This is a genomic window from Chitinophaga sp. 01L420, assembly GCF_056399985.1.
This window is the reverse complement of the sequence record NZ_JBFTSK010000050.1, coordinates 1-94850: the sequence shown is the minus strand read 5'-3', so window position 1 is coordinate 94850 and position 94850 is coordinate 1. Positions and strand designations below refer to the sequence as shown.

General features: G+C 43.9%; 90 protein-coding genes and 1 tRNA gene. 48 read left to right on the top strand and 43 right to left on the bottom strand.

Annotation, left to right across the window (positions count from 1 at the left end; all coding sequences use genetic code 11):
* Nucleotides 1-339 precede the first annotated feature (339 nt).
* The 5 genes from AC1DP6_RS31310 to AC1DP6_RS31290 all read right to left on the bottom strand — a co-directional run bounded on the left by AC1DP6_RS31310 (nucleotide 340) and on the right by AC1DP6_RS31290 (nucleotide 5482).
* Entirely contained in the window at nucleotides 340-672 is a 333-nt protein-coding gene (locus AC1DP6_RS31310; protein ID WP_477058404.1) for a YegP family protein, read from the bottom strand.
* 75 nt (nucleotides 673-747) lie between these two features.
* Nucleotides 748-1515, bottom strand: coding sequence for a PIN domain-containing protein (locus tag AC1DP6_RS31305; protein WP_477058403.1), 768 nt, complete (start codon nucleotides 1513-1515; stop codon nucleotides 748-750).
* A gap of 221 nt (nucleotides 1516-1736) precedes the next feature.
* Nucleotides 1737-1809 (bottom strand) — tRNA-Lys (locus AC1DP6_RS31300).
* Between the two features lie 78 nt (nucleotides 1810-1887).
* Nucleotides 1888-4314: a penicillin acylase family protein gene (locus AC1DP6_RS31295; RefSeq protein WP_477058402.1), complete on the bottom strand. Its 2427-nt coding sequence runs from the start codon at nucleotides 4312-4314 to the stop codon at nucleotides 1888-1890.
* A 52-nt stretch (nucleotides 4315-4366) separates the two neighbouring features.
* A complete protein-coding gene (locus AC1DP6_RS31290; protein ID WP_477058401.1) occupies nucleotides 4367-5482 on the bottom strand; it encodes an aminotransferase class I/II-fold pyridoxal phosphate-dependent enzyme in 1116 nt (371 codons plus the stop codon).
* 79 nt (nucleotides 5483-5561) lie between these two features.
* Between AC1DP6_RS31290 and AC1DP6_RS31285 the strand changes: the two genes are divergently transcribed.
* Nucleotides 5562-6158 carry a MiaE family protein gene (locus tag AC1DP6_RS31285; RefSeq protein ID WP_134643393.1) on the top strand — a complete coding sequence of 199 codons (597 nt, stop codon included), beginning with the start codon at nucleotides 5562-5564 and terminating at the stop codon, nucleotides 6156-6158.
* Between the two features lie 105 nt (nucleotides 6159-6263).
* Here AC1DP6_RS31285 and AC1DP6_RS31280 read toward each other — a convergent pair whose 3' ends face one another.
* A complete protein-coding gene (locus AC1DP6_RS31280; RefSeq protein WP_477058400.1) occupies nucleotides 6264-8534 on the bottom strand; it encodes a patatin-like phospholipase family protein in 2271 nt (756 codons plus the stop codon).
* 439 nt (nucleotides 8535-8973) lie between these two features.
* On the opposite strand from AC1DP6_RS31280, the gene AC1DP6_RS31275 reads away from it, so the two are divergent.
* Nucleotides 8974-10434: an MFS transporter gene (locus AC1DP6_RS31275; protein WP_477058399.1), complete on the top strand. Its 1461-nt coding sequence runs from the start codon at nucleotides 8974-8976 to the stop codon at nucleotides 10432-10434.
* A 74-nt stretch (nucleotides 10435-10508) separates the two neighbouring features.
* Here AC1DP6_RS31275 and AC1DP6_RS31270 read toward each other — a convergent pair whose 3' ends face one another.
* The 11 genes from AC1DP6_RS31270 to AC1DP6_RS31220 all read right to left on the bottom strand — a co-directional run bounded on the left by AC1DP6_RS31270 (nucleotide 10509) and on the right by AC1DP6_RS31220 (nucleotide 19277).
* Nucleotides 10509-11480 carry a GSCFA domain-containing protein gene (locus AC1DP6_RS31270; RefSeq protein ID WP_477058398.1) on the bottom strand — a complete coding sequence of 324 codons (972 nt, stop codon included), beginning with the start codon at nucleotides 11478-11480 and terminating at the stop codon, nucleotides 10509-10511.
* Nucleotides 11481-11489: 9 nt separating this feature from the next.
* Nucleotides 11490-12341: a hydroxymethylglutaryl-CoA lyase gene (locus AC1DP6_RS31265; protein ID WP_477058397.1), complete on the bottom strand. Its 852-nt coding sequence runs from the start codon at nucleotides 12339-12341 to the stop codon at nucleotides 11490-11492.
* A gap of 77 nt (nucleotides 12342-12418) precedes the next feature.
* The gene (gene rlmB, locus AC1DP6_RS31260; protein ID WP_441575387.1) at nucleotides 12419-13240 is read right to left on the bottom strand and encodes a 23S rRNA (guanosine(2251)-2'-O)-methyltransferase RlmB; all 822 of its coding nucleotides are present in this window, start codon (nucleotides 13238-13240) and stop codon (nucleotides 12419-12421) included.
* Nucleotides 13241-13260: 20 nt separating this feature from the next.
* Entirely contained in the window at nucleotides 13261-13824 is a 564-nt protein-coding gene (locus AC1DP6_RS31255) for an NUDIX domain-containing protein (RefSeq protein WP_477058396.1), read from the bottom strand.
* Between the two features lie 123 nt (nucleotides 13825-13947).
* Entirely contained in the window at nucleotides 13948-14388 is a 441-nt protein-coding gene (locus AC1DP6_RS31250) for a GNAT family N-acetyltransferase (protein ID WP_477058395.1), read from the bottom strand.
* A gap of 129 nt (nucleotides 14389-14517) precedes the next feature.
* The gene (locus tag AC1DP6_RS31245) at nucleotides 14518-15438 is read right to left on the bottom strand and encodes an EamA family transporter (protein ID WP_441575390.1); all 921 of its coding nucleotides are present in this window, start codon (nucleotides 15436-15438) and stop codon (nucleotides 14518-14520) included.
* Entirely contained in the window at nucleotides 15431-16846 is a 1416-nt protein-coding gene (locus AC1DP6_RS31240; protein WP_477058394.1) for a pyridoxal phosphate-dependent decarboxylase family protein, read from the bottom strand. Before AC1DP6_RS31240 ends, AC1DP6_RS31245 begins: the two co-directional genes overlap by 8 nt.
* A 142-nt stretch (nucleotides 16847-16988) precedes the next feature.
* Nucleotides 16989-17474: a methylated-DNA--[protein]-cysteine S-methyltransferase gene (locus tag AC1DP6_RS31235; RefSeq protein WP_441575392.1), complete on the bottom strand. Its 486-nt coding sequence runs from the start codon at nucleotides 17472-17474 to the stop codon at nucleotides 16989-16991.
* Nucleotides 17475-17483: 9 nt separating this feature from the next.
* Nucleotides 17484-18392: a DNA-3-methyladenine glycosylase family protein gene (locus AC1DP6_RS31230; RefSeq protein ID WP_477058393.1), complete on the bottom strand. Its 909-nt coding sequence runs from the start codon at nucleotides 18390-18392 to the stop codon at nucleotides 17484-17486.
* Between the two features lie 68 nt (nucleotides 18393-18460).
* A complete protein-coding gene (locus tag AC1DP6_RS31225; RefSeq protein ID WP_477058392.1) occupies nucleotides 18461-18901 on the bottom strand; it encodes a carboxymuconolactone decarboxylase family protein in 441 nt (146 codons plus the stop codon).
* Nucleotides 18902-18929: 28 nt separating this feature from the next.
* Nucleotides 18930-19277 (bottom strand): SnoaL-like domain-containing protein, encoded by a 348-nt coding sequence (locus AC1DP6_RS31220; RefSeq protein ID WP_477026916.1) that lies wholly within the window; start codon nucleotides 19275-19277, stop codon nucleotides 18930-18932.
* 96 nt (nucleotides 19278-19373) lie between these two features.
* Between AC1DP6_RS31220 and AC1DP6_RS31215 the strand changes: the two genes are divergently transcribed.
* Together AC1DP6_RS31215 and AC1DP6_RS31210 are read left to right on the top strand one after the other, a co-directional pair.
* Complete coding sequence (locus tag AC1DP6_RS31215; protein WP_477058391.1) at nucleotides 19374-20804, top strand: aminotransferase-like domain-containing protein; 1431 nt, start codon at nucleotides 19374-19376, stop codon at nucleotides 20802-20804.
* Between the two features lie 73 nt (nucleotides 20805-20877).
* A complete protein-coding gene (locus AC1DP6_RS31210) occupies nucleotides 20878-22308 on the top strand; it encodes an aminotransferase-like domain-containing protein (protein WP_477058390.1) in 1431 nt (476 codons plus the stop codon).
* A 175-nt stretch (nucleotides 22309-22483) separates the two neighbouring features.
* Here the strand turns inward: AC1DP6_RS31210 and AC1DP6_RS31205 are convergent, their stop codons facing one another.
* The 4 genes from AC1DP6_RS31205 to AC1DP6_RS31190 all read right to left on the bottom strand — a co-directional run bounded on the left by AC1DP6_RS31205 (nucleotide 22484) and on the right by AC1DP6_RS31190 (nucleotide 24748).
* Entirely contained in the window at nucleotides 22484-23233 is a 750-nt protein-coding gene (locus tag AC1DP6_RS31205) for an SDR family oxidoreductase (RefSeq protein WP_477058389.1), read from the bottom strand.
* 20 nt (nucleotides 23234-23253) lie between these two features.
* Nucleotides 23254-24009: a glucose 1-dehydrogenase gene (locus AC1DP6_RS31200; RefSeq protein WP_477058388.1), complete on the bottom strand. Its 756-nt coding sequence runs from the start codon at nucleotides 24007-24009 to the stop codon at nucleotides 23254-23256.
* 136 nt (nucleotides 24010-24145) lie between these two features.
* Nucleotides 24146-24415, bottom strand: coding sequence for an ArsR/SmtB family transcription factor (locus tag AC1DP6_RS31195; protein ID WP_134643411.1), 270 nt, complete (start codon nucleotides 24413-24415; stop codon nucleotides 24146-24148).
* A 39-nt stretch (nucleotides 24416-24454) separates the two neighbouring features.
* A complete protein-coding gene (locus tag AC1DP6_RS31190; protein WP_477058387.1) occupies nucleotides 24455-24748 on the bottom strand; it encodes a helix-turn-helix domain-containing protein in 294 nt (97 codons plus the stop codon).
* Nucleotides 24749-24897: 149 nt separating this feature from the next.
* On the opposite strand from AC1DP6_RS31190, the gene AC1DP6_RS31185 reads away from it, so the two are divergent.
* Nucleotides 24898-25977: an alkene reductase gene (locus AC1DP6_RS31185; RefSeq protein WP_477058386.1), complete on the top strand. Its 1080-nt coding sequence runs from the start codon at nucleotides 24898-24900 to the stop codon at nucleotides 25975-25977.
* Between the two features lie 93 nt (nucleotides 25978-26070).
* Nucleotides 26071-26544, top strand: a complete 474-nt coding sequence (locus AC1DP6_RS31180; RefSeq protein WP_477058385.1) for a hypothetical protein — start codon at nucleotides 26071-26073, stop codon at nucleotides 26542-26544.
* A 165-nt stretch (nucleotides 26545-26709) separates the two neighbouring features.
* On the opposite strand, the gene AC1DP6_RS31175 is transcribed toward AC1DP6_RS31180, so the two are convergent.
* The 3 genes from AC1DP6_RS31175 to bla form a co-directional block, all read right to left on the bottom strand.
* Nucleotides 26710-27039 (bottom strand): hypothetical protein, encoded by a 330-nt coding sequence (locus AC1DP6_RS31175; RefSeq protein ID WP_477058384.1) that lies wholly within the window; start codon nucleotides 27037-27039, stop codon nucleotides 26710-26712.
* Nucleotides 27040-27048: 9 nt separating this feature from the next.
* The gene (locus AC1DP6_RS31170) at nucleotides 27049-27786 is read right to left on the bottom strand and encodes a hypothetical protein (RefSeq protein ID WP_477058383.1); all 738 of its coding nucleotides are present in this window, start codon (nucleotides 27784-27786) and stop codon (nucleotides 27049-27051) included.
* A gap of 149 nt (nucleotides 27787-27935) precedes the next feature.
* Complete coding sequence (gene bla / locus AC1DP6_RS31165; RefSeq protein WP_477058382.1) at nucleotides 27936-28838, bottom strand: class A beta-lactamase; 903 nt, start codon at nucleotides 28836-28838, stop codon at nucleotides 27936-27938.
* Nucleotides 28839-28955: 117 nt separating this feature from the next.
* Here bla and proB point away from each other — a divergent pair, with 117 nt between their 5' ends.
* Nucleotides 28956-29990: a glutamate 5-kinase gene (gene proB / locus AC1DP6_RS31160; protein ID WP_477058381.1), complete on the top strand. Its 1035-nt coding sequence runs from the start codon at nucleotides 28956-28958 to the stop codon at nucleotides 29988-29990.
* Between the two features lie 51 nt (nucleotides 29991-30041).
* Nucleotides 30042-31292: a glutamate-5-semialdehyde dehydrogenase gene (locus tag AC1DP6_RS31155; protein WP_477058380.1), complete on the top strand. Its 1251-nt coding sequence runs from the start codon at nucleotides 30042-30044 to the stop codon at nucleotides 31290-31292.
* A gap of 95 nt (nucleotides 31293-31387) precedes the next feature.
* Here AC1DP6_RS31155 and AC1DP6_RS31150 read toward each other — a convergent pair whose 3' ends face one another.
* Complete coding sequence (locus AC1DP6_RS31150; protein ID WP_477058379.1) at nucleotides 31388-32461, bottom strand: class I fructose-bisphosphate aldolase; 1074 nt, start codon at nucleotides 32459-32461, stop codon at nucleotides 31388-31390.
* Nucleotides 32462-32534: 73 nt separating this feature from the next.
* On the bottom strand, nucleotides 32535-32702 hold the full coding sequence (locus AC1DP6_RS31145) for a hypothetical protein (RefSeq protein ID WP_441575411.1): 168 nt from the start codon (nucleotides 32700-32702) through the stop codon (nucleotides 32535-32537).
* Between the two features lie 302 nt (nucleotides 32703-33004).
* On the opposite strand from AC1DP6_RS31145, the gene AC1DP6_RS31140 reads away from it, so the two are divergent.
* From AC1DP6_RS31140 to AC1DP6_RS31120, 5 genes are all read left to right on the top strand, one after another.
* Entirely contained in the window at nucleotides 33005-33598 is a 594-nt protein-coding gene (locus AC1DP6_RS31140) for a histidine phosphatase family protein (RefSeq protein WP_477058378.1), read from the top strand.
* A 119-nt stretch (nucleotides 33599-33717) separates the two neighbouring features.
* Nucleotides 33718-34434 (top strand): response regulator transcription factor, encoded by a 717-nt coding sequence (locus tag AC1DP6_RS31135; protein ID WP_477058377.1) that lies wholly within the window; start codon nucleotides 33718-33720, stop codon nucleotides 34432-34434.
* A complete protein-coding gene (locus AC1DP6_RS31130; protein WP_477058376.1) occupies nucleotides 34418-35776 on the top strand; it encodes a HAMP domain-containing sensor histidine kinase in 1359 nt (452 codons plus the stop codon). The genes AC1DP6_RS31135 and AC1DP6_RS31130 overlap by 17 nt, the downstream gene beginning before the upstream one ends.
* A gap of 110 nt (nucleotides 35777-35886) precedes the next feature.
* Nucleotides 35887-36372, top strand: coding sequence for a hypothetical protein (locus tag AC1DP6_RS31125; protein ID WP_477058375.1), 486 nt, complete (start codon nucleotides 35887-35889; stop codon nucleotides 36370-36372).
* Nucleotides 36373-36382: 10 nt separating this feature from the next.
* Nucleotides 36383-37297, top strand: coding sequence for a bestrophin family protein (locus AC1DP6_RS31120; protein ID WP_477058374.1), 915 nt, complete (start codon nucleotides 36383-36385; stop codon nucleotides 37295-37297).
* A gap of 86 nt (nucleotides 37298-37383) precedes the next feature.
* Here AC1DP6_RS31120 and AC1DP6_RS31115 read toward each other — a convergent pair whose 3' ends face one another.
* Nucleotides 37384-38124, bottom strand: coding sequence for a tetratricopeptide repeat protein (locus AC1DP6_RS31115; protein WP_477058373.1), 741 nt, complete (start codon nucleotides 38122-38124; stop codon nucleotides 37384-37386).
* Nucleotides 38125-38216: 92 nt separating this feature from the next.
* Between AC1DP6_RS31115 and AC1DP6_RS31110 the strand changes: the two genes are divergently transcribed.
* Nucleotides 38217-38894 (top strand): TIGR02117 family protein, encoded by a 678-nt coding sequence (locus AC1DP6_RS31110; protein WP_477058372.1) that lies wholly within the window; start codon nucleotides 38217-38219, stop codon nucleotides 38892-38894.
* Nucleotides 38895-38901: 7 nt separating this feature from the next.
* On the opposite strand, the gene AC1DP6_RS31105 is transcribed toward AC1DP6_RS31110, so the two are convergent.
* Nucleotides 38902-39519, bottom strand: coding sequence for a hypothetical protein (locus AC1DP6_RS31105; protein WP_477058371.1), 618 nt, complete (start codon nucleotides 39517-39519; stop codon nucleotides 38902-38904).
* A gap of 223 nt (nucleotides 39520-39742) precedes the next feature.
* Complete coding sequence (locus AC1DP6_RS31100) at nucleotides 39743-40297, bottom strand: hypothetical protein (protein ID WP_477058370.1); 555 nt, start codon at nucleotides 40295-40297, stop codon at nucleotides 39743-39745.
* Between the two features lie 458 nt (nucleotides 40298-40755).
* On the opposite strand from AC1DP6_RS31100, the gene AC1DP6_RS31095 reads away from it, so the two are divergent.
* The gene (locus AC1DP6_RS31095) at nucleotides 40756-42522 is read left to right on the top strand and encodes a hybrid sensor histidine kinase/response regulator (RefSeq protein ID WP_477058369.1); all 1767 of its coding nucleotides are present in this window, start codon (nucleotides 40756-40758) and stop codon (nucleotides 42520-42522) included.
* Here the strand turns inward: AC1DP6_RS31095 and AC1DP6_RS31090 are convergent.
* Complete coding sequence (locus AC1DP6_RS31090; protein ID WP_477058368.1) at nucleotides 42507-43451, bottom strand: terpene synthase family protein; 945 nt, start codon at nucleotides 43449-43451, stop codon at nucleotides 42507-42509. The two genes, AC1DP6_RS31095 and AC1DP6_RS31090, sit on opposite strands and share 16 nt — an antisense overlap.
* A gap of 374 nt (nucleotides 43452-43825) precedes the next feature.
* On the opposite strand from AC1DP6_RS31090, the gene AC1DP6_RS31085 reads away from it, so the two are divergent.
* The 12 genes from AC1DP6_RS31085 to AC1DP6_RS31030 all read left to right on the top strand — a co-directional run bounded on the left by AC1DP6_RS31085 (nucleotide 43826) and on the right by AC1DP6_RS31030 (nucleotide 56796).
* Nucleotides 43826-44359, top strand: coding sequence for an aldehyde dehydrogenase family protein (locus tag AC1DP6_RS31085; RefSeq protein ID WP_477058367.1), 534 nt, complete (start codon nucleotides 43826-43828; stop codon nucleotides 44357-44359).
* Nucleotides 44289-45179 (top strand): aldehyde dehydrogenase family protein, encoded by an 891-nt coding sequence (locus AC1DP6_RS31080; protein WP_477058366.1) that lies wholly within the window; start codon nucleotides 44289-44291, stop codon nucleotides 45177-45179. Before AC1DP6_RS31085 ends, AC1DP6_RS31080 begins: the two co-directional genes overlap by 71 nt.
* Before the next feature lie 66 nt (nucleotides 45180-45245).
* Nucleotides 45246-46418 (top strand): chondroitinase-B domain-containing protein, encoded by a 1173-nt coding sequence (locus AC1DP6_RS31075; protein WP_477058365.1) that lies wholly within the window; start codon nucleotides 45246-45248, stop codon nucleotides 46416-46418.
* Between the two features lie 116 nt (nucleotides 46419-46534).
* Nucleotides 46535-48046 (top strand): glycoside hydrolase family 43 protein, encoded by a 1512-nt coding sequence (locus AC1DP6_RS31070; RefSeq protein ID WP_477058364.1) that lies wholly within the window; start codon nucleotides 46535-46537, stop codon nucleotides 48044-48046.
* A gap of 222 nt (nucleotides 48047-48268) precedes the next feature.
* Nucleotides 48269-48874 carry an RNA polymerase sigma factor gene (locus tag AC1DP6_RS31065; protein WP_477058363.1) on the top strand — a complete coding sequence of 202 codons (606 nt, stop codon included), beginning with the start codon at nucleotides 48269-48271 and terminating at the stop codon, nucleotides 48872-48874.
* Nucleotides 48867-49598: a hypothetical protein gene (locus AC1DP6_RS31060; RefSeq protein ID WP_477058362.1), complete on the top strand. Its 732-nt coding sequence runs from the start codon at nucleotides 48867-48869 to the stop codon at nucleotides 49596-49598. Before AC1DP6_RS31065 ends, AC1DP6_RS31060 begins: the two co-directional genes overlap by 8 nt.
* A gap of 2 nt (nucleotides 49599-49600) precedes the next feature.
* Nucleotides 49601-51037 carry a S8 family serine peptidase gene (locus AC1DP6_RS31055; protein ID WP_477058361.1) on the top strand — a complete coding sequence of 479 codons (1437 nt, stop codon included), beginning with the start codon at nucleotides 49601-49603 and terminating at the stop codon, nucleotides 51035-51037.
* Between the two features lie 3 nt (nucleotides 51038-51040).
* Nucleotides 51041-53827, top strand: a complete 2787-nt coding sequence (locus AC1DP6_RS31050) for a CHAT domain-containing protein (protein WP_477058360.1) — start codon at nucleotides 51041-51043, stop codon at nucleotides 53825-53827.
* A 101-nt stretch (nucleotides 53828-53928) separates the two neighbouring features.
* Entirely contained in the window at nucleotides 53929-54591 is a 663-nt protein-coding gene (locus AC1DP6_RS31045; RefSeq protein ID WP_477058359.1) for a hypothetical protein, read from the top strand.
* Nucleotides 54592-54629: 38 nt separating this feature from the next.
* A complete protein-coding gene (locus AC1DP6_RS31040; protein WP_477058358.1) occupies nucleotides 54630-55199 on the top strand; it encodes a collagen-like triple helix repeat-containing protein in 570 nt (189 codons plus the stop codon).
* 273 nt (nucleotides 55200-55472) lie between these two features.
* Nucleotides 55473-56360 carry an AraC family transcriptional regulator gene (locus tag AC1DP6_RS31035; protein ID WP_477058357.1) on the top strand — a complete coding sequence of 296 codons (888 nt, stop codon included), beginning with the start codon at nucleotides 55473-55475 and terminating at the stop codon, nucleotides 56358-56360.
* A gap of 7 nt (nucleotides 56361-56367) precedes the next feature.
* A complete protein-coding gene (locus tag AC1DP6_RS31030; RefSeq protein WP_477058356.1) occupies nucleotides 56368-56796 on the top strand; it encodes a mechanosensitive ion channel family protein in 429 nt (142 codons plus the stop codon).
* 19 nt (nucleotides 56797-56815) lie between these two features.
* On the opposite strand, the gene AC1DP6_RS31025 is transcribed toward AC1DP6_RS31030, so the two are convergent.
* The 6 genes from AC1DP6_RS31025 to AC1DP6_RS31000 all read right to left on the bottom strand — a co-directional run bounded on the left by AC1DP6_RS31025 (nucleotide 56816) and on the right by AC1DP6_RS31000 (nucleotide 62887).
* Complete coding sequence (locus tag AC1DP6_RS31025) at nucleotides 56816-58246, bottom strand: response regulator (protein WP_477058355.1); 1431 nt, start codon at nucleotides 58244-58246, stop codon at nucleotides 56816-56818.
* A gap of 82 nt (nucleotides 58247-58328) precedes the next feature.
* Entirely contained in the window at nucleotides 58329-59312 is a 984-nt protein-coding gene (locus tag AC1DP6_RS31020) for a terpene synthase family protein (protein ID WP_477058354.1), read from the bottom strand.
* 510 nt (nucleotides 59313-59822) lie between these two features.
* A complete protein-coding gene (locus AC1DP6_RS31015) occupies nucleotides 59823-61076 on the bottom strand; it encodes an FAD-dependent oxidoreductase (RefSeq protein ID WP_477058353.1) in 1254 nt (417 codons plus the stop codon).
* A 26-nt stretch (nucleotides 61077-61102) separates the two neighbouring features.
* Nucleotides 61103-61858 (bottom strand): DUF6597 domain-containing transcriptional factor, encoded by a 756-nt coding sequence (locus AC1DP6_RS31010; RefSeq protein WP_477058352.1) that lies wholly within the window; start codon nucleotides 61856-61858, stop codon nucleotides 61103-61105.
* A 63-nt stretch (nucleotides 61859-61921) separates the two neighbouring features.
* Complete coding sequence (locus AC1DP6_RS31005) at nucleotides 61922-62368, bottom strand: GNAT family N-acetyltransferase (protein ID WP_477058351.1); 447 nt, start codon at nucleotides 62366-62368, stop codon at nucleotides 61922-61924.
* 120 nt (nucleotides 62369-62488) lie between these two features.
* Nucleotides 62489-62887 carry a carbohydrate-binding module family 14 protein gene (locus AC1DP6_RS31000; RefSeq protein ID WP_477058350.1) on the bottom strand — a complete coding sequence of 133 codons (399 nt, stop codon included), beginning with the start codon at nucleotides 62885-62887 and terminating at the stop codon, nucleotides 62489-62491.
* Nucleotides 62888-63058: 171 nt separating this feature from the next.
* Here AC1DP6_RS31000 and AC1DP6_RS30995 point away from each other — a divergent pair, with 171 nt between their 5' ends.
* The 7 genes from AC1DP6_RS30995 (at nucleotide 63059) to AC1DP6_RS30965 (ending at nucleotide 74050) form a co-directional block, all read left to right on the top strand.
* Nucleotides 63059-64954: a beta-N-acetylhexosaminidase gene (locus AC1DP6_RS30995; protein ID WP_477058349.1), complete on the top strand. Its 1896-nt coding sequence runs from the start codon at nucleotides 63059-63061 to the stop codon at nucleotides 64952-64954.
* A gap of 42 nt (nucleotides 64955-64996) precedes the next feature.
* Entirely contained in the window at nucleotides 64997-66175 is a 1179-nt protein-coding gene (locus AC1DP6_RS30990; RefSeq protein WP_477058348.1) for an alpha-amylase family protein, read from the top strand.
* A 104-nt stretch (nucleotides 66176-66279) separates the two neighbouring features.
* Nucleotides 66280-66858 carry an RNA polymerase sigma factor gene (locus tag AC1DP6_RS30985; RefSeq protein WP_477058347.1) on the top strand — a complete coding sequence of 193 codons (579 nt, stop codon included), beginning with the start codon at nucleotides 66280-66282 and terminating at the stop codon, nucleotides 66856-66858.
* 84 nt (nucleotides 66859-66942) lie between these two features.
* Entirely contained in the window at nucleotides 66943-67920 is a 978-nt protein-coding gene (locus AC1DP6_RS30980; protein WP_477058346.1) for a FecR family protein, read from the top strand.
* Nucleotides 67921-68060: 140 nt separating this feature from the next.
* Entirely contained in the window at nucleotides 68061-71477 is a 3417-nt protein-coding gene (locus tag AC1DP6_RS30975) for a TonB-dependent receptor domain-containing protein (RefSeq protein ID WP_477058345.1), read from the top strand.
* A 31-nt stretch (nucleotides 71478-71508) separates the two neighbouring features.
* Nucleotides 71509-73173 carry a hypothetical protein gene (locus tag AC1DP6_RS30970; RefSeq protein ID WP_477058344.1) on the top strand — a complete coding sequence of 555 codons (1665 nt, stop codon included), beginning with the start codon at nucleotides 71509-71511 and terminating at the stop codon, nucleotides 73171-73173.
* 28 nt (nucleotides 73174-73201) lie between these two features.
* On the top strand, nucleotides 73202-74050 hold the full coding sequence (locus tag AC1DP6_RS30965) for a hypothetical protein (RefSeq protein WP_477058343.1): 849 nt from the start codon (nucleotides 73202-73204) through the stop codon (nucleotides 74048-74050).
* A gap of 160 nt (nucleotides 74051-74210) precedes the next feature.
* Here AC1DP6_RS30965 and AC1DP6_RS30960 read toward each other — a convergent pair whose 3' ends face one another.
* Nucleotides 74211-74813, bottom strand: a complete 603-nt coding sequence (locus AC1DP6_RS30960) for an FMN-dependent NADH-azoreductase (protein WP_477058342.1) — start codon at nucleotides 74811-74813, stop codon at nucleotides 74211-74213.
* A 189-nt stretch (nucleotides 74814-75002) separates the two neighbouring features.
* Between AC1DP6_RS30960 and AC1DP6_RS30955 the strand changes: the two genes are divergently transcribed.
* Nucleotides 75003-75392 (top strand): winged helix-turn-helix transcriptional regulator, encoded by a 390-nt coding sequence (locus tag AC1DP6_RS30955; protein ID WP_477058341.1) that lies wholly within the window; start codon nucleotides 75003-75005, stop codon nucleotides 75390-75392.
* Here the strand turns inward: AC1DP6_RS30955 and gap are convergent.
* The gene (gene gap, locus AC1DP6_RS30950) at nucleotides 75389-76390 is read right to left on the bottom strand and encodes a type I glyceraldehyde-3-phosphate dehydrogenase (protein WP_477058340.1); all 1002 of its coding nucleotides are present in this window, start codon (nucleotides 76388-76390) and stop codon (nucleotides 75389-75391) included. The genes AC1DP6_RS30955 and gap overlap by 4 nt on opposite strands.
* Nucleotides 76391-76641: 251 nt before the next feature.
* On the opposite strand from gap, the gene AC1DP6_RS30945 reads away from it, so the two are divergent.
* A complete protein-coding gene (locus tag AC1DP6_RS30945; RefSeq protein WP_477058339.1) occupies nucleotides 76642-78438 on the top strand; it encodes a hypothetical protein in 1797 nt (598 codons plus the stop codon).
* A gap of 158 nt (nucleotides 78439-78596) precedes the next feature.
* Here the strand turns inward: AC1DP6_RS30945 and AC1DP6_RS30940 are convergent, their stop codons facing one another.
* The 3 genes from AC1DP6_RS30940 to AC1DP6_RS30930 form a co-directional block, all read right to left on the bottom strand.
* Nucleotides 78597-80330 (bottom strand): hypothetical protein, encoded by a 1734-nt coding sequence (locus tag AC1DP6_RS30940; RefSeq protein WP_477058338.1) that lies wholly within the window; start codon nucleotides 80328-80330, stop codon nucleotides 78597-78599.
* Between the two features lie 319 nt (nucleotides 80331-80649).
* The gene (locus tag AC1DP6_RS30935) at nucleotides 80650-81672 is read right to left on the bottom strand and encodes an LLM class flavin-dependent oxidoreductase (protein WP_477058337.1); all 1023 of its coding nucleotides are present in this window, start codon (nucleotides 81670-81672) and stop codon (nucleotides 80650-80652) included.
* 180 nt (nucleotides 81673-81852) lie between these two features.
* Complete coding sequence (locus tag AC1DP6_RS30930) at nucleotides 81853-82404, bottom strand: dihydrofolate reductase family protein (RefSeq protein ID WP_477058336.1); 552 nt, start codon at nucleotides 82402-82404, stop codon at nucleotides 81853-81855.
* Between the two features lie 343 nt (nucleotides 82405-82747).
* Here AC1DP6_RS30930 and AC1DP6_RS30925 point away from each other — a divergent pair, with 343 nt between their 5' ends.
* Nucleotides 82748-83623 (top strand): alpha/beta fold hydrolase, encoded by an 876-nt coding sequence (locus AC1DP6_RS30925; protein WP_477058335.1) that lies wholly within the window; start codon nucleotides 82748-82750, stop codon nucleotides 83621-83623.
* Between the two features lie 190 nt (nucleotides 83624-83813).
* Nucleotides 83814-84266 carry a hypothetical protein gene (locus AC1DP6_RS30920; protein WP_477058334.1) on the top strand — a complete coding sequence of 151 codons (453 nt, stop codon included), beginning with the start codon at nucleotides 83814-83816 and terminating at the stop codon, nucleotides 84264-84266.
* A gap of 32 nt (nucleotides 84267-84298) precedes the next feature.
* On the opposite strand, the gene AC1DP6_RS30915 is transcribed toward AC1DP6_RS30920, so the two are convergent.
* Complete coding sequence (locus AC1DP6_RS30915) at nucleotides 84299-85273, bottom strand: GlxA family transcriptional regulator (protein WP_477058333.1); 975 nt, start codon at nucleotides 85271-85273, stop codon at nucleotides 84299-84301.
* A 126-nt stretch (nucleotides 85274-85399) separates the two neighbouring features.
* Between AC1DP6_RS30915 and AC1DP6_RS30910 the strand changes: the two genes are divergently transcribed.
* Both AC1DP6_RS30910 and AC1DP6_RS30905 read left to right on the top strand, forming a co-directional pair.
* Nucleotides 85400-85831 carry a VOC family protein gene (locus AC1DP6_RS30910; protein WP_477058332.1) on the top strand — a complete coding sequence of 144 codons (432 nt, stop codon included), beginning with the start codon at nucleotides 85400-85402 and terminating at the stop codon, nucleotides 85829-85831.
* Nucleotides 85832-85867: 36 nt separating this feature from the next.
* Nucleotides 85868-86401: an SRPBCC family protein gene (locus tag AC1DP6_RS30905; RefSeq protein WP_477058331.1), complete on the top strand. Its 534-nt coding sequence runs from the start codon at nucleotides 85868-85870 to the stop codon at nucleotides 86399-86401.
* 262 nt (nucleotides 86402-86663) lie between these two features.
* Here AC1DP6_RS30905 and AC1DP6_RS30900 read toward each other — a convergent pair whose 3' ends face one another.
* Entirely contained in the window at nucleotides 86664-87662 is a 999-nt protein-coding gene (locus AC1DP6_RS30900) for a hypothetical protein (protein ID WP_477058330.1), read from the bottom strand.
* 360 nt (nucleotides 87663-88022) lie between these two features.
* Between AC1DP6_RS30900 and AC1DP6_RS30895 the strand changes: the two genes are divergently transcribed.
* The 8 genes from AC1DP6_RS30895 to AC1DP6_RS30860 form a co-directional block, all read left to right on the top strand.
* Entirely contained in the window at nucleotides 88023-88166 is a 144-nt protein-coding gene (locus tag AC1DP6_RS30895; RefSeq protein WP_477058329.1) for a hypothetical protein, read from the top strand.
* A 110-nt stretch (nucleotides 88167-88276) separates the two neighbouring features.
* Nucleotides 88277-89953 (top strand): tetratricopeptide repeat-containing sensor histidine kinase, encoded by a 1677-nt coding sequence (locus AC1DP6_RS30890; RefSeq protein WP_477058328.1) that lies wholly within the window; start codon nucleotides 88277-88279, stop codon nucleotides 89951-89953.
* Nucleotides 89950-90615 (top strand): response regulator, encoded by a 666-nt coding sequence (locus tag AC1DP6_RS30885; RefSeq protein WP_477058327.1) that lies wholly within the window; start codon nucleotides 89950-89952, stop codon nucleotides 90613-90615. The genes AC1DP6_RS30890 and AC1DP6_RS30885 overlap by 4 nt, the downstream gene beginning before the upstream one ends.
* A gap of 613 nt (nucleotides 90616-91228) precedes the next feature.
* Nucleotides 91229-91630, top strand: coding sequence for an HNH endonuclease (locus tag AC1DP6_RS30880; RefSeq protein ID WP_477058326.1), 402 nt, complete (start codon nucleotides 91229-91231; stop codon nucleotides 91628-91630).
* Between the two features lie 10 nt (nucleotides 91631-91640).
* Complete coding sequence (locus AC1DP6_RS30875; RefSeq protein ID WP_477058325.1) at nucleotides 91641-92207, top strand: hypothetical protein; 567 nt, start codon at nucleotides 91641-91643, stop codon at nucleotides 92205-92207.
* Between the two features lie 11 nt (nucleotides 92208-92218).
* Complete coding sequence (locus AC1DP6_RS30870) at nucleotides 92219-93211, top strand: DUF4407 domain-containing protein (RefSeq protein ID WP_477058324.1); 993 nt, start codon at nucleotides 92219-92221, stop codon at nucleotides 93209-93211.
* A gap of 37 nt (nucleotides 93212-93248) precedes the next feature.
* Nucleotides 93249-94334 (top strand): type I restriction endonuclease, encoded by a 1086-nt coding sequence (locus AC1DP6_RS30865; RefSeq protein WP_477058323.1) that lies wholly within the window; start codon nucleotides 93249-93251, stop codon nucleotides 94332-94334.
* Nucleotides 94335-94477: 143 nt separating this feature from the next.
* Nucleotides 94478-94850, top strand: a 373-nt coding sequence (locus tag AC1DP6_RS30860) for a hypothetical protein (RefSeq protein WP_477058322.1), incomplete at its 3' end; no start/stop codon positions are given.

The window sequence follows — 94850 nt, the reverse complement described above, 5'->3', positions numbered from 1 at the left end:
TTCAATTCCTTGCCAGTCTTAAATTGTTTTAAAAAGTCGTCTGATATGAAGTCTTCTGCTTTCATAATACTGTGTGTATAGTTTTAAAATTAGGAAAATCGAGGTGAATCCCCGATTTTCAGATTTACACAGTTTATGAGATAGTGTCTAGTAAAAAGCGCTAGTGCGGGCGCATTGAAGTCATTTCGTTCCTTTGACACTTTATTCCTCCAAACAAGAAATAAAAATACCTTTCTTTTGACCAATATACCTTTTTACACCTTTATATAAGATCAATAGCCTGTCTTGGGAACAGGCTATTGATCTTATATAAAAGCTAATTATGCTTAATTAGCAAAATCAGGTAGTACTATCTTCAACATCCGCACCTGGTGCATTTTTTTTCACCTCAGCAATACCGTTATCCCTTCCAGACTGACTTTCATACATCTCACTTGTTCCAATTACCATCCCATTGGAGGCCTTCAAATTAAAATAGGCTTTCCCGTTAGACGAAGTAGCTTTTTCAAACCTTTCTTCTATCAAAGCATTTGATTTTACTGAACTAATGCCATTTAACAACCCAGCCTTAGAAGAGTACCCTTCACTAACCAGGACTATCTGTCCATTATCCGCAACCAGTTTGAATCGATACTCACCGTTTCTACTAATCGTAATTACAAATTTTCCCATTTCTCAAAATTGATATCGAAAATAAAATATACAATGTTATCAGGCCATCTTTATTGTATCCCAATAATAAATTAACTAATTAGGATCTTCACTTTTTATTGATTGCTTCCAAAATTCACTGTAATGTGAATTTCCTATGGATTCAATTAATTTCTCCTCGGCTGCCTCTAATTCGTCAGTAGGCCTAATACCTACTGCTTTCAATGCATCAGTTATCTTTTCAGTTACTCCTTTAAGTTCACGCCCCGTCCGTTTGTGAAAATCTTTCTTCAGAAAACTAAAGTTGTCATTAAAAGTATTGTCTCTACCAACAATAATAATATCTTCATTAAGGTTTTTAAGTATGATCTCCCAATTTATCTCATCGCCAATTGAATATTTATCAAGCGTGGTAGGAGGATTACCAATCAATTTTCTAGTATGAGCGTTCTTAATTATTTCATCATCCGTGTATAATACCTTATCCTTTGCTATGGATTTATTCACCAGTTCTTTAAAAAAAACTGCTATCTTATCTTTTGTTGGGTCTTTCAATATTTCCGTAATTAATCTATTAACTTCATCCTTCTTCGCTTTATAAGACTTTTGAATTTCAATCAGTTCTTTAAATTCCTCCATATCATTTAATAATGAACTTGAAAAATTCTCGAGCTTTGATTCTTGTTCAAAACTCTTTAGCACAGTTCGAATTACTTTCTCTCTACTTCTTTCAAATTCTTGGATAATTTGATCTGTCAAAATAATGACCTCGTCTTGAGCAATCAATTCAGTTAACAGGATTATCCCTTCTTTATTCGACCGATAAAAATCAAGATAAATGTTAGTGTCTATTAATATCTTCATTGAGGGTTAAAATGAATGTAATGTAATATTCAAATATAATAAAATTGCTGAGGAAAGATGGGGAAATAACAAGTTTGTTGAGTAAATCAAATGCAGGAAAAAATCATCCAATAATAAAAAAATTCATCAAACTAAGTAAGCAAAAACAGCTTAATCACACTTTAATATACTAGCAATCAAACAAAAAGCCCGCGCTAAGCGCAGGCTTTAAAACTCTCCAGTGATCCCCTTGGGACTCGAACCCAAGACCCATACATTAAAAGTGTATTGCTCTACCAACTGAGCTAGGGAATCGTATACCCCGTTTTCTGTAACGGAGTGCAAAGATAGGAATTATTTAATTCCAGCCAAATTTTGTTGAAACTATTTTTATCACTTCCCTGTAAACACAAGCTTGTAGCGGATTACAGCGTCATCTTTTTCTTCYTTATTGAAAACATGCAGCTGGTAATACTTACCCACTGCCCAGTCATTTACGCTGTTATCATAAAACGGACTACCTGGATTTCCGCTCTGTCCACCAGGGTAAATACCGATCGCTTCTGTTTTATCAGAAAGCTGTACGATCATACGCCAGGAAGGGCCATGTGTTTGCTTTGTAGCATTGACAATATGTTGCCCGCCGCCGGTATTCAGGTGCAATGCACTGAATGCAGGAATACCACGGGAAAGGTGGTTAATATCTGTGCCACGTGCTTTGCCCAGTTCCAGTCTGCCTGCTTTATTAAGCTCTGACATTTCTTTTACAGTAGTGGTAAATACACCTTGCAGTAACTGCGACAACGTTTCTTTTTGTGGTGTATTGATATTATCAATAAAATGGAAGGCAGTATCGCGTAGTAAAAGTTGCAGGGTGGTGATGGATTGCGGATAAGTAAGAATGGTCGTGTCTTTCGGATGAAGCTCATCTTGCCAGATCGTATCTTCCAGGTTACTCCACAGCTGATTGAAAATGGTGGCAGCTTTACTATCTGGCGTAGCCATAAAGTCCCAGGAAGAAAGCAGTTGCCAGTAGGGCTGCTGCTCAGCGGTCAGCGATGCCGTGTCAATATGTTGCCTGATCATAGGTATTGCCGCGGCGGCAAACAGGTTTTTATCATCATTCTGCAGCTGCTGCATATCGACAGCAGTAATGGCGTTCATGGCCGCCAGTCTTTCGTTGATGCGGGCACCGCGGTAAAGATCGTATTCACCGTATAGTGCATAAGGATAAGTGCTGTCTGTAGGCCGTTGATTGGCGGAGCTGACAAAGCCCCGTGCCGGATTCTTGATATGCGGCAGTTCTTCATGCGGAATATATCCCTGCCAGGCATAGGTGCTGTCTGTGCCGGGCATGATCCATTTACCCTGATTTTTCCAACGGAGTGGATATTGCCCGTTATGCCAGATAGCGATATCGCCGGCTTTATCGGCAAATACGAAGTTCTGGGCCGGACAGGTATACGTAGAGAGGGCTGCCAGGTAATCCTCGTAATTACGGGCCTTATTTAGCCTGTTAAAGGCAGCCAGTTCATTAGAAGGGTCCAGTGCTTTCCAGCGCATGGCCAGAAACGTTTGCCCCACGGTTTTATCGGGGAAAGTGTTGTCAAAGAGTACCGGGCCAAAAACGGTGTAGGCAACGGTATCATGTATCGTAGCACCGCCTCTTACTTTGATGTCTTCCACACGTAGGTCGGCCTTGCGATAGCTGCCATTGTACAAATATTCTGAGATGCCGTTGCGGAACTGCATACGGTAGAAATCTTTTACATCTTCTTCTCCATTGGTAACACCCCAGGCAATGTGGTCGTTAAAACCAATGATGACGCCGGGAGCGCCGGGGAGCGAGGCCCCGTATACATTCATCGCAGGCGTATGTATCTGTACTTCATACCAGAGAGAGGGCAATGATAATCCCAGGTGCGGATCACTGCAGAGGATGGGAGCGCCTGAGCGGGTTTTGCTGCCGGCTACTGCCCAGTTATTACTGCCGTTGGCCGGATCAGGTTTATCCATTTTAAATTTCATGAAAGCAGCATCTGCAGCCACTATACTGTCTGGCGGCGCGGTGGCCTTTGCAGAGGCAGCGGCAAAGGCAGTGCCTTTGGGTATGATTGGGTCGGTAGCGTCATGAAAGTCTGGGTAGAGCAGGTTGAAGTCGGCCATAGAAAACAGGCGACGTGCATTGGTATATTCCAGGTCATCACAGAATCCTGCCAGGTCATGCGCCATGTATTTCAGCAACAGTGCTGATTTGATAACATCCCAACGCTCTGGTTTATAGTCGAGAATCTTATATTCTACCGGGTAGGTGGCTGGTGTAAGCGTGGCGATGTAGGCGTTGATTCCCGCAGCATACGCGGTTACGGCTGTTTTAGTATCCGGGTCGGCCATCATTTGTTTAACGGTGCCTTCTGAGGCATACACCATTCCCAGGCGGCGTTGTCTGCGGTCATACTGCACCAGTTTAGGTCCCAGTATTTCAGACAAACGGCCAGCGGCGGCATAGGTCTGTAATTCCATTTGCCATAGCCGGTCACGGGCGGTTACATATCCCTGCACGTAATATGCGTCTGCCTCATTTTCCGCGAAAATATGCGGCACCATGCGGTCATCATACCATACTTCTGTTTTGCCGCTTAATCCCGGCAATACCAGTTTCTCCTTGGGGAATTCACCTATTGGCTCTGCATTCTGCCAGAAGCCCGTCTGCGGACTTAACAGGTTGCCCAGTGGTGGTATTTGTCCCAGCTTATGGCTGAAAGCGTAAGAAAGTGATAAGGTAATTGCGGCGGTAACAATTGCTGGAATGATTCTCATATTACGTATCGGATGTAATATGTAAAATACATCAAATTTGATTCAAAACCGCCTATGCCTGCAATACTTTTATCAGCCGGTCTACTTCTGTTGTTGTATTAAAACTATGCAGTACAATACGCAGCCGCTCAGATCCTTTTGGCACCGTAGGATGCAGTATAGGCCGCACATCCAATCCTGCCGACTGCAATGCGCCGGCTATTTTCCGGGTATAGTCATTACCTCTCGTAAGCACGGCCTGTATAGGTGTGTTTCCCGCCAGTAACTCACCATGATGCAGGCCGGTCTGGAATTGCCGGATCAGTGCCGATAGTTTTTCTCTTTCTGCCTGCATATAGGGGAATGCGGCATAGCCGGCCTCTATGGCTGCCAGTGCCGCCGGCGGTAGTGCTGTTGTATATATAAAGGATCGGGAGAAGTTGATCAGGTAGTCGCGTAACGTCTCCGATCCAAGTACCACGGCACCATGACAACCGACTGCTTTTCCGAAAGTATGTATGCGTGCAAAGCATGCCCCGGTCAACTGCAGCTGCTGTACCAGCCCTTCTCCCCTGTTTCCGATGATGCCGGTAGCATGAGCCTCATCTACTATCAGATGTGCGCCATATTGCCCGCAAAGCACCGCAATGGCTGCCAGCGGAGCCAGGTCTCCATCCATTGAGTACACTGATTCTACCGCAACAAATATATTCCCGGTGGCATTTTTCAGTTTTTTCTCCAGGTCAGTGATATCGCTGTGCAGAAAAGAAAAAGACTGCGCCGCGGATAACCGCACTCCATCGCGGATAGAAGCATGTATCAACTGATCGTAGATGATGGTATCCCCTTTCCGGCCCAGACAGGAAAATACACCGAGATTGGCATCATAGCCGGAATTATATATCAGCCCTGCATCTGCCTGGTGAAAGTTGGCCAGATCTTTTTCTACAGACAGTACCCACTCATAATTACCCGCCAGCAACCTGGATCCGGTGCTGCCATAGGCAGGATGCCTTTCTTCCATGAGGGTATGAATATAGGCACGTACTTCCGCATTCCTGGCGAGTCCCAGGTAGTCGTTGGAACAAAAATCCACTTTACCTCCCGGCAAACGTAATTCCCGGAAAGCCTGCTGCTCCCTGCGTTCATCCAACAAACGCGTTAAAAAAGAGGTACTGTCCTGCATCATAGATCTGTCTTTAGCGATGCACAATTTAAACTTTGCCGTTATCTTCGCAAAAAAGCTACCAGCTAACTGTTATTTTCAAATGAGCAAAGTATCAATACTCGGACTAAAATTGCCTACTGACCCCCGATGGGTTAACCTGGCAGCTATTTCATTGCAGGACATTCTCACGGACCACGCCTATTGCGAGCAAAAGGCGGCATCTTCTGCCATTTCGCTGATTCAGCGCAACCCGGAAAGAACAAGAATGGTGGAAGAACTGGCACCCATTGTTACAGAAGAATGGGGCCACTTCCGGCAGGTACTTGCTGAAATGAAAAAACGAGGCTTGTCACTCGGCCGGCAACGAAAAGATGAATACGTAAACGCCCTGATGGATAACCGCGTAAAAGGTGGCCATGCAGATGATAGCTTCCTCGATGCACTCCTCATATTCGCATTAATTGAAGCCCGCAGCTGCGAACGCTTCCGCCTGCTGAGTGAAGGTTTGGAAGATGAATACATGCGCGAATTCTACCGCAAATTCATGATCTCGGAGGCAGGTCACTATCGACTATTTATTGATCTCGCCAACGAATATTTTCCGGAAGATAAAGTAAGAAACCGCTGGCAGGAATGGTTAAAGATGGAAGCAGAAATCCTCCAGAATATTGACGTACGCGGCGACAGAATGCACTGATACAGCAGTTAGCCATTAGCTTTTAGCTTTTAGGAAATGCAGCAAAGATCACCATACGTCAATCTCCGCTGCATTTCCTAAAAGCTAAAAGCTAATAGCTAAAAGCTAAAAATTGAATCCCATATTTACATAGAACTTCAGCTGCCCCGACTGATCACTATACATCACAGTAGCTTCAATGGGACCTAAACGGCTGCTGTAACCCGCTCCCAGTCCGTAGCCGCTGAGGTATTTGTAACGGTTTCCTCCGGTTAATTCACCATCGTAAATCGCAGCACCTATTCGCGGTATCGCAAATAAATTCCTGATAAATTCATATTGCCACGCTACCTGCATCGCTCCTATTTTTGGGGTGATCACCTCTCCTTCATACAAACCCACAAAAGGCACCTGGTTGCGCGCTACATTACTCATACCGCCCACTACATAACCATTCACCACCGACTCATTATAATGCAGATTATAACCAACATTACCATCCAGTTCCAAAGCCGATTTGCGCCCCATAGGGATATAATACTTCATGTTCAGAATAAACCGCTGATAGTTATTGAAGCGAACACCTAAACTATCCAGGTTCTGTTCTACTCCACCAAAACTTACTTTAATACCGGAATGCTGGTTGTAAATTAATCCGGCCTCAAAATCCAGCAACAACCCTTTGGTAGGATATATTTTCTGATTCAGGGAATTAATGCCGTAAGATAAATAAGTATTCAGCTGATTGGTACTGCCGCGTACATCCTGGAAATTGGAAAACTGCGGTTTGAATTTGATGTACTCCCAGCGCGTACCCGCACCAATAGACATATTCCGGCTAATCGTGTACTGCATATCCATATTCACATTGGCATATTTGCTCCGATAGGGCTGCAGCCTGTTGAAATCATCGTCATAAAAAGTAAGTCCGTTATTTTCATAATAGGTACTTAACCCAAATCCAAAATTACGGCTGCGTCCCAGGTACTTGAAGTATTCTGCTTCCAGGCGCGGGTTTTCGCTGATGGCCACCGTTACAAACGAACGGGAATTGGGAACAATGAAATTCCGTTGCGTCAGATTCACAATCGCATTGGCACCCGTGAAAGTATTATAGTTCAGCGCCACCTTCACATAGGTGAGCGGATTTTCTTCTACCGTAATATCCATCCTGCTTTTGCCATATCCTTCCGGCACCAGGTTGTAGGTGATCAGTTTATAAAAACGGGTACCATACACGTTCAGGATAGCATTTCTCAACTGTGTAGGTGTATAGCATCCATAAGGTTTCAGGTGTAATCGCTGTAAAAAAAATTTCTGATCAGAATGCACCAGCCCACTTACGTGTATGCTGCTAAGTTCTATGTCTGTAGGAAATGGCAGTCGGTTAACCACAAATGGTCCCTCCGGATACAATGCGTTCAGTGAATCAGCCAGGTGTTTAAAAACAGGATACAACTCTCTGCCCTTGCGCCGTCCCGCTTCAATAATTGAATCTACACTTCCGAAACTCGCAGCGGAATAGTTTTCCAGCTCCTTATTCATCGGTATATAAATATCACAGTATTTGATCGCTTTTTTAAAGTCGTCCGCATCCTTATAAAAACCAAGCTGGTAAAGAATATCGAAGGGTGTCACCAGTTGATCTGCCTTGCGCAGGCCACCACTCACATTGGCGCCAATCACAATGTCGGCGCCCATATCTTTGGCCGTGATCACGGGAAAGTTACGCACTACGCCACCGTCTACCAGTTTACGGTCACCGATTTTTACAGCGGTAAAAACAGATGGGATGGCCATACTGGCGCGGAGACTGGTCACAATCTCCCCGCTGTCGAGCGTTACAATTTCGCCGGTGGCCACATCAGTGGCAATACATTTGAAAGGGATATTAAAGTCCTGGAAGTTTTTCACATCCTTTACCGGCCAGCAAAGATTGGCCAGCTCCAGCCACAGTGCTTCGCCGGAGATAACGCCGGAAGCCAGTTTGGGCTTACCATATTCGAAAGGAATTTCAATGATGTATTTGTTGTACTCTCTTTTTTCTTCGTAGGAGATGTCGGTGAGCACCGGCTGGTTGGAAAACAAACTATTCCAGTTGAGCTTGCGGGCAGCGGTTTCAATTTGTTTACCGGAATACCCCATGGCATACAGACCGCCTACAATGCTACCCATACTGGTGCCGGTAACCAGGTCTACTTTGAGCCCTGCACTATCAATAGCTTCCAGGATACCAATATGCGCCAATCCGCGTGCGCCGCCGCCGCTGAGCGTCACGCCTATTTTTGGTCTGTTACTGATGGTTTGCTGAGCCTCCACTGTATAGTGGCAAATGATAGTAGCTAACAACAATAAACCTATAACCCTGCTGATGTATACGGATAGTCCCTGCTTCATTTTAAATAATTGGCCCTTATTAAAGATAAGGCTTTATCGACATAAAGGATTAGGGCCGCCGGAGATTTTTAGACAGACATTTGTTCTCATTGTAAATATTTGCTATCTTATTCCCCTTAAAAAGCGGAAGGCGGAAAGCAGAACGCAAAAAGCGGGTTGCATCCGTCGGGCTAAACCCTACCGGCTACAAGCGAACAGCTAAAAAACACGTTATTAACAATGTGCTAAGGCGCAGTGCCGAAAGCCAAAATCTTACAATTAAAACAAAACGCAGTCTAAAAGCTAACAGCTACAAGCTAACAGCTACAAGCTAACAGCTATAAAACACGTTATTATCAATGTGCTAAGGCGCAGTGCCGAAAGCCAAAATCTTACAATTAAAAACAAAACGCAGTCTAAAAGCTAACAGCTTAAAGCTAACAGCTATAACGCTACATTTATGAAAAACTCGCTCCCCTCGCAAAACATCTGGCAGGTAATCATGGCCTCGTCAGCAGGCACGCTCATTGAATGGTACGATTTCTACATCTTTGGCAGTTTATCCGCCATCATTGCGGAAAAGTTCTTTCCTCCCAGCAACCCGCAACTGGCCTACATTGCTACATTGGCCACCTTTGCAGTGGGATTTATTGTACGCCCTTTTGGCGCCATTGTATTTGGCCGCCTGGGAGATATGGTAGGACGTAAATACACGTTCCTCCTCACACTCCTCATTATGGGCGGATCCACTTTCGCTATTGGCCTTATTCCCAGCTATCATACTATTGGTATACTGGCTCCCATATTAGTGCTGATACTCCGGTTGGCGCAAGGCCTTGCCCTGGGCGGTGAATACGGCGGCGCAGCTACTTATGTGGCGGAACACTCGCCAGACAACCGCCGTGGCTATTATACCAGCTTTATACAAACAACCGCTACGCTCGGACTCTTTGTATCGCTGGGTGTGATCCTGCTTACCCGCATGCTCATGACACCGGAAGATTTCAACAACTACGGCTGGCGTATTCCTTTCCTGCTCTCCGTGCTGTTGGTGATCATGTCGTATTATATACGGATACGCCTGCACGAATCGCCCCTCTTTGCACAGATGAAGAAAGAAGGGAAAACATCCACCAATCCCATTAAAGAAAGCTTTGCCAATAAAGAAAACCTGAAACTCGTGCTGATTGCATTGTTTGGCGCCGCCATGGGACAGGGTGTGGTATGGTACACCGGTCAGTTCTATGCGCTTTCCTTTCTGCAGAAAACCATGAACATAGAATTTGTGCAATCCAATATTATCATTGCCATTGCACTGCTCCTGGGTACGCCCTTCTTTATTTACTTCGGCTCCCTGTCTGATCGCATCGGACGTAAAAAGATCATGCTCACCGGCATGCTGCTGGCGGCACTGGCCTACTACCCGATCTACCAGGTGATGGATAACATCGGCAATATTAAACTGAAACAGGAACAAACAGATCTGTTCAAAATTGAAAGCAACTTCGCTAAAAACGAGGCAGGGGAAATGGTCAGCAAAACCACCCGTGTACACAGCTACACCGATGGCAGCACCCTGAAAGAAACCGGCGATAAAAAAGAACTGACCGTAAGCCGGCTTAACATCACCTACCTGGTGTTACTCATCTTTATACAGGTACTTTTTGTAACCATGGTATACGCACCTATCGCGGCTTTCCTGGTGGAACTGTTTCCTACACGCATCCGGTATACTTCGATGTCACTCCCCTACCATATTGGTAATGGCGTATTCGGGGGCTTATTGCCCACCATTTCCACCATCCTGGTCACCCAAACCGGTAACCACCTGGCAGGACTGATCTATCCGATCAGTATCGCAGTAATCTGCTTTATTGTAGGTATTATTTATCTGAAAGATAAAAGAGGTATTCCGCTGTAAGCTAAAAGCAGCACATAAAAAGAGAGAGGCGGTACCCATAATGGATACCGCCTCTCTCTTTTATAAGTTATCTGCTATTTAAAATGTGCCAGCAAGTCATCGAGCTGCAGCTCCGGATGCTCCGCCATCAACTGTTTCACCCTCGCGGCGTATGTATGCAAAAACTGCTGATGCTGACTGCTTTCCCGGTTAAAAGGCCGGTGATGCGCGGCGCGGTTAATGTCTGCGATCTGGTGCAGCAACCCCTGACTACCTTCACTGATACAGGCTTTAATCACCTGTTCCCATACATAATTGATGGCCAGTTCATTCGGATGTACCAGGTCTTCTTTATAAAAACGATAATCGCGCAAATCATCTATCACCAGCTCATAGGCCGGGAAATAAAAGAGGCGGTTAAATTTATTAATAAGATGGTGCACTGCCTGCAGTAATACCGCTTTGCTGAGATTATTTTCCACTACCCCATCCCGGATATATCGCACCGGGCTAACGGTGAAGAGTATATTAATTTTCTTATTACGGAAAAATAAACGGTGCATCACGTTGTCCAGCGCCGTCACTACTTCATCTACCGTCAGCAGGCGTTTGTAGAAATTTCCGGCCGGTACTTTATGGCAGTTACCTACCAGACGGCTGTTTTCTTTTAATACATATGCATGTGCAGATCCCAGCGTTAGTATAAGCCAGTCGGCCCGATCGACAGATTGTACGGCTGCCGCCTGCATACGGTTGATATTCTCAAGGGCAGCTTCGGGCGTAAGACCGGAAAAACGGCTATGATGATCCCAGCTGTTCCAGGAATCGTTATGTTGAAATAAGTCTTCCCGGGTATATACTTTCCCATCCAGGTAACTGGTCAATGCCCCGGTAATACTCAGCGGGTTATATAAAATACCATGTGGATTAATGAGGGTGTTAAACCGGTGTTCCTGCAACTTTTCGCCTATTTCTTCTGCAAAACAGGAACCCATCAGCAACAACTCCTGCTTATATTGAATAGCAGTGGAGAGTGGAGCTACCGGAAAACTCAAATGAAATTGCATGTATTACAGTTAATCTTTAAAAACGGCATCTGCCAGTCGCTGTGCACCGCGTAATGCTGTCATATCCAGTGTGAGCGGCTCTTTCCGCTGATGACAGAAAGCAATCAGGTTTTCAGTGGCCAGGTTACCTACCAGTTCATCTTTCGCCATCGGACAACCGCCAATACCTTTAATGGAACTATCAAAGCGTTTGCAACCCTGTTCGTAGGCTGCCCGTACTTTTTCYTCCCAGTTGTAGGGCGCTGCGTGAAAATGTGCGCCAAATTCCACATCCGGATAAGCGGGAATCAGGTGTTTAAACAAACCGGTAATGGTGGCGGGTTCTGCTACGCCTACTGTATCAGCGAGGGAGATAATACCTATTTCCATCTTCACCATTTCTTCCACCCACTGCAGTACAATTTCGTGGCTATACGGGTCTCCGTAAGGATTACCGAAGCCCATAGAAATGTATACTACCAGTTCTTTCCTGTTTTTAATACAGAGTTCCTGCATGGAGTGTACCTGTTCCAGTGACTCTGCAATGGTTTTATTCGTATTTCTTAACTGAAATGTTTCTGAAATCGAGAAAGGAAAACCCAGGTAATTGATTTCATCAAATACCACGGCTTCTTCCGCGCCGCGCATATTTGCTACAATTGCCAGCAACTTGCTTTTAGTGCCGGATAACTGCAGCCGGGCTAATACGTCTTTCGTATCAGCCATTTGGGGAATGGCTTTGGGAGATACAAAACTTCCAAAATCAATCGTATCAAAACCAACTTTTAACAAAGCATCCAGGTATTTCACCTTCTCATCAGTGCTGATCATCCGGTGCCATCCCTGCATCGCATCACGCGGGCATTCAATTAATTTTAGCATAACAAACCATTTGCGGAAGTACGCGGGTTATTTCTTACCCAGGGTTATACTGAGTAAGAAATAAATCTGCATAGTCCTTATATATTTACTGTTCTTTGTTTCAGTGCTTCGTAAAGAATAATTCCTGCGGCCACCGATACGTTAAATGATTCGAAGTTACCGGCCATGGGTATACGAAACAGTACATCGGAAGCTTTAATCAGTGCGGGGTATACGCCTTTATCTTCCGATCCCATAATAACGGCTACCGGCTCTTTCAGATCACAGTCGTACAATTTGATGTCGGTTTCCATTTCACTCGCCAGTACTTTAATACCGTTGAGGTGCAGGGTATCAATGGCTTTATTCAGGCTGTTAACGCGGCAAACGGAAATCTTTTCCAGGGCGCCTGCGGAGGATTTTACGGCTTCTTCATTCAGAGCGGCAATACCTTTATCGGGAATAATGATGGCCTGCGCGCCGCAACACACCGCGCTGCGGGCAATGGCGCCTATATTACGTACATCTGTAATACCATCCAGGATCAGGAACAGAGGTGTTTCTCCCTGGTCTATCACATGAGATATTACATCCTGTAAATCCAGATAGGTAACATTCCCTGCAATGCCTACCACTCCCTGGTGGTTGGCCTGGGTAAGCCCGTTGAGCTTTTCTACCGGTACATAGTTGACCGGAATATTATTCGCCAGGGCCATTTCCCGTATTTGCGGGATGATTTCGCCCGTGGCAGTGCGCAGCATAAAAATGCGCTCAATGGACTTGCCGGAACTCAAAGCCTCCAGCATCGGCTGCCGGCCAATAATCATGGTAGATTGCTTTGGCCGCTGCGTTGCATATTTTTTAGGGCCGCTTTGCCCTTCTCTTCTTTCACCTTTGAAAGCGTTAAATTTCCTTTCCATGTGCTGCAAAGGTAACGGGTTTATTTGTTTAATAAGCCTTCATAGCCCATGAGCTTCACTTTTTGTATAGCCGCTACCGATAAGGAATCAGTGATTTCAAAGTCTTTTACCATACGATAGGCTTCTTCAAAAGGCACTTTTTTAACAAATAACTGCTCCGTATCTTCCGGTTCCGCCTCCCGCTGCTCCAGCCCTCTGGCCAGAAACACCACTCCTTCTTCGTCAGAAACGGAGTTGGACAGGTCCATCCTCGTAATGACTTCCCAATGCGTAGCCACCAGCCCGGTTTCTTCCAGCAACTCCCTTTTGGCACTGTTCAGTGGATCTTCCCCCAATGGGCCGCCGCCTTCCGGGATTTCCCAGGTAAACCGCTGCAATGGGAAACGATACTGCCCTACCAGGTAAATATTCATCTCCTCATCCAGCGCCACCACCCCTATGGCCAGGTTTTTAAAATGTACCACGCCATAAATGCCGGCACCACCCACAGGATTCAGTCCTTCATGATGCCATACGCTGATCCAGTTATTATCGTATCTCGTTTCCCTGGAATGAATGGTCCAGGGGTTCTTCGTTGTGTCCATATAGAATAAAATTACGAATTAAGAATTACGAATTACGGATTTGTGGGTAGACAACAGCAGATGATTAACATTTGGCTATCTACCCACAAATCCGTAATTCGTAATTCTTAATTCGTAATTCCTTTAGAGTGACTTATAATAATAGTAAGAATTTGTATCCTTTATGAACCCTTCTTTTTCATAAAGTGCCTGTGCAGTTGTGTTGGCAATATAGGTCTGCAACATCAGCCAGGCGGCGTCCGTTTTTTTGCCATGTGCAGCAGCAGCATTTATCAGGGCTTTGCCGGCACCTTTACCACGATGTTCTTCCAGCACATATAAATCATTCAATAACCAACCTCTTTTCATACCCAAAGAAGTAAATATCGGGTACAGTTGCGTGAAGCCAACAATTTCTTCTCCTTCCAGCACCACAAATATTTCGCTGTCTTTTTTTTCAATTCTTTCGGTAATAAAAGCGAGTGCTCCTTTGAAATCCGGGGCCTGATCGTAATAACCGCGGTAAGCCTCAAACAATACCGCCACTTCATTCGTATGTAACTCCGTTGCCTGAATAACTTCCATAAGATAATATTTTATTGAATGCCTGCTCAATTTAACGCATTTCCCCAACAAAAGAAAAGATGCTCTGTCCGGTGAAAACCGGGGTGAACATCTGACTATTAACTTCTACCTTAAAAAATATAGCTATTACTATTTTGTAGTCATGGCAAGACTTTTCTTATTCTTATTGATGGCATTATTTACCAGGTATACCCCGCCGATAGTAATCAGAGAACAAATCCCTGTCAGCCACGTAAGTTGCTCATGTAAAATCAACCAGCCCAGCAACACCGCTACCACCGGATTGATGTAAGCATAAATGGATACCTGCGCCGGTGGCAGATTGTTCAATGCAAATACATAGGCAGAATAGGAAAATACGGATCCTACCAATACCAGGTACAGCAGGCTTTCCCACAGCTCTGTCGTGAAAGTACTTACTTCTATATGTTGTCCCAGGAAGAAAGTAGCTACTATCAACATAATGATGCCGCTAAAAAACATCTGGAAGCCGGCACCATACAGGTAATTTACGCCCAGCGCCCATTTGGCAGTAAGTACAGAGCCCAGTGCCCAGAATATACAGGACCCAAAGGCGATGAGGATACCAAACTGGAAATCCGGATTCATCAGGCTGGACAAATAATTATAGAAGATGCCCGCCACGCCGCCAAAGCCAAGGATCATTCCAATGATCAGCTGTAAGCTGAGCCGCGTACGCTGCACCAGGAAATAGCTGGCAATGGTGATCCAGATAGGAATGGTGGCTGCAATGATCGCCCCTAATCCGCTGGGAATATATTTCATGGCCCAGGTAAGTAAACCATTACCACCACAAAGCATCAGCGTGCCTATGATAAACAACTTCGACAACACCATCTTCTCCGGTAACTTATATCCCTTCAGTAAAAAGAAGCCTGTAATCAAAAATCCGGCTACTCCCTGTCTTATGCCTGCCAGCATTACGCCGTGCATATGCCTCACCCCTACACTGGAAGCCAGATAAGTGGTTCCCCAGAAAATACTTACAATGGCAAGCGCGATGTAAGCATTTTTGTTTTGTTTACGCATAAGTATATTTATTCACTATTTTTTCTGCGAGCACTTTCATGGCGTCATACACCATGGTCACATCTTTCCCGCTGGTTCTCCAGTTCACCAGCGCAGCCCGGATGGCTTGCCGCCCATCGTATACCGTGGCCGTCATACACACTACTCCGGAAGCATTCAGGATCTCCAGGTACTCTTCCACTGCCGCTGCTTCTTCGGCTGCGGCTACATTCAGGGTAAAACAAACTACACAGAGTCTTACCGGCGCCAGTAGCACAAAATTCGGATCGTTGTCGAGCAAACTGCCCAACTGTTTGGCCAGCGTAATATTATTTTCTACCATCCAGCGGTAGCCTTCTTTGCCGTAAGCCATCAATGAAAACCACGCCGGTAAGGCACGCTGCCGCCGCGAGTTTTCAGGGATGTGATTAATGAAGTTGAATTGTGCCGCCGGGTCACCGAGGTAGGCAGCACCGGCATTCTGAAATACCATCGTTTGCAATTGCGGATGCCGGCAAAAAATCATCGCAGCATCGTAGGGAACATTCAACCACTTATGTGCATCAATGGTGATACTGTCTGCCTGCTCCCATCCATTCAACAAATGTTTCCATTGATCACTACAGGCGGCAAAGCCACCAAAAGCAGCATCCACATGCAGCCAGAAGCCATACTCATCACGCAGCTTCACCAACTCGGCGATGTCGTCAAAATCCACTGTATTCACTGTGCCCGCATTGGCTACATAAATAAAAGGGCCTTTATTTTCCTGCAAATACTTTTTTAATGCCGGTATGTCCACACATTCGCGATGCTCGGGCACGGCTATACGTACCAGGTTATTCCGGCCCAATCCCAGCATAGACATAGCCTTGCCGATACTGGAATGCGGGGTACCGGACAATACTTTCAATCCGGACAATGCCGCCATACCATCGGCTGCAATATCCACCCCCAACTGCTGCCCCAGCCACTGCCGCCCCACAGCAAGTCCTGTAAAGTTGGACATGGTAGCGCCGGTAACAAAGCAGCCCAGGAACTCGTCCGGCAATCCAAACAATTCTTTTAATAAAGCAATGGTTTCCGTTTCTATGTAAAAAGCAACTGAACTTTTATCTGATGAATTCAAATCCATAGCGGAAGTCAGCCAATCCCCCATCAGGGAAGCCGGCGTCACGCCTCCTGTTACAAAGCCCCAGTAACGTGGCCCCGCAGCTGCGGTAATACCATGACCATACCGTTGCCGGAACATTTCCAATGCAGCGCCCCCGCCGATTCCCGCATCAGGAATCGACACCTCACAATTAATCTCTACCTGCTTATCGGCTGCCAGCTTATCTATAGAAGATAAAAACCTGCTGCTAAAGTCTTTGGTTAACTGTAATAGCTGATCTGTATGTTTCAGATCATCCTGCAATTTCAAATCCATGGTTACGCGATCTTGATATGTTATCGATTGTAATTCAGGATCAAAATTGAGACAATTATTGGTGTTAAAACAGATGCAGTTTTGCGAATTTTGAGGATATCAGATTGGAGACGTTTTTCTGACGCGGAAAAAAAAAGTACGACTAGAGCAATCCGGTAAACAAGTCTACTCTTTCATGTTCTATCAGCCAGCGTTTACGCCAGATACCACCAGCATAGCCGGTCAGCGTGCCATTGGCGCCTATCACCCGGTGGCAGGGCACAATGATAGCCAGCCTGTTTTTTCCGTTGGTAGTACCTACCGCACGAATACTTTTAGGATTATGAATCCGGCGGGCCAGCTGCTGATAAGAAATCGTTTGTCCGAATGGAATAGCTAATAACTGTTGCCACACAGACTGCTGAAATTCGGTGCCTTCCTGTGAAAGCGGGAGATCAAATACTTTACGGTCGCCGGCAAAGTATTCATACAACTGCTGTGCACAATCGAGCAATAAAGCAGGTGCCTGCGGAAAATCAACCGCCGGTTCCTCCGTGAAAGATACCGCATTAATAAATTGAGCAGTTCCGCTGATTAATAGCGGACCAACGGGGGTGTCTATACGTAGATGATATACTCCTTCTTCCATGCTAATAATCTATTGGGGTAATAAGGACCTCCACAAATAAAATGTGGCATATGCAGCATGCTCCTTCCATGGCCGGGTGTATTCCTGTAATGCAGTCATGGAAGGTTTGCTTTCCAAATCTAATCTATTTTTTATAGCATTCTGCAAACCAACATCTTCCAACAGCACAGATYGTGGAAAACGACGGTATTTCATCAGCGCGTAATTGGCCGACCAGTTCCCAATGCCTTTAATGGCTACCAGTCTTTCCAATGCGGCCTCATAACTCATGGCATCCAGCACCGCTTCGGTCAGATAACCATTCGCCATCTGCTTAGCCGTTTCTACCAGGTACAATGCCTTGCTACGGGAAAACTGCATCGGCGCCAATTCCTCAGGCGCCAAAGCCGCTACCACCGCCGGATGCGGATATAAATAAAAATCAGTATCGTTTACCACGGCATGATAACCAAAGTTGGTAATAAAACGTTGACGGAGTGTATAAGCAAAAGCGAGGTTGATCTGTTGACCTATGATAGGCCAGCTGATAGCTTCAAACAGATCGGGCATCCCTATCAGCCGCAGGCCATGGTATTCCTGCGCCAATCCCTTTAACAACGGGTCTGTTTCCGTATAATCGTAAAACGATTGCAGACTGGCATCCAGGTGCAACCAGTGCGTAATAAATTTTTTAATGGGTTCTTCTGCTACCGCAATCCCCAATGGCGCCAGTACCGTCACTTCCAGGTGATCGGGCTTCCGGTCGGGTGCAATTTCCACCACCACTGGTTCGCCTTCTGATAACAGCATCCGCTGCACTTTTCCATTACGGATATAGTGTAAACATTCCCTGTCTGATCTTCCCAGGAAGCGCAGACACTCATCAAAAGAAAAGTGCTGCGCCTCACGAATGGGAATTAATATTTTCTGCAAAGCCATACACAAAATTAAGCAATGCAAATCGGAGACAACTGCGATTTCTTGCTGTTTTTTGTCTTGCCCGCAAATTATCCTATCGGTTGAGACCTCGATGTAACGGCGATCCGGTTCCACGCATTGATCATCACAATGGCGAGTGTAATCTGTGCTACTTCTTCCGGTGTAAATACTGCCAGCGCAGCATTGTATACATCATCCGATACATGGGTGGTACTTACCAGTGTTACCGATTCTGTGAGTGCCAGCGCTGCACGTTCTTTGTCGGTATAGTAAGGCGCTTCATGCCAGGCATTCAAGCCATAAATGCGTTGCTCGGTTTCTCCCATTTTGCGGGCATCTTTGGTGTGCATGTTCAAACAAAAAGCACAGCCGTTGATCTGGGAGGCACGGATTTTTATGAGTTCCGATAACGTCTTATCGAGACCGATAGAATTAATAAAATCCTGTAACCCCGTTAAGGCTTTCAACGCTCCCGGTACGAGCTTGTAAATGTCCATTCTTGCTTCCATAATAGTAAGTGTTTATTAAGTTAATGTTTTAATAGAAAAATTGTTCGCGGATGATCTTACCATCTTTTACGTGATACACACATAGTTCGTTTCTCGTTCGCCGGCCGATGTTAACAATGGTAACATCCATCAGCAACTGCAGCGCAAAATAGTCGTCTGCTACTATGGGCTCCGATATTTCCAGCAGATGCCGCTCCAGGATATTGTCCAGGAACAGTTGTTCTTTAGCCATGATAGCCGGCAGCCCTGTGGTAATACGGCCGTCCGGTTCTATGTTTACCGCATCCTCGTGAAAAAGAGTAGCCTGTGCCTCCGGAAATTTCCACTCCCGGCAAAGTTGAGCCAATGTATAAGCGATCCGTTTAACAACTGTCATGATAGTGATTTGTGGATACAAAATAACAGCAAAAAACACCACCAAAACAGATACAGAATTATGAATATTAAAGCATAACAGATTACCTTTAGGGAGATGAAAAAGAATAACGGGTTTATATACCTGAAACTGGCGGAAAAAATTCAGCAAATGATCAGCGGCGGCGTATATACCGTAGGTGACAAGCTTCCTTCTGTGCGGTCGTTACACCAGGAACATGGTATCAGCATCAGTACCGCACTACAGGTATACACCCACCTGGAAAAAAAGGGCTGGGTGGAAGCAAGAGAAAAATCAGGATACTTTGTTCATTATGCACATAATATCCGGCCCAAACTACCACCGGTATCAGATCCCCTGCCTACAGCGGGCAAAGTACAGATCAACGAAAAGCTGGCCATGTTCCGGAAAACAAGTCAGTCGCACAAAACCATTTCATTGATAGGCGCCTCCCCGGATACCTCCCTGCTGCCTTCTGTGAAGCTAAAGAAAGCACTTCAGCTCTGTGCCCGCGAGCTCGATACTTCGTATATCCCTTACGGTGATATCACCGGCCACGAGCCTTTCCGGCGCCACATAGCCAGGCACTGTCTCAACTGGGGACGTGCGGTATCACCTCATGAAATCATCGTCACCAATGGCGCTATTGAAGCAGCAGTACTATGTTTACGTGCAGTGGCCAAAGCCGGCGATACTATTGCCATAGAATCGCCTACTTTTTTCGGCCTGCTGCTGGGCATTGAAAGTCTGGGTATGAAAGCACTGGAGATACCTACCGACCCGGTGACCGGCATTAGCCTGGATAGACTCGAAGATGCCTTTAAACAAAAGAAAGTACAGGCCTGCCTGTTCGTCACCAACTACAATAATCCACTGGGCAGCTGTATGCCCGATAACAACAAGGAACAACTGGCAAAACTATTGCAGCAATACCAGGTCCCATTAATAGAAGACGATGTATATGGAGATCTGCACTTTGCGCCGGAGCGGCCCCGAACAGTTAAATCATATGATGAAGAAGGACTGGTACTGTATTGTTCTTCGTGGTCCAAATCCATTGCTGCCGGTTTGCGCATTGGCTGGGTAATTGGAGGACGCTACCATGAAAAAATTGCGCAACTTAAATTCATGACCTCCGCCAGCACAGGCTTGTTACCACAACTGGTGCTGACAAAATTCCTGGATCAGCAACGACTGGACCTCCATCTTAAATCCCTGCGGCAGGCCCTCAACATGCAAACCATGCAGATCACGAAGGCCATACAGGAATATTTTCCGGGAGAGACACAACTGACCCGCCCCAACGGAGGCATCAGTTTATGGGTCGTGCTGCCCCCTAAAGTCAATACCTGGCAGCTCCATGAGGCAGCGGTGGAACAAGGCATCACCTTTACACCCGGCTCCCTTTTTTCCAGCCAGGACCGGTACCATAACTGTATCCGGCTTACTAATTCCAACCCCTGGAATGATGACCAGGAATGGGCAGTCCACACACTCGGCCGCCTTATTGGCAAACAGCTAAAATGACTTCTCCCGAAAAAAAATAAAATAAAAACAGATGCCAAATTTGTACTTTTGACCAGATCAGATTTGCATTGCCATGATAAAAACCGCCGATCACCTGTACCTGCAGGTAGCTGATAACATAGAACAGCTGATAGAAAAAGATGTGATGAAAATAGGGGAAAAACTGCCTTCCGTGCGCATGCTCAGCAAGCAACAAGGGATTAGTTTAACCACCGCTTTCCAGGCGTATTATCACCTGGAATCAAAGGGTCTCATTGAATCCAGACCTAAGTCCGGCTATTATATCCGCTTCACCTCCCGACGCATGCCCGATATGCCCAATACCTGCGCACCGGTAAAAAAAGCCAGCGAAGCAACGGTGAGTGATATGGTGATGGAAGTATTCAGTCATCACAGAAACCCCAACATCCTGAATTTTTCTGTGGCTACTCCACCACCAGAACTACTGCCTGCCGCTAAAATGGCGAAAGCCGTGGTACATGCACTCCGCAACCTGCCCAATAACGGGATCGGCTATGAAGAGTTGCAGGGCAATGCGCTGTTACGCGGACAAATTGCGCGGATGTCATTAGGCTGGGGAGGCGCTTTTACAGCTGATGATGTGGTGACAACCAGCGGTTGTATGGATGCACTCACGTTGTGCCTCACGGCCGTTACACAACCCGGCGATACCATTGCGATTGAAAGTCCCGCTTATTATGGCTCCATGCAGCTGGCTGAAAGCCTGGGGCTGAGAGTGCTGGAAGTGCCTACCCACCCGATTTATGGAGTAGACCTCGAGTACCTCGATAAAGCCATTCCCCGTCATAAAATCAAAGCCTGTCTTTTTGTAACCAACTACAACAACCCGCTGGGTTCCTGTATGCCGGACAAAAATAAAAAGGTGCTGGTAGACATGATGGTGAAATACGATATTGCCCTGATAGAAGATGATATATACGGAGACCTTTATTTCTCCAAACAACGTCCTGCCAACTGCAAAACATTTGATAAATACGGGCATGTATTACTCTGCAATTCTTTTTCAAAATCACTGGCGCCGGGCTATCGCGTAGGATGGACGATGCCGGGAAAATACAAGGAAAAAGTATTGCTGATGAAACAAAATCATTCCATTGCATGTGCTTCGCTGCCACAGGCGGCGGTAGGACATTTCCTGGAAATTGGCCGCTACGAATTTCACCTGCGCAATTTGCGGAAAATGCTGCATACCCAATGTTTACGGTACTCTCAGGCAATCAACGAATATTTTCCGGAAGGTACCCGCATCTCCAGACCGCAGGGAGGTTGTGTGTTGTGGATAGAACTGGATGAATCCATCAATACGTTTGAATTGTTCCAGCAGGCCCTGAAACATAAGATCAGCTTCTGCCCCGGCAGAATTTTTTCGCTGCAGAACAAATACAATAACTGTTTACGTATCAGTTTTGGTAATGCCTGGAGCAAACAGGTGGATGATGGATTAAAAACATTGGGGAAACTGATCAAAAAAATTACGAATTAAGAATTACGAATTACGGATTTGTGAAGAGATATAAGCGATGGTTGATCTTCGCGTTTACTATCTCTTCACAAATCCGTAATTCGTAATTCTTAATTCGTAATTCTTTTTTTTAATGTCCTTGCTGCTGGTGCAGCATTTACACAATGCTGCACACGGCAACGCCCAGGATCATTTATCAACCGATCAACGGATGTACCATAAGTCCACCGTCTACATTATATTCTCCGCCTGTAATAAATGAGGCTTCATCAGAAGCCAGGAAGGTGACCATGTTGGCGATATCTTCCGCTTTGCCTAACCGGCCTAAGGGAGTGATATTGCCCAGATGTGTTTTAAAAACATCCGGCATGCCTACCTTTTCCAGTAATGGAGTGGCAATGATACCGGGATTCACGGTGTTAACCCGTACTTTCCGGCTGGCCAGCTCCCTCGATAAAGTTCTGCCCAATGAATTCAATGCTGCTTTGCTGGCAGATACTACGGCTGCATTTGGCGTGCCTGAATAAGCATTCAGGGCCGACAGCAGCGTAATAGAACCTCCGTCATTAATGAGCGGTAATAAGTGCTGTATGGTGAAAAAGGCGCCTTTGAAATTAATGTTCATTAATTCATCGTATAAGTCTGTTGTAACCGTTTCAAACGGTGCCAGTTTCGCCACACCCGCATTTATAAACAAGGCATCAATTTTTCCAAAACGCCCCTGTATATATTCCGCTAACCGCTTCGCATCATTCAAATCCGACTGATCTGCCTTAAAACCTTCTGCAGGGTGCCCGAGTGCATGTACAGCATCCCGTACTGCATCTGGATTACGACCTGTTATCAATACCTTTGCGCCCTTTGCTAAAAATGATGTTGCTGTAGCGAAACCTATACCGCTGTTACCTCCTGTGATAACAACTATTTTATCTTTCAATGATGACATGAATAATCTGTTTTGAGAAATTAGGCGATTAATGGATGTACACTAAGACCGCCATCTACATTGTATTCGGCGCCAGTGATAAAGGATGCATCGTCTGATGCCAGAAAGGATACCAGTTTGGCTATTTCCTCCGGACGACCAATTCTACCCACCGGTAGTTTTTGTGCCAGATGTTCTGCATTAATTACTTCTTTTGGCACCCCTGCCTTTTCCAGGATAGGTGTATCCACAGGTCCGGGATTCACTATGTTCACCCTGATCTTTCTGCCAGATAATTCCCTTGATAAAGTACGACCCAGTGAGTTCAAACCCGCTTTGCTGGCGCTGTACACTGCTGCTCCCGGCATCCCGGAATGTGCGTTCACAGATGATAGCAAAATAATAGTACCACCATCGTTAATTAACGGGAGTAAGTGCTGTACCGTAAAAAATGCGCCCTTCAGATTAATGTCCATTATCCTGTCGAAGTCTGCTTCTGTTACATCTGCTACATTCGCAAATGCACCAATACCAGCGTTTACAAACAGGATATCTATCTTACCATAACGGTCACGCACATACTCCGCCAATTTTTTTGAGTCTTCTATCTTTCCCTGGTCCGCAATAAAACTATCTACGTCCTTTCCAAGTGTAGCCACTGCCTGCTGTATGGCATCCGGCTTACGCCCTGTGATTAATACCTTTGCGCCTTTCGCCAAAAAATCTGCTGCTGTTGCATATCCTATACCGCTGTTACCGCCCGTGATGACAGCGGCTTTGTGTTGTAATAGTTCCATCCTATTGATTTATTTAAGTTTATCAATGTAATAACTCTAAAAAAAAGAGAAAATCTTCTCTATCAATTCATTAATTTAAACATTTCAATATATTAACCTATAAAAAAAGCTGTTGGTAAACCCGCCCGGTAGTCCCTCAGCTTAATTGTAAAAAGAACATCGACAATTGCTTCATCATCTCTTTATTGAGCGTTAATTCCACAATTCTGCCATTTTTTGAAGAATTCAGCACACCACTTTCAACCAGGATCTTCACATGGTGCGATACAGTGGGTTGCGATAAACACGTAAACTCACATACATCACCACAAATCAGCTTGCCCTTCTTAACAACCTCCATTAAAATAGATAATCGGTGCTTGTCGGCGATGGCATTTGCTGCTTTTTCTATAACTGCTAAATCCATAGAACAAAAGTAATACTATTTTCCAAATATCGAAATATTTCAATGAATATTTTTTTGAAGCTCGCTTTTTCGCCCCTCTTTCCGGTAGGCCAACGGCGTTACCCCGTAATATCTCTTAAACAAACGGCTTAGGTGGCTTTCGTCTGTAAACCCCAGCTCATCGGCGATTTCTCCAATGGTAAGGTCGCTGTAAGACACCCGTAACTGCACCAGGTTCAGCTTATAATTAATAATGAACTGCTGCAGGCTCTCCCCCGTCTGCTTTTTAAAGAACTCCCCGATATAGTTCTGGGAAAGATTGAATTTTGACGAAAGGACCTCCTGCCTCAGCATCTCCCGTCCATAATATTCCCCTGTAATAATTCAAAAGGCGTGTGCAAATTCCGTGCTTCCATAACCTGCAAAATTACAGTAATCCCCCCGGATTATACCTGTTGCATCCCATTCACCACCAATAACTTTGTACCATAAAAAATATACAGATGAAATTATTGGAATCAATTAGCGCAGCATCACTACCTCTTGCCAACAGAGTAGTGATGGCGCCTATGAGCAGAAGAAGAGCCACCGATGGTGTACCACATGATATTGTAGCAACTTATTACAGTCAACGCGCCAGTGCAGGACTGGTGATTGCAGAAAGCACCGTGATCAGTGCCAATGGTATGGGATACACCGATCTGCCAGCCATCTACAATGATGCACAAATAGACGGCTGGAAAAAAGTAACGGATGCCGTACATGCAAAAAACGGAAAAATATTTCTGCAGCTGGTACACTGCGGGAGATTGGGCCACCCGCTCAACCTCCCCGGTGGCGGCCCATTGGTGGCTCCCTCTGCAGTAACAGCAACAGGCACCGTAGACACCGCGCAGGGACCGCAGCTCATGCCAACGCCGGAAGCAATGAGTACTGCTGCTGTGGAAGAAATGATTGCATTACATGTACAGGCCACAAAAAATGCGTTGACAGCAGGCTTCGATGGCGTTGAAATACACGCGGCACATGGTTATCTTATTGAACAGTTTATGCATCCACTTACCAACCACCGTACTGATAAATATGGCGGCAGTATAGAAAACCGTAGCCGCTTTGTATTAGACATCGTAAAAGGCTGTATAGAAGTAGCTGGCCCCGACCGGGTAGGCATCCGTTTTTCTCCTTTTGCAGCATTGAATGGCCTGACATTATATAAAGAAGAAATTGCCACACATCTGTATCTGACTTCGAAACTAAACAGCATGGATATACGTTATATTCATCTCTCAGATCAGTCAACAAATGGTAGTGTACCTATCCCCGGAAATTACATCAGTTTAGTACGACAACAGTTTAATAATTGGTTAATTTTAGGTGGTGGTTTCACCGCCAACCGCGCAGAAGAAACACTGCAACGCAATGAAGCAGATCTTATTGCATTCGGAAGACCATTTATCTCCAATCCTGATCTGGTGGAGCGTTTCAGAAATCAATATCCATTGGCAGCCGCAGACAAAAGTACTTTCTATGAAGGTGGCGCCACAGGACTCATTGACTATCCCTTCATGATGACTTTACAATAGTTGTACTCCGCATATTTTTATATTATCTTTATAGCTTACATGTGTTGGAGATCCAACAGCCGTATAATCAAATATGCCAAACAAACTATTGCTATGAAAGCCATGAAAAATCAACTTTTATTATCTATCGCGCTTTTTACTTTCGCGGCCTGTCATGAAAGTAAAATACCGGAAGAAAAAATGGAGACCGCCGCTGCCCCACCGCAACCAACCGTATCTGCGGCAGGCGCTGAAAAAATTTCGCATCCATGCGCTATTCTTTATTCACCTGATAGTGCCCAACTGGCAAAATTAAAAAAAGAAAACGGGGAAGAAGCTTTTTTTACCATCGCCGATGATAACTCAAACTACATGGCCGATGCACGTATTTTCCTGGAAGGAAAAGGTGTAAAAATAATGGAACCTACCGGCGGCAAAATGCACTTTCAGTCTAAAACCGGCAATGCTACCACCATTGACTTAAGCGATCCTAAATATAACTGGGAAGCATGGATATATGATGGTAACAAACTCAGTAAAATAGATTTGACAGATATCGAAAATGAGTATAAAAAGTATATGAAGTAAGCTGTTAGCCATTAGCTGTTAGCAAATGCAGCGAAGATCAACAAATATTATTCTTCGCTGCATTTGCTAACAGCTAACAGCTAATGGCTAAAAGCTTCACAGGCACACAAGGATGCTGCTACCAAAATAGCCAGGAGGGCTATCTTTTTGTATTTATGCTTCATGCTATTCTCGTTTTAACCGCAGCTTGCGAAGAAATTGCTTAATGCCGGCAATGAGTGCAACTACACCTATCACTGCTATCACCGCCGGAAACAGCCAGGTGCCAGCCATATCGTAACAAAGTTTTTCAATACTCGTCATTCGCATACTGCCGCCAGATGCCTCCCAGGCTACCATTTCCCGGTACCGCATAATAGCAAAGGTGAAGAGTACGCCACTGATAATGATCGTCCATATCAGCGTGGGCCACGGGCTTTTAGACATGCTGTTGACGTATTCATAATCGCTGTCATGATGCGTTACTTTTTTCGGGGGTTGTTGTTCTTGTTCCATCAGGTATGTTTATTTATCAGGTCGAACAATTTTGGAGATCCTGCCTGGTGAATCATCTTCCTTATGCGGCACTATGGAAAAGAAATTATACTGCTTCAGGCTTTGAAGAGAAATGGTGACAGGTATTTCACTGAACGAAGTCGTTTCTTTTTTCAGGTCATTCCAGAAGCCGGATTCAAATTCATTGATAAAGTGCTCGGGAGTACTCACCCTGCTGGCATTGCCCTGCGCAAGAACGATGTTATCGCCATCTATTTTAATGACTTTAAACAGTGCATACACATTATTGGTAGTAGTAGCGCTGTTTTCATTGCGCACCAGCGTGCCACCCGTGCTGGCATAAAAAATATCTCCGGGATGCGGGTCGGCTACATAAGTTGCCAACTCTTTGTCGCTGGTCGACTTTCTATGTTTGGCAACCTGGGCAACCACTGCCAGCACAAGAATGAAGGCAGGAATCACGATCATCCCTCTCCACATGCGAAGGGGTGTTTTGGTCGTTGCCTTCAACTCTTTATATTTCGCTGTAATTTCGGGCGTCCACTTGGCTGCCGGGATTCTTTCTCCGTTGTCACAAAATGCTACACCATATTTCAGAGAAGGCATCATAGGTCCTACAAACCATACGTATCGCTGCAATACCGCGATGGTAACACCATCACCACCACTATTGGGCAAAGGGCATGCTAATCCCGGATAATGTTTTCGGGTATGTTCTACGGATCTGATCTGGTAAACAATAAACATAAGTGTGCGGGTTTGTTTGTTACGGTTTTTCTGTATAGTTCCACCCGGTAAGGCTACATTACATTCAGGCCGGGCTTAAAGGGTACCACCAATCAATTGCAATATTCAGGAATTGTTAACGAACCAGCAACTATTCCCCCATCATTTTTTTAATGGGCATATGCATCCCATACTGCCTTAGCTACTTTTGCAATGGTAGCATCCCGTTCCTGCTCAGTAGCGCCGGTGTCTGACACAAATACGGTGATGGCTATATGATTTCCATTCGGCAGGGTAATAATGCCCACATCATTGTGTGCGGCTGTCTGCCCATTGATGGTCCAGGCTGTACCGGTTTTATGTGCTACCACGGTGCCGGCGGGTAATAATCCTTTCAGTCTTTTAGCACCGGGGCCGGAAGTCGTCATCAGGTGCAGTAAATAGTTCCTGCTGCTGTCCGACAATACCGGTGCGGTGTAAAACTTCTCCAATAACTGCGTCATGGCCATTGGTGTGGACCAGTTTTTATATTGTACCAAAGGTTGCTCCTTCTGTACCTGCGCTTCTTCTGTTGTAGCGATATTGATCTGTTTTACACCCAATCCGTGAATATATCCGTTGACCTTCGCGGGACCACCCAGTAATTTAAAAAAGATATCACAGGCACTGCCATCGCTTTCACAGATGTTATATTCCAGCAGTTCTTTGATAGTTAACGTGACGTTGCCTTCCGGATATTTTTCGCGAATGGGACTATGCCCCGAGGTAGTCAGGTCTGATTGGAGAACTTTCACGGGTTGATCGAGGCGCATTTTGTGCGCATCTACCTGCTGCAAAATAGCGATGGCCACCGGGAATTTGTATACACTCTGCATCGGAAACCGTTCATCGCGGTTAAACGATACGGTATCTTTTGTTTCCAGTACCCGGGCGTATACCCCAACCTTTCCTGATATATTTCCGGCAATAGTGGCAATTTGTTGCCGGAGAGATTGCTGAGCAGAAGCAGCAGGAAGAAAACCTCCCAAACAAGCCACCATAGCCCATGTAAATATTGAATCCTTTTTCATCATATGGTCATTAATAAATATATACTCCCTAATATAAAGCATAATTCAGCAGCCGACTTCAATTTTACATTTAGAATTTCATCTTCTTAATATTATTTTAGGCTCCAAATACAGACGAAATTGAGCAAACCGATACTTGTTATAAAATTTGGGACGGCATCCATCACCCATCAGAACGGTGACCTGGATGAAACGGTGATTGCCGGCATTGCACGACAGGTGGCAGCTTTACATGCAGATCATCATATTGTGTTGGTATCATCCGGAGCAGTAGCTGCCGGGAAACAGTTTTTGCGCCATTACAATGGCACCATCAGCGAGCGTAAAGCCGCTGCAGCTGTGGGTAATCCGCTGCTACTGAATAAATACAGCCGCTACTTTGCACCCTATAATATTGCCGTGGCACAGAGTCTGTGCGAACGGCAGCACTTTTCCGACCGGGACCAGTTCCTGCAGCTAAAGCGCACCTACGAAGAGTTGTGGGCCAGCGATATCATTCCTATTGCCAACGAAAACGATGTGGTGAGCAGCCTGGAGCTCAAGTTCTCCGACAACGATGAACTGGCCACCCTCATTGCGGTAGGCTTTGGCGCCTCCCTGTTGTTGTTCAGCACCTCTGTAGCAGGTGTATTGGACAGATCCGGCCAGGTAGTACCACAGATAGATGTAATTGACAAAGCAGCCCTGGGATTGGCAGATAAAGAAAAATCCAGCCTTGGCCTGGGTGGCATGGTCTCCAAGCTCACCTTTGCCCGCCTGGCCACCAGGATGGGCATCAGGGTAGTGATATTTGGTATCCGTACGGAAGATGGTATACTCAATGCCATCGCAGGCAAAACGGGTACCTTGTGCCTCCCGCAGCCATGCAGCATGCCTGCCCGCAAGAAATGGCTGGCCAGCGGCAGCCTGGTAACCGGCAGGATACAGATAGATGCCGGCGCACAGCAAGCCCTGGAAAAGCGACATAGCCTGCTGGCAGTAGGCGTGCAATCCGTACTCGAAAAATTTGAATGCGGGGAAGTCATAGAAATCGTGAATGAAGATAATATCGCCATCGCCGTAGGCAGAGCGAAAATATCTTCTGATGTACTCGATGCCAAACACAAAGCACAGAACACAGAAGTGGCCCATGCCGATGATATTGTGCTGTTGTAATGTGTCATGCTCCCCGGGAATTTTTCCCGGCTTTAAAAAGTAAATAATATCATGGAGACTATACAACCCTTACTGGAAAAGGCGCAGCAGGCAGGCGTATCTATACGTACCTTGCCAGATGCACAAAAAGAAGCCCTGCTGCGCCGACTCGCGGCAGTGATCCTGATACAGTCAGAAAACATTACCACCGAAAACAAAAAAGACCTGGACCGGATGCCGGATGCAGATCCGAAAAAAGACAGGCTCCTGCTCACCCCGGCACGTATCCGTGATCTGGCGGCCAGCCTGGAAGATATTGCAGGCCTCCCGGATCCCGCCAATGTACTGGTCCTGGAACGGAAGCTGGACAATGGTTTACTGGTACAAAAGAAAACCGTTCCACTCGGCGTGGTAGGCGTGATTTATGAATCGAGACCAAATGTAACCGTTGATGTGGCGGCACTTTGTATCCGCTCCGGCAACGTATGTGTGCTGCGCGGTGGCACCGATGCCTTTCATACCAATACCATCCTCGTACAACTGATACAGGATGTATTAAAGGAATTTAAGGTAGATGAACATGTGGTGCAGCTACTTCCTACAGACCGTAACCTGGTGACCGAAATGCTGACAGCCGTAAAATATATCGACATCATTATTCCCCGTGGCTCTGAACAACTGATAGAATTTGTACGGGCCAATTCCAGGGTACCAGTGATTGAAACCGGTGCAGGCGTATGTCATACCTACGTGGAAAAAACAGCCGACCTCTCCAAGGCTGCCAACATTGTTACAAATGCTAAAGTATCCCGCCCTTCTGTATGTAATGCGCTGGACACTGTACTGGTAGATGAAGCCGTGGCGGCGGAATTCCTCGCGCTGCTGGCACCACAACTGCTGCCCTACGCGGTAGACGTATATGCGGACCCGTTAGCCTTTAAACTGCTGCAGCAAAATAATTATCCGCATCTCTTTGCTGCGCAACCCGAAGATTTCGGTCGTGAGTTTTTATCTCTTAAATGTTCGGTAAAAATAGTGTCCGGTACATCGGAAGCACTGTCACATATACAAACCTATTCCTCCCGTCACTCAGAGGCGATCATTTCCCGCGACACGGCGGTGAGTGAACGTTTCCTCAACGAAGTAGATGCGGCCGCAGTATACGTGAATGCCTCTACGCGATTCACTGATGGAGGTGTATTTGGCCTGGGCGCAGAAATAGGTATTTCTACCCAGAAACTGCATGCCCGTGGTCCTTTTGCACTGGAGAAACTGGTAACAGAAAAGTGGTTTGTGCATGGTGATGGACAAATCAGGGTGTAATCCTTCTTTCGTAGCATAATATAAAAAAGAGCAGTCAACTGCGCGATTATTTTCGCAAAGATGACCGCTCTTTTTTTATGTCTTTATAAAAATATCTACGCGATGGTAATCTGCTCATTCAAATACACATCCTGAATAGCATTCAGCAAAGCCGCTCCTTCTGCCATAGGGCGCTGGAAGGCTTTACGCCCGGAAATCAGCCCCATGCCACCGGCCCTCTTATTAATAACAGCAGTGCGCACAGCTTCTGCCAGATCAGCATCCCCTTCAGAAGCACCACCGGAATTAATCAATCCCATACGTCCCATATAACAATTGGCTACCTGGTAGCGGCAAAGGTCAATAGGATTGTCGGAAGTCAGCTCAGTGTAAATGCGTTCATCCAGTTTACCATAGGRAGAAGTACCTGTATTCAGGGCTTTATAGCCACCATTGACTACCGGTAGTTTCTGTTTGATAATATCTGCCTGAATGGTTACGCCCAGGTGGTTGGCCTGCCCGGTAAGATCGGCAGACAAATGATAATCCACATCTTTCTTAAACGCATCATTCCGCAGGTAGCACCAGAGAATGGTGGCCATCCCCAGTTCATGCGCCCTTTCAAATGCCTGGGATACTTCTACGATCTGCCGGTCCGACTGCTCAGAACCGAAATAGATGGTAGCTCCTACTGCCACAGCGCCGATGTTCCAGGCTTCTTCTACGGTACCATACATCACCTGGTCGGCCCGGTTGGGATAGGTGAGCAATTCATTATGATTGAGTTTTACAATAAACGGAATACGATGCGCATAGTTGCGTGATACGGAAGATAACACGCCAAAAGTGGAAGCTACTGCATTACAACCACCTTCTACCGCCAGCTTAACAATATTTTCCGGATCGAAATACGCAGGGTATTTCGCGAAAGATGCGCCGGCACTGTGTTCTACTCCCTGATCTACTGGTAGTATAGACATGTAGCCCGTACCTGCCAGCCGCCCATGATTCAACAACTGCCCCAAACTGCGCAATACCTGCGGATTACGACTGGATGGCTGGTAAATTTTATTCACCGTATCAGGCCCTGGCAGATGCAGCAAGTCTTTGCTGATAGTTTTACTTTGATGTTGCAGCAGGGTATCACTTTCTTTTCCTAATAATTCGCTGATTTTTTCCAAGGATAACATAAGCATGACTTTTTTGGTACAAATAATTTAAGGATTTAATACCGCACTGACCGGAACATGAAAAGTTAATATCTTAATAAGGTGTAGGGCCCTTTGGGCGCGGTTTGTCTTCCCGCTCTTCCGTTACCATTTCTGTACCTTCAAATGCACCACCGGAACCATCATGGATAATAGGCTCTTCTTTTATCACTTCTTCTTTTGTGACCGGCTTTTCTTCGTTGGGTTTAATACTCTTTTCCATAGTAACAAATGTAATGATAACTTACAAAACAGGAATTGATGACAGACACTTACATCAACAATTCAAACCGGCAACAATGAGTATGTTTGAAATACTCCCTGATCTAATCGCTATTAAACACGATTGCAGCACATGAGCTTATAAAAAGGCCCGTGTATTCCCAATTAATTAACACAAACAATGATCCTATATAACATATAAATTATCCACAATTTGGTTTGCGTTTTTTGTCAACTTTAGCGAAGGATTATGAATAACTCACTATTAACCCAACAGTGATTTGTATATATTTGTCCCCCGGAATGACTAAAAGAATCAATATGACCCAGATCGCTATTATCCGTCACGGCACCACTTCCTGGAATAAAGCAGGCAAACTGCAAGGCCATTCAGACATCCCGCTGGATGAAGAAGGCGTACAGCAGGCCATAAAACTGGGACAGCGGCTCACCGGCGAAACCTGGGACCTTGTTTACTCCAGTCACCTGATCCGCGCCCGCCAAACAGCTGCGATCATTGCGCAGGAATTAGGAATAGAAACGGTGACAGAAGACAGAAGACTGGGCGAAGCAGGTGGCGGCCTCATCGAAGGCACCACCGAAGAGGAACGCGTCAGTAAATGGGGAACGTCCTGGAAACTCCTGGACCTCGGCATGGAAAAAAATGCATCAGTGGTAGCGCGTGGTCGCTCCTTTATGCAGGATCTGCTGACAGAAAATTCCGGTAAAAAAATACTGCTGATCAGTCATGGCAGCTTTATCCGCCAGTTGCTGGATGCATTATTACCTGCCATGCATCCTACTCCTGCCATGAAAAACACCTCGATCACAAGACTTCAATTCTCCGACGAAAACTGGCATTGCGAACTATTTAACTGCGTGCGCCACCTCGAATAGCATGACGAATTAAGAATTACGAATTACGGATTGGAAAGAAGATTATAAACGCGGATATCTACCCACAAATCCGTAATTCGTAATTTGTAATTCGTAATTCATAACTACCTTTGCCGTTCATGAAGCTATTACTTATAGAAGATGAACCGGCTGTAGTATCTGTGATTACACGCGGTCTTTCCGAAGCCGGCTACGAAGTAAGCGTGGCGCCGGATGGCAGCAGCGGCCTGCAAATGGCACTCAACAACCCGTCATTCAGACTGATTATACTGGACGTAATGCTCCCGGGCATGAACGGTATAGAAGTATGCCGCTCCCTGCGTCAGGCAAAGCAGGAAGTGCCCATACTCATGCTCACCGCACTCGGCACCACAGAAAATATTGTGATGGGACTCGACAGCGGCGCAGATGACTACCTGGTAAAGCCATTTAAACTACAGGAGCTGGAAGCCCGCATCCGCAGCCTGCTACGGAGAAAAACAAATATCGACATACCCGTTCCCGTTACATCAGCAGCCGTGCTCACCCTGGCAGATCTAGAACTTGACATGGACACCAAATCCGCCAGCAGACAGGGAAGAAACATTTCTCTCACCGCCACAGAATACCGGCTGCTGGAGTTCCTGCTGAGGAATCCGAGGAAAGTACTATCCAGACTGGAAATACTGGAGCAGGTATGGGGCATCGAATTTAATATGAACACCAAAGTAGTGGATGTATATATTAACTATCTCCGGAAAAAAATTAATAAACATAACACCACAGAACTGATACATACCGTAGTGGGACTGGGCTACATGATCCGGGAAAATAAGGCCGATGAAGATACGCACTAAGATATTAATAGTATTTGCAGGTTTAACCATCTCCACTATCCTCATTATGAGTATACTGGTATACTATTTTGCCAACCAGCACTCCTTCGAGGATTTCTACAAACGCCTGGAAATACGTGCCTATCTTACTGCCAAAGCTACACTCCCCTATTACGAATCTGACTCTGTTATCTATAATGAAATACGGGAAGAACACCTGGAAAAACTACCTTCGGAAAAAGAATATTTCCTCCAGGTAGGTACCGATGGTAAGGTATATAAAGATGAACACCTTTCCCTCCCTAACAGCTTCTATGAGCAGGTACGCCTTGAAAACAAGGCCACCTACCGGGAAGGCGACCGTTTCTATGAAGGGGTGCTATACAAAAGCAAACAAGGACTGTATATCGTTATCGTATCGGCCATTAATAAGTATAGTGCGGAATATCTCGGCTGGCTGCGCAAAATATTAATCATCTGCTCCGTTGCCTCCAGCGTAATACTGGTAGCAGCCGGTATTTTCTTCTCCAAATATATTCTGAAGCCTATCCGGCATATGATGATACAAGTAAAAAGTATCAGTTCACGCAACCTACACCTACGGCTAAGCGTAGATAACAGTGGCGATGAAATCAATGACCTCGCCGGCACTTTTAATAATATGCTGGACCGACTGGAAACAGCCTTCGAAACACAAAACAATTTCGTCAGCAACGCTTCACATGAGCTGAGCACCCCGCTCACCGCCATTATTGGCGAAGCCGAACTGGCGCTCAATAAAGAACGGACACCGGAAAAATATATCTACTCCCTGGAAAACATTCTCCATGAAGCAGGCAGGCTGGAACATATCACTAAAAGTCTCCTTCACCTGGCGCAAACAGGCTTTGATGGTAAAAAGCAGGACTGGAGCCTGATACGGAGCGATGAATTGTTATTCACCGTAAAACATACCATCGACAAACTACATCCCGGTAACCTGGTAGAAATAGATTATAGCCTGTTTCCGGAAGAAGAAGATAAATTGCAGATACCAGGAAATGAACAACTGCTGGAGCTTGCACTCAGCAACATTGTGATCAATGCCATCAAATATTCCAACAACCAACCGGTATCTATTGCACTGGCTGCCACTGAAAAGAAAAATATCATTATCGTCAAAGATCAGGGCATTGGTATTCCACCGGAAGACCTGCCATACATCTTCTCCCCCTTTTTCCGTGCTTCCAATACCTCCCGCTTTAAGGGCTATGGTATTGGCTTGCCGCTAGCCATGAACATCATCCGTATGCATAAAGGAGATATCATTGTAAACAGCCAGGTAAACCACGGAACCGAGATCAGGGTGGAGTTGCCATTGTAGCGCCTGCTTTTCTTACCAAATTCTTACCACATTCTTACTACCTTTTAACGCCGCTCTTACTGGTTACTTATCTGGCAGCAATAATTTTGTTGTTATAAAAGATACCAGACATGAAAAATATACTCATACCAACAGACTTCTCTCTTCGCTCCCTCAGTTATGTGCACAGCATTGTAGCACAACATCCGTACGAGCAGGTTAATATTATATTAATGCATGCACTGCAGATGCCAGACTCATTATTTGACCTTATTACGTATACCCGCAACAGCCGGCACCTGGAACTGATTTCAAACGACTTCCAGGATGGTTGTGAAATTATCCGTAATAAATATTCTTCTGCCATTAACCAGTTGAAGATTGAATTCTTCCATGGTAATACCCGTGCAGCATTACGCAACTTCCTGCTGGCACAAAACATAGACCTGATTATTCAGCCTGCAGATCATGAATACAATGCACCTTCTAAAAGAAGTTATGATCCGGAAAAGCTGATCAGTAAATGTAATTATCCAAAGATGAAAATCCAGCTGCAACGCCGGAAGTTTGTGTCGGATAAATCCACCATATCAGCACTTTTGCTGGCCACAGAATAAAAGCAATTTTATGCTACTGAAAGAAAATATCCCCTTAAAATATGTATTTGGTAAGATCCGGTTTGAAATCCTGTTAGTGACTGTTTATTCACTGACGATTAACATCCTCTATTACCAATATGATTTCACCAACCTGGTGATTCCTATATCCGTGCCCATGGTGTTGGGCACCGTACTCTCTCTGCTCCTTGCGTTCCGCTCTAATCAGGCATATGATCGCTGGTGGGAAGCAAGAACAATATGGGGCGCCATTGTAAATGACTCGCGTTCACTAACACGACAGGTGTTAAGCTTGATGGATGCAGCTTATCAATCGGAAGACCTGACAATTTTCCAGGAACGCTTTGTAAAGCGACAGGCAGCATGGTGCCATAGTTTGGGACAATCGTTACGAAAGACAGATCCGCTCAAAGGTCTAGACAGGTTATTATCAAGACGGGAACTTAGTTATGTGATGAAGTATGATAACGTACCGGCTGCCTTGTTGCTCTTACATGGAAAAGACCTGAAGTATGCATTGGAACAGGGATGGATTAATCAATACCAGCAGGTAGCGCTGGATCAGACATTATCCCGGCTCTGTGATGCCATGGGTAAATGCGAACGTATTAAAAATACCGTGTTCCCGGCTACTTACAGCTTGTATACACATTTCACCCTCATCTTCTTTATACTGTTATTGCCGTTTGCCTTAATAGATGTACTGGGCTTCATGGAAATACCTTTGGTAGTAGCCATCGCCTCATCATTCCTGCTCATTGAAAAAATGGCGATCAATCTGCAGGATCCATTTGAAAATAAACCTACAGATACACCGGTAACGACTATTGCCAGGAATATTGAAAAAGACCTCCGGCAAATGTTGCATGAGCAATATAGCATACCGGAAGAGCCGGTGAAAACACCCGCTTACTACGTTCTTTAATGTTGATTTGTGTTTAAGGCTACTTCCTTCAAAAAGGGCCGTAATTTATAGCGTAAGACGACAGCTCCGGTATCCACCGGAGCTTTTTACATATTAGCCAGCTCCTTACGGGAAAGCCATACCCATTTACGGATAGTACGGCGGATGTATCTTGGATGCAGATCGATTTCTTCGCGGGTATGTTCAAACTGTGCTTTTGCTTCTGCCGTTCTTCCCTGCTTTTTTAACAGCAGCCCGTAATAATACATGGCTTCCAGGGAATGATGTACCTGTATTACTTTCTGATAGGCTTCTTCCGCCCTGGCAGGTTGTCCTGTAAATTCCAGCGCGCGTGCATACAACAGCTCATCTTCTGCCTTACTCATTCTCACGCCCTTCGTGGCATTTACTTTATCGAAATTGCTGATGCATGCTGCATAGCTGCCATTCAGGAAATGAAGCCGCGCCAGCTGCAGCAGAATGCCCGGATCTTTGGTAAAAGCATTCGCACATTCCTGGGTCAGAGCAATGGCTTTATCATATTGCTTTTGCTGCGCATAAGCATCTGCCAGTTGTAATTTATTGGTAACTGTATCGGATATACGTACTTTCCGCTCCCATTCTTTAATGCGTCCATTCGGCCAGATGGTCCGCAACAGGCGCTCTCCAAATTCGCCACTGCTGATCTCCGGTAATATCTCCCTGAATAAATAAACTGCTACTCCCACCAGTGGAATAAACACAATAAAATATAACCATTCTCTTCTACCAGCTTTTAACGCATGTATCACACATACAATCTGCAAAATAATAACGAGATAATAATAGTTACTCCAGAAAGGGAACATAGTGCTGTCGATAATCAGGGTTAGGGAAACTGATTTGGCCGCAAAATAAGAAAATATCCTAATTTGCGGCATTGATTAAAAAAGCCGCCACTTTGAAGAAATTTTTTAAAATCGCAGGATATTCCCTGTTAACCATTTTCCTGCTGATAGGTGTATATCTGTTGTCAGCGTATACCCTTTCCCGTATGAGCACCAGCCGGGAAACTGTTGATGATGCAGATATTACCATTTATATTCTCACTAACGGTGTGCATACTGATCTTGTAGTACCGGTACGTACCCCGCAAATAGACTGGAGCACGCGCATTCCTTTCCGGAATACCACCGCCAACGATACTACCGCCACCCTGCTGGCCTTTGGCTGGGGCGATAAAGGCTTCTATCTCGAAACGCCCACCTGGAACGATCTGAAAGCCAGTACCGCATTTAAAGCGGCCTTTAACCTGAGTACTTCCGCTATACATGCTACCTATTATCATGGTCTGCGGGAAAATGAAAGCTGCCATGCTATCATGATAAGTAAATCCCAATATGCCCGCCTGATTACTTATATCAACAATAGCTTCCGGACAGGAACAGATGGAATGCCGGTGAATATTATCACAAAAGCGAATTATGATAACAACGATGCCTTCTATGAAGCCAAAGGCAGCTATAACCTGTTTCATACCTGCAATACCTGGGCAAACAGTGGTTTAAAAAGCTGCGGACAAAAAGCTTGCAGGTGGACGATTTTTGACACTGGTATTTTTTATCAGTATAAAAAGTAATCGTTACTCAGGCATCATAAAATATCTCAATTAACAGTGTTCCTTTTTCATCCCGCCATTTAATCCATCCCTGCGTGGTGTCTTTTTGGATCAGGAGCCAATCTCCTTCTATTTTAACGATTTCGTTTAGCGCATCCGTGCCGGCATCCACAGTTACCAGCTTTTCATGAATAGACGGCTTTTCCCGCATGGGGTTACTTTTAGCATCAAAGTCAACACAACAGGCACTCATAATATTCTCCTGCACGGATTGGGAGAAAAAGTTGCTATCCTTACAACTGATATAGCTGATGATATTTTTTTCTTCATGAACAACTACCTTATACAAGCCATTTTCCTTACCCAGGCAGCGGAATATAAGCAGCCAATTCTCGGGTTTCATAGCATAAGGGGAGATAGAACTATCCGAAAAAGAGTCATCATACACTGCTGTTTTCCAGCTGGAGCCATCACTGTTCAGGAACTGTAACTGCCTTATTGTATCTCCCTTTAGCCGCACGAAATCGCAGTGAGCTGCTGCCGGCTGCGTGGCATCACCCGGCGTAGCTGAAATGACTTTTTGTTGATGGCTGTTTTCTGTGCAGGCAGCACAGAATAGCAAAACGGATAAAAAATATATCTTCATTAAATTTACTTTTCCAATATCCATATCGTAAAGACAATACAAAGCAATAGTATGATTAGTATGATTAGTCCAATTAATTTATTTTTATAACCATCATCATCCAATACCTCAGGGAACGGCCTTTTCCGGCCTGTAAAGAGCCAGCGAATAAATGCACCCGGGATATTCAAAACATATGAGAGGACGATTTCTGCAATTATCTCCAGTATTATTTGCATAGGGTTTAGTTTATTTTTTCTTCTAGCTTTCTTTCCCTGATCGTTATACCATTCACATACTCCTCTTCTTTCCTTAATACTCCTCTACTATTATAATATCTCCATAACCCCGTCCTTATTGGTTTATACTGGGTATCTCTCCTTGGCCCACTACGAATGCCTGTCGCCGGATCTACTGCCCAGGCTTCTACTGTATCCAATTTAACAGCATCCATATAGTTGCCACTAAAAACAATATGGCCAGTGGATTTTGAGTAACGTTCAATATACATAGCTCCTTTGCAGCTTTTCAGTAAAATTCTCAGGTAGTACGCCCCTCCTTCGCTGAGAGTAACAGTATCAGGGCTGAGTTCTAAACGCATTCCTTTGCCAATGGCATCAATCATGATAAATTGCGCACAATCTTTACCTTTGGTTTGTGCATTTAAAATATGGAAACAAGAAAGCAAAATGATAAGCAGTGATAACTTTTTGGATTTATTGGAATGCAGCATGAATGAATATCTATAGCCAATAAAAGTAAGAATTATTTTTTCTATATATGTGGTTTCCTGTTCCATCCTTCTCCTGTCGCAATTATATTGATCCGGTACTTATCATGTTTGATTAACAGGCCCTCAATTACCTGATACACTTCCTTTATGCCTCCAGTCGACAACAATAGGTCTTTATATTTCCCCTCCGGGATAGTAATATTTTCCCAGAAAATCTATTAAAAAGCAACTGTTTTAAACGCTTACACATTATTCAATTATTAATATAATAATTATCCATTTTCTGATTTTATGGTTAAATAAACATTACCTATCTTAACATACGATTAACATCCAGCTTAGCTTACTTGATTAGATTTACCCTGCAACAAAGCATATTGATATGCATAGAACAAATGACACCCAAGCACAGATCCAAAACGTTTTTTTGAAATATTAGATTGTTTAATGGATACTTTTTTCCATGTTTGTTTATATTCCCAAGGAAGCCGTAATTCAAAATGTAACCCTCGTAATAATCGTTTATGAAACCTGATAACTATACATCTGCTTACTCACTGAAAGAAAGATTGCTCACACCGGTATTTGCGGGCACCAAAGGCTTATTGAAAATAGAAGAAAAACGTCCCGTCATTGTTGTTAATGGAGTCGCCCTGTTGATGATTTCCCTGGTCATAGGCGTTGGATCCTATTTTTATATGCTGAAGAATTCTATATTTTTTCTCATTGGTGTGCCACTTGAAGTCATTTGCTTTTCTACGGTGATAAGATTAAATTATTGTAAACAGTACTTTCAGGCTACGTTATTCATGTTGGTCATAAATGTCATCTTTGTCACCTATTGGAGTATTGTGCTGGGAGCTGGTATATCTACAGAAATGTTAATGATATTCATCTCGCTTATTATATTCCATCTGAGTGGGTCATTATTTTTACATAAAGAGCGGGGACTGATATACGCGTGCCTGGTCGGATCAGGGCTATTAATGATTGGTGTATTGGTAAATGCCTCCTACCACCTGATTAAACCACTTAATTTAAATCCAGGTATAGCGCTTACGATGAGAAGCTATACTACTGTTGCATTATTCCTGTTAATAGTATTTGTGATGTCTACCTATGTGTCACAGATCAAATCCTTGCTGATATCGGAAAGAAAGTTAAAAGAGATCTCTGAGAGAAAGAGCGTTTTCCTGAGAGAAACTTTCCATGAATTAAGAACTCCGCTGAACGCCATATTTGGTAATGCTCAATTGTTCCACAGAAGAAAAGATAAATACAGTGATTCGGAGAAACTGGAAATAGAGCAATTATTTGCATCCTGCTACCTGGCCAGAAATCTGATCAATAATGTACTTGACATGTCGCGTATAGATTCCGGCAAGTTCTATAGTATCATTAAAGAGCCGGTTAATTTAAAGGAATGTATTGCACATTGTGTAACGATGAACAGTTACATTGCAGGCTCGAGAGGAATCGTCATTAAAAACTCATTTGATGACCAACTCCCTGCAGTTATTAACAGTGATCAGCTTATTCTGACCAAGATTATTAATAATGTTTTATCCAATGCAGTAAAATTTGCTCCTGGCCATAGCAATGTAGTATTCAGCGCGCTGAAAAAGGAACAACAGATTATATTCAGCATTCAAAACAAGGGGGTCATTGACAGTAAAATCAGCAGCAAAATTTTCGATCCTTTTGTTTCCGGAAGAAATCAGTTCGTTGAAGGAACAGGACTTGGGCTGGGCATTACAAAGCACCTGGTAGAACTTTTTGCCGGCGCTATCCGGTTAGAAACAGACGAATCCAACCAGCTTACCACCATTATAATCGAAATACCCTTAGAAGTAAGCACCGAAAAAATCGCTGTTCAGGAACCCATTCAGTTTAGAAAAAATTGCTTCTCCGGCTCTTCTGTATTAATTATTGAAGATGAGCTTTTAAGTGCTACACTATTAACTAAAATACTGACAGAAATGGGAGCCAGCTTCACACTGTGTGCTGATTGGGAAAGTGCTGCCGATGCTATTAAACTGGAGAAACCGGATGCTATTATTTCAGACTTAAATTTACCTGACATGTGTGGCAAGGACTTGCTGCAACATCTGCGTAACAGTCCTGAACTAAAAGGCATTCCTGTTTTAATTGTATCAGGAGATGCCTTTAGTTCAGTAAAAGAAGAAATGCTGACAGCAGGTGCAGATGCCTTCATCTCAAAACCTGTTCATTTCAAAGAATTGTATATAGAATTATCTAAACACCTGCCGCAACATCATGCACTTTTATAACGGCCGGTATCTATCACCGCCCAATCATCGTACCCTCTGACCATTCTATATAAACCATCCAGATACAAGTCCAGTCGGGTATTAATACCTTTGCTCCAAAACGGAATCCTGCTAAGACACTGGTCTAGCTTTTGCAGATACGCGGCATGATAATCTTCCACGTATTGAACCGCTGCCTCATAAGGCAGGTTCAATTCTCTTTGTGCAATAAAAATCAGGTTGAACCCAATGGTATCGAGGTTTTTCTCACGTTCAGCCGAATGTAAATCATTCGAAAAACAGCCCAATAAATTCAGGATAAGCTCTACTTCTCTTACTACTTCATGCTCATAAACTTCGGCAGGCAACTTCAATCGTTCAAAAATAGCCACTAATGGGAACATGATGTAAAAGCCACCAAAAGGACGTATTTCAAAATACTTCGCTATAGATGGAACATAATTATTCAGCTGCATGTCGATTTCAAAGAAACACTCGTTTAAATAATCAATCATATGCCGGCAAAGCTGACGATAAAGATAAGGTGTACTGATAGCACGGAACCGCTCCATAACATTCACCAGTCCTATACTCAGACCGTTATCTGATGGTTCCCGTTTGTCCTCCAGAATGTTGATGAACTCATGTAACATAGATTTCATTTCCATAGCGGCCTCCGCTCCGGCAGAACCTCTGTCACAGGTATCATCTACCGTGAATAACCAGGTGAGCAAATCACCTGCCAAACAAAGCTGATCAAATGTCGCATTGGGATACTCCCTCGCGGCTTGCAAACCAAACTGGGCTTTGGTGTACCAACCCATTGGTTTAAACTGTGGGGCCAGATCATAACGCTGTACCCATTTCAATGTGTTCAATTGCACTTCCTCGAAAAATGCATTAATTGCAGGTTGACCTGGTAATGTACAGGCATACGCATTCATTGACATAACTGTAGTTTTTAGTTGTTAGAAAAAAAGGGACTGATAAGTAATATTTCGGAATAGGAATGTTGCATTACATAAGTAGTGATAAAGCGCACTAATATATCTACGATATATTATATGTTACATACGTAAAAAATCGCCAGAAGGTGCAGTAAGACGGGCATTTAATGCAATCAATTGGGTACAATCTAAATAAAGTTGGGTACAATTCAACTAAAATGGACAAACTATTTTTCACGAACAAAGCGGCTCCCTTCGATGTTCTTAAAGGATTCCAGACAATATTTACCGGCTGAAATACAAGGGTGAATTTCTACCGCACTTCGCTCTCAGTATCTCTTTAATCGAATACTATTTATTTATAATAAATAAGCCATATGGAAAACTTAGTAAAAGAACAGCTGGACTATTTTAATAGTAATGTCACCAAACCCGTTGCATTCAGGGTCGCGCAATTAAATAAATTATACGACCTCCTGATCGCCAACGAAGCCATGCTCACCACAGCTATTTATAAAGACTATAGCAAATCCCCGTTTGAAACATTTCAAACCGAATTCGCCGCCGTACTGGAAGAAATAAAGGTAGCCATCAAAGACCTGGATAAATGGGCTGCCATAAAACCCGCAGCCACCAATACCCGGAATCAGCCTGCCAACAGCTATATCATCCCTGAACCGCTGGGGGTAAGTCTTATTATTGGCCCCTGGAACTACCCCTACCAGTTGTCTCTGGCGCCCGTAGTGGCCGCCATGGCCGCAGGATGCACCATTGTGCTTAAACCCAGTGAACTGACCGCCAACTGTAGCGCCGCCATGGCCCAGGTCATCAACACCCATTTTGAAGCTCTACTTCAAAGTGATAGAAGGAGGAATACCGGAAACCACTGCGCTGTTGGAACAGCAATTTGATATTATTTTCTTTACCGGCAGCGTCCCCGTAGGAAAAATAGTATACCAGGCCGCCGCTAAACATCTCACACCGGTGGTATTGGAACTCGGTGGCAAAAGTCCCGTCATCATCATGCCCGACAGCGACCTCGATATATCCGTAAAAAGATTGGTCTGGGCGAAATACCTCAATGCCGGCCAAACCTGCATCTCTCCCGATTATGTATACGTCCATAAAAGTATAGCCGATGATTTCCTGGAAAAAGTAGCCAAAGAAATAACCAAATCCGACTATAAACTAACAAATGACAATTATGTAAACATCATTAACGAGCGCAACGCCGCGCGGGTAGCAGCATTGATTAATCCCGATAAAATATACGTGGGCGGCAGTTACGATGTAACTAAGCGCTTTATTGAACCCACCGTGCTACACCATATCACCTGGGAGGATAAAGTAATGCAGGACGAAATATTTGGCCCCATCATGGCAGTGATGACCTTTGAAGACCTGGACACCATCATAAAAGAAATCAAAGCACGCCCTAAGCCCCTGGCGCTATATTTATTTACGAAAGATGAAAACATCACCAAAAAAGTGCTCAGCGAAATATCCTTTGGCGGAGGTTGCGTAAATGAAGCCATCATGCATATCGCCAATGGCCACCTTCCCTTTGGCGGCGTAGGCGCCAGTGGTATTGGCAACTACCATGGAGAGGCGGGCTTCAGGGCATTTTCCCACTATAAAGGAATCCTCGACAAGGCCCTCGTAGCGGATCCCGAAACCAAATATTCTCCTCATACCCCCGAAAAACTACAACAGATGAGGGCTGGTATTTAAACCAGGGAAAGTATTACTTCAAAAAATTTACCTTTATCCATCCGGCAAAACCGGGTGGTCTGCTTTATGAAAAAACTACTGCCTGCCATCTTATTACTACTAAGCGCCCATGCCGCTTTCTGTAAAACATATCTTATTCACAGCGAAAAAGAATTCAACGACATCAGCCGGCAAATAAAAGCCGGAGATGAAATAATGATTGCAAATGGTACCTATCCCCCCTGGGCCCTTATCATTAATACCAGCGGCACCGCCAACCAGCCCGTTACCATTATGGCGGAAACAGCCGGTAAAGTAATATTCACCGGAGATGCAGCCCAGCCCATTTTCAAACTGACCGGCAGCTACACCATACTCAGTGGCATTACTTTCATAGCCTGTAATATATTAAAGGCAGATAAACAGGCAGGCATGCTCGCAGAATTAAACAACACACAACACTGCCGCATCACCGCATGCGAATTCAGTCAGAATGTGGCTAAAGCGCAGTTTATGCCGCTAGTGGTTGTTTCGGGACATGGCGAATACAACCAGGTAGACCACTGCACCTTTACCGGCAATATAGATAACCAGGAACTACAGGTAAAAATTACGAAAGACGCTTTTCCGGAATATACCCTGATAGAAAATAATGAATTCAGGGATAAAAATAAAGTCTCCTGGAAAGTAGTCAATGGAGGAGAATGCGTACAAATAGGCCAGGACCCGGTTTTACTGGGTACCCTTCAACCGAAAAGCATGGTCCGCTACAACCGCTTTATACGCTGTAGTGGCGAAGCAGAAGTGATCAGCAATAAGAGCAGCAATAATATATACCTCCTGAATTACTTCGAAGACTGCGATGGCGAATTAGTGATGCGGGGCGGACATGATTGTATCATCGACAGCAACATCATTAAAGGTGGCAATAGCGGTATCCGTATAAACGGCACCGGGCATCAGATCACCCATAACCAGATCAGCCACGTGAAAACAGGCATCCGGCTCATGTATGGTATGGCTGCCAGCAAAAGTGAAATAGGATTTTATACTGCCGCCAGCGATTGTGTGATTAAATTCAACCGCATTGAAAATGCCATAACAGGCATTCTAATCGGGGATAGCAAAAATGCCGACTGGACCGGTAAATTTGATACCACCCGCTATCCTTCGAGGGTAATGCAGGATGTAGCGCCTTATAACAATACCCTGTCGGATAATACTTTTATAGCAACACAAACGAACGTGGTCACACAGTAAGAGTACCGAAGATGCGTTTACGCTTAACAATGAGATTATAACGCGAACAAATGAGATGCTTTAATGAATTAGCGTAGACATAACCGGCTATTTTTGTCTCCACTACAATCATAAAGATGAAATTAAAATTTTTAACGGCAGTTATCATCACCATTTTAAACGCGGCAGCGCCATCCATAGCACAGCAGGCACCCGCAAATATTCCGGGCGACTTTGCGGATCCGTCCATTATCCGGCAGGGGAATAACTATTACGCAATCGGTACTTCCAGTGAATGGGGCCCTCACTTCCCGATCTTTAAGTCCAACAACCTGCAACAATGGGAACAAACAGGCTTTTTATTTGATACGCCTCCCTCCTGGACCGTTGCTTCCTTCTGGGCACCAGAGTATTTCTTTCACCACAACACCTACTACGTTTATTATACGGCTAAACGAAAAAGTGATGGCGTTTCCTGCATCGGCGTGGCCACATCTGCATTTCCCGATCATGGATTCAAAGATCATGGCGTGCTGATTGCGTACGGCCATGAGTCTATCGATGCCTTTGTATTCAACGACAACGGACAACTATACATCACCTGGAAAGCCTATGGTCTGGATAAAAGACCCATTGAAATCCTGGGCAGCAAACTATCCGATGATGGACTTTCCCTCACCGGCGATCCTTTCACACTCCTCAAAGATGAGCAGCGCATGGGGATAGAAGGACAAAGCATCCTGAAAAAAGATAAATACTATTACCTCTTTTACTCCGCAGGCAACTGTTGTGGCGTATCCTGCACCTATAATGTACGCGTGGCCCGCGCCCTCTCTATCACAGGACCTTATGAGGACGATGCAGCCAACCCCGTGCTCTCGGACGGCCGCGACTGGAAATGCCCCGGTCATGGCACCTTTGTACAGGATACGAAAGGCAACTACCGGTACCTATATCATGCCTACAATAAAGCCAGTAATGTATTTACAGGAAGAGAAGGCATCATAGCAGCCCTATCCTGGGATGCCCAACAGTGGCCGGTGTTCAGCCATATTTCCAGTTCCCTGAAAAGCCAGCCAAAGACATCTTTCCATTATGATTTTTCAAAACCAACGAAAAAAATATGCTGGCAATGGGACTTTAGAAACATGCAACCCGATTTCAAACAGGCAGATGGAAAGTTATACCTGTCCGGAAAACACAGCGACAACAATCCTGCTGGCGTAGCACTTACGGTACGACCATTCAGCGCATCCTATGAAATCAGCACGGCGATATTAAATAATAATCCCGCAGCCAAAGGGTTGATCATATATGGCGATGCCACAGCCGCCCTGGGCATTGCGGTGCGGGAAGATAAAGTGGAATGCTGGATATCGAAAGATGGAAAAAGAACCGTGCTTAACGAACAGAAAATTCAATCCACGCAGCTGCCGGTATACCTGAAGATGATCGTATCCCCTGATTTTACCTGCAAGATGTATTGGAAACAGGGCACTAACTGGAATGAACTAACGCCGGACCAACAACCTTACCCCATCAGCTTCCTGCCCCAATGGGACCGCAGCCCGAGACCAGGGCTCAACTATATGGGCAGTGGAAAAGAGAATGCAGCATTCAGTTTCTTCGAGATCAAATATGGAAATTGAATTACGAATTACGAATTACGAATTACGAATTACGAATTACGAATTACGAATTACGAATTACGAATTACGAATTTGTGCGGAGATAGTAAACGCAAAGAACATCCGCTATTATCTCCCCACAAATCCGTAATTCKTAATTCGTAATTCGACAGGGGGGGTAAAAATATTGTTTTTTTATAGTATATTACAGCATACTATTCCCCCGTTTCCTATATTCATTTTATGACATCCCCGCTAGCATATCATGACCAGGAACAGAAAATCCTTGCCGGATTGCAATCAGGTGGCCCGCAAAGGCGCATTTATGAAGAACAATTGTATGACCAGTTCCATTATCTGATTGGAGAAGGCATGCGAAAATACAGTCTCCCTGAAGAGGAAAGTGCCAGCGCCTATTCTGACGCCATTATCAGTGTCATCGACAATATCGTTCATGCCCGCTTTGAAGGCAGGTCTTCCCTAAAATCATACACCTACCAGATATTTCTTAACAAATGTGTTGACATAAAACGAAAAACAACGACTAATAAAGGGAGGGTACATCAAACTTACAGCATAGACTCGCTGCTGACGCTGTTGCCGGATAATGCCCGCAACATTGTACAGCAACTGATAGACAACAGCAACCGCTCCCTGTTACAAAAAAGCCTGGCAGACCTGGGTGAAAAGTGCAGACAGCTATTGTTACTGTTTGAAGATGGTTATAGTGATAAAGAAATCGCTACTGAATTACAATATAATTCTGCCGATGTAGTAAAAGTAAGCAGGCGTAGGTGCATGGAAAAACTAAAAGAAAAAATGCTGCCGCTCAACCGGTTTTATGAATGAAACATTGCACTATATTGACGATTATTTCTCCGGCGCGTTATCGGCTGCCGAGAAGCAGACGTTTGAACAACGCTGTGTTGCAGATCCCGACTTTGCAAAAGAGATCGCCTTTTACCTGAGTGCACGGGAAGCCTTACAGCAACAGTTGTATGAACAGAAAAAACAATTGTTCACGGAGCGCCATGCGCAACTGGTCAGCACAGCTGCTACAGCAGAAAAACCGCGTAGCAAAATATACTATTATATCACCGCCGCTGCCTGCCTTTTATTCCTGCTGGGATGGTTCTTTATTTTTAAAGCGCCTACTCCCCAACAACTCGCCGGACAATATATACAAACCGATCTGCAACAGTTGAGTGTTACTATGCATAGTGGCAGCGACAGTCTTCAAAGCGGTATAGCGGCTTATAATAACAAAGACTATGACGGTGCCGAAAAAATATTTCAATCACTTACCCAACAGGAAGCCATCGCCCCGGATGCTACCAGGTATCTCGGCCTTGTTTACCTGATCAGTAATAAATACGACAAAGCAGTGGCTGCATTTGATACGTTAATAAAGTATCCGCTGTATGCCAATCCAGGCCCATTTTACAAAGCCCTTGCACTCATGAGACGCAACAGCCCCGGAGACCGGCAGCAGGCAAAACTGTTGCTGGAAGAAGTACGCGACAGGAAATTGCCCGGCAACAAACAAGCCATTCAATGGCTTAAAAAAATGTAAACATGAAACCTCTTCAGTTGAACCCTATGCACCTGTGTTATGCAGGGATGCTTTTCGTTTTACTACAAGCTTGTAACGGTGGCGCTAACCAGCAAAAATCAGATTCCACCCAAAAAGAGCAATCGTATCCGGAGCAAAATAAAGCGACACCACCGCATAAAACTGATAGCCCTTATAAAGCCCCGGAATACAAACCAAACGAACTGGTAATCTACTTTAGAAAAACGCCTGCACCAGYCGACATCATCGCGCTCAAAACCCGTATCCACGCTTATACCGGCAATTCAGACAGTATCCGGGTTCAACGTTGTAATAGTTGCACGGCAGTAGTGGAGTTATGGCAGGCCACCGATATACACACATTTGTTCATGCAGACGGTGTAAAAGGCGGTGCCAGTACCGGCGGAGGCTCCAAAGGTGTGGGAGAAGACTCACTGGCKTATTACACCCAGAATTATCATGTAGACATCCCATCGGAACCATATATGCCTGCCGATATCAAAAGAAAACTACCTCCGGCCGCCAATAACGGTGGCGATAATATTATCGTGGCTTTGCTGGATACCGGCGTAGATACAACCATCAGCTTTGCCAGCTACCTTTGGACCAACCCTGCTGTGGATAGAAACTGTTACACAGGTGACCTCCATGGCTGGAACTTTGTAGACCACAACGCCAATATCCAGGATAATAATCCAGCGGCTCACGGTACTATCATCAGCCAGTTTATCATCAATGAATTCCAGCGGCGACCAGGTAATAACCTGCAGCTCATGGTGCTGAAAACACATGATAGCAACGGCAATGGCAATTTATTTGACGTCATTTGCGCCCTGAATTATGCCGCCAGCCAACATGCTAACATCATCAATGCGAGCTGGGGATTCTATAGTAACTATAGTTTTCCATCTCCCTACTACCCTATTGATTCGCTCATTACAAAAGATCTGGCAGCACGCGGCATCCTGTTTATAACAGCCGCCGGCAACAGAATAGAGGCAGAAGATAATAAAGCCAAACTAAGTGGCATTAAGGAAACAGATTTAAGGGATCTGAAAGACCACCATTTTTTCCCGGCCTGCCTTGGCGGCACTAATAATAATATCCTGGTAGTAACTACCGTTAACGACACTACGGTAAGTCCTACGCAAAATTATTCGGACAGCCTGGTGGACCTGGGTGTAAAAGCAGATCTGGCAGCAGATGGCTTTTTGAAATTCAAAGTACCCCTCGCATTAAATGAGGCGTATATCTCCGGCTCTTCTTTCGCTACTGCTATCGCTACAGGTAAAATAGGCGCCATCTGCAAGCAAACATTATACAAGAAAAATCTTAATAAAACACCATTCATCACTGCTCTTGGTACTGCCGTGCAAACAGCACCCAGGCTAATTGCTAAAAAACAGGTCCGTGAAGGCCGATTTATAAGACCCAGATAACGTATGCGCGATGGCATGCAGGTAATCATCACCAGGAAAATATTATACAGGCAGCTGCTGATACTTTGCTGCCTGTTGTGCCCTTTTTATGCCTCTTCCCAATGCCCTGCACCAGCGGTGTTCATAGATCGTATTACTGCTATTGAACAAAACAATGATACCGGCAACGAAACAAAAATACAACAGCTGGACTCGCTGCTAAAACTTTGCCGGCAATGTCTTCCCATCAAAGACAGTGTATATGCACGGATTGTACATCGCCTGGGAAATCTTTACCGCCTGCAGGGCGACTGGGTAAAAGCGATTCGCTATACCAGGGAAGCCATAGATGTTAATAGCCATAGTAAAGGTGCGCAACCATCCTTTCTGGCCAATAGTTATTTCAACCTCGGTTTGTTTTATAATACGTTGTACCTATACCCTGAGTCGCTTCATTATTTTGATAGCTGTATTCTCATTGGTGTAAAGTACCCGGAGAAAACAGCCATTGCCATGATGGCATTTGAAAGAAAAGCTTTTTCACTTTACGGTACCGGAGACTATCAGAAAAGCATTGAAACCGCCGACATGGGCATAGCCCTAGCTGCACGCAGACAGGATACCCTGTCTGAAGTGGCATTGCTGGCGCAGAAGGCACAATCACAGGTGGCACTCAACGATACGGTAGCCGCCACACAAAACATCCGGAGCGCCTTACAAATATTACCTGCCAATGCTCCACCTGAACACCAGGCCACCTGCTTTACCATCTATGCCGGTATCCTGGGCAAGGAAAAAAAATTCAAAGCCGCGATTGCTTTTTATCAACAGGCATTCCAGGTAAATCAACGACTGCAGCGTTGGGATCAATGTGCCCTGAATATGCTGGACATGGGCTATCTGTGCAACGATGAAATGAAAGATGCAGTTGGGGCTATCCGCTATTACCAGCAAGGCATACAGCTGGCCGTAAAATCAGGCGACCCATATGTGCTGGCCGGCGTATATAATAACCTTGGCTCCGCCTATTGGCGGTTACATCAGTACCCAAAAGCACTGCGTTACTATCAGAAAGGACTGAATGCATTACCTGTGCATTTCACGGATACCGCCCTGCAAAGCAATCCTGATGATCAAATGCTGAAAGAGATTGCCAACGATTATTATGTATCCACCCTGTTAGCCAATAAGGGAGAATCGTTGCTGGCAATGTACCATACCTCAAAAGACAGCATGTGGCTGCATAATGCCCTGCGCGCATTTCTGGCCGCAGATAAAGCAGTTGACCTGATGCGCTGGAAACAATATGGCGATCCATCCAGGTTATTCTGGCGAAACCAGACCCGGAAAATGTATGAACAGGCCATTGAAACCTGCTACCTGCTCCGGAACACTACCGCAGCGTTTCATTTCTTTGAAAAAAGCCGGGCCGTATTACTAAATGATAAACTGAATGAATTAGGCGCCAGGAAGTATTTGTCAACTGCAGACATTTCCAACGAGCAAACATTGCGTATACATATTATTTCATTGCAGCAACAACTGGATTTGATCAAACCCAATACACCCGCGTATCAGCAAACTTACACACAACTACTCAGCGCCCGTGACGCATTGGAAAGAGCCATCAAAGACCTGGAAAAAAAATACCCCGCTTATTATCAATATAAATATGACACGGTAGTTTATACCGTATCGGATATACGAAAATATTTATCGGCTCATGGAAAATCACTGGCGGAGTACTTCACCACAGACAGTTCCGTATATATGTTGTCTGTTTCCGCCACTGAATGCAAACTGCTGAAAACAGCCTTTAACAGCCGGGAAGTACTGGAGCTCATGCAACTATGCACCACTGCTTCTATGCGGGAACAGCAATTCCAGCGCTATCACCTGCTGGCACATCAGCTATATAAACAACTGTTTAAACCACTACAACTCTCAGATAGCAGCATCATCATATCTCCTGATGAATACCTGCTTCCGTTTGAAGTACTGCAATCAGACCCTGCTGACCCAATGAGCTTCCTGGTGAAACGCCATGCCTTCAGCTATACTTATGCCGCCCGCTCTTTAATGAAAATACCGCCGGAAAGTGCTGCGGGCAGCCATGGTTTCCTGGGTATTGCGCCCGTAAACTATGCCCCACATCTGCAGCTGGCCGCGCTTACAGGGGCAGACCTTTCTCTGCAAAATATCCGGCAATATTATCATACGCCGCTTTGCCTTTCAGCAGCAACCGCCACCCGCCAGCAATTTCTCACTCATTTGCCCGGGAGCCGCATCGTACAGTTGTATTCACATGCCAGTGCCGGCAACCAGGATAAAGAGCCAGTCCTATACCTCGCAGATTCTGCCCTTTACCTCTCAGAACTCCAGCTGGTGCAGGACTCCGTTACTGCCCTCATCATCCTGTCGGCCTGCGAAGCCGGCATCGGCCAACATGCCAAAGGAGAAGGAGTGCTAAGCCTGGCACGTGGATTTACCCTTACCGGTATCCCTGCAATTATTACTACCCTGTGGCAGATTGATAATAAAGCCACTTACGAATTAACAGAGCAATTCCATCGCCTGCTGAGTCAGGGGCTCCCCAAAGACATAGCCTTGCAGCGGGCCAAACTGCAATTCCTGGCAGATCATGATAACAGCAACCAACTGCCTTATTTCTGGGCCGCCAGCATCTTGCTGGGAGACACCACCCCTTTACAGGAACCACCTCATACAAAAGATAACCCCATCTCCCTTTTTATATCTGCCGGAATCCTGTTGCTCCTGTTTGCATACCTGTTATACCGGAAACTAAAATAATCCGCTTTCATTTGTTCCCCTCCCCCATTTACATCGCGACTAATAGGGTTAGATTATAATGATGTATGCATTCATATTATTCATCTAACAATCACGAAGTCATGAAACAGCTATTATCCATACGGGTATTATCAATCGTATTACTGATTACATCAGGCAGTTGTAAAAAAGATGCTGCCACGAAACCTGAAACAAAACCAACCTCCTTAAAGAATACCATATGGACAGGAGAATACCAGGACCCCAACAAACCTCCGTTTCCCTACAGCATGGAATTCACTACTGATAACGCTGTAGTTCTTCGCAATGCTTATGGCGAACATATCGGTACTTACCGGTTTGAACCGCCCACTATCGTACTTGATTTTCCTGATATGACGGCCACATTCAGTGCCCAGGTAATAAACAGCGGGCAATTCACCCAATTTAAAAACACCGCGGCACAGGACTGGCATTTCCTCAGCAGCATCCTTAATAAAACTACTGACCAGGCATTGGATAATACCACCTGGATCGGCAACTATACACCCGGAGGAACTTATGGTGACTTTCAACTGGACTTAAAACCGCTTTTAAAGGCCAGCAAAATATTTAAAACCAATCTGCAAAACGGTACCTACGTAAGAAAGGCTGGTACGCTCAATATTCAATGGACCGCGCCTAACAATACTTACAGAGAATTTTGTGTATTGTCTGCCGATACTATAAAAGGCTTGTTAGTGAGCGATGCCAACTGGAATACGTTTACACTCACCAAACGCTAATCTTTTTTCATCTCATTCAACACTATAAAACAATAGATATGAAAAAGCTCATCAAATCAGTTTGCCTGATAGCCATCAGCAGCCTGTTTATATTTACCGGTTGTAAAAAAGGTGATGACGGTCCAGTCGGAGCAGCAGGCCCGGTGGGACCCGCCGGACCTGCCGGACCAGTGGGCACGGCCAATATCATCTATTCTTCCTGGATGGACTCGAATCCCTGGACCAACTCCACCACCTCTGTTGGAGCCGGGAAAAGGACCTTCTATTTTGATATCGCCGCACCTAAAATTACAGCCGATATTATTGATAAAGGAACGGTGTTAGTATATGTTAAGTTCATATCTGATCCTGATGGTGTCGGGATCGCCAAATTACTGCCGAGTATTTATTATAACATAGGAGGAGCAGATATTCAGTATCGCTTTCAATACGGGTTATTCCTCAACAAAATAAGAGTAATCTGCGATATAATACCAAGCGGACTTCCTTCAAACAATAACAAAATCAGGTACATTATTATTCCCGGTGGTATACCCAATGCACGCACCGCCGATTATACCAAAATGAGTTATAGCGAAGTTTGCCGGCTGTATAATATCGGGGAGTGAACGCTCAGCTAAAGGACCGGCCATATTGAAGTATCCAAAAAGTGTTCTACCTTTTTAGATACTTCAATATGGCCGTCCCTCTGCAAATCACTCCTATCCAAAAACTTCTTTCTATCATTCCTCTTACCTCATCATCCCTCACTTTCTTTTTTCGAAAATAACATCATCAATAACCCCTATAAGAGGTTAACGATTCCATCTAAAACATTAWCTATATTTGCATAAATCTATTTTTATACACAAAATCCCATCAATAATATTACAATACAGGTCATGAAAGCGAGATTAATGGATACCGGTTTAAGTGCGGACCGGCAGCTTCGTGTTAAGTATGTAGACAAATCCTACCTTGATTCCCACTTTCATTTTCATGATGCCTGCGAAATGGTATTGATTGAAGAGGGATATGGGAAGAGAATAGTAGGAGATCATGTAGATGATTTTGAAGAAGGAGACCTGGTACTCATGGGCCCTAATCTGCCACATATCTGGCAAAACGACAATGTCTTTTTCCAGCAACACCGGCATTTGCGGGTCAAAGCCACGGTACTTTATTTCGCCCCTTCCATGGTATTGAACCTGGTAGCAGGTACGGAAGCAGCGCAGGCCGTAGAACGATTGTTCACCAACGCCTGTCGTGGCCTCCGCTTCAGAGGCCATGCACATACCCTGCTGGTAAAAAAGATAGGCGCCATCGTAGCATCGGAAGGACTCAGGAAGATTTCCCACTTCCTGAATATGATAGACTTCCTTTCAGAATCGGCAGATTACGACTATCTCGCCAGCAATGCCTACCAAAATGCGCTCACCACTAAGGATGCCGGCCGGTTTAACGATGTATATCAATATGTGATCACCAACTTCCACCAGGAAATTACCCTGGATACAATTGCCGGAATAGCCAAAATGTCTCCCACAGCTTTTTGCCGTTACTTCAAAGCACGCACACAAAAGTCATTTGTACACTTTCTGCAGGAAATCCGTGTATCCCATGCCTGCAAATTACTCCGGCAGAATGAACTCCCCATCATGCAGATATGCTTTGAAAGTGGCTACAATAACCTCGTCAACTTTAATAAGTGTTTCAGGAATATTACTTCCATGAGTCCATCAGAATATAGAAAAAGTATTCAAAAGGGGAATAGCGGTCAACACAACTAAATCAACGGTGTTTTCTTATCTTAATGAAAAATTGACCTGGGATGGCCCCGATATGGTGATCCCCAATGGAGATCTCCTCAACTCCCGGCTGCTTAACTGGACGCTTGGAGGCTACAAACGGCGTATGACCCTGGTAGTCGGCGTGTCGTATAACACCGATCTGGAAAAAGCAAAAAGTATATTGATGGAGATTTTAGACGCAGATGAACGGATACTGGCTGCACCGGCACCAGTAGTACTGTTCCAGGATTTTAACAATAGCTCCATTGATATCAACTTGTTTTTCTGGGTGCGTCACTTCAGAGACGGTGTCAGTACCAAAAGCGATGTTATTGCTGCTATCACTACAGCGTTTAGAAAAAATAAAATAGAAATCCCGTTTCCTCAGCAGGATGTACATATCTTCAAAACAGATAATGAATCTGAAACGCAATAAACCAGATAAGTTGCGTTACTCAGGCAATAGAAGATCTTTCTCCCAACTGCTGATCCATCAATGAATATAGGTCATTAGCCTGATATGGTTTTATAAGGCACTCATTGGCACCTGCCTTTAAAATATCTTCTTTTTCCTGGGTAAATACCCTGCCGGTAACTACTATTACCGGTAACTTGCTGTATTGGGGATCAGCACGAAGCAGCTGCAGCATCTCCACGGCGCCCATTACCGGCATATCGGAGTCTGTTATCACCATATCAGGGTGTTCTTCATGAATGATCCGCAATGCTTCCTTTCCGTCTTCTGCGCATAACACCTCTGCCCCATTTTTCTTTACAGTGGATTTTAGCAGATAGAGGCTCATCGGATTATCTTCCACAACAAGTATCTTATACCCCTGGAAGTTATATTTATTTACTGGCTTGGAGATGACTTCTGCGTCTGAAATAACCAGCGGGAAATAAAATGAGAAAATGGTATTGGCATCATCACATCTGGCGTCAATCTTTCCTCCCAATTTCTCCAGCAGTGACTTCGTGATAAACAGCCCCAATCCGGTACCTTCAATTCTATTGCGCTTCACGCCCGAAAAGGGTTTGAAGAGATTGTCCAGTTCCTGGGGATCAATAACACCTGGGTTGGTGATATCACAGTAAATTCTATAATTTTCAGCGTATACTTTTATATGGATAGTGCCTTGTTTGCAGGTATATTTAATAGCGTTGGAGAGCAGATTATTGAAAATCTTTGTGAGTGATAATTTATCGAAGCTGATATATTCGGGGAGATCATTCCCAAAATTTAACTGGATCTTCTTCTCCTCATAGTTGGCTGTTTCCTGGGGAATTTTAACCAGTTCGGTGATGCAACTTTTCAGGGGAATTTTCTCAAATAAATTATCGATTTCATACCCTGCTTCTATCTTTGAAAGGTCCAGCACATCATTGACAATCCGTAGTGTCTGAAATGCGGCCGCGTAGAGGCAGTCAATTCTTTTCAGGGTATCCGGATTCTCAATCGTCTGTTTATCCTCATAAAGCAACTGCGCCATGCCAAATACAGCATTGAGCGGGGTTCTCAGCTCATGAGAGGTTTCACGGACATAAATACTTTTAGATAAATTTGCCTTCTCTAATGCTTCATTCTTTACTGAAATGATGCGCAATAAGGCTCTGTAATAATCTTCGTAAAGTAAAATAACGATGGCATTCAAAGTAATGCCAATAGGAAATACCACTGCTCTGACAGAGAACTTATTATCCTTAACCATCTGGAAAGGATGAATAAAACCCAGTCGCTGGTTCAGTTCTATACCAATCAGTGAAATGGCGGTAAGCTGTGACACCAATTTAAATACCGGCTTATTTAAAACGTTCCTGGCTACTTTAATGGATTTTTCAAAATGTGGTGTGACGAAATTGATGAGGGAATTGGTGGAGGGCTGCATGGATTTGAATTTATGTATATAAAAAATCTACTCCTAACCGCCTAGGAGTAGATAAAATAATAAAAAAAATCCATTTATCCTGTTAATACGATGTTAACAGAAACGGTTTAATACTGTCAAACTGCTCTGCATACCTATACGTTTTCTCTGACCAGAGTTTATTCCCCAGGATCATCTGCTTTAAATTATCCATATAAAGCTGGYACTGGTAGCTATACTCCTCGCCGAAATCGGGAGGCGTATCACACAATGCTATAAATGCCCTCATTTCATCATTGTGAATCTGCGCAGCCATATTGTAGGCATCTTTCAGGTTCTTCTTATATTCATCTTTAATCACCAGCACCAGGTTCATGTACTCGTTGTCCTGGTATTCCTTTGCGGCGGAGTAATAATCATTTGCCCAGGCCATGATCCTGGTGGCCAGTTTCCTTAACCGGAAGTTGTGTGGGTGGCTATAAATATGATGGGGTAATATCACGCCGGCAGACAGTTCCACCCAGCCCATCAGCTGAAATAGCCCTACCAGGTCTTCCCGCAGAATCATGTAATAATCTACCGTGGGATAGTGTCCGGTAGCATTGAAGTAAGAGCTGGCAATGATGGAATCAAAAAATTTCTTTACATCATGTATATAACGGCTCAACCATTCCGGCGAAGAGATCGCCAGTAACTCAGCGCGTAATATTTCAAACTGGTGTAGCACATCATTCTCCGGCTTAATAGCATGGCCTTCCAGCGTTAAAATGGCTTCTTCGCAGTAGCCCTGAATTTCATGGGCATTTTTCCCAAATCCGTGTAAATCATCAAAAACAAAAAAAAGCAAAATGTGACGCCCCGCTGCTTCTAACATTTGCCGGGATGCCCGCGGGAAAAAAAGGCAGGTCAATTCCCCGAATGCAGACTTTTTAAATGACTCTTTTAAGTTGTCCGGCAGGGAGCGGTATTCATCTGTCCATTCTTTTACTTTTGTTTCCATGTGGCTGGAAAAGCCGCCATCAATGGGTTCAAATGGGCAATAGAGGGGCTCAAGACTTAGTGCAGTCATGTCATTTACTGTTACCATAGTAAATTGGATTTTAAATTGGTTAGGAAAATAATAGTAAACTTCTGTTACTGAATTCTGAAGACGGTTGAGGATATAGTACTTCGCATATAATTCGAGTTCTGAAGTAATTTATTCCAATTCCTTGTCCATTTTAGCTTTTTTTTGATGGCACTTCACCTGAAAAGGCTTACCAATACGTAAATAAAATACATCTAAAAGAATACGTATATTTCTAATTGAATATGTAATAATTGTAATTTGCGGGCGGGTAATGGATGGGACGAGTGCGACGTAAATTAAATTACAAATAACCCGTGCATTTGATTTGCAGAAGGACTGCCCGGTAAAGAGAGGAGGTATTAAAGAAGAGGATCATTAAAATGAGTAAATGGAATATGGCGCTTATTCCGCTTAGTAACACACAAGGAGATTGGCGTTACAGTCAGTGCATTTATTTTATCGAAATGAAATCCTGGCATTACGCAAAGCGGCAACCAGCATTTCAATAGCGCCATCCACACCGGCACATCAAATGCTGGCGGGACGTCCTATCGCCTTTTGAATGAATGGCACTACCGTCACATTCACCAGGTACTTTGCAATAAATACCGCCTGTTTAAGCTTGTTGTCGCTAAACATACTCAGCATCGTCTTTAACGCGCCAGGCTGATGCATCCATTTGGTATTAAACATCGTGTCCCTGCCAATTTTAGCAAACCTGGCAAACATTTGCTTTTCATAATGGGCAATAGCCATTCTGGTATCCGCAAACGAGGGATCCGTGAGTGCCTCACTGAGCTGCAATGCATCTAACATAGCCATATTTACGCCTTCTCCTGCGAAAGGAGGCATCCAGTGAGCAGCATCGCCCAGGAGGGTAATGTTCAGTTTGGCTTCCCATTTTTGATCTAAGGGCATGCAATATTGCGGACGTGGAATGAAAAGGGTGTCTTCACTTTCAAACAATTCCCACCACACATTGCTCCAGTCAGCAAACTCCTTTTTAAACCACGCTAATACCTGTTTGTGATCTTTGAAGTCAATCCCACTGTTTTTAGCCCAGTGTTCTTCTGATTTAAAGCTGAGGGCAAATCCAAAACTACCGTCTCCTTTTGAACTAACGATCAACGTCTTTTCATTACCATAGGCGAATATTTTCCCGCCTTTTAATAGCTGGTGAATAACAGGGGCTGTTTTGGCGGCATCTTTAATAGCGCCTTCCAGCATGGTGATACCCGCCCATAGTGGCTTGATATCCGTTACATAGTGCCTTATCTTTGAGTTAGAGCCATCTGCCCCAATAACCAGGTCCACAATGGCTGTATTCCCATTTGCCAACACTATTTTCCATTGATCCTGTATCGGGCTGACTGCCAGGATGTGACTATCCCACACAATGGTATCCGGCTGTAATGAGTGGAGTAAAATTTCCCGCAACGACCCACGATCTATTTCCGGGCGGTACTCTTTGTCACCAAAATTCTCCGTGCGTCCTTCGCTATGCTGATCTGAGAAAATTTTTGCGTCCTGATCTACTACTCTGACCATTTCTGCTCCCGGGCGGTAACTGGCTTTAAATTCCTCCATCAAACCAGCTTTTGCCAAAGCGGCCAATCCTGATTCCGTATGCAGATCAAGGGCACCACCCTGAATTCTTACGTCTTTATTAATATCTCTTTCGTACACTTTTACATCTGCACCTTTAAGCTGTAAAAGGCGTGCTAATGTCAGGCCACCAGGCCCGCCGCCAATAATGGCTATCTTTTTCTGTTGAATGTTCATGCCTGATTTGTTTTGACGATACAAAACTACTCCTTAGGCAAGGCAGATAATAGTATAAATCGGCCGTTTGAGTTTTTGGACAACTCCTTAGGCACCACCCCGGAGAACTTCTTTATCTCCTTAATAAAATGAGTTTGGTCGGTAAAGTCCTGCTCCGGAAAAAGCCGGCCTTCTTTGATATGGTTCAGCGATGCCCGGAAGCGTAAAATATTGCAGAATACCTTTAAAGAAATGCCGAATTGCTCATTAAAGTAGCGGTTGATCTGTCTGCTGCTCCAAAATACCTTTTCCGATAATTCTTTTACCGATAAAGCACCATTGGAAGTATAGATCAGGTCAAATAAATTTTTCTTCCTGCTGTCAATGTCGGGTTTAATTAAGGTGAGCATTTTGGCAACAACCTTACCACATAAGTTGTCAAAATCAGCCAGATCTTCTTTTGTAATATCCCAGAAGTTATCCGGCAGGATCTGGGCGCCATTTAATACAGCAGCCACTTTGAAATTAAGCAGGTATTCAATGGCCAATAATTTAAAGCTGATAGCAAACATCACCTGCTTAGCGGGAATGGCGTGCTGTCCTGGTTCGGTATCTAACCCTCTCAGTATAGCACGAAAAGACTCTTCTGCGGAGTAAGAAAAAATAATATCAAACCTTCCGTCAGGCAAAACAACAATCTCTTTTTGCTGCGCCGCCGCATTTTCGAGCATCCAAAAACTTTCCACAAAATCGGATAGCTGCGGAGAAGGTTGTTGAGTTTTAAAGGTGATATTGGTTTCCAACAGTAATGATCTTTATCTTTTATAAAGATAGACAAATAAGCGTGTCCGGAAATTTATTCCAGGCTACAGCAACCAGGAGAAGTGTACAACACTTTCTTCTTTTGTAAAGTTGGTCCGGCGGTAAAAGTCCAGGGCCGCATCATCATCACTGTGCGCCGGAACATACACTTCTTCAAAACCTTTTTCCTTACAGTATCCTGTTAAGAAACTGATAAGTGCTTTACCGATCCCTTTCCGCTGAAAATCGATCAAAACCGCCAGATCATATATATAGGCCAACGGCTTTTCAACATAATACTGATGAAGTGTATAGGCGGTCAATCCCCCCAGGATCGTATTGTTTGCAATGGCTACTGCCACCAAAAAATCGGGGTTGCCTAATATGCGCTCCAGATAATTCCTATCGGGCTTAACGAAAGCCGGCATTTCAAAAACTTCTTCAAAAACATTTAACAACGCCACAAAATCATCAACATCCTGATGCGATAGCATTTTAACGGTTACATTCATTTGTTATGGTAATTTGAAAAAGACCCGGTGATAGTCGGATCCCAATAATAAGCGTTAAATCCCATAAATGCAAAGAGGGATGATCATAAGATCATCCCTCTTGCGAATCGTCAGGGTTTATTAATGATTGCAGGGAGGATACGGGTTGCTCGCCGTTGCCTCTGGCCGGCATACTTTATCATTTACATCAAAAGCCGAACCGGCAGCACAGGTGTAATCCCTTCTTTGAAATCCTCCTCCGGCTATTTTTATGCAGAAAATATAGTCATGACAATTGTCCGGATTAGGGAACCTGCCACTGGCCGAACATGTAAACTCCGATATCAAAGGAGTAAAAACAGCCGGACCAGCAACCGGCCTGGTGTCCAGCGATAAAAATGTATTAACAAAAGCGCTGCTGCTAACTGTCATTAATACTGGTTGATCGGTTAAAGAAGGAGTAGATATTGCCGATTGTGCACTTGCTACAGCAGTCATGGCAAACATGATGACAGCGAATAATAGGGTGTGTTTTTTCATAATAGGTATTTTGTTTATTACTAAATGGAAAGCCGGTATAAGGATTACAAATTAAGAATTGCCACTGCGGCACAGTATCAGTAATATGCTTAAATTATCGTACTTTATTGCCCGGCTATGTTGAAAATGTAAAAGCCCGATGCTATTTAGAACATTGAACAATACTCACTCATGGTAAAGAAAATCTTAATGCTGGCAACAGGAATACTGTTACAGTTACTCCCTTCGTTTGCTGCCAACAGGGAAAATGGGAAGAACCAGGAGATCAACCTGATTCCCATACCCGTTAAAGTTGAAAACCGGACCGGCTCTTTCAATATTACCTCCGCCACCAAACTGGTAGCTGACCCATCTCTGAAAGGTATTACCGATCTGTTTGCGGCCGTATTACACGCGCCCACCGGGTATCAATTGCGCCTGGCAGAAAGTGATAACAGCGGCATCCATTTTACAATCAACAGTACCTACAACCAAACACTGGGCAATGAAGGATATATACTGGATGTAACTCCTGCCAGGATCGACATTTCAGCCAATAAACCCGCTGGTCTTTTTTATGCAATGCAATCGCTGATACAATTGCTGTCCAAAGAGGTGGAAAGCAGCGTGAAGGTGGAACAGGAAAATTGGACCGTTCCCTGTGTAAAGATTACAGACTATCCCCGGTTCGGTTGGCGGGGACTGATGCTGGATGTAAGCCGTCATTATTTTCCGAAAGAATCGGTAAAGAAATACATAGATCAACTTGCTAAGTACAAAATGAATGTTTTCCACTGGCATCTTACAGATGACCAGGGCTGGAGAATTGAAATTAAAAGTCTGCCTGAATTAACCAGCATCGGAGCATGGCGTGCACCAAGAATGGGTACCTGGTGGACACGTACCCCCAGGGCTAAAAATGAGCCGACCAGCTATGGCGGCTTCTATACACAGGAAGATGTCAAGGAAATTGTGAAATATGCACAAGATAGGTTTGTAACCATTATACCAGAAATAGACGTACCAGGCCATAGTTTAGCCGCTTTAGCCGCCTACCCTAACCTGTCCTGCACAGGTGGTCCATTTAACGTAAATGTTGGCAATGTCTTTTATTCGAAAGAAGACAATGCACTATGCCCGGGAAATGAACAAAGCTTTGCGTTTATGGATAAGGTGCTAACAGAGCTGGCCACACTATTTCCCGCACAATATATCCATATCGGAGGAGATGAATGCTATAAAGGCTTCTGGAAAAATTGTCCAAAGTGCAAAAAAAGAATGTCGGACGAAAAACTCAAAACGGTAGAAGAACTCCAGAGCTATTTCATTAAACGCATGGAAAAGATGGTCATTTCCAAAGGAAAAAAAATGATCGGCTGGGATGAAATACTGGAAGGCGGACTGGCGCCTGAGGCGACTGTCATGTCGTGGCAGGGTATCCAGGGAGGCGTTAATGCTGCAAAAATGAATCATCCGGTTATCATGACTCCTGATCACAATTGTTACCTGGATCTTTACCAGGGAGATCCCGCAGGCGAACCTCCTACCTATTCTATGCTCACCTTACGCACTTGTTATAACTTTGAGCCAGTTCCGGAGGAACTAACTGATCAGTCACTGATTCTGGGTGGACAGGGCAATCTGTGGACAGAATCTGTGCCTACCTACCGGCATGCTGAATACATGACCTGGCCCCGTGCGTTTGCTTTATCGGAAGTACTCTGGTCTCAAAAAACATCCAGGAACTGGGACAGCTTTATTCATCGCATGGAAGCTCACTTCGCCCGTTATGATGTGGCTAACGTGAACTATGCACGCTCTGTATATGACGCAGCTATCAGGCCCACAAAGAAATCGGCAGATAAACCCATGCAAATCACCCTGGTCAAAGAACTCGATGACGTGGATATTTACTATACATTTGATGGTACTTTTCCGGATCGCTTTTCTTCAAAATATACAGATATACTCGATATCCCCAAAGGGGCAGATACCTTTCGGATGATCACTTACCGCAACAACCAACCTGTTGGGAAAATGATTACTGCAAGTATTAAAGAGATAGAAAAACGATCAGGTTCAAAATAGTAAAACACACGCCATTTTATTTCATCCTAAACACTGGTAAGTATGTCGGAAAATCAAACAACTGCACCATCCAACGATCGTTCAAGAAGAGATTTTATCAAGCATGCGGCCATTGGCATGGGCACTTTTATAATTGGAATGTCCCGCCCCCTGTCCTCCTTTTCCATGGGGGCCAGGGCACCATTGGCCGCTACTCCTATTAAAGCCTTTAACATTGATTTTAACTGGGGTGAAGGTGGGCTCAATGCCTTCGCCAAACCAGGGCTATGGGCCGATGCGGACCCGGAAGAACATGTAAACTGGTATGCCAGTTTGGGCTGCAATGTCATACAGTCATTTGCCGTTTCATGTAACGGCTATGCATGGTATAAAGGCGGCATTGTACCTGAACAACCGGGGTTGAAATATGATTTTTTAACAGAACAGGTAAAACTGGCGCATAAAAAAAACATAAAGGTATTCGGGTATTTCTGTGCAGGCGCCAATACAAAATGGGGACTGGATCATCCGGAGCTGAGTTATGGGATCCCTGCAGATCCCCATATTCCATACACCTCCACCTACATTGATTACCTCTGTGCTTCCATTGAAGACGCCATTAAAGTAACCGGTATAGATGGTATTTTTATCGACTGGTTATGGAATCCGGGAACTACGATGGAACCTTATCCTCCTTTGCAATGGATGGACTGCGAGCAGGAGATGTACAAAGAACTCATGCAGCAGCCATTTCCGGGGAAAGAGAAACTAACACCTGAAAATGTATTGCAATTTCGCCGTAAAGCAATTGACAGATGCTGGAAGAAAATTAAAGCAACCGCCAATAAAGCAAACCCGGAATGTATTATCTGGTTAACTTCCTGTCAGCTTACCAGCAAGGATATTGCCGGGTCAGACATGCTAAAGGAAGTAGACTGGATATTGAATGAAGCCGGCGATATTAAAACGACAACAGCTGTGCATAACGCGCTGGGGAAGCATACCCGTATGGTTACCTGTCTCGCTAAATGGAACTCTCAGGATCCTTTAACCATTGTACCCGCCGCCATCAAACAGCAGGTTGGCCTCTACGGTTTTGCCAAACCCATCATTGGAGCCATGATGCACCCGGTAGATTACTACCTGAAAACACCTATTCATGATCTGAAAGATGACGAAAAAAACATCGCGGTGCTGGCGCGTAGTTATAATAACCTGCCATTTTCTTATGTTAAAAAATAAGGTATCACCTGAACAGCAGCCGCTTTAAGCAGATCTGTCCATTTCTTAACATATCGTTAATATTCCGTGGGTAAATTTGTACCTGTACTCATAAGATCTTCCTCATGAAACAGGCCAAGCAACAATATATTGCCAACGTTTATAGTAAGTTTTGGAAAGAATTATATGTTGTTGCTTTTCGCCGCCTGCGGAATGAAGAGCAGGTGGAGGATCTTTTACAGGATTTGTTTCTCTCCCTGCTCGAAAGTGATTTTAACTTTGAAAATGAACAGTCCGTACGGGCGTTGCTCCATGCACGTCTTAAAAGCCGCATCGTAGATTTTTTCAGAAAACAACTCTTGATGATGTCTTTTGTAAACGGGGAAGCGTCACAAAGTGAAATCGATGATACCTCCAGCGATACCAGGCTAATGAATCGTGAACTGGAATCATTTGTCATGCAGGAGATTAACAACCTGCCTGAAAAGATGAGGGAAATAATCCTCCTCAGCCGCGAAGAAATGCTTTCAAATGAGGAAATAGCCATCCGGCTTAAGATCTCTAATAAAACCGTCAGAAATCAGCTCAGCACCGGGCTAAAAAGGATCAGGATAAATGTTCAGACCTATCGCTCAGATGAACTTGAACCGGCATCAACCAATATACTGATAACGCTGGCGGTCCTATTGTTAATAGAACATTAACAATCCCCAATTTCTATACTAAATTTCATGCTGCTCTGGGACAAAACCTCGTTTCGTTCGGTTATATAGTCAAAAGGGCAGACAATGGATCCGCGTAAAAAAAACAAATTACCATCAGAAGCAGATAAAAGAAGCCTGACGCCGGAAGAACAGGAAAAACTGGATAACTGGTATGCCGCCTTTGATGTTTCCGCCAAAGACCTGAATGTTTTTTCCGATAACGAACATGAAGAAAAGGTTCGGATCAGACTGCTGAACAAAATTATTACCCGGATACCTGAATCCAGACATCCTCCCATATTTTTCATGAAACCAGGCAACTGGATGAAAGTGGCTGTAGTGTTAGCGCTCTTCACCGTCAGTTTCCCGTTGTATAACTATATAAGAAAAACCAATGCACCCCAAATGCCCGATGCAGTTACCTGGTATACCAGCGAGGCATCGACAGGAAAAATCCTGAAAATCCGCCTGGAAGACGGATCAGAAATATGGTTGAACTCCGGCTCACACATTAAATACCCCGGGCATTTCAATAAAAAAAACAGGGAAGTGTCATTAGTGGGTGAAGCCTTCTTTAATATTGCGCAAGACCCGGCCAGACCTTTTATTGTAAATACGGACCAACTAAAAACCACCGTGTTGGGAACCTCCTTCAACATAAGAGCATATTCCGGACTTGACCAGATTATGATAAACGTAGCTACCGGTAAAATAGGAATTACCGCTTCGGGCAAAACATTAGGTATGCTCAACGCCGACCAGCAAATCAGCTTTCATAAGGGCACCAGTGCATTTAATATAACAACAGTCAATTCCGCATTGGCCAGTTCATGGCAGCAAGGTAATATCAGACTTGACGGTGCATCTTTTAAAGAGCTTTCTTTAGTGGTAAAAAATACCTGGGGAATTACTCTGGAAACGAATAGTAACAGGATCACAGCAGCAAGTTTCAAGATTACATTTAATATCAACAATAAACCAGAAGAGGTGATGAAAGCAATCAGCAAGATGACGGATGCGAACTATCACATCCACAATAATATAATTACGCTATATGAATAGATAAACCAGCCCAAAAAAAGAAACGGAAGTTGAGGAAACAACTCCCGTTTTAAAATAAGCAGTAAACTAACTCCCCGTCGAAAGTTTGTTAGTAAAGCTGTGTAATTAACTGGCATCACCATTTAACAACAATCAAAAATATGAAAAAAAACGTCCCGGCGATTAGGAAGTTCACAACAGTTGTATTAAGAATAATAATTGGTTTCAGCAGTTTGATCTATGCCAGTGAAAGTAAAGCACAGCAACCAAATGAAGTCAAAGTAACCATCAATATTACAAATGAAAACATGGCGGATGTGCTGGCAAGAATTGAAACTATTACCGGCATCCCCTTTTCTTATGACAAAAATTTACTCGGCAAACTAAGAGTAGCAGCACAAACATATAAAAATGAACACCTTTCCGTTATACTGAAAAATCTGCTCGGCAACACAGGTTATGATTATGAAATAATAAATAATAATATCGTTGTAGGAAAGGTTAAATCTGTCACTAAGCAACAACAGACAAACAGAATAGCCGGCAAAGTAGCTGATGCCAAAACAGGTGAGCCACTGATTGGTGTTTCAATATTAATAAAGGATAGCAAAACCGGTACGGTCACCGACCCGAACGGACGCTTCAGCCTGACGACTCATCAACCTGTCGGTACACTGCTGCTCTACTATACAGGTTACGAAAAGCAGGAACATCATTTTGACGCATCACACCTGGAATTTGCGGTGAAGATGAAACCGGCCATTAGCTCACTTGCTACTGTTACGGTAGAAGCCACCCGTCGTGCATTACAACCCGTACAACATACCGGTGAGCGGGAAATGATCCAGGAAATTAAACAGGCAGGCAGCATTGTATCCGGCATCTCATCAGAACTGATTGCGCGACTGCCCGATGTAAACACCGCGCAGGTTGCCAGGCGTATTGCAGGAATAACCCTTACCGATGAACAGTTTTTGGTGGTTCGCGGGATGAACCAGCGTTACAATGTTACCTATCTGGGTGATAACATTGCCCCCAGTACAGAACAATACAGCCGTGCTTTTGCCCTCAACCTGCTGCCATCCCGGATAGTAGATAAGATCATGGTTTATAAATCTCCGCGGGCTGATTTGTTTGGAGACTTTGCCGGAGCAGCGGTTAAAATATATACCAAAGACGCGCTGGCCGTAAAACATCTGGATGTAGGATTACGTATTGGTTACACATCAGGCAGCACATTTGAGCAACAAAATACCTATAAAGGTGGTAAACTCGATTGGCTGGGAATGGACGACGGAACAAGAGCCCTGCCTTCATTGGTGTCCCGTTACGGAGATTTCAGCAAAGCACACCTAAGCCAGAAGGAGTATATCCAATCGTTTTCACCCACATTGGACTACGGGAAAAAAACTGCCTTACCTGATGTACAATTCCTGGTTACTTACTATGACAATTTCAAATTAGGAACGGCACGTTTATATAATATTACGGGGCTCAGTTATACCAATGAAACCCGCGGATTTAACGTTTACCGGCAAACCAATAATCTTTACGCTTCCTATTCCGATTATATCACTTCAACCGTTACCAACGAAGATCAAAGCTCAGAAGAAGTTACGCTTAACCTGTTGCAAAACTTTATGCTACATCTCAATGATCGACATAAAATTTACTTCAAAAATTTTGTGTTGCAGCAGGGACGGAAAGGTACAATTGACAGGATCCAGCGGCCCAATGCCTATCCTGATAGTCTCGGACGTTACGGTTACTCAACGGAATATTGGAAACGAAATATTGTGCTCGACTACCGCGAACGTTTTCTCTATTCGGGTAATCTTGGCGGCACCCATGAGCTGAGCGATAAACAAAACCTCAACTGGAATGCAGGCGTAACCATCACCAAAAATGAAACCCCCGACCAGCGCATCTCGCGTTTTGTAAATAACGATTATCCAATGAGCATTTTTAATCTTGGTCAGTCAAAAGACTTTGATCTGAACTGGCGGGCAGATGATCGTTATGGTAAAGTGCCCGAAAACTACGACCGGGATGGCACAGCGGCACGGGTATTTACAAGACTGCAGGAACAAGTATATAATGCATCCCTGGATTATAATCTTATTCTAAAGCCCTGGCTCGCGATAAAAGCGGGTACATATCAGTTATTCAAGCAACGCAACATAGCAAGACGCTTGTTCGCGGTATATGATGGAGAGCTGACCGATGGTAACAGGCCCAATCTCATCAGCTCTACCGGGGAAGGCTTTTTTTATAAATTACCCGGCTCCCAGCAATATGTCGATCCTTCTATATGGCGCTTTAACCTGCATGACCTGGGTAAAATATGGAGCGATAATTATTTTAGGGAAGATGGCTCAGGACTGCGGGTGGAAGACCGTACCGGTCCTATGGATGCCTATAAAGCGTCGGAGCAGTACCACGCCGGATATTTCATGACCACTGTCAGGCCCTTTAATGGCAAAATAGAACTGAACGCCGGATTGCGCCTTGAATACGATAAAATGAAGCTCGCGGCAGTAGTGCCCTCACTGGTATTGCCCGATCAACGGGTTGGCCCGTCAATATTGATTGACCGGTCGCGGCTTTCCTGGCTGCCTTCTGTGAATGTGTCCTGGCTGCTATCCGAAATGTGGGTACTGCGCGGGGCCTATGGTAAAACGGTGAACCGGCCTGAATTCAGAGAGATATCACCTTTTCGTGATTATGATTATCCCAATAATCAAATGATTAATGGTAACCCGGCACTGGTACAATCGGATATTTCCAATGCTGATCTTCGTCTGGAGTTCTATCCTAAGAATAATAAAGGTGAAATGTTCAGCATCGGAGCTTTCTATAAGCGATTAGAAAAACCAATCGAAAGAATCATATTTTCTGCCAACACAGCAGCAAGCGAAATAAACGGGTTTGATAATATCAGCTTCACCAACGTGGACAGAGCGACGGTGCAGGGCATTGAGATTGACATCAGGAAAAATCTTGGATTTATTCCCGGCACATTGTTTAAGAATTTCTCTTTTCTGTTCAATGCCTCTCTTATAAGAAGCCACGTAAATGGTGCCTTTATTGCTACCATTCCCGGTTCAGGGTCAGTATTTATTGACACTGCTTTTAACCGGCCATTACAGGGACAGGCGCCTTATGTAATCAATGGCGGCCTGTTTTATGATAATGCCAAATTGGGCTGCAAGCTTTCACTGAATTATAATGTATCCGGTACCAGTATTTATGCCGTTGGCAAATACAGCAACCCTGCCTCCAGCATCGTGAAGTACCGTGGCTCTATCCTCGAATTGGCCCGGCATTTACTCGACTTCTCTTACACCCAGCAATTTGCCAAACGTTGGCAGGCCAAGTTTAGCATCAACAATTTGCTGAATGAAGACATCCGGTTTATCGAAGATCAAAACAGAGATAATAAATACCAGCCAGAACACAATACCGGCGAAACCCGCTCGGTGGCAGGACGCACGCCGCCCGTTTATTCGGGAGATAATATTTCCAGGCAGTGGAGCCCCGGACGTAATGCACAGGCTAACCTTATCTATTCTTTTTAAATCACGTGATTCTTACAACTACAGACGTATTATGAACAACATCAACATAGTTATTCTCTTAATACTGATCCTCGCAGCGGGCTGTCGCAGAACAGAAGACTTTTATAATCAACTGGATCAACTACCACGGATAAATAAACTGGATAATACCTCCTATACAGTTGGCGATACACTCACACTCAATGGAAAATTGGGTGCTGGCAAGGCTACCATGAAAATTACCATTGGTGGTGTGGAAGCCCCGGTGCTTTCTATCAAATCAAAAGACAGTACTTACACGGAAAATAATGTGCTGTATAATTATACACTTGATGAAGTAAAAGTGCTGATTACCGAGGCGATGATTGGTCCGCAGCAATTGATAGTGGCAACCGTTAACGGAGTTCAGAGCACACTGGCTTCTATATTAGTGAACAAAGAACGGCCGCTACCCTTCCTTACAGATACCCTTAATTATCTAAACCCCAAACAAGCTACCATTGCGTTAAGAATGCCTTTGGGTACCCGTGTAATACCCAATTACACTCCCGGCGGAGCCATTGTTCTCATGAGCGGCGATAGCCTGGTTACATGGCAGAAGGGCGTAATTCGCCGGGGCAAAGTAATATGGAAGGATCAATTGGGCGATTTTTCACTGCTGGATCCTGTTAATACCGATTATGGTTTTGCTTCAGATCCGGCCGGGAATAATTTGTATCTCTCCTGCCTGACTACCGATGCCCGATTGCCCGATGCCACCTATTCAGCCGCCCGCCTGATAAAAATATCCCTGCAGGATTACAGCGTTACTACGCTTAATCGCACCGTGCTGCCTACCAGTACCGGCCTCATTGATGATGCTTATTTAGATCTTGATACCGTAAAGAGGGAGGGCAATATTAGCCAGGTATTCTTTCCTGTTATGAAAAAAATCTATGCAAATAGTAAAGGCGAATTATTCTTCTCCTGCCCTTCCTTCAACTGGAATGTATCAGATGGTTTTGTCTATAGCTCAGCGATCGACAATCTTACGGTATCCCGTTTAAATGCTGCCGGTAACTTTCAATACCTGGCCAAAGGAGCTGTTTATGACAATAAAATATTCCAGGTGTTTGTCATCAAAGATGGAATGTTTCAAGGTGACTATGACTTTATCCCTAATGTGACCACCATATTTAATTATACCAGGTTGATGGGTATAGATGCCAGTAATAGCCTGTTATATGGTTATACCGGTTCAGATCTCGGTTCCATATATACCATCAGCACATTTTATTGTTACAACCTGGATCAGCAACGGCAGGCAGGCGAATTCACCTACAAACAGGTTAGCAGTTTTGCACCTACTATTACCGATGGGCCATTTAATGTGGTGGAAGGAAACTACAATGAAGTTACAACGGGTACACGCGTTTACCAATGGCCGGCACCGAATCAGCCCATGGTGATATTGRCCCAGCAACAACAATATCAGCAACAACTTGGACCATCAGGCAACGATCAACTTAAATCAATTAAAATGATCAATTTCTCCACCCGTACCGTGAGCACTTATGCGCCGTTTATACAATCATTTACGCCTGGCAGCGAATACCAACTGGGCATAGGTGGCGATGTAGTGGGCTATACCTTATCACAACTACCGGTAATGGTGCGCACTCAGGATATAGACCCAACAATTAACGAAGTATTGCTGCTTGTACCTGCAAAAAACTAATGGCAAATTGAACACTAAATTCAAAGAAATGAAATTGCAACATTATATCTTCTTGTTTATACTATTGGTACCCGGTCTGTCGGCATGTGAAAAATCAGATAAGGACGCTGGCGTGGCTGGTACTGAAGTCAACTTCTTTAATACGGCAGATGGCATTTTCACCTTCCCGGGCACAAAAGCAGTATACGTGGACAAACTGGACACCATGCAGTCAGACCCGATCCAGTTTTCCGGCAGATCACCGGCTGGCGAAACCTTTCCTGCCCTTGCTTTTGCAGGCCCGGGAGGCACGGCATCGGTTTTGTATATGAGGCAAACTCCGGGAACACACCGCTTTATTTTTACAAATGGGGAAAAACAAGTGGTGGCCGATACGACAGTTAATTTAACAGATAACTCAAAAAATACTTTTTATGTCTACGATGATCCGGATCAACTGCTTTCCCATTGCATGATTATGCATATTATCGAAAACAGCACCAATACTCCTGATAAATGTCAATTTCGCCTGCTGCATCTGAGTAGTGACCTCGGTGAAATGAACTGTTTTTTTATACTGGAAGATGGCAGCCGTTTTTTTGCGGCTAACCTGCCAGCCAAGATGAAATCCGGTACTCACACAGATTTTATCTCCATCGATAAACAGGTGGTCGGAAAAGACGGAAATGCCTATCTGCAGTTTTTCTCCGGTACAGATACAACAGGCGTAAAGGCCACTGCTACCATTCCATATAGGGAAGGACGTTCTTATGCCATTGTAGTAAGCGGACTTGCCAACATGAAATATGTTCAATACAAAGATCCGGCTGATCCCGGGAATCCCAGGACAGTCCTGCTAAATGCCAGTATCTCAGCCCGGGTGCGTACAGTTAATTAAATACGCTCTGCATTATTTTCTATATACACCCAAAAGGAGTCTCCAGATTAACCAAGATTAAATCATCAAATCAGCGCTATCCTTTGTATTTCCTTAAAGTGAAAAGCCTGTAGAGTAGTCTGCAGGCTTTTCACATTTTCAATAATTTAAAAAGAAGATTTTAATCAATCTTTATACTGCCAATGGCTTTCTCCATAGCATGTTCCTTCACTCCCGGCACTTTTAATCCTTCAGCACGAAATACCGTCAGATCTGTCATGCCTAAAAAGCCAAGGAAAGCATTCAAATAAGGAGCAACAAAGTCGTTGGCTTTACCAGGGCCTTCTGAATAAACGCCTCCGGAAGACATGGCTACATAAACTTTCTTCCCTGTTACCTTTCCAACAGGACCATTTTCCCCATACCCAAAAGTGATTCCGGCCCTGGTAATATGATCAATCCAGGCCTTTAGCGATGTATGGATGGTGAAGTTGTAAAGCGGCGCTCCAATCACGATGATATCTGCAGCCATTAACTGTTTAACTACCTCGTCAGAAAAGCGGATAGATTCTTTTTCTTCTTCGGTCAGCTGATCTCCGGGAATAAAGAATGTACGGAGAACAGCGGGGTTAAGATGTGGAATGTCGATATCGACCAGGTTTAATTCTTCAAGTGTACTGCCCGGATACTTTTCCTGAATTTTTTCAACGATAGCCTGACCCAGCTTAATGCTGTATGATCCTTTACCTTGCAGGCTTGAGATTAAATGAAGGATACGTTTCATAAAAAATTACGTATTTAACAATATGATCAATTTTAAATTCCGAGATCGCCCGATTGCCTTTGTGTGAACGATGAAAGGTTTCTTTGGCTCGAATTATCAAAGGCAAAATTATGGCTGCCAGGTAGTCAGAAGTTCGGACTTACCTGAAGGGAAGCGGTTACATTGAGGTAATGTAATTACCTTTGGGTTATGGAAATGATGATAAATGAGCCGCTTCCAGGCAAGGAAGAATGCGCAGGCTCGCTCAGAAACGTCCTCGATGCGTTGTATGTTCTTAATGGAAAATGGAGGCTGGCTTTGATCCTGTCTCTGGTGCAATCACCAAAGCGCTTTAACGAGATTCAGCATGAACTCACTGGCATATCCTCCAGGATATTGGCTAAAGAGCTAAAAGATCTGGAATTGAATGACTTTATCACACGAAACGTTTATCCGACTACCCCGGTAACTATCATTTATGAAGCAACCGGGTATAGCCGGACATTAAAAAATGTGATAGGTGAACTAAGTGCCTGGGGCGGACAGCACAGGGAAAAAATTAAGCAAAGCATGCGGAAACAATCCCTCATGCAGGTCTAACGTTTAAGTTCAGCTATACGTACTACTAAATCGGCCAACCGGTTAGAATATCCAAACTCGTTATCATACCAGCCCACCACTTTAACTAAATCGCCTACAATGGAGGTCAATAAAGCATCGAAAGTGCAGGAGTAAGGGCTATCAATGATATCTACAGATACGATAGGCGCCTCAGTATACTTCAGCACGCCTTTCATGGAAGTGTCAGCGGCCTCCTTAAACCTGGCATTAATTTCATCTACACTTTGGGGCTGTTTCTTCAGGATACAGGTAAAATCGGTAAGCGAACCATTTAACACTGGCACGCGTATCCCTGCCCCGCCCATTTTGCCGTCTAAATGCGGAAATATAGTGGTGATTGCTTTTGCGGCGCCGGTAGATGTAGGGATAATAGATGCCGATGCTGCACGCGCTCTGCGAAGATCTCTATGTGGCGCATCATGCAGGTTCTGATCTCCGGTCATAGAATGCACGGTGGTAATATAGGCGTCTACGATCCCCCAGTTATCATCCAAAACTTTTACCATAGGCGCTACATTGTTAGTAGTACACGAGGCATTGGACAATACAGGCGAGGTAAGATCTATTAAATGATCGTTCACCCCCAATACTACGGTAGGAATATCTTTATCCGGCGATGGAGCTGATACAATAACCTGTTTGGCGCCTGCCTGTAAATGCTGTTCCGCAGCCGCTTTAGACGTGAATTTACCGGTAGATTCAATCACTATATCAATCCCCAGTTCGGCCCAGGGTAACTTCAATGGGTCACGCTCTGCCAAAACACGGATCGACTTTCCATCGATAATCAGGGCATCAGCGGTAGCACTTACTTCGCCTTTGTATGGCCCATGTACAGAATCGTAAGTGTAAAGGTGTGCCAATGTTGGCGTATCCGCCAGGTCATTTATTGCTATTACTTCAATGCCTTTCTTTTGCAATAACATGCGCAAAGATATTCTGCCAATACGCCCAAAACCATTAATCGCTATCCTCATGTTGATGTAGTTATAGCCGGTAAAATTATCTGATAATGCGCAAATAACAAAAGTTAACCTCCCGGCGGTCGGATATTCTGAAGTATTCCAGGGAAACAATGCCAATATAACGGGATCTTAATATATCATCGGGTCCGTCCTCCCCCATCATGCCGGAGGTTAGCAGACCATATACGTCTGATTTAAAGGGGGGGTAACATTTTGCCAAACCTGTTGATATATCCATAGTTAATCTTCTTAAACAATTAGTTATGAAAAACTCATTTCTGTTCCCCATTTTAACCCTCCTGCTGTTGTCCACCATCAGCTGTAAGAAAAATAACAGCGTTAATCCTCACCTCCCGGTGATAGATTCGGTTGTTGCTGTAAGTGATTTTGCCGAAAATTTTGGAAATGCAGCTTCCAGAGATTTCATGGTACAATTGGTGGATGTTACCAATAACCCCGTTTCCGGTGCTACTGTTACAATTGGCACGTCTACTGCTCAAACAAATTCAGGCGGGATTGCTATCATCAAAAATGCCGGTGTGTATGAACGTTTTGCTTACGTTCGGGCGCTGAAAACCGGGTTTATTGAAGGTTCGAGAGCATTGGTGCCATCAATAAGCACCAATGCCGTTAAAATCATGATGTTACCCAATCTTATCACAGCTACGGTAAATGCTGGTGCCACCAGTAATGTGAGCTTGCCCAATGGCACAAAAATTACATTTGATGGTAACTTTAAAACAGAAACAGGTACCCCATATGCCGGACCTGTAAGTGTGATTGTCAATTCACTGGAGGCTTCCGATAATAACCTGTTTACTAAAATGCCTGGTATGCTATACGCTCAAAATGCAGCCGGCAATGCTAAGTTGCTCGAAACATATGGGATGATGAATGTAACATTACTGGGTAACGCAGGACAGAAATTGCAAATTACCAATAAGGCGCAGATTGAGATGAACATCACTGCTGCGCAGCTGAGTGCGGCGCCAGCAACAATTCCAATGTGGCATTTTGACGAAACATTGGGCTATTGGAAGGAAGCAGGGATAGCAAACAAAGTTGGCAATAAATACGTGGGGGACGTGGCCCATTTCAGTTGGTGGAATTTTGATATCCCGTTGGCCACCCCACCAGTACAACTTCAGATAAAAGTAGTAGATCAGGCCAATAACCCGCTTGCCAATGTTAAAACGGTGCTGTTTAGAACCGGAGGAGCCTATGCATCATATGCAGACTATACCCTGTTCAATGGAACAGTGACCGGGGCCGTTCCGCAAAATGAAGTTTTAACCTTAAAGCTCTACGACATCTGTGGCAATGTACTTTATACTCAGAATATTGGCCCCTTTACCGCCAATAGCAATGTTTTGCCGGATATCATTTTAAATCTTCCAGCTTCACAAACTGCCACGATAAGCGGATCACTAAAAAAATGTAACAATACCAATGTAACAAATGGTTATGTTTCCATTCACTACGGACAGCAAACTTTTTTAACCTTAATCAATAATGGCGCCTTTAGCTTCCAGACCATCGTATGCAATACTAATCCGATAACGGTTTTCGGCGAGGATTTAGATAACAACCAAAATACCGGAACATTGAATTACAGCATAACATCCCCAACAACCAATGTAGGTAATATTTCTGCCTGCAATACCAGTGCAGAATCCATTACTTATACTGTAGATGGCGGTGCGGTCAAAATCATTGCCACAAACATTACCGCTGCTGCAACCGGGAATTCATTCTCGATTACCGGCAGTACACCAGGACAAATGAATGATATTGATATCCAGGGCAATAGTATAACACCAGGTACTTATAGTACATTATCTGGATTCCAGCTATATGGAAACGGGTTAAGCACTAATATTAATCCCGTATTCAATACCTTCAATATCACTTACAACCTCGTAAATGTTGGTGCTGTTGGTCAGTATATAGATGTCAGTTTTAGCGGAACCTATAACGAAATTGTCATGACTGGCATGGGTATGGGATACAATCTCTCGCATAGTATATCTGGTACTGCACACGTCCTCAGAGATAATTAAAAATAATCTTACAAATGAAAAAGCGACACAAAATCCATTATGGAATTTTGTGTCGCTTTCTTTTGTAAGTGTTGCTGCGTATGTATTGAAGATCTTTACAACAGCTGCTGTAACAGCCCTGATAACTTTCATTATCTGGGCTTTAAAGTTTATTGATCCTACTTTATAGTAATTTTCCCTACGGCCACTTTAGACTTACTCAACGCCCTGTCTGTTTTTCCAACCAGGTACATATCATTTCCAATAATAACTCCTAACCGGGGCATAGCAGTAGGAATGTCACTGTTGGAGAAAAATACTTTTCTGTCAACTTTTCCGGAAGTTTCGTCAATATTTAAGACGAAACAATCAGATTTAGAAAAGCGATAAACCGACTTTGCTTTCTGGCCTGCCTGGGTAACGGAAATGTTTTTGCGGTTATCATTAAACAGCAGTTGAATATTTCCATTCGCCTGAAGGGCGCCAAAGCCTGAATAAAAAGGTCTGCCCTGATCTCTGAAGTAACTCATGCCGAATGACATTCCCCCCGCAGGTGTAGTTGAGGAACCCACTACTATTTCTTCGCGTTGCTTTTTAGGTACTATCTGTAACCATCCAATGTTGCCGGAGGCATCTACCTTACACATCATCAGGTCGCCTGAAAGGTAGATGGAAGTGGTGGTTGATCTCCATTGACCAGGCATATTATTAACACCGGAAGAATAACTCTGGGAGGTGGTTACATAATGATCGTACCGTTCGGCAAGAATGACAAGTCCATTGTCGGCAGTATAAAAGATTTTCCGGAATTGCATGTACTTCGAAAAACCTTCTCCTTCCTCCTGCATTTTCTTCAGTTCCTCTTTCTTCTTTTTATCTTCCTTACTGTCTTCCTTATCGTCATCATCATCAGCGTTGTCCTGATCACCTGATAACATCGAATTGTTAATTTGCTTATCGCTGGTCGACACTACTTTCCCATCGGCCACATTGATCCTTTGCACCAGTAATCCATCAATCGTTTTACCTTTTTTCACATTGCTGTAAAATGCCGCCAGAACCAGGTCTTTATTTTTCTCCTGTACTAATTTGGTGTTGGAGAGCCATTTTCCATTGATACCTGTATTGACCTCTGCTTTTTGCTTCCCTTTTTCGTTGTAAATACGAATATTATAGTTCGTAAAGTCAAGGAACTTCTCTTTTTTCTTTTTGCCTTCTTCATACTCGTACATACGCCCTACCAGTACCACGTTACGATCGTTCGTATATAAAACATCTTCCAGTTCATATTTTTTGGGCTCAAACTCGTTCCTGATGATAAGAGGTTTGGCCGTAGCTTTGAGCTGCTGATCCAGCTCCTGGATCTTGTATTCGTTTCTTTCCGTTCCTTCCATACTGCTTACAATCAGGATTTTTGTGCTATCCACATTGTAGTCAATCTTGAAATTAACATCATCACTTTTCTCATTTAGTTGAAAAACGGTCACCGTTTTCCATTCTCCGGTGAGGTCTCCGGAATTCTTATCCACTGCAGAAGCATAAATAGTAAGCGTTTTATCCCGCTTGCTATAATCAGATGCAAACAAGAACAACTTATCCTGACAGGCAAAAAACTGTTCAAATTCTTTACCTCTCAATTCCTTGTTAAAGTCGTTGCGGTAAACTTCCGCTAAATTCTTATCCACCTTTACGAGCGTACCGGATTCTCTGAAGCTGGCGCCAACTACAAAGTAGCTTTTCATGGCCATATGGCCTTCCTGAAGATAAGCGCCGGTGTTGTCTGCAAATATTACTTTCAGATCAGTACTGCCTTTACGAAGTTTAAATTCATCGCCCCAATTAATAGATGTCTTTTGGGCCAGGGCAACAATACCAGGAACTGTTAAGCACAGGAATAGGAAAACACGTTTCATTAAAACTATTTTTGGTATAAGGATCACAATAGTAAAACAATAGTACTTACGAATGCACTTTTTTGTTTAATAATAAACTACTAAATCGTTTCAAAATTGCCCGGAAATGTCGCTGTTAAAGGATTTACATTTAAAGTTGTCATGTACAACCAGTTTTCTCTGTAATGTTACCTGGTTTACTACATCACCGACTGTTCGCTAAAATTGCCTCAGCAAAGATTAAAAACCCTATTGAACCGTTTCAACGCAAGGATGTAAAGTAAAAAGCGATACAAAATCCAATCATGAATTTTGTATCGCTTTTTGTGGAAACGTTCATTCAACGCCAACCTAATCCGGGTGCCACATGCTCTAAAATAGAAGACAGTACATGTACATTGTAATCAACGCCTAATGTATTGGGTATCGTCAAAAGGATCGTATCTGCCTCTTGAATAGCTTCGTCCTCAGCTAACTCCTTTATAAGTTGATCTGGCTCTGCAGCATAGCCTCTTCCGAAAATGGCGCGTTTGTCCGCTTCAATCATTCCGATTTTATCGACCTTATTGGTTTCCTTCCCAAAGAAATAGCGATCCTGATCGTTTACCAATGCGAAAATAGACCGGCTCACCGAAACCCTCGGTTCGCGATTATGTCCCGCTTTTTTCCAGGCATCTTTGTACAACCTGATCTGCTCGGCTTGCTGTATATGGAAAGGTTTGCCGCTTTCATCAAACTTCAGCGTAGAACTCTGAAGGTTCATTCCGTTTTCAGCCGCCCAAACAGCAGTAGCATTAGAAGCAGCTCCCCACCAAATACGTTCCCGCAGTCCTTCCGAATATGGCTCCAGGCGTAGCAAGCCTGGTGGATTCGGAAACATCGGGTACGGATTAGGCYGGGCAAATCCAACACCTTTTAACTTATCCAGGAATTCCAACGCTTTACGGCGTCCCATTTCTGCGTCAGTTTCTCCTTCCGCCAGTTCATACCCAAAATAGCGCCACCCATCGATTACCTGCTCCGGCGACCCTCTGCTGATTCCCAATTGCAATCGCCCCTCCGAAATTAAATCCGCAGCTCCGGCATCCTCCACCATATACAGTGGATTTTCATAACGCATATCAATTACACCTGTTCCAATCTCTATTTTGCTTGTTTTGGCGCCGATAGCCGAAAGCAAAGGAAATGGTGATGCTAACTGAGCTGCAAAATGATGCACACGAAAATAGGCGCCGTCTAAACCAATTTCTTCGGCAGCAACAGCCAAATCAATAGATTGAAGCAATGTGTCACTCCCTGTGCGGGTCTTATAGGCTGGATGGTCAGACCAATGCCCGAACGATAAAAATCCTATTTTCTTCATAACTTCTTTTTCGTACGGAAAAATAATCCTTTATTATCTATTTTTTGGTGGCTGAAACAATTTCTTTCACACGGTAACCYTTCAGAATAAAATTAACGATGCAGATATAAAACGCGAAAGCCTTCAGATAATATCCGAAGGCTTTCGTGTTTAAGTGGCGGGCCGAAATGCCCGCTGCTATCATTGTTTCAAATAATGAAGCGATATACATCCCGATTTAAGCACCCGCGAGTCCGCCAGTGTTAAATGTAGCTGATGGGGAAGAATGGTACCATCCAGCAACCGTCTCCCCTGACCCGCAATGACAGGATGAATAAGAAAATAATATTCATCCACCAGGCCAAGCCTTATCAATTCCGAAGGCAGACTTACACCGCCAATTGAAATATTTTTTCCTGGCTCCTGCTTCAGTTGCAGGACTTCTGCTGCGAGGTGCTCACGAATAACCCTCGGGTTACCTTCAAAGTTGTCTGATGACCGGGAACAAACAATTTTCTCAATGGCGTCAAATGTTTGCGCAAATTCATTCATCGCTTTCGTCCCGGATTGTTTTTTTGCGAAGTCAGGCCAGAAAGGAACCATCAACTCATAGGTCTTACGTCCATAGATGATCAGGTCAACGTCCCGCATGAGGTCCGTGAAATACTCGTGGGTCTCTTCACTGCCACTCATTTGGGTATGGTCGCAGCAACCATCTGTTGTCAGATTGATACCATAGATTATATTTCTCATTTGATCGGTTTTAATCTTTGATTTTTCTATGCTGGTTTAATCAGCTACAGGTCAAAAATAGAATAATACATTCATCAAAGTGAGGGCCATCTGCGCCAAGAAAGGGGGTATTTAAGCCCAAAGCTACGGTGTCATCTTACGATTATCCATTACCACGGAGAGGGAGGGATGCTAATCGAACACCTGATAGCATTTTTGGATGGTCTAAAATATCAGGTACCCCAAAAAGCCATGTTTTGTCGGAATTCACCCCCAAAGTTGTCGTTATCGCCCAGTGTCAAATCCTGAAATGGTTATCATCTTTGTATGGTCAATAAGTTCAAACTAATTTAAATAACGTTTTATGAAAAGAGTATTTAAAAGATCTAATGTCCTCAAACAGGTATTAATAATTACTATGCTTTTTTTTACAGCATTTCAGTCTAACGGGCAACAGCTTAAACCTGCCGACAGTGGCTACGTACCGGTTAATGGCATTAAAGTTTATTACGAAGTATATGGTAAGGGCGAGCCTATCGTTTTACTGCATGGTGCCTTTATGACCATTGGAATGAACTGGGGGCAATTAATACCTGAATTGTCAAAAACAAGAAAAGTAATTGCCATTGAATTACAGGGACATGGACACACACCGTTTTCAGATAGAAAATTAGACTATGCTACCCTGGCAAGTGATGTGGAAGGAGTAATGAATTACTTAAAAGTGGACAGTGCGGCTGTTACAGGTTATAGTTTTGGTGGCTGCGTGGCTTACCAGTTGGCAATACAAAGCCCTAAACGGGTAACAAAATTAGTGATCATTTCATCTACCTATAAAAGTAGTGGCTGGATGCCCGAAGTAACGAATGCGTTTAAAAGTATGAAGCCTGAATTATTTATGAACAGCCCCATGAATGCAGCATATGATGCAGTAGCACCAGACAAAACAAAATGGACAAAGTTCTTAGAGCAGATGATTGCTTATAACCATGTAACATTCAACCTGGGTGAAACAAATATTGCGAAAATCACTTCGCCGGTATTACTGATTTCGGGCGACAATGATGGCCTGGATAAAATTGAATTGATAAAAACTTATCAACTACTGGGAGGTGCCATATTTGCTGATTTCGGAGTAATGCCAAAATCACAACTGGCCATTGTTCCTGGGCAGGGGCATGTCAGCCTGATGATGCAGACCAAAACAATATTGGGCTATCTGGATAGTTTTTTAAAGTAACCATCATCATATCCCTTTTTCAATATTCTCTAAATGCCCATACACTCGCGTTTGCTATTCTCAAATCCCCATCGAACTATCGTTGAATATTATACAATACGCAATACACTGGCTTTAGATAATCTTCAATCTACCCCGAAAACAGATTCCCCGGATTATGTTATATTTATAGTAATCAAAATAATCTCTCATGGCAAAACAAATGTCCATCATTCCCTTTACGGGAAAACTCGGCCCGCTCATTGGGTATAAGCGCAATGGCAACTACTTCCTGCGCTCCATGCCGCAAAGCGTGCAGCAAACGGCTGCTACCCGCCACGCATCCAGGCGCTTTGGCATCGCCAGCAGGAAAGGCGCTTTTATCCGGCATGCTTTCTACCCCCACCTGGATATCCCCTGTGACGGTGGCCACATCAATCGTCTCAACAAGCTGCTCATTGCTGCCGGCGATCATCATGCAGCCATCACAGGCTTCCGCTTCAATCAGCATACCGGCGTAGATCGTTTCTTTGCGGTGGCTCCCCGGCTTCTGAGCAACGGGATATTAAATATTCCCGCACAAACCATCGCCGGGTATAATAGGTACATAGCGGGCACTAAGCATAGCCTGGACGGAGTCTACATAATGAAAAGGTACTGCTGACTATAATGATGGGGTTATTCTTCCTTAGCACATTAAGCGGAGGGGATATTATACTTATCCCTGTAGGCAATAGGAGTAAGATCGGTGATCTTCTTAAATGCATCCCGGAAACTCTGTGTATCGGTATATCCCACTGCCGCCATTACCTCCGAAACAGACCTGCGCCCCGTTTCCAAAAGTTTCTTGGCTGCTTCTATCTTGATGCGCTGTACATATTCAGCAACTGTAAGATGGGTTGCTTTCAGGAACCTACGCTCAAAAGTTCTTCTTGCTAGGTGATATTTCCCGGCCAGGTCAGTAACGGTTACTTTGTCTGTAAAATTTTGTTCAATATAAGCCTGGATTTCTTTGATCAGTTCATCATCGTGCTTTTTAAACCCTTTAAATACTACAAACGGGGTTTGATTCACCTTGTTGATGTCCACTACGAAATGCTTGGCAACTTGTATTGCTGTCTGCCTGTCCGTAAACTTTTCTATAAGATATAAAAGCAGGCTCCAGTAGGCATTGTTGCCTCCACTTGAGTAAAGCCCTTTGTCAGCCGTAAAAATTTTATCCTCCACCAGCTGAACTGCGGGGTAATAACTTCTAAATTCGTTCGCATAATCCCAATGTGTGCTGCATTGTTTATTCTTAAGTAATCCACTAAAGGCCAGTAAAAATGCGCCTACACAAAAGCTGGCGACTTCTGCACCATTTTTATACTGATCGGCTATCCAGCCCGCATAATCCTTATTTAAATACGTAGCGCTAATCATATCACCCGACATAGGCGGAATCACAATCAGATCATGTCGTTGCTCTTTATAAATCTGCCCATCCGGCCTGATGGTAAACAAACCGTCGTTCAATTGCACATCCTCTCCCAGCCCAACCAGGGAAATCCTAAACAGTTCAGGCTTCCCCATCTGTTTTAGTAAACTGTTGGTATAGGTAAACACATCATAGCTATCGGTAATAGCTGCTAAAACCGCACGCTTTATGGTGAGTATAGATATCTGGATCATTCAGCAAAAATAGAAATTATAATTGTCGCATTCACCTTCTATAGTATGTCGCATTTACCCATCACCACCTTTGTGAAATGCATTTACCTTTGTTAAACAATTAAATCAATTAACTCTTTATTCATTATGATTGGCACGAATACCTACCTGCATTTTATGGGCAATGCCCAGGAAGCATTTAATTTTTACAAATCAGTTTTCGGTGGTGAATTCAAAAATATTCAGCATTATAAAAGCCTGGACAGCGGGAAAAAAATGTCGCCCGAAGACCGGGAAAAACTCATCCACATTACATTACAGATTTCAGATGATATCAGTATGATGGCTTCTGATGTGCTGGATTCAATGGAAATACCTTTTAATGCAGGAAACAATTTCCACATCTGTATGCATACAGAAAATGAACAGGAAGCCGATCGGTTGTTTGGGGCACTTTCTGCAGCAGGAAAAATAGACATGCCGTTAAACAAAACATTCTGGGGAGCCTACTTTGGAATGTGTCGTGATAAATTTGGCATTCAATGGATGATCAATTTCGACAATCAGCAACCCAGATAGCGTTTTAAACAATTAAAATAAAAAATGTAAACACTAATGAAAATGATCATAAAAATAATAGTTGTCTTAATTGCCATTGTTGCTGTCGCCCTGGTTATTGCCATGTTTTCCAAAAACAAGTATACATTAACACGTGAAATTATCATCAACCGATCTACGGATACTGTTTTTGATTACGTCAAGTACTTAAAGAACCAACCTCAATACAACAAATGGTTGTTACTTGACCCAAATACCAAAATTAGCTATAAAGGTGAACCCGATGGATTCCCAGGTGCTATACTAACCTTTGAAAGCAGCAACAGTAAAACAGGTAAAGGTGAATTTGAAACTAAAAAAATAACAGCTGGCGAAAGGGTTGATTTTGAGATTCGCTTTCTGGCTTTTACCGCCAACGGATATATGGCCGTGAAAGCCCTGTCGCCAAATTCAACAAAACTGACCTGGGTATATAACAGTGGAATGAACTGGCCGGTTAATTTACTGCTGCTGTTTATGGATATGGATAAAATTATCGGTACTGACATTGCAGAAAGCCTGAACAATATGAAACACCGGCTGGAATCGTAACATATTTTCAATATTCAAAAGTATCCATAACCGGAGCCAGTTAGCTTTAATAGAAAAAGGTCAGATGATATCTTCAGCAATAGATATCATCTGACCTTTTTCTATTCATGGAATGAATAGAATACTCAGTATCATTATTGGCCATCTGCTTTAACATCATCTCCTTTTCTCCTATTAACAATAACTTATACATGAATGCTTTCATAATCATCTACAAAACTGTTCAGGTAATTTCTTAATAATGGCAATGGCCCACCTGGTATTATTCCGTAATTATACCCGGGCGGATGTATTTATCGATAATATAGACAGTGATTGGCCTCAGCTCATGACCAAAGACCACCGGGTGCTCTCCACCTGAGGTATAGAACTCAAATTTCCCGGCAATTTTAGAGTACCAGACCTTTCCTATAGCCAGGTAGGTAATGGTGTCCGGCCTGGTTATCTTCCTTAAATTTTTCAACCTCATGGTATCTAATGCTATAAGCCTTGCATTAGATATCTTCTGGTTACAGGCTATAGGCTCGTAATGATCTTCCTGCCAATACATGCAATACCCCGAGCGCGGCGTCTGATTTCTATCTTTCCACCACCACATGCCGCCTGTACCCAGTACCAGCGATAACATCACCGCGGCGACCAATGTTTTGGCAGATTTCCCAGTTACCTTTTCCTGCTTACCGGTTTCCGCTGGGCTAACACCTCCACTTTCCTTTTCAATTGAACCAACAAACCTGATCGGAATTATTGGAATTTCCGGAATTACCGGATTTCCGGCGGGTTTATCACTGCCGGTTGCTGGCGGGCTGGGCGGAGAATCAGATCCTCGTACCAGGTCTTCTGTTGCCGGGCTGGGATCATTTAACACCAGGTCTTCATTTATATCCTCATCACCAGAAACCGTTTTCCCTAATTCCCAAGGCCTGCCAGAAAAGTCAATAAGCCAGGCCAGAAGCTCGATATTCTTCTCATCCGTACTTCCGGATTTCTCTTTCAGATAATTCACCAAAGGTCTGAATTTATCCGTCTCGCATCGCTGAATAATAGCATAACAGTTTCTTGCATCATTCAAATCTCCACAGAAATCCCTAATGATCTTTTCATCCCGCCTGTTTACATCTTTCGTGCATCTCTTCAGGCATTCCTCTTTGAGTTTCGCGGGTGTGAGGTGCATCAGGCCGTGAGGTAACGTATTGTTTACCTTCTTTCGTTCATACGCCTGCATAATCATTTGCTGGTAGTCAGGAAAAAGTGTCGCCATAAGTGAGATTATAGAACTGAATAATCGGAATTAAACCCGCATTCCTGGAATTACAAACGGAATACAGGGAATTACCGGAATTATTGGAATTACTTGTTAATCAACCTCTTACCTCGATCTATCTTCGTTTTGCAATCAGGTAATGCCTCCTTAGCTAAGAGGTACGCTGTACAGAACTGATTCACCCCGGACAAAGAAAGCGGAAGCCGGTTACCGGCTTGGGAAGCGATCATCAGCTTCCGTGATCCACGTCCACCCTTCCCAAAAAAAGCAAGAAGCGCTTCTTCACTGACTCAAAACTCCGCTGCCGGCTGCCCGGCAACCGGCAGCCTATTTCTAAAACATTCAAAAATTAAAATTATGTTTAACATCATATTTAGCTTTTTCCTGGCATTCTTATGCCCCAGCCATTCCAATAACGGTAATCATAATAATGGCGAACAGGTCACTACTTTGGATGATACCGGTGGCGAAACCGGAACAATTCCTCCAAGACGACCCTAACATATAATCTACGTGAGGCAAGAAGGCTCTTGCCTCACTTTTTTGGTTACCTGTCAATAATAATTCCCCGAAATGGAGAAATTCGATACTTTTAAGAGAAATAATCCTTAGTGCGCCCCTCAAGCATCATCCTGATCATACTCCTCGGAAGTCTTTTGGCCTGTACATCCCACAGGGAGTCCCCGCTACCAATTCCTGCACCCACGCTGAGAAAAGGGGAATCATTTTTCAATAAAAATAACGACTCCGCTTTTTATTATTTTAATCTCGTTGCAACGGGTGCTAAAGACAGTTTGGATATTGCAATGGCCTATACTTATATGGGTATCATCCAGGCATATGAGGGAGACCATTATGGAGGGCAGGAAAGCCTGTTGAAATCCCTTACTTATCTCGATGAACACAAAAAAGAAGACCAGGAGTGCCTGAGCTCAATCTACCATGAGCTGGGCAATAGCTGTCTTAATCTTAAAAACTATGACGCAGCGATCGATTATTTTCGTAAAGCGCTCAAATATATAAAACATCCAGGCTTCAAGGCCATTGCCTTAAACAGCATAGCCCTTACTTACGAGAAGAAAGGCGACTATGATCAGGCGATCGATCTATACAAATCCCTGCTGGTTGAGAGTAAGGACAAGAAAAAAGAATATGCCCGGGTACTTTCTAACTATGCTACAACTAAATGGCTGAAAGATGCTGCTTATCCCGCCGGACCAGAGCTCCAACAGGCATTACAAATCCGTAAGGATTCAAACGACATCAGAGGACTCAATGCCAGCTACGCTCATCTGTCGGACTATTATTCGCTCTCATTGCCTGATTCGGCGCTTTATTATGCCAGGAGAAGATACGAAATCTCCAGGGAAATGAATAGTCCGGACGATGAAGTCGAAGCGCTTTCAAAACTTATTACACTTAGTCCCACCAATCTGCTGAAACCATATTTTATCCGTTACCAATACCTGACGGATAGTATCCAAACCGCAAAGAATGCAGCCAAGAACCAATTCGCATTAATCCGTTACGAAGCTGCGAAAAGTAAAGCTGACAATCTTCAGTTGCAAAAGGATAATGCACAAAAGAAAACACAACTGGTGGTGCAGCGGTTCATATTGGCGCTAACCATACTGTTCTTCATTACCATCGGAATTGTTTTAATCCTTTGGTACCGCAGACGCCGGCAACAGATAGAATTTGCATCCCGGCAGGCGATACAGGAACATCAGCTTAAAACCTCCCAGAAAGTGCATGACGTAGTAGCAAATGGCTTGTACCGCATCATGACAGACCTCGAGTATAAAGCGTCTGTAGACAAGGAAGAATTGATAGATAAAATTGATGTACTGTATGAGCGATCCCGTGATATCTCGTACGAAAACCCCACTATCTCAAAGGTTCCTTTTCATGTTCAAATTGACGATCTGCTGGAGTCCTTTGGATCCGAGCACATCAAGGTCCTGATCTTTGGCAACGGTCCTATGTTCTGGAGCCGGATCAATGCACAGATACAACATGAAGTGGAACATATTCTGCAGGAATTGATGATTAATATGAAAAAACATAGCCAGGCTGATTCTGTGATGATAAAGTTCGAATGTCAAAACGACCAGGTTCAAATTCTCTATACCGATAATGGCATCGGTATTTCCCCGCAAGTTAAGTATGGCAACGGGCTGCAGAATACGGGAAACCGTATTAAAAGAATTGGCGGGCAATATACATTTGAACATCCTGCTAAAGGATTAAAAATTCACATTTCTTTCCCAATAGCTCATTCCTCATGATTACAAAGGTACTTATTGCCGAAGATCACGAAAGCGCCAATCTTTCTGTGCAGAAAACGCTGGAAGAATTAGCCATCATGGATATAGCATATGCCTATTATTGCGATGATGCTTTGAACAAAATAACACAAGCCCTTAAAGCAGAAAACTCTTTCGATCTCCTTATTACAGATTTGTCTTTCGAGCCGGATGGTCATAAACAGGTACTATCTGGCGGTATGGATCTGATTACCGCCGCAAGGGAAGTACAGCCCGACCTGAATGTCCTGGTCTTCTCATTAGAAAAAAAACCAGCTATTATTGACGAACTTTACAACAGGTATGACATTGATGGCTTTGTACAAAAAGCCCGGCACGACGCCCGGGAGCTTAAAAAGGCCATCAATGAAATAGCACAACGCCGTCGTTACTATCCACATCACATCGGACAGTTGATTAACAAAAAGAATACCCACTCATTTTCGGAATTTGATATCGCGATCATAACGCTACTTGCGCAGGGAACACCCCAGAAAGACATACCTGCACACCTTCAACGTAACGGGATAAAACCATCTGGCCTAAGTAGCATAGAAAAAAGGCTCAATCAGATGAAGGACGCATTTGGCTTTACCAAGAATGAGCAATTGGTGCTTCACTGTAGGGAGTTAGGCGCTATATAAACATCTCAAAAAAATTTCGACATAAAACAACTGATTACGGTTTCCCATAAAAAAAGACGATGAATGAAATATATTTTTGTTTCATAAATTTAAAATAACACTATGAAACAAAAGTATTATGTAAACAACAACGCCCAGCTCAACGGCGATCATGAAGTTCACCTCGGTACCTGTCCCTACTCCTCTATGATGTATAGCCGAATGTACCTGGGAGAATTTGAAACTTGCCAGGAAGCCGTTCGTAGAGCAAAGAAACATTATCCGCGATCGAATGGCTGTTTTACTTGTTGTAAGCCCTGCCACACAAGTTAAACGATCATGTCAATTCTTTTGTAACCCCATGTCTTCCGAATCAATCGAGCCATGAAACTCCTATATGCCTGGCTGCTTATAAGCTATGTTCACTGCAACCAAATAACGGTGTATGTCTGCGATAGCAAAAATGCTACAAGGTATCATTATAATCCGAATTGCCGTGGGCTAAGCAATTGTAAGCATCGAATCATCAGCATTCCCCTTGAAAAAGCAATGGAGACCAGAACCCTTTGTAAGTGGGAACAATAAATTGGCTGCGACCGGAAGTATATTTCAATACACTCCAACCTCTGTTATTATGACAACTCCAATCGATGCGCCGTATAAATATTTACAGTTCAAAGGAGACCAATTTTATAGCAGATATATCCAGGAGGATATGCCTGCAAAATCGCCTCCGGCAAAACCTCCCGGGCAGAGTTTCCTGAACGCCAAATCTCATGGCAGTTATGGCGCTCTTTTATTTCATCCCAACTGGAAGGCTAAACGAAAAGAAATACTGCAACGCGACATGCATCAGTGCGTACATTGCCGCAGCGATAAAGATTTGCAGGTGCATCACCGGCAATACCACTTTATAGCAAACGAGCAGAAGTTCAGGCTTCCCTGGGATTACCCCGGCCATTTACTCATCACGCTTTGCGAATCTTGTCATAATAAAGGGCATAATAAATATAAAGTACCGACCATCACTATTTAATAAAATATGTATGAGCTTATTCGACATTTTCAACCGGCAACGCCAGAATGGGCACACCCATACATTGGCAATTGAAAACGTAATACCCGATATTCCGGAAACTACTTTCATTGAAAAGGACGCACCGGAAAAAGAGCAACCTGAAGGAAAATCTGTTACGCCTTTCAATGGTGGAATACATCTTTTATACGATTTCCTCGACAAAAATTATGAATCCAAAGGATATAATGATGCGTTGATAAATCCGGATGCAACCCATCTGGACCAAAATGTGATCGCGCTAAAGAATGACCTGGAAAGATCTATCCGAAAAGTAAAAACATTTTACGAAGACTTTATCCGGCAAATCAATTTCCACATCTCAAGCCGGAGCAGAAGCGGAATGATAGATACGGTGGAAGAGCTTACCATCAAGAAGGAAATTGCCGAAAGCCATATCAATCAGGTCAAAGAGATCGAAGCGCAGGCGAAAGTTAATGAGGGTGTCGGGCATGGCATCATTATCAGCTATACACGCGGATTCAGGAATGGCCTTGCAGCAATTTCCAGTCATCTCATTCTGAACAAAAACTTTTAAAATCGAACGTTATGAAACATCTATGGATCCGTTTCGGTTGCTTCATAACCGGATACAACTACAACATCTTGCGTAACTGCAGCGAAGCTGCTTTTAAATCCGTGAAGAAGTATACCGCAGCCATGCTGATCGTTTGTATACTGTGGTTTTTTATTGGTTTTACTTTTGCGCATCGTTACCTGTCACTAAGCCTGCCGGGTTGCATATTGGCGGGAATTCTCGCAACCGTAATCATTGTACAGATTGAAAAGCAGATCATCTTATCCATCAATCCAAGTCGGCTGCTACTAATTTTCAGGGGCTGTTTGGCGTTCATGATGTCCATTCTGGGCGCTGTGATCATCGATCAGATATTGTTCGAAAAAGACATTGAGATCGCGAAGATTTCCTACGTCTCAGAAAAAGTAGACAGGATACTACCCTCGAAAACGGAAGAATTAAGAAAACAGATTTCCGCACTGGACACGACAATTAGTAAAAAAGAACAGGAAAAAGATAATTACGTAGAGGATATCAGTAAACACTCCACCACAATTGCCACCACCACACAAAAAGCAACAAAACGGGTACCTGTACAAACAGTAACATCTTCAGGCAGGGATACGATTAGTTGGAAGACGATAAGTGATGTTGTTGTTGCATCTACGCTGGTGCCAAATCCCAAAATAGCATTGCTGCCATCCCTTGACTCTACTATTGGCGCTATTCGGCAACAAAAATCCCTAAAGGAAAACGAATTACTCGACATCAAACCTGCACTTGAAAAGGAAATGAAAGCGAGTACAGGATTTTTGGATGAGTTAACAATCATGAAGCAGATGTTATCCACATCTTACGTTGCATTGTGTTTCTGGATTCTGTGGATTTTGTTTTTCTTGTTTATAGAGATGCTGGTACTATTCAGTAAGATGAGCGAAAGGTCAAATGATTACGAAAAGGTGGTACTGCACCATATGAACTTACAGATGCGAAGGCTTGATGCGCTTGGAAAAGGATTTGAATGATAAAACTTCTGACAACATCAATATTAAAAAAATTCCTATGGATTTTAAAGATGAAATCAAACTCTTCGGCGACAAAGTCGAAAAGCTCAAAAACCAGATTCAGACAGAAGAAGCTACTAAGAATGCTTTTATCATGCCCTTCATTAAAGTCCTGGGCTACGATGTATTTGACCCATTTGAAGTAATGCCGGAGTTCATTGCGGATATCGGGATTAAGAAGGGTGAAAAAGTTGACTATGCGATCATGAAAGAAGGCAAGCCTTCTATACTCATTGAATGCAAGCATTGGGGAGAAAGCCTGGATCCGCACAATTCTCAGCTGTTCCGGTATTTCCATACCACAACCGCTAAATTCGGTCTATTGTCTAATGGAATAATTTACCGGTTTTATACAGACCTTACCGAGCAGAATAAAATGGATGATAAGCCATTCTTTGAATTTAATGTTACAGATATAAAAGACAACCAGGTCGAAGAATTAAAGAAATTTCATAAATCATATTTCAACCTGGAAAACATTCAAACTACTGCGAGTGAACTAAAACATATGAATGAGCTCAAAACGTTGATAAATATTGAGTTTCAAAGCCCGTCTGAAGGATTGATTAAACACTTTACCAAACAGATATACAAGGGGATGTTAACTTCAAAAATTGTGGAGCAGTTCGGCGCACTTACTAAGAAGTCAATACAGCAATACATCAATGACCTGATAACTGAAAGGCTTAAATCTGCGCTGAAAAAGGAAAATGAGGCCGAACCGGATGATGCTGAGAAGGAAATAGCAAAAACAAATATCGAGGAAAAGGGCTCATTGATTGAAACGACCGAAGAGGAAAAAGAAGGTTACATGATTGTAAAAACAATTCTACGACAAAAAATAAAGCTGGCCAGAATAGCCTATCGGGACGCTCAGTCTTATTTCGCCATACTACTGGATGACAATAACCGAAAAACGATATGCAGATTGTATTTTAACGGTTCGCGAAAATACATTGGCACTTTTGACGAGCAAAAAAAAGAAACGAGGACAGAGATTTTAACTGTCGATGACATCTTTAAATTCGACGAGATACTTCATAAGACAGTTGATTGGTATGATTCAGAAAAAGTTCAGGCATAAACATGCCAGTGCACATAGCAGCGTACTAATCCTATTAATTCCTTAAATATTCAATGAAATAAATTATTTCGGATCGCTATTGTTCCCACCACGGTTATTAATCAAATTCAAATGTTATTACGTTGATCAAAAAATGTTCATCTATGAAAAAAGTAATTTTATTTTGGGTAATTATTACCCCATTTTATTCGGCCTGTGCCCAAACAGCGAAACCCGATACGGATCTAAAAGAACAAAAAAGCAAAGCAGAGCTTTTTTCAAACAAATCTGGTTCTCTAATACAACAACAATTTATGGATGTTGGCTCGCTGAGGGGCTGTCTGATTCAAGTTGCYCAATATACAGACTTGATTGGCGGAGAAACTACCAAGGCAGTGCGTTTTGAATATGCTTACTCCGGAACATATTCATCTGATACAAAAATAGGCATGCTTGATATGGATGAAGTTGATGCACTGATTAAATCTTTAAACATTATAAAAGACAAGATAATACCAACGACACCAGAAGTATACC

Coding starts and splice junctions, on each gene's coding strand:
- AC1DP6_RS31305 (WP_477058403.1), bottom strand. CDS start 1,515: ATGAAGATATTAATAGACACTAACATTTATCTTGATTTTTATCGGTCG.
- AC1DP6_RS31225 (WP_477058392.1), bottom strand. CDS start 18,901: ATGGAAGCAAGAATGGACATTTACAAGCTCGTACCGGGAGCGTTGAAA.
- AC1DP6_RS30985 (WP_477058347.1), top strand. CDS start 66,280: ATGAAACAGGCCAAGCAACAATATATTGCCAACGTTTATAGTAAGTTT.
- AC1DP6_RS30915 (WP_477058333.1), bottom strand. CDS start 85,273: ATGATCCAGATATCTATACTCACCATAAAGCGTGCGGTTTTAGCAGCT.
- AC1DP6_RS31275 (WP_477058399.1), top strand. CDS start 8,974: ATGAAAAACTCGCTCCCCTCGCAAAACATCTGGCAGGTAATCATGGCC.
- AC1DP6_RS30925 (WP_477058335.1), top strand. CDS start 82,748: ATGAAAAGAGTATTTAAAAGATCTAATGTCCTCAAACAGGTATTAATA.
- AC1DP6_RS31005 (WP_477058351.1), bottom strand. CDS start 62,368: ATGAATGTAACCGTTAAAATGCTATCGCATCAGGATGTTGATGATTTT.
- AC1DP6_RS30940 (WP_477058338.1), bottom strand. CDS start 80,330: ATGAAACGTGTTTTCCTATTCCTGTGCTTAACAGTTCCTGGTATTGTT.
- AC1DP6_RS31085 (WP_477058367.1), top strand. CDS start 43,826: ATGGAAAACTTAGTAAAAGAACAGCTGGACTATTTTAATAGTAATGTC.
- AC1DP6_RS31000 (WP_477058350.1), bottom strand. CDS start 62,887: ATGAAAAAACACACCCTATTATTCGCTGTCATCATGTTTGCCATGACT.
- gap (WP_477058340.1), bottom strand. CDS start 76,390: ATGAGGATAGCGATTAATGGTTTTGGGCGTATTGGCAGAATATCTTTG.
- AC1DP6_RS30965 (WP_477058343.1), top strand. CDS start 73,202: ATGAAATTGCAACATTATATCTTCTTGTTTATACTATTGGTACCCGGT.
- AC1DP6_RS30870 (WP_477058324.1), top strand. CDS start 92,219: ATGAAACATCTATGGATCCGTTTCGGTTGCTTCATAACCGGATACAAC.
- AC1DP6_RS31095 (WP_477058369.1), top strand. CDS start 40,756: ATGAAACCTGATAACTATACATCTGCTTACTCACTGAAAGAAAGATTG.
- bla (WP_477058382.1), bottom strand. CDS start 28,838: ATGATGAAAAAGGATTCAATATTTACATGGGCTATGGTGGCTTGTTTG.
- rlmB (WP_441575387.1), bottom strand. CDS start 13,240: ATGGAAAGGAAATTTAACGCTTTCAAAGGTGAAAGAAGAGAAGGGCAA.
- AC1DP6_RS31135 (WP_477058377.1), top strand. CDS start 33,718: ATGAAGCTATTACTTATAGAAGATGAACCGGCTGTAGTATCTGTGATT.
- AC1DP6_RS31180 (WP_477058385.1), top strand. CDS start 26,071: ATGAAAGCCATGAAAAATCAACTTTTATTATCTATCGCGCTTTTTACT.
- AC1DP6_RS31250 (WP_477058395.1), bottom strand. CDS start 14,388: ATGGAAGTTATTCAGGCAACGGAGTTACATACGAATGAAGTGGCGGTA.
- AC1DP6_RS31285 (WP_134643393.1), top strand. CDS start 5,562: ATGAGCAAAGTATCAATACTCGGACTAAAATTGCCTACTGACCCCCGA.
- AC1DP6_RS31220 (WP_477026916.1), bottom strand. CDS start 19,277: ATGACAGTTGTTAAACGGATCGCTTATACATTGGCTCAACTTTGCCGG.
- AC1DP6_RS30910 (WP_477058332.1), top strand. CDS start 85,400: ATGATTGGCACGAATACCTACCTGCATTTTATGGGCAATGCCCAGGAA.
- AC1DP6_RS31130 (WP_477058376.1), top strand. CDS start 34,418: ATGAAGATACGCACTAAGATATTAATAGTATTTGCAGGTTTAACCATC.
- AC1DP6_RS31015 (WP_477058353.1), bottom strand. CDS start 61,076: ATGAACATTCAACAGAAAAAGATAGCCATTATTGGCGGCGGGCCTGGT.
- AC1DP6_RS31240 (WP_477058394.1), bottom strand. CDS start 16,846: ATGGATTTGAAATTGCAGGATGATCTGAAACATACAGATCAGCTATTA.
- AC1DP6_RS30885 (WP_477058327.1), top strand. CDS start 89,950: ATGATTACAAAGGTACTTATTGCCGAAGATCACGAAAGCGCCAATCTT.
- AC1DP6_RS30865 (WP_477058323.1), top strand. CDS start 93,249: ATGGATTTTAAAGATGAAATCAAACTCTTCGGCGACAAAGTCGAAAAG.
- AC1DP6_RS30945 (WP_477058339.1), top strand. CDS start 76,642: ATGAAAAACTCATTTCTGTTCCCCATTTTAACCCTCCTGCTGTTGTCC.
- AC1DP6_RS30930 (WP_477058336.1), bottom strand. CDS start 82,404: ATGAGAAATATAATCTATGGTATCAATCTGACAACAGATGGTTGCTGC.
- AC1DP6_RS31185 (WP_477058386.1), top strand. CDS start 24,898: ATGAAATTATTGGAATCAATTAGCGCAGCATCACTACCTCTTGCCAAC.
- AC1DP6_RS31210 (WP_477058390.1), top strand. CDS start 20,878: ATGATAAAAACCGCCGATCACCTGTACCTGCAGGTAGCTGATAACATA.
- AC1DP6_RS31255 (WP_477058396.1), bottom strand. CDS start 13,824: ATGGACACAACGAAGAACCCCTGGACCATTCATTCCAGGGAAACGAGA.
- AC1DP6_RS30920 (WP_477058334.1), top strand. CDS start 83,814: ATGGCAAAACAAATGTCCATCATTCCCTTTACGGGAAAACTCGGCCCG.
- AC1DP6_RS31205 (WP_477058389.1), bottom strand. CDS start 23,233: ATGTCATCATTGAAAGATAAAATAGTTGTTATCACAGGAGGTAACAGC.
- AC1DP6_RS31040 (WP_477058358.1), top strand. CDS start 54,630: ATGAAAAAGCTCATCAAATCAGTTTGCCTGATAGCCATCAGCAGCCTG.
- AC1DP6_RS30895 (WP_477058329.1), top strand. CDS start 88,023: ATGTTTAACATCATATTTAGCTTTTTCCTGGCATTCTTATGCCCCAGC.
- AC1DP6_RS31215 (WP_477058391.1), top strand. CDS start 19,374: ATGAAAAAGAATAACGGGTTTATATACCTGAAACTGGCGGAAAAAATT.
- AC1DP6_RS31045 (WP_477058359.1), top strand. CDS start 53,929: ATGAAACAGCTATTATCCATACGGGTATTATCAATCGTATTACTGATT.
- AC1DP6_RS31105 (WP_477058371.1), bottom strand. CDS start 39,519: ATGAAGATATATTTTTTATCCGTTTTGCTATTCTGTGCTGCCTGCACA.
- AC1DP6_RS31025 (WP_477058355.1), bottom strand. CDS start 58,246: ATGCAGCCCTCCACCAATTCCCTCATCAATTTCGTCACACCACATTTT.
- AC1DP6_RS31115 (WP_477058373.1), bottom strand. CDS start 38,124: ATGTTCCCTTTCTGGAGTAACTATTATTATCTCGTTATTATTTTGCAG.
- AC1DP6_RS31290 (WP_477058401.1), bottom strand. CDS start 5,482: ATGATGCAGGACAGTACCTCTTTTTTAACGCGTTTGTTGGATGAACGC.
- AC1DP6_RS31090 (WP_477058368.1), bottom strand. CDS start 43,451: ATGTCAATGAATGCGTATGCCTGTACATTACCAGGTCAACCTGCAATT.
- AC1DP6_RS30990 (WP_477058348.1), top strand. CDS start 64,997: ATGTCGGAAAATCAAACAACTGCACCATCCAACGATCGTTCAAGAAGA.
- AC1DP6_RS31170 (WP_477058383.1), bottom strand. CDS start 27,786: ATGTTTATTGTTTACCAGATCAGATCCGTAGAACATACCCGAAAACAT.
- AC1DP6_RS31245 (WP_441575390.1), bottom strand. CDS start 15,438: ATGCGTAAACAAAACAAAAATGCTTACATCGCGCTTGCCATTGTAAGT.
- AC1DP6_RS31270 (WP_477058398.1), bottom strand. CDS start 11,480: ATGCAATTTCATTTGAGTTTTCCGGTAGCTCCACTCTCCACTGCTATT.
- AC1DP6_RS30880 (WP_477058326.1), top strand. CDS start 91,229: ATGACAACTCCAATCGATGCGCCGTATAAATATTTACAGTTCAAAGGA.
- AC1DP6_RS30900 (WP_477058330.1), bottom strand. CDS start 87,662: ATGGCGACACTTTTTCCTGACTACCAGCAAATGATTATGCAGGCGTAT.
- AC1DP6_RS31120 (WP_477058374.1), top strand. CDS start 36,383: ATGCTACTGAAAGAAAATATCCCCTTAAAATATGTATTTGGTAAGATC.
- AC1DP6_RS31190 (WP_477058387.1), bottom strand. CDS start 24,748: ATGCTGAGGCAGGAGGTCCTTTCGTCAAAATTCAATCTTTCCCAGAAC.
- AC1DP6_RS31140 (WP_477058378.1), top strand. CDS start 33,005: ATGACTAAAAGAATCAATATGACCCAGATCGCTATTATCCGTCACGGC.
- AC1DP6_RS31195 (WP_134643411.1), bottom strand. CDS start 24,415: ATGGATTTAGCAGTTATAGAAAAAGCAGCAAATGCCATCGCCGACAAG.
- AC1DP6_RS31145 (WP_441575411.1), bottom strand. CDS start 32,702: ATGGAAAAGAGTATTAAACCCAACGAAGAAAAGCCGGTCACAAAAGAA.
- AC1DP6_RS30960 (WP_477058342.1), bottom strand. CDS start 74,813: ATGAAACGTATCCTTCATTTAATCTCAAGCCTGCAAGGTAAAGGATCA.
- AC1DP6_RS31075 (WP_477058365.1), top strand. CDS start 45,246: ATGAAAAAACTACTGCCTGCCATCTTATTACTACTAAGCGCCCATGCC.
- AC1DP6_RS31280 (WP_477058400.1), bottom strand. CDS start 8,534: ATGAAGCAGGGACTATCCGTATACATCAGCAGGGTTATAGGTTTATTG.
- AC1DP6_RS31200 (WP_477058388.1), bottom strand. CDS start 24,009: ATGGAACTATTACAACACAAAGCCGCTGTCATCACGGGCGGTAACAGC.
- AC1DP6_RS31070 (WP_477058364.1), top strand. CDS start 46,535: ATGAAATTAAAATTTTTAACGGCAGTTATCATCACCATTTTAAACGCG.
- AC1DP6_RS31060 (WP_477058362.1), top strand. CDS start 48,867: ATGAATGAAACATTGCACTATATTGACGATTATTTCTCCGGCGCGTTA.
- AC1DP6_RS31100 (WP_477058370.1), bottom strand. CDS start 40,297: ATGGAACAGGAAACCACATATATAGAAAAAATAATTCTTACTTTTATT.
- AC1DP6_RS31310 (WP_477058404.1), bottom strand. CDS start 672: ATGGGAAAATTTGTAATTACGATTAGTAGAAACGGTGAGTATCGATTC.
- AC1DP6_RS30955 (WP_477058341.1), top strand. CDS start 75,003: ATGGAAATGATGATAAATGAGCCGCTTCCAGGCAAGGAAGAATGCGCA.
- AC1DP6_RS30995 (WP_477058349.1), top strand. CDS start 63,059: ATGGTAAAGAAAATCTTAATGCTGGCAACAGGAATACTGTTACAGTTA.
- AC1DP6_RS30980 (WP_477058346.1), top strand. CDS start 66,943: ATGGATCCGCGTAAAAAAAACAAATTACCATCAGAAGCAGATAAAAGA.
- AC1DP6_RS31235 (WP_441575392.1), bottom strand. CDS start 17,474: ATGGAAGAAGGAGTATATCATCTACGTATAGACACCCCCGTTGGTCCG.
- AC1DP6_RS31125 (WP_477058375.1), top strand. CDS start 35,887: ATGAAAAATATACTCATACCAACAGACTTCTCTCTTCGCTCCCTCAGT.
- AC1DP6_RS31050 (WP_477058360.1), top strand. CDS start 51,041: ATGCGCGATGGCATGCAGGTAATCATCACCAGGAAAATATTATACAGG.
- AC1DP6_RS30905 (WP_477058331.1), top strand. CDS start 85,868: ATGAAAATGATCATAAAAATAATAGTTGTCTTAATTGCCATTGTTGCT.
- AC1DP6_RS31175 (WP_477058384.1), bottom strand. CDS start 27,039: ATGGAACAAGAACAACAACCCCCGAAAAAAGTAACGCATCATGACAGC.
- AC1DP6_RS30975 (WP_477058345.1), top strand. CDS start 68,061: ATGAAAAAAAACGTCCCGGCGATTAGGAAGTTCACAACAGTTGTATTA.
- AC1DP6_RS30875 (WP_477058325.1), top strand. CDS start 91,641: ATGAGCTTATTCGACATTTTCAACCGGCAACGCCAGAATGGGCACACC.
- AC1DP6_RS31155 (WP_477058380.1), top strand. CDS start 30,042: ATGGAGACTATACAACCCTTACTGGAAAAGGCGCAGCAGGCAGGCGTA.
- AC1DP6_RS31065 (WP_477058363.1), top strand. CDS start 48,269: ATGACATCCCCGCTAGCATATCATGACCAGGAACAGAAAATCCTTGCC.
- AC1DP6_RS31035 (WP_477058357.1), top strand. CDS start 55,473: ATGAAAGCGAGATTAATGGATACCGGTTTAAGTGCGGACCGGCAGCTT.